The following is a 115,343-nucleotide window of genomic DNA, read 5'->3' as shown; positions in this document are numbered from 1 at the left end:
TGAGTCTTGTCACGATTCCATCCACTTTTGGGAGGAAGGTCTCTGTGAAAAAGGCGATCTTCACTGGTTCAGCGGGTGGTGTGGGCAGGCTGTTTAGGAGGGGTTCTTGATGGCCTCCGCCTGGGTCGAAGTCCAGGCCGATACACATGGGATACGACTGCGGTCGCAGCGGTCTGCCCAGCGTTTTGCCACATCGACTACTTCAGCAAGTAGGCCATCGTCGAGGGTGGTTGGTTTGAGTCCAAGTTCGATGAAGCAGCGGTTATCCACAATCAGATCATTTTCCACTGCTTCGTTGCGTGGGTTTGGAAGATGGTTTAGTTCGGCGCCGGTTAGGGCAGCTACCTTCTTGGCAAGTTCACCCACTTGGTGGCTCTCGGTCATTTGGTTGAAAATCTTGACTCGTTCGCCTTTAGCCGGTGGGTTTTCAAGAGCCAGTTGTACGCACTTCACAGAATCGCAGATGTGGATGAAGGCACGGGTTTGACCTCCTGTTCCATGGACAGTGAGCGGATAACCGATTGCTGCCTGCATCAGGAAGCGGTTGAGAACTGTGCCGTAGTCACCGTCGTAATCAAAGCGGTTGGTTAGTCGTGGATCCCTAGCGGTTGCTTCAGTGTTGGTACCCCAGACGATGCCTTGGTGAAGGTCGGTGATCCTGATTTGGTCATTCTTGTTGTAGTAGAGGAAAAGCAGTTGATCGAGCGTCTTGGTCATGTGATAGACGCTTCCAGGGCTGGCTGGGTGAAGAATTTCTTCCTCGAAACGGCTGCCATCAGGCTGGGGCACTTCCACTTTGAGGTATCCCTCAGGAATGGTGGCTCCGCGGTGCGAGCCGTAGCCGTAGACCCCCATCGTTCCCAGGTGCACGATGTGGATGTCTAGGCCGCTTTCAACGATGGCGGCGAGCAGATTGTGAGTGCCGTTGACGTTGTTATCGACGGTATAGCGCTTGGTGGAGCTGCTCTTCATCGAGTAGGGAGCTGCACGCTGCTCGGCAAAGTGAACCACCGCATCGGGTCGTTCAGTTTTGAGCATTGTCACCAATCGGTCGTACTGATGGGCGATGTCTAGGTGCTCAAAACGAATTGGCTTGCCTCCGATTTCTCGCCAGGCCCTAAGGCGGTCACCAATGCTGGTGATTGGTGTCAGTGACTCGACTTCAAGATCGATATCGATCTTGCGGCGGCTGAGATTGTCGACGATCAATACGTCGTGACCCCTATCAGCAAGGTTCACTGCACAAGGCCATCCGCAGAAGCCGTCGCCGCCGAGAACGAAAACTTTCAACTCAAACTCCTGCAGGAACGAGCAATTCGCTCAGTCAGGGCAAGCTACTACAAGGTTTTTCAGCTGATGACGATCCTGACGATGATTAGGGATGTCACAAGCAGGGCTCCACCGATGAGGAGCAGGCGAGTGTTGGCGTTGCTGCTGCCTTTTTCAGCTATCACTTCCATACGGGGTTCTCTTGCAAAGGCGTTGAGTCGACCACCCTCTTCCTCGGTGACTTGCATGTAACACTTACAACTCGGCGGACCCTATGGACAGGATTGCTTGCAGGAACTTTTCCGTTACGTTCCTTCATAATTGTTTGGTCTTGGCTTCCGTAATAATCCCTGTTGTCGGTGAGCTTGGCGAGGCTGCGGCGCGTTCGGGTAGGCGACCTGATCTGTAAGCCTGCCTACCGGCCTGAATTGCCCAGCGCATTGCTTCGGCCATGGTGATTGGATCTCCGGCTAAGGCAATTGCGCTGTTAACCAGCACTGCGTCGGCACCCATTTCCAAGGCCTGTGCAGCTTCACTGGGGACACCGATGCCAGCATCCACAACGACTGGCACTCGGGCGTTTTCAATGATTAGGGAGATGTTGGCGGCATTCCTCAGACCTTGACCTGATCCAATCGGTGAGCCCAGTGGCATGACCGTCGCACAGCCCACCTCTTCAAGGCGCTTAGCCAAGAGGGGATCGGCATTGATGTATGGCAAGACCTCGAAGCCTTCTTTTACCAATTGTTCAGCGGCCTCAAGGGTGCCGAAAGGGTCAGGTAGGAGGTGGCGGCTGTCGGGGATGACTTCGAGCTTGACGAACTTGTTGTCCTCCTGGCCTGCCAGTTTGGCGAGTTCGCGGCCGAGTCGGGCTATACGAATGGCTTCCTCTGCAGTTGCACAGCCAGCGGTGTTGGGCAGCATCCATATTTTTGACCAGTCGATGGCTTCTATCAGGCCGGAGTGGCCTGATGCCATTGTCTGTACACGGCGGACTGCAACCGTCACCATTTCGCATCCTGAAGAGCGCAGACTCTCTTGCATCACTTTTAGGTTTGGGTACTTCCCTGTGCCTGCAAAAAGTCGGCTGTGGAAGTTGCGTTTGCCGATTGTGAGTAGGTCAGGTGAGGAGTGCGTCAGAACCATTGGCGCTGTTGAGGTTGTTGGAACGTCATCGCGGAGTGTCCCGGTTGAGCTGATTGGCCTTAGCTTGTGCCCATCATCATGTTTTTCCATGCCCATCCTGCTCGCCATGGATCTCTCGATTGACAGTCAGGTTCCCTTCGAGCTCACTATGCCCTTGGATTCCTCTCAATTGGCTGTGCCGCTGGTTGTGGAGGGCTCTGTTCAGAGATTTGATCCGGTAGCGCGCGCCGTTGATCTTGCTGAGACAATGCCACGCCAGTGGTGTGGCACTTACAAGTCTTTTGGAGATGGCTCCAATGTTGATGTGAACTTGGATCTGTCCAAGCTCACACCGATTGGCCAGATCATTGATCTGCGTGGAGAGATGCGTCTTGGCAGCGTTACAACTCCTGTGCAGGGAAACTTGAATGCCAAGTCAGATCAGCTGGAATTGTTACCCCTTTCAGATCAGTTGATTCCTGGAGTGGAGCCAGGTGGTTTTTTTATCGGCCTTCAGGAGTTAACAATGGTGGGTTGGCAGGCACCTCGTCTTAGCAATACGGGCGGCATTCTCGACTTAAACAGCTCCTGTTCAGTACAGGCATCAGAAGCCTTATCAGAACCCTTGCCCATCCGCGGGCTCTGGTGAGTTTGTTGGTTGTGTTTTTGCCAATCGCTTGAGGTTTTTGCGCGCTGTCTTGTTCTTGGGATCCAGGCTGAGCACCTTTTGATACAGCTCGTAGGCCTCAGCATCTTGCTCAAGGCGCTCTTTAGCAAAGGCAAGGTTGTTGAGTGCTACGGGGTAGTCAGCCTTGGCTTTGAGGGCTGACTGGTAGTGACTAACTGCAGATGAATAGTCTGTTTGAGCCGCGAGTGCAAACCCAAGGGCATTTTCGATCAGAGCTTTGGCTTCATCTGGTTCACCAGTCAGTTGCTTCAAGGCCTTGCGAAGGGATGCTATGGCCTGGGGATAGAGCCTTTTACGCAGCTGTACAGATGCCAGTTCATAGAGTTTGGATGCCTCTTTGGAAGAGCCCGCTCCACTTTTTTCAAGTCGGATCAGTGCCCGTTCGTCGCGCTGAGTCTTGAAAACTTGACTGCCCACGATGACAGCCACGATTGCGAGCAAACCGATTAGGCCAATTAGGTAGGTTTGCGTTTCTGGCAGGAAGGCGCTCATGGTTTAGGGGCAGTTCTTAGTGATGAGTTGGCATTTGCAGTCAAATCGAGGAAGTAGTCGAATTGACTTTGAACTTTTAACATCTGCTTTTCTGGTTGAAAAACCATTTTCCCAATGGCTCAAAGAGTTTGCGCTGCAGGTTCATCGATATTGAGTTAGGCACTTGCGGGAAATTTGCGCTTCGTTAGAGATCAGCACTGAGGGGTTAGAGGCTTCCAACCATCTTTTCAAAGTAGCTCCCACCATTTGATGGTTTGATATCTTCTCAGACGAGAACGAGTCTTTGCTGGACTAGCAGATTAGGTATAGGACGTTCTGCGTGCATCAGCACGTCAGATTCATTGCTCTCGAGCATGAGAGAGACGTAGCGGAGGGTCTTAGTCCTGCTTGTGTGTTTTGGACCCATCGCTGCAAATCCCTTGGCTTCAGAACATCAGCCGACTTCTAGCTCCTATTGCAGTACCTTCTCTGATCGGCACATTCATGGTTGTTCTCTGCTTTTTTGAGATCAATTGCTGCTGAACGGGCTTGCTCAGTTCAGCAGCAATTGATCACAGTCTTAGTGGCTGCATGTTTGAAGTGTGGGTAGGCCATTGAGATTTTGCCTGAGCTTGTGGGTTGCAGGCCTCAGTTGTTGAAATCAGTCAATTTTTTGGTTCATTTGCTGCCAAGGCAAAGCCGGAGCAAGCCGATCAGCGAAGATCGCGCTCTCTTACATACAGGAGTATTGCCCACATTGGCTTGGAGCCGTCAGCGCAACGGCAAGCCTTGGAGTCAGGTTTAAGGCTTGCTCAGCGATCAAGCCAGAACTGATTTTGATGTCTTGATGATTTTTTAGCTTTGATGGATTGGATGATCCTCAAAAGCAATAGACAGTAGAGAAAAATAAGCCCTATCAAGAGTTCAAGATGCTCTGTTCATCGAACAGAGATCAAAGTTTTTTGTCTAGGTATCAAGAAAGATCTTCAAATTGGAGTTTCTGTTGACTATATGTATTGATAAGCCAAAAAGTGAATCAGCTCTTGGCGGAGGTAACCACGCTAGTGAAACTTTTTGGATCCATAACTGCCAGTTGGGCCAACATTTTCCGATTGATGCGTACGTCGGCTTTTTTTAGGCCACCAATCAGGCGGCTGTAGCTGACTCCATTGATCCGAGCGGCTGCATTAATGCGAGCAATCCAGAGACGACGAAAATCACGTTTGCGCCGCCGCCGATCGCGATAGGCATTGCAAAGAGCCTTCATGACCCGCTGATTGGCTGTGCGGAAGAGGCTTCCATTGCTGCCTTGAAAGCCGCGGGCTAGTCGAAGAATTTTGTTGCGGCGTTTGCGGGCAACGTTGCCTCTTTTGACGCGGGCCATGGTTTAAGAAATCAAGAAGGGAATGAAATCAGATCAGAGCTTGTATAAGACCTGTTAGTTGAGCTTGGTCTTTAGGCGTAAGGGAGCATCAGACGCACATTCTCCGCATCGCGTTCATCTACAACGGCTTTGGTGGCGAGATGGCGCTTTAATTTCGGGCTTTTGTGGTCCAGTAGGTGATTGCGAAATGCACGACGGCGCATGAATTTGCCAGTGACAGTTGCCTTGAACCGCTTGGCAGCAGCTTTGCGGGTCTTGAGCTTAGGCATCTCTGACGGTCTGCGCACAAACGACAACCATACGATCAAGACCTGCCAGAAGCCAAATTTCGCATGATGGGTGTTTGCCGAGGGGAAGCATTGGCCAAGACTTTTCATCGTTCGCTGATTCGCTCAAAGCAAGTCATGAGTGGCGCCCTGGTCTTGCTTGGTGTGTGCACGGTGGGCTGTGACGCCCAAGAGGTGATTCCACCAGTTGGTTCTGTTGGTATGCCTACTCATCAGGCGGTACAGGCTCCGCCGGTTCCTATGTCAGGTAGGTCTTTGTTGTGGGTGGCTTTGCAGCCTTATTTGGGACAGGGCACGACGTCGAGTCGCTCAGCTCCATCATTACGTTTGATCAGTGCTGGGCATCAGCCCTTATTGCTCAAAGATGCGCGCGGTGATGTGCAGCGGGTTCCAGTTATCACAATCACCTGGCGGTTGGTAGCTCTCGAGGAGCCCCTCCAGTTGTCACGTCAGGTGGCTGGTCCATTCGCCAGTTTCGAGTCGGCGGAGCAGGTTGCATCGCAGTGGCGAGAGCTGGGCGTTGCGGCAGTGGTGGCTCATCCAAGCGAATGGGAAGTGTGGGCGCCGCAAGGGGTACAACCTCTCCCAGGAGTGGACATTCGTCTTTGGCAGGGCATCGTCTCTACAGCTGTGCAGCCTGTGATTCAGGGGGACAGTGGTGATCGCAGCTTGGTGGGTCCGATTCAGATTGATGCTCCGGATGGCCTCAGTTGGAAGGGTGGGGTGTATTTGGGGCCGTTTCAACTGCAGGTTGATGCCTACGGAAGCTGGACTTTGGTGGAACATGTCCCCCTGGAGCGGTATCTGGAAGGAGTGGTGCCCCATGAGATTGGAGCGGGCGCTCCATCAGCAGCATTAGCTGCTCAGACGGTGTTGGCTAGGACCTGGGCGCTTGCCAATAGCCATCGGTTTGCCCTTGATGGATACCATCTGTGCAGTGACACTCAGTGCCAGGTTTACAGCGATCCAAGGCAGGCCAGTTTTGGAGTCCGCCAGGCGATTGTGAGCACTGCTGGCAAGGTGTTGAGCTGGAAGGAGCAACCGATCAATGCTGTGTATCACGCCAGCAATGGTGGTGTGATGGCCGCTGGTTCTGAAGCTTGGTCCATGGAGTCTGTTCCATACCTAAGGGCTCAGTTGGATGGATCCGTTGGATGGGTAGATCGATTCCTTTTGCCACTTACAGAACGAGTTGTCGTGAAGTCATTGCTGGATAATGCCGATGGTGCTTATGGCCAGGGTCATCCCCGTTTTCGTTGGACCCGTACTTTGACTGCTGAACAGTTGAAACAAGCTTTGCGTTTGGTGGCGCCTAGCTTGTCAATGCCCCAGCGATTGACTGTTCTTGAACGGGGTCCAAGTGGTCGGGTTTTGTCTTTGGAGATACGTGATGAAGGCCATCAGCCCCCTGTGGTGCTTCGATTAGACGATATTCGGCGTCATTTGCGTCAGTTGCCAAGCACTCTCTTCGTGGTTGAGGAAGTTGGTGTCGGAGTTTGGCAACTTTCTGGCGGTGGTTTTGGCCATGGGGCTGGGCTTTCACAAGCCGGAGCAGTTGATCTGGCCCGTCGGGGCTGGACAACTGAACAGATTCTTAGTCATTACTACCCAGGAACGACCTATGGACCTTTGCCTGAGATGAAGGATGCCCCTTAGAGTCACTGGACTTCGGGTCTATGCATGGCCGCCGCCGCTGTCATTGGGGATTATCGACGCGGTAAGACAGCCCTGTTTTTGATTGCTTGCGGTTGGGCTGGTGCCGCACCCCACCTTTGGTTGGAAGCAGGTAGAAGTCTTTTGCCTGCAATTACGCTGGCTTTTGTCTTGGGAGGGTATGGCCTGCGCACGGTTTTGCGCGATCGGCAGCACTCGTCTGCCAATGTCAATGAAATAGGGCTTGAGCCCTCTGCTGAGTATGTCTGGCCCAGCGTTGATGTTTTGGTCGCTGCCAGGGATGAGGAAGCTGTGGTTGATCGGTTGGTGGAACGTCTTGCCGGTCTGAACTATCCCAAGGGCAAGCTGTCTACTTGGATTATTGATGATGGTAGTCAGGACCGAACGCCAGCTCTACTGGATGAGTTGCAGCAGCAGTTTCCTTCTTTAAACGTGATTCATCGTCCTTCTGGAGCAGGCGGCGGAAAGTCTGGAGCTCTTAATGCAGCACTCCAGCAGCTTCAGGGGGAATGGCTTTTGATTCTTGATGCTGATGCCCAGTTGCAGGATGACCTGCTCCAGCGTCTGGTGTTATTTGCCCAACAGGGTGGGTGGTCTGCTGTGCAGTTGCGTAAGGCGGTGATCAACTCTCAGCACAATCTGCTCACCAGGGTTCAGGCGATGGAGATGGCTATGGATGCCTTGATTCAACAAGGACGCTTAGCTGGGGGAGGCGTGGTTGAGCTGCGTGGAAATGGCCAGTTGATTCAACGCTCCACGCTGGAGGCTTGTGGGGGATTCAATGAAAATACGGTCACAGATGATCTTGATCTGAGTTTCCGTTTGCTTACAGCTGGAGCTTTGGTCGGGATTGTCTGGAACCCTCCAGTGCAGGAGGAGGCAGTGGAGAGCTTGTTAGCTCTTTGGAGACAACGGCAACGTTGGGCCGAGGGTGGATTGCAGCGATTTTTTGACTACTGGCCAGTCTTGATGTCCAGCAAGTTAACTCTGGCTCAGCGTCGTGATTTGGCTTGTTTTTTCCTCCTTCAATACGCCCTCCCAGTGGTGTCTTTCGCTGATTTGTTCACCACATTGTTGACACGCACTATCCCAACCTATTGGCCCCTTTCGATCGTGGCCTTCAGCATTTCAGGGATGGCTTACTGGCGCGGTTGTAGGAGCATCAGTGATGGGCCTGCTTTGCCATCACCAACCCCGTGGAATCTTGTGGTGGCGATTACTTATTTGTCTCACTGGTTTGTGGTCATCCCTTGGGTCACAGTACGGATGGCACTGTTCCCGAAGAGTTTGGTGTGGGCCAAGACTAGTCATCATGGCCAACAGCCTGTTCAGGTTTGAATGTTTAAAGGTCCACGTCCAGCACTTTCCCGTTGAAGAAGTCAGCTAGGCGCTTTGCTTTGCTGTCGATGGGTTCTAAAGAGGAAGTGGGCTGAGTCGTAGGAGAATCCTCCTCTAGAGGCTTTTGCTGGTCTGGGATGGCGGCGCTTGTTGCAGGATCTGGGGAATAAGCGTCTGTAGATCTGGATTGAACTTGTGGTGGTGGTGATGGTTCAGCAGTGGAAGCGGATGTGTTTGTTGTTGTTGCCGCACCCGTTTTTTGTGGGATGGGAGTTTGTGTGGCACTTCCGCTTTGGCTTTCGAGAACAAGCTGTCTGGAATTTCCCAGGGCTTTTGCAATTGCTTGTTCCAGGAGGGTTGCACGGCTTTGCACCATTCCCATCCAGTTGCCGGCGACTTGAACCACGGCGCGATGGTCATCAAGGCGCACTAGCTGGGCTTGCTGAGAGAGCAACATGCGTGTGGAAGGTAACTCCAAACTGCCAAGTATTTGTTGCCATAACTCCTGCAGATTGCTGTTAGGGGTGCTCTGGGCTGGAGCTGGGGATGGATTGGGTTCTGCGTTTGGGGTGATTGCTGAGACTGGATCGTGGGTCGTTGTTGATCCAGAAGGGGGTTGTTGGATTTGTGTTGTCGGGGTCAATGCCTTGGCAGTGATCGCCTGCGTAGTTGGGGTTATTGGTTGAGCTGTCTTTGCTATTGGCACTGCGGTTACAGCTTCACTGGAAGGTGGATCGGCCAGTAGACCCAGCAGAAGCACTTCAAGCCAGAGACGGGGTTGAACGCTGTGCCGCAGCTGATTTTCGCTTCCTTTGAGTTGGACCTGCCATTGCAAAAGCTGATGACGACCTATTTGGCTGGCTAGGGGCGGCAATTGATTGCGGAATTGTGGAGAAACACTTGTGAGTTCAGGGCGATCGGGTGCGGCAGTCATGAGCACCAAATCTCGCAACACCGCTGCCAGCCCTTGCAGAAGTGCACCTGGATCACGGCCTCGATTCAGCAGGTTTCGGCAGGTTTCCAATAAGCTAAGTGGATCGGCTTGGGCCAAGGCTGCGGCTAGTTTCAGCAGCTCTTGCTCAGGCACGGCTCCCATCAACTCCCATACAGCTTCTGCTTTGATTGGCCCTGGAAGCAGGCTGAGCTGATCAAGCAGGCTTTCTGCATCTCGAAGTCCTCCCTGGGCTCGCTGGGCTACTACATGCAGGGCTTCGGGCTCAATCGGAATAGCTTCACGAGTGGCGATCATCTCTAGGTGTTTTTCAAGGGCTTCCAGTGGAATCCGCCTGAAATCAAAACGCTGACAACGGCTGAGGATGGTCGGCAGCACTCGCTGTGGATCGGTCGTTGCTAGTACGAACACCACCCGTGGTGGTGGTTCTTCAAGGGTCTTCAGTAGGGCATTGAAGGCGGCGGTTGAGAGCATGTGGCATTCGTCCACCACATACACCTTCCAGCGGGCTTGTACCGGGGCAAAGCGGGAGCGTTCGATCAGTTCGCGAATGTTGTCTACGCCGGTGTTGGAGGCGGCGTCGATTTCGATCACGTCTAGTGCTGTGCCAGCGGCAATGCTTTTGCAGAGCTCACAGTTTCCGCATGGCTCGGGTGTTGGCTGGTCGCAGTTCAAGCAGTTGAGTGATCGGGCCAGGATGCGAGCACTGGAGGTTTTACCAGTGCCTCGTGGACCGCTGAATAGATAGGCCGGTGCGATCCGGCTGCTGCGCAAGGCATGACTGAGGGTCGCGGCGATCGCGTCCTGTCCCACCAGGGCATCGAAGCGTTGTGGTCGATATTTGTGATGCAGCGGCTGGTAGGCCGGGCTCATGCGCTGCTGGCGGGATGTTGAGGTTACTCAGGCTTGGCTTTTGGCTCGTCGAGCAATGCAGTGATGCGGGCTTCTAGATCTTCTATTGTTGCTAGTTCATCGGCAAGGGTCTGACCTTTTATCAGCAAAGAACGGCTGCGGGAGTTGCGGTGATCGATCAAGTTGTTGTCTGGTTCACCATGAAGCCATCCCTCTGCTTGCTCAAGTGTTGCTTCAAGTTTGTTGAGTAAGTTCACGCGCAGACTTTTCAGTTGAGCTACTGCTTGCCTTGCACGTTCCCGCGAGGTTTCATCCACCAATCCTCGCCGAAGGAGTAGTGATAATCCTGTCAGTAGGGCAGCAGGGATGATTTGCCCCAGTGCCAGCGCTCCTAGGCTGCTGGTTTGCATCCAGTCCTCGACTTGGCTGCTGCGATGTCGCCCGGTTTTGCACCAGTTGGCAAAGTGCTCACAATTATTGAAAAGTAAGTTGTAGCGCTGCTCTCCAATGCGACTCATCGCTCGTCTCAGGGTCACTCCTGAGGGAGAGGCCTGGGTGTGATTTACCACGTTCACAGGTGCACCGCGCGAGAAGTCTTCAAGTGAGCTGCGCAGGATTGATCGACCTTCTAGATAGTGGGCCACGCTGCCATCTCCAAGATCAATTCCGTGATGCAAAAAAAGTCCGTGCTGGCGGGGCACCCTTAGGTGGTCAGCTGTCGCCACTGGATCAGGCTGATTCCTGATGCGATCGCTCGTCGTTGGCTGGTAGAGGCAGCACCTTGCCGCCGGTATGTTCATCAACCATCGTGCGGGTCACGGTGAATTTCTTTACGTTCTTCTTGGAGGGAAGGTCGTACATCAAATCAAGCATTAACTCTTCGATAATGCCTCGTAGTGCTCGGGCCCCGGTCTTGCGCCGATGTGCTTCCTGGGCGATAGCTTCTACGGCATCTGATTCAAACTCAAGCTGCACGTTGTCCATGCTCAGCAGGGTGCTGAATTGCTTGATCAGTGCATCACGAGGTTCCGTGAGTATCGATTCGAGTGCTTGTGAATCCAGTGGTTCAAGCACTGCACTCACGGGAATCCGGCCAATGAATTCAGGGATCAAGCCATAACGCACGAGGTCGTCGGCTTCAAGGTGGTGAAGCACCTGTGAGGCCTGTAGATCACGATTGGCCCGGCTGCGCCCTCGACCATCGCTGGGCATAAAGCCAATGGCATTACGGCCTAGTCGCCGTTGCACTACATCTTCGAGGCCAATGAAGGCACCACCGCAGATGAAGAGGATCTGGCTGGTGTCGATTTGGATGCAGTCTTGATAGGGGTGTTTACGCCCTCCTTGCGGTGGCACGTTGGCGACTGTGCCTTCGAGCATCTTTAGCAGGGCTTGCTGTACTCCTTCACCGGATACGTCGCGAGTAATGGAGGGGTTTTCACTTTTTCGGGCGATCTTATCGATCTCATCGACGTAAATGATGCCCCGCTGGGCATGCTCCACGTCCATGTCGGCCTTTTGCAATAGCCGCAGCAAAATGTTTTCGACATCCTCGCCCACGTAGCCGGCTTCGGTCAGTGTGGTTGCATCAGCAACGGCGAAGGGCACGTCCAGGAGTTCGGCCAGGGTCTGGGCTAATAGGGTTTTGCCACAGCCTGTTGGACCGATGAGCAGGATGTTTGACTTGTGGAGCCTGGTTGCAGAGAGATCGGTTTCGCCTTGGCCGTCACCTTGCCAAGCCAGGCGTTTGTAGTGGTTGTAGACGGCGACTGAAAGGACTTTTTTGGCAGCTTCTTGCCCCACCACTTGCTTATCTAGGAAGTTTTTGATCTGCTGAGGTTTGGGGATGGTGGCGAGTGTGGGTGCTGGCTTTCCACTTTTATGGGCAGCATTTGCAGACTTGCGGTTGGACTCGCTGCTATGACGTGGGTTGCCTTGGCTATCGACAAGTTCTTCATCCAGGATCTCGGTGCAGAGATCGATGCATTCGTCGCAGATGTAGACACCTGGCCCGGCAATCAATTTGCGTACTTGGTCCTGAGACTTGCCGCAGAAAGAGCACTTTAGATGGGCGTCGAATTTGGCCATCGGGCTGTGATCACTTCAAACGGGCAGACAGGATCTGACGAATGTTGGCCAGCCTGAACGCTCAGGATCGTGTCAGATCAGGGTTGCGTCACCCTTCCGTAACGATTCCACCGCCTGTGAGGCTATCCACAACCCGATCGATCAGTCCGTATTCAACCGCTTTTGCTGGAGAAAGGAAGTGGTCGCGGTCAGTGTCTTCAGCGATTTTGTTGAGGGGTTGGCCAGTGTGCTCGGCTAGAAGGCCGTTGAGGGTTTCTTTTAAGAAGAGGATCTCCTTGGCCTGGATTTCGATGTCTACTGCTTGGCCCTGGGCACCACCCAGGGGCTGATGAATCATGATCCGTGCATTGGGTAGTGCCAGTCGCTTGCCTTTGGTACCTCCGCAGAGAAGGAAAGCCCCCATGCTGGCAGCAAGGCCATAACAGATGGTCACGACGTCTGGAGCGACCTGCTGCATGGTGTCATAGATAGCCAAACCAGCGGTCACTGAACCACCTGGGGAGTTGATATAGATCTGGATGTCCTTTTCGGGATCTTCGGCTTCAAGGAAGAGCATCTGAGCGACGAGGGCATCTGCCACTTGATCGTCGACACCAGTGCCAAGAAAAATGATTCGCTCACGTAGTAAGCGCGAGTAAATGTCGAATGCCCGTTCTCCTCGGCCCGACTGTTCCACCACTGTGGGCAAGATCCCTGGTGATGAGACAGGACGAATGCCTTGCCAGCGATTGTGGATGGGGTGGTAGCAGCAGGAATCGATCACTCGCTTGGGCTTTAGGGGAGCACTTCTATCAATCTATTGGTGCCATTCAGGACTTGGTTTTGTCCGAGGCAGGTTTTTCAGTCTTGGCTTTGCTGGTCTTGGTTTTTGTGGATTTAGTTTTGCTGCCTTTGGATTTTGCAGCGGGCTTACTGGTTTTTGCCTCGCTTTCAAGCACCTTTTCGGTAATCGTGCTGTTGTCTTCGAGCCAGTCCAGCAATTTGTCTTTGAGTAAATCGTCGCTAACAGCTTGACGCAACCTTGTCGGGTCAATATCGCGTTCGCCAGAAAGCTCGCGGCTTACTTCCTTGACCTTGGCGCTGATTTCACTCTCTTCTATTTTGAGATCTTCGCTTTCAGCTAGTGCAGTTAGGGCAAGACTGCGCCGTAGGCGCTCTTCGGCTTCTGGGCGTGATGATTCCATCAAGGAACGCACAAGCTCTGGGGTGAACATGGATTTCACGTCCATTCCCTGTTGAGCGAATTGACTGGCAGTTTGTTCAACAAGGTTGCGAATCTCTTGCTGCACAAGGGTGTTTGGTAGATCTACTTCCAGCTGCTCAGTCAATGCTTCCAGCAGTGCGTCATGACGATTGCTGCGATCACGACGCTTTGCGTCTTCCTGAAGACGTTGTTCTAGATCGTTGCGAAGTTCCTCAAGAGTTGCTTTGTCACTGGACTGCTGGGCGAAGGCATCGTCAAGATCAGGTAACTCGCGGGTTTTGAGCTCTTTGAGGTTGATTACAAAGCTTGCTTTACGGCCGCGAGCATCTTCTTTCGAGTAATCGTCTGGGAAGTGGCAATCAACAGTTTTCTCATCGCCCAAGTTCATACCGATAATCCCTTCCACGAAGCCGGGGATCATTTGTCCATCTTCAAGATCGACATCCATGGAGTCACTACTTCCGCCTTCGATTGAGCTGCCGTCGTCGTCGTAGGTGCCGCTGAAACTAACCACAGCGATATCGCCGATTGCTGCTGGGCGACTTTCGACGGGTACAAGGGTGGCTAGTTGTTTGCGGGATTGTTCGATCAATTCATCGACCTTGCTGGGATCGAAAGTCACCACTTCTGCTTCGGCTTGTAGCCCTTTGGTGGCTTTAAGTTTTGGGGTTGGGGTGACGTCTGTCTCAAGGGTGAGGGTCAGTGCCTCGCTGGGCTGAAAGCTTTCAAGAAGAGCGTCAAAGCCGCCACTGAGTTCGGGTTCGCAAAGTGGCTCGATTGATTCTTGTTCGAGGACTTCACGCCAGACAGCATCAACGAGCGATTCTAAGGCTGTTGCACGGATTCTTACCAGGCCGATCTGTTGCAACAGAACGGCACGCGGAACCTTCCCCTTGCGGAAGCCTGGAAGATTGATGGTGCGGCTTAAGCGGGTGACAGCGGCCTCATAGTTGGCCTGGCAGCGCTCTGCTGGTACCGCTACTTCGACAGCAAGCCGACTATTGGGTTTCTGCGTGGTTTTGACCTCTAGTGCTGTGGCACTCATGGACGGATGACTGCGAGCAGAAGACCACCCTAAGAAAGCGCCAGTTCATCTCTCAACACGTATTGTGGTCTCAACGTCTTGCATGATTGAGGCTGTAGGGCTTTATCCCAGCTGGGTTCAATTTTTTATTGACATCGAACCCCTGAACTCAGTCAATACCCTGATCTCACCGCTTGCTTCCCATATCGTTTTTCCCCGATCGTCCCCTCACAGTTGCTGTGCTTGGTGCCAGTGGCGCAGTGGGTCAGGAGCTGCTGCAGCTGCTGCAGGAACGCTCGTTTCCCATTGGTGAGTTGCGCTTATTGGCATCTGCGCGTTCTGCGGGCCATGTTCAACCTTGGAATGGCTCCAGCCTCGTCGTTCAGGAGGTGAGCGAAGCTGCTTTTGAGGGGGTTGATTTGGTGCTCGCCTCAGCTGGTGGATCCGTATCGCGTCAGTGGCGGCAGGTGATCAACTCAGCCGGTGCGCTGATGATTGACAACTCCAGTGCCTTCAGGATGGATGCTGACGTGCCACTCGTGGTGCCAGAGGTCAATCCTGAGGCGGTTGCAGAGCATCAGGGGGTGATTGCAAATCCGAATTGCACCACGATTTTGTTAACTCTGGTGCTAGCACCTTTGGCTGCAAGACGTGCTTTGCGTCGCGTTGTTGTCAGCACCTATCAGTCGGCGAGTGGTGCAGGTGCACGCGCTATGGAGGAGCTCAAGCAGCTCACTCAGGTGGTTTTAGCGGGCGACACGCCTTGTAGTGAAGTGCTTCCTCATTCTCTTGCCTTCAACTTGTTCCTGCACAACTCTCCATTGATGGCCAATAGCTATTGCGAGGAGGAAATGAAGATGGTCAATGAAACGCGCAAAATTATGGGCCTTCCTGATTTGCGTTTTACCGCAACTTGTGTTCGGGTGCCTGTACTTAGAGCCCATTCGGAGGCTGTGAATATTGAGTTTGACGAGCCTTTTCCAGTGGAAGAAGCTCGTCAATTGCTGAAGGTGGCAGCGGGGATCGAGTTAATCGAAGATTTTGAGCAGAATCGCTTTCCAATGCCTACCGATGTCACTGATCGCGATCCGGTTGCGGTGGGTCGCATTCGGCAGGACATCAGTGATCCCAATGCTCTCGAGCTTTGGCTATGCGGGGATCAGATCCGTAAAGGTGCCGCTCTAAATGCGATCCAAATTGCAGAATTGTTGTTGTCGTCATCATGAGCTCTGCTGCTGAGTTGTCTCCAACTCCTTTTGGCCGTTTGCTGACGGCCATGGTCACACCTTTTGACGCTGATGGATGCGTTGATCTGGCTTTGGCTGGTCGTCTTGCTCGCTATCTCGTGGATGAGGGATCTGATGGGTTGGTTGTCTGCGGCACGACTGGGGAATCGCCCACTTTGAGCTGGCAGGAGCAGCATCAATTGCTTGGGGTGGTCCGTCAGGCAGTGGGGCCAGGCGTGAAGGTTCTTGCCGGTACTGGTAGCAATAGCACCGCTGAGGCGATAGAAGCCACCACTCAGGCAGCTGCGGTGGGTGCTGATGGGGCATTGGTGGTTGTTCCTTATTACAACAAGCCTCCGCAGGAAGGTCTTGAAGCCCATTTCAGGGCTATTGCCCAGGCTGCCCCTGAGTTGCCGCTGATGCTCTACAACATTCCTGGGCGGACTGGCTGTTCGCTTGCTCCAGCAACAGTTGCAAGGTTGATGGAATGTCCGAATGTGGTGAGTTTCAAAGCCGCCAGTGGCACCACGGATGAGGTGACGCAGTTGAGGTTGCAGTGTGGTTCAAAACTGGCTGTTTACAGCGGCGACGATGGCTTGCTTTTGCCCATGATGTCGGTCGGGGCTGTTGGGGTGGTGAGTGTCGCAAGTCACCTTGTAGGTCGTCGGCTTAAGGCGATGATTGAGGCCCATCTCAATGGTCAGGGTGCTCTTGCCCTCAGTTATCACGAGCAGTTGCAACCTTTGTTCAAGGCTCTATTTGTCACCACCAATCCGATTCCTGTTAAAGCAGCCCTCGAACTCAGCGGTTGGCCGGTCGGATCCCCCCGCCTCCCTTTGCTTCCCCTTGATCCCGTGATGCGAGATGCTCTTTCAAACACCTTGACTGCCTTGTGTCAGACCTGACGCCACGGCTGTTTCCCACATTGATTGCTTGACGCTTTAGCTTTTCGCCATGAGCGCTCGCTTCATTTCAGTCCCCAAATAGTTTTCGTACGCTTTTGTCATGACGTCTAGTTCCACCATTTCCAGATCCACCTCTTCTAGAGACGGTAAAGCCAAAGAGCCCTGCTTACGAGTGATTCCCCTTGGTGGGCTCCATGAGATTGGCAAGAACACCTGCGTGTTCGAGTACGGCGACGACATCATGATGGTGGATGCTGGCCTGGCATTTCCCAGTGATGGAATGCATGGCGTCAATGTGGTGATGCCAGATACCAGTTATCTACGCGAGAACCAAAAGCGCATCCGCGGCATGATCGTGACCCATGGTCATGAAGATCATATTGGTGGGATTCCTCATCACCTCAAGCACTTCAATATTCCAGTCATCTATGGCCCGCGTCTGGCCATGTCAATGCTCCAGGGCAAGATGGAAGAGGCTGGTGTTACAGATCGCACCACGATCCAGACCGTGAGTCCACGGGATGTTGTCAAGGTTGGACAACATTTTTCGGTGGAATTTATCCGCAATACCCACTCGATGGCAGATAGCTTTTCGCTTGCCATCACCACTCCTGTTGGCTCGGTGATCTTCACAGGAGACTTCAAGTTTGACCATACTCCTGTGGATGGTGAAAATTTTGATATGGCTCGCCTTGCACATCACGGCGAGCAAGGTGTTTTGTGTTTGTTCAGTGATTCAACCAATGCTGAGGTGCCTGGCTTCTGTCCACCTGAGCGATCGGTATTTCCTGCTTTAGATCGCCATATTTCTCAAGCTGATGGCCGAGTGATTATCACAACTTTTGCGAGCTCTATTCACCGCGTTTCTATGATTTTGGAGCTGGCTATAAAGAACGGACGCAAAGTTGGCTTGCTTGGGCGATCGATGCTCAATGTGATCGCTAAGGCGCGTGAACTTGGCTATATGCGTGCTCCTGATGATCTGTTCGTACCGATCAAACAGATTCGTGATATGCCTGATCGTGAGACTCTGTTGTTGATGACAGGGAGTCAGGGCGAGCCGTTGGCTGCTTTAAGTCGCATCTCACGCGGTGAGCATCAACATGTGCAGGTCAAGAACTCTGACACGATTATCTTTTCGGCGAGTCCGATTCCGGGTAATACGATCTCAGTTGTTAATACCATCGACCGCTTGATGATGCTTGGAGCCAAGGTGGTCTATGGCAAGGGAGAGGGTATCCATGTGTCTGGGCATGGCTTCCAGGAGGATCACAAGTTGATGCTGGCTTTAACAAAGCCAAAGTTTTTTGTGCCTGTACATGGTGAGCATCGCATGCTTATTTGCCACAGTAAGACTGCGCAGTCGATGGGTATAGCAAGCGAAAATATTTTGATTCTTGATAATGGTGATGTCGTTCAACTTTCAGCTGATTCGATTAGTAAAGGAGACTCAGTAAAAGCAGGAATTGAACTTCTTGATGCTTCTCGCAATGGCATTGTTGATGCTCGTGTTTTGAAAGAGCGCCAGCAACTTGCTGAAGATGGTGTTGTCACTGTGCTGGCTGCAATCAGTACCGATGGAGTGATGGTTGCACCGCCAAGAGTGAACTTGCGAGGTGTGGTGACCGCTGCTGACCCCCGCAAGATGTCGCTTTGGACTGAACGGGAAATAAGCTGGGTGCTGGAAAACCGCTGGAAGCAGTTTTCTCGTCAAACAGATGGCAAAACTCCTGAAGTCGATTGGATGGGTTTGCAGCGAGAAGTGGAAGTGGGCTTGGGTCGTCGAATGCGTCGTGAGTTGCAAGTTGAGCCCTTGCTTCTCTGCTTAGTTCAGCCTGCACCAGGCGGAACGCCAGCTTATAAGGGTATGGCTGATGCTGAACCTGAGGATCGATCGGTGACCCGCATTCGTGGTGATCGTGATCTGGCTAGTAACGGACGCCGAACTCCAGCTGCGGCTCCTGTCAAGGTTGCGGCAGCTGTGTCAGCAACTTCGACTACGAAGAAGGTTTCTGAACAAGCCAATGTCAAGACTCAATCTGAACCTGATTCAGCTGAGGTGCCTTCCGGTCGCACGCGCCGTCGCCGCTCAGCGGTGGCTTAAGACCATCCAGAAGTTTTTGAGGCGAACTGTCAGCGTTCTGATGTTCGCTTCTTTGACTGCAATTGACTTGTCTCCTGTTTGGAAAGGCCAGCGCAAGGGGGCATGGTCACGCGCAACAATGAATTATTGAGGAGGTCATTGGTTGATGCTTCTGAGATGGTCGTTGGGATCGCTCTTGCTTGCTTGAAAGTATCCTGTTTTACTTGTGTGATTGGGTTTGTTTCTGATTTCGCTGTTGGCCTTATTTCGGTTTCTGTATTGAGATCTGATTTTATTTCCATGGCTTTCGTTGTTGCTGATGGTTCTTGTTTAGCATGAACCTTTTGTTGAAGGTTAGTCTGTTGTGAGTAGTTTTTCTGCTTAGATATCTGTTCAGGCTTCATGCTTTCTGCAATGAGTGTTGATTCCATTTTGGCTGTAGATTTAGAATGATCTACTTCTGTCGCTGCAGTTTGGGCGGCTGGATATAGAAAGGGATCACGAATTAGATCAGGCAGAGACTCTGAAAGTTTATTGCTCAATTTCCTTATCTCTTGTTGATTGGCCTGCTGATCTGATTGAGGATGCTTAGCTTTGTTGGCCTCATTAATGTTTGGGGTCTTTGTAGATAGGAAGGGATCGTTAATCAGGCTCTGCCGTGGTTCTATGACTTCAGCTTTTAGAGCCATTGGCTTGCGTTTTGCGGATTGTTTAGGGTTAGGGCTTTGAGGATGTTCTTCTTTATCTGCAGGCTCCCGTTGCAATTCGCCTTGGCATCGTTCTAGGCCTTGTTCGGCGAGTTCTTTCAAAGTGTCTTGTGGTTGGCTATCTAGAACCAGGTTGTAGTGGTGTTGGGCTTGCTGGATATCGTTCATTCCGTAGAGCAGGATGTTGCCCATTAGTAGAGCCACAAACGCCCGCCAGGCCAGCATTGCTTCTTGCTCAGGTCCTTTCTGCTGCAGCTCTAGTTGGCCTAGCAGGCGTTCACAGATTGATTGCGCTGCTTCGTAATTTTCTGCCCCATAGGCCTTCTCGGCGGCCAGGTACTGCTGTTGGAAGTCACCGTCCACCGGAGTCATTCGTGATGTTCTAGTTGTACCGAGTTTCGCTGCCATTGGACTTTCCAGCCCTGCGCGAGGTTTAGAGATCCAGGTGGTTTTCCGGGGCCAATGCTTTGGCTGATCTGTTCAAGTTGGACTGCTGGCAGGCTTGGTGCTCCTGATCGCTTGAGCCAATAGGCCAAAAGAGTTGTTCTTGCTGTGATCGGTAGTTGGGCAAGGTCCTTACGACAGAGGCCGTTTTGCTTGCTGAGGTTGTTTAGAGCCAGCATGGCGATGGCTTGCTGGTCCGCATGGTGATGGTTGAGCCTTTCGGCGAGAGCGGCCATGCGCAAGCTGCAGCCAGGATGGAGAGATTCCAGTACTGGTAGAACTTCTTGGCGGACTCGGTTGCGGCTGAAGTCTGGATTGGAATTGGCAGGATCAAGCCAAATAGGTAAGCCCAGCTCGCTGCAAATCAAGGCGGTGTCCTCACGCGAGAACCCCAGCAAAGGGCGTATGAGCTGTACGTTTTTGTGAGGATGGTCTTTGCTGATGGGCCTGCATTGGCGCATGCTGCTCAGTCCCGCGAGGTCCGCACCACGGGCAAGGTTGAGTAGCAAGGTTTCAGCTCGATCAGAACTGGTGTGGCCTGTGAGCACATACCGGCATGGATGGTTTGGGTTGTTGGATGACAAACGTTCTGCGTGAAGTGTCAGTTGTTCATATCGCCAATGTCGCGCTGTGGCTTCGTTGTTGGTTTGTCCAGGTTTGGCTTGATCAGACCAGAAGCTCAAGTTGTGTGATTCACACCAATTCTTGAGTTCAGTTGCGATCGTTGCTGATTGTTTATGCCAGTTGTGGTCGCCATGCCATACCTCTAAAGACCATCCATGTTTGCGTTGCAGATCGATCAATAGACCAAGCAGGGCCATTGAATCTTGACCGCCGGACACGGCGATCAAGAGTGAGGCTTCTGCTGGCAGTAGATCTGGATTCGCTAGCAGTTTGTGATGGAGACGCGCGTGCCAGGCGCTCCAGGGCAGTTGCGCTGAGCTGGATGAGGCCATGGCGCAGTGGTCATTCAGCTGAGGCCAGTTTGCCGTGCAGGAGCCTGGCAAATGGGAGTATGGAGCTATAGATCGTTGATGAAATGACCCGTCTCGCTCAGTTGCCAACACACTTGCGTCAGCGTCTCGAGCAGCGCTCGGCCCTCAAGGTGATCGCTGGTTTGATGAATTTCGAGGCCCTCTCGGTGGCGCAGGTGGCGCGGGCTGCTGGCCACGGTGGCGCTGATCTGATTGATGTGGCTTGTGATCCAGAGCTGGTGCAACTGGCGATCCGGGAATCCGCTGGAGCTCCGGTTTGTGTGTCAGCGGTGGACCCTGAGCTGTTCCCTGCAGCTGTTGCAGCTGGTGCTGCCATGGTGGAAATTGGAAATTTCGATGCTTTTTATCCTCAGGGCCGGATCTTTGGTGCCGCCGAAGTCTTGGAGCTGACTCGTTTAACCAGGGTGTTGTTGCCTGAGGTGGTCTTGAGTGTGACCGTGCCCCATGTGTTGCCGATGGATCAGCAGGAGCAACTGGCAGTGGATCTGGTTGCTGCCGGTGCCGATCTGATTCAGACGGAGGGCGGCACGAGCGCTAAACCATTTAGCTCTGGAAGTCTCGGCTTGATTGAGAAAGCTGCTCCAACTTTGGCTGCTGCACACAGCATTTTTAGCGCACTCAAGGCTGCTGATCGGGCAGTTCCTGTGCTTTGTGCTTCTGGTTTATCGGCAGTGACGGTTCCCATGGCTATTGCTGCTGGTGCTGCTGGTGTCGGTGTTGGATCGGCGGTGAACCGTCTCAATGATGAGCTGGCAATGATTGCTGTTGTGCGGGGCTTGCGTGAAGCTCTCAGTACGCCCAAATCTTCAGTAATTCACTAGCGTTAATCACTGTCTAGTCAGCTGCTTTGCGTAGGTTGTTTTAAATGCTGGAATCGCTCGGCTGGTTGCTGCAATGGCCCATTCGGGCCCTCATTTTGTTGTTGGTTGCTGCGTTGCCCCTTGGCATTGAGATGGCCAATTTCAGCACAGCATTTTGGTCGGCGGTGATGATTGGCCTATTGGGTACGTTGTTGATTGTGCCTCTCAAGTTGCTGTTGGCTCCATTCTGGGCAATTACGTCCTTGGGGGGGCTGATCTGGCCAGTGTCGTTTTTGTTCAACTGGTTGATCACGGTCCTTTTATTTGCTCTGGCAGCCTGGCTGATTAATGGTTTTCGGCTCAAGAACGGTTTGCTTAGTGCCATCTGCGGCGCTGTCTTTTACAGCGTTGTGAGCACGATAGTGTTGCGATCTCTTGGCATCGCTGATGTTGAGTTCACGCGAGCTGCTTTGCTTTCAGCCTGAGAGTTCAAGGCATTGTTTAGCAGGCCATCAGCGTTGGAGAAAGTCTGGGATAGCCCGTTCATGGCATCTGCTCATAAGCTAAGCGGCTGCCCGTTACGGCCCTAATGCCGAAGTATCACCTCAAGGCGCCCTATAGCCCGAAGGGGGATCAGCCCACTGCGATTGCTCGGCTGGTGGAGGGGGTCAATCAGGGCCAGCGTTATCAGACGCTTTTAGGAGCGACCGGTACGGGTAAGACATTCACGATTGCCAATTTGATTGCTCAGACTGGCCGACCGGCTCTTGTCTTGGCTCATAACAAGACGCTTGCTGCCCAACTTTGCAATGAGTTTAGGGAGTTTTTCCCTGATAATTCTGTTGAATATTTTATTTCTTACTATGATTATTATCAACCCGAGGCTTACGTGCCTGTTAGTGATACGTATATAGCCAAGACATCTTCGATTAATGAAGAAATTGATATGCTGCGCCATTCAGCAACGCGCTCGTTATTTGAGCGAAATGATGTCATTGTAGTAGCTTCAATCAGCTGCATTTACGGCCTAGGAATTCCAAGTGAATATCTAAAAGCTGCTGTCAAGTTTAAAGTTGGTGAAACACTCAATATCCGCAGTGCATTACGAGAGTTGGTTGAGAACCAATATAGCCGTAATGATTTTGACATTACGCGGGGTCGCTTTCGCGTGAGAGGGGATGTTTTGGAGATTGGCCCTGCTTATGAAGATCGGCTAGTACGGATTGAGCTTTTTGGTGATGAGGTAGAGGCAATCCGTTATCTGGACCCAACAACAGGTGAGATTTTGCAAAGCTTGGAAGCCATTAATATTTATCCGGCCAAGCATTTTGTGACTCCTAAAGAGCGACTCAATGTTGCAGTTCAAGCGATTCGTGATGAGCTGCGTGGGCGTTTGCAGTTTCTCAATGAACAAGGCAAGCTTTTGGAAGCGCAGCGTTTGGAGCAACGCACTACCTACGACTTGGAGATGTTACGGGAGGTTGGTTATTGTAATGGTGTTGAAAATTATGCCCGTCATCTGGCTGGCCGTTCTGCGGGAACGCCTCCTGAATGTTTGATTGACTATTTCCCTGAGGATTGGTTACTGGTTGTGGATGAAAGTCATGTGACCTGTTCTCAGCTTAAGGCGATGTACAACGGCGATCAAGCTCGTAAGAAAGTATTGATTGAGCATGGTTTTCGATTGCCTAGTGCTGCTGACAATCGCCCTCTGAAGAGTGAGGAATTCTGGAGGAAGGCGAGGCAAACTGTATTTGTTAGTGCGACGCCGGGTGATTGGGAGCTGAAGCAGAGTGATGGTCATTTGGCTGAACAGGTGATTCGGCCCACAGGGGTTCTTGATCCCTTGGTGGAAGTGCGACCGACGCAAGGCCAGGTCGACGACTTGTTGGCAGAAATCCGTATCAGAGCAGAGAAGCAGGAGAGAGTGTTAATCACCACCCTGACCAAACGTATGGCGGAAGACCTTACAGATTATCTAGCGGAGAATGATGTGCGCGTTCGTTATTTACACTCGGAGATCCATTCAATCGAGCGGATTGAGATTATTCAGGATTTGAGATTAGGCGAATATGATGTTCTTGTTGGGGTCAATCTTCTCCGAGAAGGTTTGGATCTTCCGGAGGTGTCATTAGTGGTCATTCTTGATGCTGATAAGGAAGGTTTCTTGCGAGCGGAGCGGTCGTTGATTCAGACCATTGGTCGTGCGGCAAGGCATGTGGATGGGATGGCACTTCTTTATGCAGACAACTTGACAGATTCGATGGCAAGAGCGATTAGTGAAACTGAGCGAAGACGCGAGATTCAAAAGGCTTACAACGAACTGAATGGCATCGTGCCAAGGCCAGCGGGTAAGAGAGCGAGTAATTCGATCCTCTCGTTTCTCGAGTTATCAAGGCGCTTACAGACAGATGGTAAAGATGCTGACTTGGTTCAGATTACTGGGCGGGCTGTTGATGCGCTTGATTCAGATCAGGATGCTGGCTTAGCCCTTGATGCTTTACCTGAGTTGATTGATCAGCTCGAAACAAAGATGAAAGAAGCTGCCAAGAACCTTGATTTTGAGGAAGCAGCAAGCCTGCGCGATCGCATCAAGAAGTTCAGGCAGAAGCTGGTTGGTAAGGCTTAAGCGATTGTCATGGCTTTGTTGATCTCTTTGTGGGGGTAGAAATACCCATTATCTTGTCACAAGGGGGACCTTTTTGCTCTGCACTTCTTTTTTGTTATAAATTGCGCAGCATAAGGATATATTGTTGGCCTAAATTTTTTCTTTATTGGTAATCTCAAAAAGATTTTTTCGAATCCAAATTTAATTGTTATGGCAATTATCGATTTTAGTGCTGGTGGCCGCTCCTACAAATTTGTTACCGATAAGAAAATGCAATAGGAGCGGCATCGCACGCTAAAGAATTGGGTGGCTATATAGTAAATCTTGAAACAACGGCAGAATCTTCTGCCGTTTATGATGCGATTACAGGGCTTATTACTACAGGCCAGGTTAATCCATCAGACAGTACGGCTGCAGATGGAGGTGGTGGTTCATATGCATGGCTTGGTGGAACTGACAATGTTTGGTCTGGATGGCCTGGTGCTGCTGAGGGCTCTTGGCGTTGGAAATATTCAGGAACTGCTCTTTCCACTACCCGTATTGAGTGGGGGAGAGGGACGTTGGGGAGCGAGCCAGATAATAATGGAGATCAACATTATCTGGCATTGGGTTTGACAAACTGGCCAGCGGGAAGTTCTGCGGGCAATGGTTTTGGTGATGCAGGTCAATGGAACGATATAGGTCGGGACAATGTCTTGTTCTATGTAGTTGAAATGACCCCGCTTGCTTGATATCTATTTGAATAATTAATATTTTTCCATCCTCCGCTTTGGCGGGGGATGGAAGCTAATGTAAGTTGATAAATAATTCGATTTGATGGCGTTTTGATGAATAAATTGTGTCGCCAAACTTACGAGCTATTTTGCGATTGAAGGTTTGGTTTTTGGTTTTCCGCCAAGCCCAAAGCCTTGATGCACTGATTGCAGTGCCTTGACCCCATCGGGTTCAGCCACCACGCAACTTGTGCGGATTTCACTGGTGGCGATCATGGCGATATTGATCTTTGCATCTGCGAGAGCTCGGAACATCCGCCCTGCTGTACCTGCGGTGGCGGGCATGCCTGCACCCACTGCGCTCACCCGGGCGATTGCAGGACCGTCTTCCAGATTGGCTCCTGGCCATTGCGCAAGTAAGGGGGCAAGAGTCTTATTGGCTTGCTCTCGCTCATCGCGCTTGAGGGTGAAGCTGATATCCCGGCTTCCATCGTCATGTTGGCGCTCCGATTGCACGATCGCATCGAGGCTGATTCCTGCCTCTGCCATCGCTGAACAAAGAGCTGCTGCTGTCCCAGGCCGATTCGGCACCCCTCGCACACTCAGCTGGGCCTGACCTTGATCGAGTGCGACCCCTCGCACCTCTGGTTCACCTTTGCCGTTAACCAAAGGATTGATGCGTACTTGGCTGTCGCTCAGTTCAAAGGCTGTGCTGACTGCACGCAGGGCTTTGCTGCCTAGCGTTGCATCGATGACGCAGCTAACTTTCACCTCACTGGTGGCGATCAGCCGTAGGTTGATTCCTGCCCGTGAGATCGTGTCGAAAAGGCTTGCAGCGATACCGGGGCGTCCCATAATTCCTGCTCCGCTGATGCTTAGCTTGCTCATTCCGGCTTCAGCTGAGAGTTGACCACCGACGCTTTTAAGCAGCCCTTCGCAAAGTGAGTGGGCTTTAGCTAAGTCGGCTTCGGCCACTGTGAAGGCAATGTCATTGCTGTTGCCGGCATGGGTTGATTGGATGATTAGGTCCACATTCACGCCATCGCTAGAGAGGTTCTCAAAAAGTGTGGCTGCGACACCCGGTTGATCTGGCACGTGAGAGAGGGCGATCACCGCTTGACCTTCGGCAAGTTCAACGCCATCCACAGGCCGACCAAGCTCTAGACCTTCTCGACCGATGGGGCGCTTTGATTTGCTTGTGAGCTTGGTTCCGGCTTCGTTGCTCCAGCTAGAACGCACGACCAGGGCGACTCCAAAGTTGCGGGCGATCTCGACTGCACGGGGGTGCAACACGGAGGCGCCCAGACTGGCCAGCTCAAGCATCTCGTCGCAACTCACTTCTTGCATCAGTTGGGCATCGCTGACCTGACGTGGATCACTTGTGAGCACTCCTGGTACATCGGTGTAGATCTCGCAGGCATCTGCTCCTAGGGCGGCTGCTATGGCAACTGCAGATGTATCTGAACCACCGCGGCCGAGGGTGGTGATCTCTGCGGTGCCAACGCTGCTCAGGCTTGTGCCCTGGAAGCCTGCTACGACTACCACCTTGCCAGTGCTCAACAGGGATTGCAGGCGCTCAGTGCGGACGTCTAGGATTCGAGCGCGGCCATAGGCAGACTCTGTCACGATGCCCACTTGGGCTCCAGTCATCGAAATGGCTGGTATACCCAGTTCATGCAGTGCCATTGAAAGCAAGGAGATCGAAACCTGTTCTCCGGTGGCTAGCAGCATGTCCATTTCCCGTTGAGGGGGATTGCCGCTGATCACTTTCGCTAGGGCTGTGAGCTCATCAGTGGTTTGGCCCATAGCGGATACCACAATCACCAGGTCGTGGCCGAGATCTTTGCTGGTCGCAATCCGCTCAGCGACGGCTTGGATGCGCTCGACGTTGCCGACGGATGATCCGCCGAATTTTTGCACCAGCAACGCCATCCATGCCTTTGACACACGTTCTGATTATTTCAGCGTGTCGTCACTGGATTAGGGAGTGCTGAGTAACCCGTCGCGGAAGGCATCAGTAGGGATTGCACCTCGCTTGAGGGCGGCTTCTAATTCAAGCAAGCGACTGAGCAGGGTGAGGAATCGCTGCGGTGGCCGGCCCTGTAGCTGTTTGCGCATCACGTAGATCCGCTTGGGGTTGCCAATGCCTGCTGCTTTGGCAATCACGTTCACATCTCGTTCCCCTTGCTGCTCCAGCAAACTCACCCAAAGCCACCCTCTGATTTGGCCTGTCAAGGTGGCCACGATGCGAAGTGCTGGCTCACCGGCATCAAGGAGTGCATCAAGACGGGCGATCGCTTCTCCGGCATGGCCTGCCAAGAGTGATTCTCCAACCTGTAGTGCATTGGTGGCCATTCCTTCAATCAGCGCGGCTACGTTTTCGGCTTTAATCAAAGTTGGTGATTGATTAGCAGTTGCGCTTTCTTGGCGAATGTCGGCATGGAGAGCCAGTTTTTGCAGCTCTGCGGTGAGTCGCGTACTGTCATTGCCGATGGCTTCCACCAGCGCTGTAGTGGCTTCAGGCTCCAGCTGCAGACCTAAGTCGCGGGCGGTGCGTTCCACCAGCTCCTGCTGACCGGCACCATCCCAGATCGCCGGCAGCAGAAAGCTTTTTTCGCTGGCTTGCTTCAACTTCACAAGCTTTTGTAAGGCCTTCGTTGTTCGCAGTCGGCCGTCTGGTTTGTTGGCGTTGCATAGCACCAGGTGGCTGGTTTCTGGAATTAGATCCAGCACGTCTTCGAAACGATTGGCAAGTTCGCTAGGGCAAGCGTTGCAGAACGGACTGCGCTGTAACAGCACCAGTCGTCCGCCACTTCCGAAGGGTGGTGTGCGTGCTTCTGCCAAGGCTTGGCTGGCTTGCCCAGCATCAGCTCCATCGAGGCGGCTGAGGTTGATGCTGCTCCATGCTTGATCGACAACATCGCCGATCAGAGTCTCGATGGCGTGGTCTCGGGCGGCGGCATCATCGCCCCAGATGAGATGGATCGGCATTGCAGCGGCAGACCGAAGATCGTTAACTGATGATGCTTGATGTCTATCTGGCTTAAGGCAGAAACGTGAAGTCGCTTGATCATCCGATCTTCACGGAAAGCATTCGCCGCATTCGCGAGCAGTTGGGCGTAACGGGTTTGGATCCCTTGCAGCAGCAGGTGTTGGAGCGTTTGATCCATAGCAGTGGGGATTTTGGCCTAACTCCTTTGCTGCGCTTTACTCCAGAGGCTTGTGAGCTTGGGCTGGCTGCCTTGCAGGCCGGAGCGCCAATTCTCACCGATACGGCCATGGCAGCTGTAGCAGTGCAGCCGATGGCGCGACGCACACTCAAGACATCAGTTCGCTGCGTGCTGGAGTGGGCGCCGGATGAGGCACCAAACGGTTCCACGCGAACAGCCGAGGGCTTGCGATCTGCATGGCAAGAATTGGCGGCTAAAGATGCGGATCAACAAGCGCCGATTGTGCTGATTGGTAGTGCACCAACGGCTTTGGAAGCTTTGTTGGATCTGGTGTCTACAGGTGCACCCCCTCCTAGCCTGATTATCGGCATGCCTGTGGGTTTTGTAGGTGTATCTGACAGCAAGTGGCGGTTAGCTGTTAGCGGACTAGCTCATATTCGCTTAATGGGGAGTCGGGGTGGGGCTGGTCTGGTAGCAGCGACGGTCAATGCTCTTTTGCGTCGTGCTTGGTTGGATCAATGAGATTGAATTCCTAGCAAAAGCCCTGGACATATATGCCCAGGGCGATGAAAGTAGAAGAGATTAGAAAGCGTTTTGAATCAAGCTAGAAATTCCGTATTGCTATAGAGACTGGCTAACTCATTATCGACTGAAAGCGCGTGAGCACGACGGACAGCCGAGTCAATATTGACTGTGCCTGCACCGTAGGTGTCGTCACGCCCTGTAGCTCCTAAATCCATGGCACTTGTTGTTAGGATCTCTCTAATCTCTCCGCCAGTTAGAGATAAATTTTCACTCCAAACAATAGCTGCAGCTCCAGCAACATTGGGGTTTGCACACGAGGTTTTTGTGAAGGTGCTAAGGGTCCCATTGGCATCAATTGCTTTAGAAGCTTCTGGTGCTACTAATGTGAGATTCCAACCTGCATTGGAATCAGCATCAAGTTGAGTTCCTGTCACATTAGTAATTGAACCACCAGTAATCGCATCGATTTCTTCTGTGCCTGTGAATTCCAGAGCCCCGACACTGGCCACATTGGCGTGGGATGTTTGAAAAGGTGCCAAGCCACCTGCTCCAGCCACGGAGGTTTTGTCTCCATCATTACCTGCAGAAGCAGCAAAGAATGCATAACTTTCCGTTTCATCTAGGCTTGCTGTCATTTCGGCAGTGGTGAAGTCACTACCCCCGAAACCTGCGCCGTTTTGGAAGACTAAACGTTCGCCACAATCTCGCTTGTCTTTTGCATCTTCTATGGAATCTAGTACACCGTCAGCCCACACATTGTAGGCAACTAGCTGACTGCCTGGTGCAATACCCGCCAGATTTTCACTGTCATGCTTAGCTGCCATCACACTCATCGATCTATGACCATGAGAGTTACTTGACTTTGCACTTTCATTTTGCACATGATCAATTTCATTATGAACATCAGTTGGGTTATCAGCTTCATCTTTCAGTCCAGTATCAAGAGAAACAAGCTTGACCTTGTCAGAACCTTTGTTAAAACGCCATGCACTTGCAGCATCCATAGCATTTAGATTCCATTGTTCTTTTGTACTGTCGCTCATTCCTTCTCTAATGCGGTAGCTATTATCTTCAGTGGTAATCTTTTCAAAGCCTTGTAGATAAATCTCATCTCCATTTTTGAGGCTCAAGATATCGAAAGCTGTGCCTTGATAAATGGCCTGTTCGCCGATCGTTGTGTAATCAGTCAGACCGCTGAAGGATTCGCCATTGAAGCTCTTGATGTCTGCACTATCAAGACCATTAAGTATTAGTTCGTCGGTTCCACCACGAGCTTTGTAAATTCTGCCTGAATCATATTGTGAACCTACCCATGAATATGCATCCAGATCATTATAAGTAAAAGTGTTGGCTTCAATATCACCATCAAATGTACTCCAGTCAAGAGCATCAATCATCGTTAATCTTTCATCAAAGTCTTCTATATTTTCCCTTATACCTCCGAAGACAGCATCAATATCCACATCAAAGTCCCAGTTACTGCGTCTATCGAAGAAGCTTTCCGCAGCATCGATCTTGTCGTTAAGATCGACAAGGAATCGATCTTCTGAGAGATCTAGTGTGTATGTTCCAAGGTCAACACTTTCTCCTGTCGTGGTATGGGTTGCATTGACTTGAGCTTCAACATTACCAAGTTTTATTGTTGAGAATGGGCCCCAACTCCAGCCAAAAATATCTGAGAAATCCAACCTATTATCATTTAAGAAATCACCATCATAATTGATTCTGATAGCACCATCTTCAAAGACTTCTTTTTTCGTGCCGTCGTGTGATGCATCATAAATACGGGTATAACCATAATCAAATAGACTTTCTACACTAAAGTCCCATGGCTTGATGCTGATGCTTAGATCAACATCGCGCGCTAGTGGGAGTTGGTTGAAAGCTTGCCGGTGAAAGCCTTGGCTAAATGGGTTGTGTGAACCACCTTCCTCGCCAGCTTCATGTTCACCATTTGTACGATCTTCTGGGAGTTCTTGTTGGGATTTTCTTGCTATCCAGTTTAGCTTTCCGAATGAAAACCTATTTGATTTTCTTTCAAATTGGCCTTGATGGTTGAATTCATCAGGTGATTCATCGCGATCTTGCTGATTTGCCCTGGAAGAGAAACCTTGCTGATTGAATGAACGAAATGGCTGTTTTAGGCGTCTGCCAAATGTATTTGGCCCATGTTGATTGCCTGTAATCGTATCTTCCAGTCTTGTGGAATGATGAACATTGAATGTTTCTTGCCTCTCAAAAGATAGTCTGCTGTCGCGAGAATAATCTTTGGTTGTGTTGTTTGCATTTGAGGCGCCCTTAGCTTCGAGTTCAAAGGGCTGCTCTTGTTCAGTGATCTTGTCACTATTGTAGTAATAGTGGCTTGAATGCCCCGAGCCAAGATCAGTGTCCTGACTGTCTGTTGGCTTTGCTAAATTTAGTGACTCACTGATGAAGTCTCTGCGCTCTGATTGCTTGTCATTTGAGCTGATACTTCTGAAGAGCCGTTTCATGATTAGAGAAAAGGCAAAGCCTTTTGAATGACTCAATCAATTTCGCTCAATGTCATGACTTTAGATGTGATCCAGAACCTTTTGAGCCAAGAACTTGCTCATATTCAATTGTGACGTAGGTCACACCTTTATTTGTGCATATCGATTGATTAGAAGTGATTTGGATGATGAATCTGATTATTCTAGATCAGTCTTGTGACTAATCCTATCAATAGCCTTGCTTTTTAGCTCTCTATTTAGTTGCGGCTTGCTTATTCAGTTAATGATCAGCTTTGTGTAATCAGATCTTATTGTTGGCCTGCTGTTGTTGCAGTCAATATTGATAGTCTCTTACTTGGTTCACAATTGCCTGAGTGAATCTGCTTTGCTCTGGACCTGGCCCAGCAGTAGTTGTCAATAGTTCCCACTCTGCAGTTTGATAGTTGAAGTAAGTGAAACCCAACTTGCAAGGGAAGCGGGATCCCTGTCGTTGATGTGGTTGATCGGCTGGAAGATCGTCGGATTCAATCGATCTGCCTTTGCCTTCGCGTACCCCGAAATCTGTAGAGGTGAACGAATCAATCCTGATCTCAATGGGACTGCCTTTGCGAACGAAACCAATTTGCTTGCAGGGTATTGCCACATCGGCTACCAGGTTGTTGATAGGAACGATCTTGAGCAGAGGTTCACTTGAATGGGCGACAAATCCAGGCGTGGTTAGCTTGAGATCAAAAATCGCCCCATGCCTTGGAGAACGCAAAGACTGGTCTTTCAGCGTTACTTTTGCTTCGCTCCAGTGCACGAGTGATCTCAACAGGTTTTTTGCGCAGCAGACCCAAAACGTTTTACTGAGCTTGTTGAGGCTCTCCGGAAGGGTCTCTTGGAGTGTTCACGATGTTTTGGGTGCCAAATGAGGCAGTGGGTCGATGTCAGGCGACAGGAGGTTCTCAGCATTGTCTTTTGATCGTTTTCGCGCTTGGCCGGGCGTGTAGAGATGAGTGATCGTCTTGAAGCTGACCTAACACCTGCCTTGCTCGTTGCACCACGTCATCCGGCACACCAGCTAGACGGGCGGCTTCAATGCCGTAACTGCGATTTGCACCGCCTGCGGTCACTTGATGCAGGAACACCAGGTCGTCGCCTGTTTCCTCCACCAAAACTTGAGAATTGGCGACATTGGCCAGCTCCTGGCTCAGACCGTTGAGTTCGTGATAGTGGGTTGCGAACACAGTGCGGCTTCTAAGATCTGTTGCCAGGTGTTCGCTCACTGCCCAGGCAATGGAAAGACCATCGAAGGTTGCGGTGCCACGTCCAATCTCATCGAGAAGCACCAAGGAACGATCGCTGGCGTGATGGAGAATGTTGGCCGTTTCTGCCATTTCCACCATGAAGGTGGACTGTCCCGCCGCTAGGTCATCTACGGCGCCGACGCGGGTGAAGATGCGGTCTGCGATGCCAACAAAAGCCTGCTTTGCAGGTACCCAACTACCCACCTGGGCTAGCAACTGTATGAGGCCGATTTGACGCAGGTAGCAGCTTTTGCCACTGGCGTTTGGGCCGGTGAGTACGACGAGGTCGATGCCCTTGCCAAGTTCTACATCGTTAGGGATGAAGGATCTCTCTACCAGTAGTTGTTCCACCACTGGGTGTCTGCAGGTTTTGAGCTGCAGTTCTCTGCTGTTATCGATCTCTGGGCAGCAATAGTTTCCAGTCGCAGCTACTTCTGCTAGCCCGACTAGCGCATCGAGTCCTGCCACGGCCCGTGCTGCTTTACGGATTGCAGTTGCCTGTTTTCCCACTTGCTCGCGCAATTGGCAGAACAATTCGTATTCCCTTTGGCAGGCCCTTGCTCTGAGCTGAAAGATCTGCCCTTCCCGGGTTTTGAGATCTGGTGTGATGAAGCGTTCCTCGTTGGCCAGGGTCTGCCGGCGGATCCAGTGGTCCGGCACCCTGGAAGCCTTGGCTTTGCTTACGGCTAGGAAGTAGCCGAAGGTTCGGTGGTATTGCAGGCGCAGATTAGGGTTGCCACTGAGTTTGCGTTCTTGGATTTCCTGGCCTGCAAGCCAGTTGTCCTGGTCATCCAGTTGATTGCGCAGGCCATCCAGCAGCGGATCAACGTTGTCGTGCATGAGGCCTCCCTCGCTGAGGCTGAGCGGTGGGTTATTGATCAATTGCTCGCGGATACTTGCCGCCAGTTTTGGCAGGCTTTTATCCAGAGTCAGCAAGTTGTCGAGCCAGTGTGGGGCAGAGCTCAATGCATTGTGTAGTTGCTCTGCTAGCCGTGGTAATCGTTCAATGCCATCGGCGATAGCCACTAGCTCACGGGCGCCAGCATGACCGGCGCCGGCCCTGCCCGCCAGCCGTTCGAGATCTCCCATCGGTCGCAGCAAGCGTCGAAGTGAATGCCGCAGGGACCGTGTCTCCACGAGATGGTTCACTACTGCTTGACGGGCGCGGATGGCTTTGCTGTCTAGGAGGGGGGCCTCGATCCAGCGACGCAGGCAGCGGGCTCCCATTGCGGTGAGGGTTCGGTCTACGGCCCACAGCAGTGACCCTTGAAACTGGCCGTCCCGTTGAGTGCTTGTGAGTTCTAGGTTGCGTCGGGTTTGGGCGTCGAGAACTAAGGCATCGCCGGCGAACACTGTGAGCGGATGTTCCAGGGGCATCGGGGCGATGCCGTCATCGACGTTTTCAGCAAGGGGTTGGGTGTCCCTTAGATAAGTCAGCAGTCCACCGGCGGCCCTTAGTGCTAAAGGCACCTCTTGCAGCCCTAGACCGTCAAGGGTGCTGAGCCGGTAATGATTGAGCAGCGTTCGCTCGGCCTCTGGCTGACTGAAGGGGGTAGTGGCCATTGTTGTCAGGAAGAGCTGCTCCGGACACCAGGGAGGCCTGCTGCTTTCTCCGCTCTGTTGAGCCATGATCAGTTCCGAAGCCTCGAGCTGAGCAAGGTGTTGGTGCAGCTCAGCGCTCCCCTCCCGTTGCGTGACCAGGAATTCGCCTGTGCTGACATCGGCGTTGGCTAGACCCCAGCAAAACGGTTGGTTGCCTTGTGCTGGCTCAACCACAACTGCTGCTAGCCAATTGTTGCGGCGAGCTGTCAGCATGCCTTCGGCAAGCACCGTGCCTGGGGTGAGCACCCTGGTGATGTCACGTTTAAGCAGTGCGCCTTTGCTTGGAGTTGTTTCCAGTTGGTCACAAATGGCCACGCTTAGCCCATGGCGGATTAATTCGGCGCAATAGCGTTCTGCAGCGTGGTGGGGGACGCCTGCCATCGGCACACGGCCGATCCCTTTGCCTCCTTCCTTGCCCGTGAGAGTCAGCTCCAGCAGCCTTGAGAGCTGAATGGCATCTTCAAAAAAGCATTCAAAAAAATCTCCGAGTCTGTAGAGCAAGATCCTTTCGGGATGTTTGGCCTTGAGTTCCACGTAATGACGCAGCATTGGCGTGAGCTGCTCAGGGTCAACAAGGTTGTGGTGTGCCCAGGTGGGCAGGTCGTTGTCGTTATCGGCTGTTTCGAGTTGCTCTTGGCTTTCAGAATCAAGTGGGATGCTTGGAACGGATGTTGGCTTATGTCGATTGCGGGGCCTTTTTAGGGATTCGTCGACGAGTTCTTGATCAGAGAGATCGTTACGCAGAGCTCGTGTAATGGTTTCTGAGCAGCTTTCAGCGTTTGCCTGCGGTTCCAGATCACCAAACAGACTGCCTTGCAACAACTCAGCGTTGGCAGTCATTGGATAATCCTGCCAGCAAAGAGATGGCATCGTAAGTCTGGTTTGCTGGGCAGGATGTGAAGCCTCGCGACACCCATGGCGGCCTTTGCATGAGAAGCCTCGGCCTCGTGGGAGAATTTTCAAAGATCAGAGCATTGGCTCCGCCGCCTCAACTCCATGCAGATCATTTCCGACATCGCTGTGAACGCCCTGTTGTTCGCATCATTGCTTTTGGTTGTTGGGATTCCGGTGCTTTATGCAACCCAAAAAAATCCTGGCGATCGCCGCAACCCTGAAATCAAAAAGATCGAAATCATTGGCGGGGTTTGGTTCCATCTTGTTTTGCTCAACGGAGCAATCAGCTTTTTGGTGGTTTGAACCAATCACCCACTTGCTGTGATGAGAGCATGTGGGCAGTTTCTGCCACTGAATGATGGCCACATTTGAAGGGCGTTATACAGATGTACAAGCTCTGCGTATAGCTGTTGTAGTCGCCAGGTTTAACGACTTGGTGACAGGCAAGCTTTTGAGTGGCTGTCTTGATTGTTTGGCTCGCCATGGGGTTGATACCTCTGCAGGCAGTTCTCAACTTGATGTGGCCTGGGTTCCCGGTTCGTTTGAATTGCCTCTTGTGGCTCAGAATCTTGCGCGTAGTGGTCGCTATCAGGTGGTGATTACCCTTGGTGCTGTGATTCGAGGCGATACCCCCCATTTTGATGTGGTGGTTGCTGAGGCCAGTAAGGGCATTGCTTCAGTCTCAAGGGAGACAGGTGTGCCGGTGATTTTTGGTGTGCTCACCACAGACACCATGCAACAAGCTCTTGAGCGGGCTGGGATTAAGAGCAATTTGGGCTGGAGTTATGGGTTACAGGCTTTAGAAATGGGTTCGCTGATGGGAGTGCTCTGCTCAGCTACTTCTGCCAGCTGATTGATTGGAATTGACCAGTTCCCCTTTGGTGGTGCATGCTGTCTGTGTCCAAGGGGAGACATCCCCAAGGCACGTGTTGCGGATGTAGCTCAGTGGTAGAGCATCTCCTTGCCAAGGAGAGGGTCGAGAGTTCGAATCTCTTCATCCGCTTTTCAGTTTGAACAATTAGCTGTTTTTGAGATTCAACAACAACAGATGTTGATTGCTGTCCCTTTCGAAGCCCATTTGCTCGTAGAAGCCTCTGCTGTTTGTTGTCATCAAGTAGACACGCTCAACATTGCGGATGCCAGGAGCGACTAGCAGAGCTTCGATCACTTGTCTGCCTAAGCCATGACCTTGCAGATCGCCAGCTACGACAACGTCCCATAGGACGGCCCGGTAGATCCCGTCGCTGGTGGCACGTCCGAAGCCCACCAGGCGCTTGCCACGCCAAAGGCTAATGACCACGTTGCTGCCTGCCAGCATTTTTTTTAGTTCTGACGTGTCGCGTTGCTGGGCCCAGAAGGCGTGTTTGTGGAACAGACGGTGCAGCTTAAGAAGTCCGCGGCTTGGCTTGAGATCAGGTCCCATCCCGAACCAGCGCATGCCCGGAGCTCCGGCGGCGTGTTCAACAAGACGGATGCGGGTCATAACGGATCACTGACCTCTTTATCATCCGTCCCTGGCCAATGGAGATTGCTTTTAGCTAAGTGTGTGGCGCTTGGAACGTAGGCGCGTGAGAGATGTATCCACTTCTTTTTCAGAACGGTTTGCTTGCGATGTCTTCAATCTGTTTTCTCATAAGCAGTGGTTCATGTTGTGTTCTTTCGAGCCAGTACTTTTCTCCTTTCAGCATCCCTGCAAGGAGCACTCAGTAGGCTGCACGCAGAAATAACAGCTGTTTCATGCTCAAGCTCCTGCTGGGAGATCCCAATGCCCGCAAGCTGAAGCGCTACCAGCCGATCGTCACTGACATCAATATCCTCGAAGAGGACATTGCTCCGCTCGGCGACGAACAACTCCGCGCCAGAACGGCTGAGTTTCGTCAGCGGCTTGAGAATGCAGACAGCCTTGACAAGCAGTTACCTCTCTTGGATGAGCTGCTCCCCGAGGCTTTTGCCGTGGTGCGAGAGGCCAGTAAACGTGTTCTTGAGATGCGGCACTTCGATGTGCAGCTAATCGGCGGAATGGTGTTGCATGAGGGCCAGATTGGTGAGATGAAGACTGGCGAAGGTAAAACGCTTGTGGCGACTTTGCCTGCTTATCTCAATGCCTTAACAGGGCGAGGTGTACATGTCGTCACTGTGAATGACTATCTAGCAAGGCGAGATGCTGAATGGATGGGACAAGTTCATCGCTTTTTGGGGTTGTCGGTTGGTTTGATTCAGCAGGACATGAGTCCTGCTGAGCGCAGGAAAAACTATGCCTGCGATATCACCTATGCCACCAATTCAGAGTTGGGTTTTGACTACCTGCGCGACAACATGGCCACTGATCTGAGTGAGGTGGTTCAGCGGGAGTTTCAGTACTGCGTCATCGATGAGGTGGATTCGATTCTGATCGATGAGGCGCGTACTCCCTTGATCATTTCCGGACAGGTGGAGCGTCCCCAGGAGAAGTATCAGCAGGCTGCAGATGTGGCCGCTGCTCTTGAGCGGGCTGCCGAACAGGGTAAGGATGGCATTGACCCTGAGGGTGACTACGAGGTTGATGAGAAGCAACGCAGTTGCACACTCACGGATGAAGGCTTCGCCAAGGCTGAGCAGAACCTCAATGTGAGGGATCTGTTTGACCCCGCTGATCCCTGGGCCCATTACATCACCAATGCATTGAAGGCCAAGGAGTTGTTTGTCCGGGATGTGAATTACATCGTGCGCGATGGTGAAGCTGTGATTGTTGATGAGTTCACAGGCCGTGTGATGCCAGGCCGGCGCTGGAGCGACGGACAGCATCAGGCGATTGAGGCCAAGGAACAGCTAGCAATTCAGCCTGAAACTCAGACTCTGGCTTCGATTACTTATCAAAATTTCTTTCTGCTTTATCCCCGCTTGGCTGGCATGACCGGCACCGCTAAAACTGAAGAGGTGGAGTTTGAGAAGACCTACAAGCTTGAGACTTCAGTGATCCCTACTAACCAGCCTCGGGCTCGTGCGGATTGGGTGGATCAGGTTTATAAGACTGAATCAGCCAAGTGGCGCGCCGTGGCCAACGAGACGGCTGAAATTCATAAGCTGGGAAGGCCTGTTCTGGTTGGCACGACCAGTGTTGAGAAAAGCGAACTGTTGAGTTCCCTGCTCTCAGAACAAGAGATTCCCCACAATCTTTTGAATGCCAAGCCGGAGAATGTGGAACGTGAGGCGGAGATCGTGGCCCAGGCTGGCCGTGCAGGTGCTGTGACGATTGCCACAAACATGGCTGGCCGTGGGACAGACATCATCCTCGGCGGAAATAGCGATTACATGGCACGCCTCAAGTTGCGTGAGGTTTTGCTGCCAAGATTGGTGCGGCCTGAGGAGGGTCATCGTCCACCAGTGCCATTGCAGAGGGCTGCCGAGACAGGTGGTGGGTTCGCTGCCAAGGCCGCTGCTTCGAATGGATCTCACGGCCATGTCTTAAGCGAGGCCCGTGCAATCGGGAGTCTCTATCCTTGCTCGCTCACTGATGACACTGATCAGTTCCTTGCGGAGTTAGCTCGTGAGCTTGTGAAGGTTTGGGGAGATAGGGCACTGAGCGTGATCGAATTAGAGGATCGCATCTCCACTGCTGCTGAAAAAGCACCTACCGATGATGCGCAGATTGCTGCCTTAAGAGAGTCGATCGCAAGAGTAAAGACTGAATACGACGTGGTAGTGACCCAGGAGGAGGTTCGAGTGAGGGAAGCAGGTGGTCTTCATGTGATTGGTACAGAACGTCATGAATCTCGCAGGGTTGACAATCAACTTCGTGGTCGTGCCGGCCGCCAGGGGGATTTAGGTAGTACCCGTTTTTTCCTTTCTTTGGAAGACAACCTATTGCGCATCTTCGGAGGAGAACGGGTGGCTTCGTTGATGAATGCTTTCCGCGTGGAGGAGGACATGCCCATTGAGTCGGGCATGCTGACCCGTTCTTTAGAGGGGGCTCAGAAAAAGGTAGAAACCTATTACTACGACATTCGTAAGCAGGTTTTTGAGTACGACGAGGTAATGAACAATCAACGTCGTGCTGTTTATGCCGAACGTCGCCGTGTGCTTGAGGGTCGAGGGCTCAAGAAGCAGGTGATTGGTTATGGAGAGCGAACCATGGACGACATTGTTGAGGCTTATGTGAACCCTGACTTGCCCCCTGAAGAATGGGATTTAGGCCAACTGGTTAGCAAGGTTCAGCAATTTGTCTACCTGCTTGAGGATCTAAAGCCTGAGCAGTTGCAGGGGTTAAGTATGGAGGAGCTTAAGTCTTTTCTTCAGGAGCAACTGCGCAATGCTTATGACATTAAGGAAGGTCAGATTGAGCAGCAGCGACCAGGGTTGATGCGGGAGGCAGAACGTTTCTTTATCCTTCAGCAGATCGATACACTTTGGCGGGAACATCTGCAGGCGATGGATGCTCTGCGTGAATCTGTAGGTTTGCGAGGGTATGGGCAAAAAGATCCACTGATTGAATACAAGAATGAGGGCTACGATATGTTCCTCGAGATGATGGCAAATATGCGTCGTAATGTGATTTATTCGATGTTTATGTTCCAGCCGGCCGCATCAGGGCAACAGGATGCATGATGATTACTGCGATTTACTCAACCAGCGCAGGGGGCGCATAAGTTTCCAACTCATTTAACGTTTGATTGTATGCAGCTCAGCAGAGAGCTCTTGCAGTTGCCCATCGGCTTGTTGAAGTTGCTCGTTGGAGCCTTTTATTAATGCTTTGAGTTGCTGATCGCAATTGATCAGGTTTGTTTCTGCACATTCCTTGCGCTCCATCTCTTGAAGAAGCTTGACTGCCAAGGCTGCTAATCCATCCTGCAGGACTTGAGGTTGTGGCTCCCAAACACTGATATTGCGCTCCAGATCGCCGTGGTTTGCAGGCTTATCTTTGTGGATCAGTTTCCAGGTGTGTCCGGCTTGTTCAAAGCTGTGAGATACGAGCCGCTCCAAAGCATGCAAATTGCTGCCGTCAATCGCCAGGGGCTCTGGTGGTATTTCGGGAATGTTTGCCATTGCATTGGCAAGAGGCATCAATGTTGAGGGTTTGGTCCAAAACATCATCCCTGCAGGGAAGCTCAATAGGACATCGCGTCGCAAGGGGCGATGCGGCGCGAACAATTGACTGAATTAACTCGCTAATTCAAAGTTTGCCCCACAGTTCAAGTAGGGCCGAATCAGATCGGCAGGTGCAGGTATTACCAGTCACAATCTGGGATGGTTGCTTAATGTTTGACGTAAATGCAGCACGCTGCAGAGATCTTGCAGCAATGTGCTGAGAAGTTCTTCTAGCCTGGGTTGGCCAAGATCGCTCTCTAAAGAACGTTTCCCGTGGAGATATAGAAGTAAGTCGTAGGTCTGCAGGTCTGACTACAGATCAATTAATAATGGTGCCAAGTTGTGGTCTCGATTGCCGCAGATTCGGATATTGAGATGCTTGAGCGTTGCCTGATTCAGGCTTGAATGAATCCGCTTTTTGATCACTTCAGCCTTGGCGGTGCTGATCCATAGATCAAAGCGTCCTAAGCCGTCTGAATCCTTCTTGAAAGCCGCAAGCAGGCAGTCGATGGTTTCCGTGTAGTGAACTATGAATATGAACGATCAGCCTCATTGGAGGGTCTTTGCTGTTTTCTGATTGCCACTCCGGTAAGCGGCTACGTCGTCCAATTAATCTTCCATGCTTTTCAAGATCTGCTCAATGGTTTTTTGCATTTCACATCAGCCATGGGTGTGCATGCCAACATCAATTGAGAGTTGACGCAGCGATTGGCTCAGGCACGCAAGGGGATCATCCTCGCCGGAGGAAGTGGCACAAGGCTGCATCCAATTACGCAGGCGGTAAGCAAGCAGTTGCTGCCGGTTTATGACAAGCCGATGGTCTATTACCCGTTGAGCACATTGATGCTTGCAGGTATTCGTGAGGTATTGATCATCACTACACCGCAGGATCAAGGGTGTTTTCAATCCCTACTTGGTGATGGTCAGGCCTGGGGCATAGAGATTCGCTATGCCGTTCAGCCAAGCCCGGATGGACTGGCTCAGGCTTTTTTGATTGGTGCGGATTTTCTTGCTGGTAGTTCTGCGGCTCTGGTGCTTGGTGACAACCTTTTTCACGGTCAGAATTTGGTTCTTGAGAACTTCCCTAAAATTGGGGCCACGGTTTTTGCCTATCCGGTGCGCGATCCAGAGCGATACGGGGTTGTTGACTTTTCTCCTGATGGACGGGTGCTCAGCATTGAAGAGAAGCCCGATCAACCGAAATCCAGATATGCCGTTACGGGATTGTATTTTTATGATGAAACTGTGGTTGACCGTGCTCGTAAGGTTGTTCCTTCTGCACGTGGGGAGCTGGAGATTACTGATCTCAATCTTCAGTATCTCCAGGAAGGCCACCTGCATGTGCAGTTGATGGGGCGCGGTATGGCCTGGCTTGATACGGGTACCTGTGACTCTCTGCATGAGGCCTCGAGCTACATCCGCACGCTTGAGCATCGTCAAACTCTCAAGGTCGGCTGCCCTGAGGAAGTTGCTTGGCGGATGGGTTGGATCACGGATGACCAGCTTTCGACTTTGGCGGCTCCGTTGCGTAAGAGTGGTTATGGCATTTACCTGATGCAGCTTCTTGAGGATGCAGGCTGAATCACTCCAGAGTCACGCTGGACATGTGTTGTCCGGCCCTTTGTTGATCCAACCACGGGTGTTCTGTGATGAGAGGGGTTTTTTTTTCGAAAGTTGGAATCAGCTTGCTTTTCAGGAAGTTCTTGAGAACTCAGGTCAACCCACGCCATTGTTCGTACAGGACAATCATTCGCATTCCTCAATAGGTGTTCTGCGGGGATTGCACTATCAGTTGGCGCCTCATCCTCAGGGCAAGCTTGTGCGTTGTGTGGTGGGTGAGATTTTTGATGTGGCTGTCGATATTCAACGCGATTCGCCCACTTTTGGGCAGTGGGTCTCGGCCAGGTTGAGTGCAGAGAATCATTGCCAGCTTTGGGTTCCGCCAGGGTTCGCTCATGGATTTCTCACACTTAGCGACCGTGCCGACGTTCTCTACAAAACCACCGATTTCTGGAGCCGTGAGTGTGAGCAGTCCATTCGCTGGGACGATCCTGACCTTGCGATTGCTTGGCCGGTGACGACGCCTGAGGGGACACAGTTATCACCTCTGTTGTCCGATAAGGATGCCAAGGCACCATTGCTTGATGATCAATCATGCGTGTTTTGATCACGGGTGGTTCTGGTCAGTTGGGCCAGGCTTTACAAAAGCTGTCTCCTCCTTCGGTGGAATTGATCACGCTGGATCGGTATGCGCTTGATCTTTCGGATCCGAGGGCTTGTGAGGTGGCTGTAGATGAACTGACGCCAGCCTGGGTGATTAATGCTGGTGCTTATACGGCTGTCGATCGCGCCGAAGTCGAATCGGAGCTGGTTTATATAGTCAATGCAAAAGCTCCAGAAGCATTAGCAAGGGCGCTACAGCGCACGGGTGGGAGTTTGTTGCAGCTCAGCACTGATTTTGTTTTTGACGGGGCGCAGGGATCTCCTTATCAGCCTCATCAACCTCTCATGCCTCTGGGGGTCTATGGAGCCTCTAAAGCCGCTGGTGAAGTGCAGGCGGCTTCAGCTTTGGATCCAGACAGGCTATGCATTCTTCGCACTAGCTGGCTTTATGGACCCGTTGGGCGCAACTTCCTGCTCACGATGCTTCGCCTTCATCAAGAGCGTGAAACTTTGGCAGTTGTGGCGGATCAGGTGGGCTGCCCGACATCGACCCATGGTCTGGCTCAGGCCTGCTGGTCTGTTCTTGAGCAATCACTAGTGGGTCGCCATCACTGGAGTGATGCTGGGGTGGCCAGTTGGTACGACTTCGCAGTGGCTATAGGCGAATTGGCGATGCACTGTGAGTTGTTGCAAACCCCAGCGCTCGTGAGGCCTTTGACCACCGCTGAGTATCCAACTCCTGCTAGGAGACCAAGTTATTCCTTGCTGGATTGCACTGCCACTCGTTCAGCCCTTGGTTTGTCTGGGGTCCATTGGCGGCAGGCTTTATATGGGGTTTTGGAGCAATTGCGGCAGATTTAAGGTCTGCTCCTTTTGATTTGACTTTGTGTCTCGGCGCGACTCCCAATGTGCTCACTGTTCACCTCTGCGCTCTTCATGCCAGCAGCATTTAGGAGTCCGGTCTGAAGAAATTTTCTTTTGGCCACTCCTAACTGAAGCATTTCAAGAACTGGATTGACCTGATCATCCTTTTGAGCACCATCAAGACTGTGCTCAAGCCTGGAGGATCTTATGATTTCGCCTACTAGATGTGTTGGAGTTTTTGGAGTTTAAGGTCTTCCCAGGCAAGGACATGTGATGACCTCTTGGGTGGCTGCCGATGCGCGGGTTCTTGTTACCGGCGGCGCTGGTTTTATTGGCGGGTGTGTGGTTCGCAGGCTCCTGAGTGAGTTTGGTGCTCGAGTGTTCAATCTTGACAAACTCAACTATGCCAGCGATCTCAGCAGCATCGGTGAGCATGCCAATCACCATGTTCTAAGGGTCGATCTCGCTGATGCCGAGGCAACCCATGCTGCTGTCAAGCAGGCTGACCCTGATCTGGTGATGCACTTGGCTGCAGAAAGCCATGTTGATCGCTCGATAGATGGCCCTGAGGTTTTTTTGGCAAGCAACGTTTGTGGCACCTTTCATCTGCTGCAGGCGGTACGTGCTCATTGGCAGGAATTGCCAGAAGCGCGCAGGGATCGTTTTCGCTTTCACCACATCAGCACCGATGAGGTTTTCGGCTCACTTGGGTCTGAAGGATATTTTTCGGAAACCACTCCCTATGACCCACGAAGTCCCTATTCCGCCAGCAAGGCGGCTAGTGATCATTTGGTGAGCGCCTGGCATCACACCTATGGACTGCCGGTAATAATGACAAACTGCAGCAATAATTATGGTCCGTGGCAATATCCTGAAAAACTCATCCCGGTTGTTATTCTTAAGGCATTATCAGGTGAGCAGATTCCTTTATACGGAGATGGACAAAATGTTAGGGATTGGCTTTACGTTGAAGACCATGTAGATGCATTGATATTGGCTGCTCTGCACGCTGAGCCAGGATCAAATTATTGCATTGGTGGCAACAATGAGTTGACCAATAAGCAGGTTGTAGAGGCTATCTGTAACTTGCTTGATCAACGGCTACCTCAACATACTTCACACGCATGCATGATTACTAAAGTTGAAGATCGTATGGGACATGACCGGAGATATGCGATTGATGCCACATTAATTCGCAATGAATTGGGTTGGGCTCCTCGTCATACTTTTGAGCATGGGCTGGCCAAAACGGTTGATTGGTATATCAACAACTTGGATTGGTGTAAAAGGGTAGCGGCATTAAGTGGGTTTCAGGGACAACGTTTGGGCTTGGGACCAGACAAACGATGAAAGCATTGGTTTTTGGATGTACTGGGCAGGACGGTTCCTTGTTGTCCTCTTCACTATTGGCACAGGGCTATGAGGTTTTGGGAGTATCACGCTCGAGCAATCCCAACCTTGAGGTTCATCGCAGGATTTCGATTTTGGGAAAAATGGAGATCAGAACTGCTGATCTATGCGACTTTCGTGAAATACTTGAACTAATCACGGGGTTTGAACCGGATGAAATTTATAATTTGGCGGCTCAGTCTTCTGTAGGGCTTTCCTTTGTTCAACCATTAGATACATTTAATAGCATCATTAATGGAACAATTAATTTATTGGAGGTAGCACGCTTTGCTTCATATTCTGGGAGCATTTATTTTGCTGGTAGTAGTGAGATTTTTGGCAATACAAATGCTCCAGCTGAGGCAACATCACCTCGTAATCCACGCAGTCCTTATGCCATTGCCAAGGATGCAAGCTACAATGCTGTACAACTTTATCGCCAGGCCTATGGCTTGCGCTGTGTAACGGGGATTCTCTTTAACCACGAGTCTCCTTACCGCTCACCCAACTTTGTAACGCGCAAGATTATTGATGGAGCTGTACGTTGTAGCCGGGAAAAAGATTATAGATTACAGCTTGGTAATTTGACAGTGGCTCGCGATTGGGGATGGGCCGAAGAATATATTGAAGCAATGCAGTTAATTGTCAGAGCTCCAAATTTGGTTGACCAAGTAATTTGTACAGGCAGGATGGAAACCCTTGAATATTTTGTATTTCGCGTGTTTCAACAGCTAGATCTTAATTGGCATGAACATGTTCAGCTGAGTGATGATTTGCATCGACCATCAGATATTCAAAAGAGCGTGGGTAATCCTAAGCCAATGCAACAGGCTCATGGTTGGCAAGCCAAGCATGATGTGGATGGCGTGATCGATCGTCTTATTGAGGCGACAAAATCAGGCAACAATTAGGAAGCCAAGCAGTTGAGATAGGCATGTTCATGATCCTTGATAAAGCGCTCACTTCCGTAAAATTTGCATAGATTCTCATATTGTGCTTGGCCTAGTCTTTGGCTGGGCTGCTTTGCTTTCTTGTTCCAAGCAGCTGTTAAAAATTCCGCCCAGACATTTGCATTAAGCGGCGATAAAAGTTCCACATAGCCCGCGCCTACTTCTCTATGTATTTCCAAATCAGAAACGCCTAGAGGTGCGTTGCAACTCAGCGCTTCGATTAATGGCAATGAAAAACCTTCTGCTAGTGAAGGTACAAGTACAGCACTACAATGTCTATAAAGCCATGCTAGTTGTGCATCATTTGGATAGATCTTGAGCACATGTTGTTCCAAATCATTTTGATAGATTAGGGTTTTTTCATCACGAGACCATGCTTTTCCACCAACAAAAATCATCAGCATTTCGTCGATAACGTTTGATTTTTTCAGAGTAGATAGGGCTTTAAGTAAGATCTTGCCATTTTTATAATCATGGCTTTTGCCCACAAAAATCCAGAAGCTTGTATTTTCCAGATTGGCTATTGGTTGGGTGACTTGTGAGCCGATTCTTGTGGCTAAAGGAATTACCTTTAAAGTTGTTTTGATATTCGGCCAGAAAAAGGAGAGATCATCTGCACTGGATTCACTGTTGCTAATGATCAGATCAGATGCATCTAGCCAGCCTTTCTTGTTGGCATGGGCAGATCGCCATTTACCGAGGATGAATTGCTCTGGATATCTTTCTGGAGTCATATCGTGCAAGGTGCTAACAAGCCGTTGATCTGATCTCAGCCGATAAGGCTTTTTGTTGTAAAAGGTGGCATGAATGATGTCGGCTTCTGAACGGCATCGCAATCGGCTACTTGCCAGTGATTGCTTTGCTATGACTGGCAAGATTTTGCTTGTTGAGCTGGCGGAAAAGCCTATGGATAACTCATTAAAATATCTACAGATGCCTCCCTGTGCTCTAAGTCGATAGATTTGATCATCAAAACCAATTTTCAACATCATGAACAATCATGATTGCTTATGCTCAGGGGCATCATTCGCACAATGTAATCTGAGTATTCGCTTTGATGTTGGTTGTCATCTGTGATGCTACTTCAATTTGACTAGATTCTGGCATGTTTTCTCCTTCGTCTCCAGCTCTCAAGGGGCAGCCACCCTGCTTGCTCAGTGTAATAACCCCATGCTTGAACGCAGATAAAACAATTAGTCATACACTCGATAGCGTACAAAGTGTAGCTCTAGAGCTTTCCCGCAATGGTTGGCAATTACAGCATCTTCTAGTTGATGGTGGCTCTTCCGACAATAGTCTTGAGAAATGGCATGAGTATGAGAAAAAGCAAGTTAATTGCAAGCTGCTAATAGATGTTGATGGTGGGCCTTATCAAGCTATGCAGGCTGGATTAGTACAAGCTCATGGAATCTACACTCATATTCTCAACGCCGATGATTACATCGTAAAGCCTCGCCTTTATGTTGAAAGCTTGCTTAAGGCCACCTCGTTATCAAGCGCGGTCATTATGAGTTCGATTTCTTATTTCAAGCAGTTTTCAGGTCAAACAACTCGTCTTTGGACTGTACCGGAACTCCCTACTAGCTTTTCGGATTGGCAAATACAACTTACCCATGGCTTGCACTATCCACATCCAGGATTTATTGCTTGCACTAAAACATATCGCGCCATAGGATTTGACACAGCTTATCGATTATCTTCTGACTACAAAACGATGCATTTGATATTAAAAGGCTTGGATAATCTTGATCAAGTTTTAGTCGTCCGAGAACCTTTGGTCGCTATGGCTGAAGGGGGCTTAACAGCTGGCTTGAGATCAATTCTTCTTGGCCGTGACGAAATACGACGTATTAATAGAGAATTAGGAATCAAGCATTCTTCTTACAGGCGTTATTTACCAAAGCTTTTTCAAATCTTTTTTAAGCAGCTCAACAGATTTTGATCAGCTTTAGGAAAAGCTATGTGATTATGCTATTAGTCCATCGAGTGATAGGCATGGCGAGAGATAGCTATCGCTAGGGACAGAGACTTGTTGAGATAATTGCGCTATCATTGTTAACAGCTTAGAGCCTGCAGAAGTGCAGAAAGCCTGCTTGAGTGATTGAACAGTTTTTAGAGATACTTTTGGCCTTGCATGCATCATTTTAACAATAGCATTAAGCGCCTCTGCGGGATTGTATCCACTAATTATCTTAAACTCGCCTGGACTGGCATGTTTAGTTATTTCAGGAATCGATGTAGAGCCTGTTGTAATTACTGGGCACTGGGCTGCTAGTGCTTCTACAATTGGGTAGCCAAAGCCCTCAAGAGTAGATGGATAGAATAATAGCTCTGCTCCGCTAAGGAGAGGCCTCATATCTTCATGATCTAGATGGAATCGCCTAATGCCAAATGTAAAATGTGTGTCGTAAAGTTGGCAATCATAATCGCTGAGCTCTTCTCCTGAGGTTACAATTACACCAAGGCAGAGTTTGGCTGTTTCTGGACCTTTCTCAATGAGAGCATGATTTAACAGCTGTACATTTTTGTACCCACCACGGTGCCCAGGTATGACAAGATAAGGATACTTTAAATTAAGTTTTTTGCGTAGAATTCTTTGATCTTGCTGTGTTGCTGCTCCAAATTCTTCTTTTACCATTGGTGGGTAAATGATTGTTTCTGAACGCTTACAAATATTTGGATAGAAAATACTTGCATCTCGACTTGTAGATTCTGAAATGGTGAAGCATTCATTGATTGATGACATATATAGCTCTTTTAATTTCCATCCAATACTATTCATTGCCCCCAGGTGTTCTGGGATGAAATCGTACGCAAAGCCAATATTTTTTACGCCATAGGCTAGAGTATAGTAGCTACTTATAAAGCAAGTTGCATCTAGTTTCTTGCAAAGTTCTCCAGTCTCAGCATAATCTGAGAGGGCAGCTATTGGCTCAAAAAATTGATAGGGTATGATTTTTATATTTTTAAAGTCTTGATTGCGGAGCCAGTCAGAATCACCTCTTGCTAGAACATAAATAATTGGTTTCTGAGTATCTAATAAAGTAGTTAAATGTTCATCTAATTGCTGAAGAAGTATTTTCCAGTATTTAGCAATGCCAGACCATTGATTGATCTGGAAAAACACACCATCTATCACAATGGTCTGGCTCATGAGTTCATGGCCGCCGCTGCTGCATAGATTTGCAGGTGCTCTGGATCTATTCTGTGAAAAAACTTTTCTGCAAACTCAGGACTAACCTCTTTGATCATTTGTTCACAAAGAAGCTCATAGTGATTGATTGTACTTCGTTGATGCTCCTGCAATCCGATCGTCTGAGGCCGAGTGGATAAACCATTGGGGTTGTTGTAGTAAAAGCTCAATGGAATAGATATCACGCCAAAGGCATTCTTATTCTCTCGACTGACGCGGTACCAAAAATCTGCATCACCAGCTGAGGTGTAGCTGGAATCAAACATTTGACATGATGCTTCTCCATGTAGCGAATAACGCCACATAGGGCTGCTATGCGGGAAGTTTCTATCCACGAGTGTTCTCTTGTTGACTACAGGAATGTTGGTGCGGTATTGATGACTATGGCTCACTATTTTCTCTAATGATTGGTTTGGATTTGAGAAATAGAGGTAATCAGTGATTGCAACCTGCTTGTCGCTAAATGTTTCTAAATAGCTGGATTGGACCTCTATGCATAGTGGATGACGACGATCATCAACATTGAAATTTGTGAGGAAATCAACCCTATTTGATAGGGCTTCAATGCCTAGATTCCAGGCCTCGTAAATTTTGCAGCCAGGCTTATCGATAAATATTGAATCAGCAAATCCTGCATTTTTAGTTTCAGCGGTGATCAAGTTGCGACATTCGCGACTCATGCCTGCATTAATGAAGACTGGTATAACACGCTCACGGATAGAAATTTGCTGTATGTTTTCTAGGAAACCTTGAATATAGGGCTCTGGGTTGAAGCAAGAGATTAGGATCCCTATCTTTCTATTTGAGCTTTGCTTTGGCTGCCAATCTCTTGCTGCCGACTGCATGTCTATATCTTTAAGTAACTTGAGATATCGTGAGGCCTGTCTTGATAAGTCGGAATAATAATTGCTGTCTACCTTCTCTGATTTCGACAAGACATTTAAATACCTATAACTTAGCCCGTGGAAAAGGCCTGCATCTGAAAGGATGTTAGCTTGTGTAGCTTTATTCTCTTTTGTTGGGTTTAAATAGAGATGGCTAACCTTTTTTTTAGTTTTTTCAATCAATAGAAGGGCCGGTTCAATGGTCTTTTTAATTTTGAACCATTTTTGATAGGCCAACAAACGAGCGATCGGCATCGTGATTCCTCCCCACGCTTGGCTAGGTCTTCCTTGTTCGCTTAATCCACGCATGCACTGCCCTTCGTTGATCATGCAAATCTTGAAGGCTTGTGCTCGGTAGCCTTGGCTGGTAAGCACGTCTTGGCATACATTTGCTATGCGCTGATCTTTCTGTTCGGCCTTTGAAATGAGTTGCTTAGCAAGCCAAATATTCGCTTTTTGCCCAATTTTTAGCTTTGCTATTTTTAGTAGTCTTTTGATCCATCCCTTTGTCATTGCAACTCTCCCATGCGAACTTTCTTATTGCTCAAATTACTCTGAAAGTCTTCAACCGTTGCATTGATACCATCGCCAAGCTTGATGCCAGGCTTCCACCCCAGCGCTTGTATTCGGCTTACATCTAGTAGTTTTCTTGGGGTACCATCAGGCTTGCTTGTGTCCCATTCGATAGTTCCTTTAAAGCCCACCGATGATGAGATAAGTCTCGCCAACTCTTTAATTTCAATATCTATGCCAGTCCCTACATTCAAGTGGTTTGGTGTTTCATTCGTTGGCTTCCATTCTTCTAATGCCATGACACATGCTTTTGCCAGGTCGTTGACGTGAAGGAACTCGCGACGTGGTCTTCCAGACCCCCAGCATGTAACTAGCTGCTCATTTTGTTGCTTGGCATCTGAAAACCGCTTGATCATTGCGGGTAAGACATGGCTGTTTTGAGGGTGATAATTATCACCTGGCCCATAAAGATTAGTTGGCATAAGTGAAAGTGCATCAAAGTCATGCTGAGTCTTAAGTGCTCTACATAATTGGATGCCAGCAATCTTGGCAATCGCATACCATTCATTCGTCGGCTCAAGGCTGCCCGTCAGTAGTGCTTCTTCTTGAATGGGTTGTTCAGCAAACTTTGGATAGATGCAGCTACTTCCTAAAAAAAGCAAGCGCTTACAGCCTTTTTGGAAGGCTTGCTCAATCACATTATTCTGAATTTTAATGTTGTCTAGAAGAAAATCAGCTGGATAATTCTTGTTCGCGAAAATTCCGCCAACTTTGGCCGCTGCAAGAACCACAACATCAGGGCAATGCTGTTCGAACCAATATGACACTGCCTGTGCATCTCTAAGGTCTAGATCTTTTCTGCTGACTGTAATAAGATTTTGATAACCACTTTTAATCAGCGCTCTGCATATAGCACTACCGGCCATGCCACGATGACCTGCGACAAAAATTTTGTCTTCGCTTGCGATTAGCTTGTTGCTTGCTTGATTGTCTGGATTAGTGATCATTGATCTTTTGGCTTAAGTGTCTTAATTGCTTCGGGATTGGTAGGTGGATTCTCCATTGAACCAACAACATTAAATCCCTCTCTGCGTAAGGTTGCTTCTTTTGCTGCCTCTTGTTTGTCTGCTGTAACCATTTCTGCAACTAGTTGTTCAAGAGTTGTTGTTGGAACCCAGCCAAGTCTGTTTTTCGCATTGCTTGGATCTCCGAGCAGTGTTTCTACTTCAGTCGGCCTGAAATAACGAGGATCAATTTGAACAACTACAGCCCCTGTATCGGATCTGCGGCCGATCTCATTCACGCCTTTACCTTCCCAGGTCAATCCTTCCCAGCCAAGCTCTGATGCAGTGAGTTCTAGAAATCGTCGAACACTTTCTTGTCGACCTGTTGCAATGACAAAGTCTTCTGGAGCTTGTTGTTGAAGCATCAGCCATTGCATTTCAACGTAATCACGAGCGTGGCCCCAATCACGTAGCGAGTCAAGATTACCCATAAACAAGCATTCATCGAGGCCGGCGTTGATGCGTGCTAAGCCTCGAGTGATCTTGCGGGTTACGAATGTCTCACCACGACGTGGACTTTCATGGTTGAAAAGAATGCCATTACAGGCATACATTCCATAAGCTTCCCGATAGTTGACTGTAATCCAGTAGGCATAGAGCTTGGCAACTCCATAGGGGGAGCGAGGGTAAAAAGGTGTCGTTTCTTTTTGGGGTGTTTCTTGTACAAGTCCATATAACTCGCTGGTGCTGGCTTGATAGATGCGAGTAGAGTTGGTTAGCCCCAAAATCCTTACTGCTTCGAGTATTCTCAGGGTTCCAAGAGCATCGCTATTGGCTGTATACTCAGGAGCTTCAAAGCTCACGGCTACATGGCTTTGTGCGCCTAAATTATAGATCTCATCGGGCTTGACTTGTTGAATAATCCTGATGATATTGGTGCTATCAGTGAGATCTCCATAATGTAAAATAAGCCTTGGATCTATTTCGTGAGGGTCCTGGTAAAGATGATCAATTCTGTCGGTATTGAAACTGCTTGAGCGCCTTTTGATGCCGTGAACGCAATATCCTTTATCGAGCAAAAGCTCCGCTAGGTATGACCCGTCTTGGCCAGTGATTCCTGTGATCAAAGCTTGCTTCAACTTTCTCTCTATCCGATTTGCAGACTTTACCGTCCCATCAGCCAAGCTCCACAATGCTTTCAGGCAAGGATTTGAGGGCTAAAGGCTGATGAAAGTTGGGTTTGATGTCAGCCAGCTAGGTCCCCGTAAAGCAGGTTGCGGCTTCTATGCCCAGGCCTTGATTGAGCAGTTACTGCAAAGGGATTCAAGCCACAGCTACCGGCTGCTGACGAGTTTTGGTGATTTCTACCATAATCCTCTGATGTCATTGGCTAGGCCCCAGTGGTGGCATTGGCCAGACTATGGCCCACGCTTTTTGCGTTTGCGCTCTGCATCTCAGTTCTGGAATGCCAAGCAACTAGTTTCGGCGGCACTGGCCGATTGTGATCTTATTCATGCCAATAACTTCTGGTGCCCTCCTTGGTCTTTGCAGCAACCTCTGATTTATACCTTGTATGACCTCAGCTTCGCTGAGCATCCGGAGTGGCATCATGAGCGCAATCGAGTTGGCTGTTTTACAGGTGTTTTACGAGCAAGTCTCTACGCCACTAAAATTGCGGCGATTTCCCGTTCTTCTCGCCTCGCGTTCCTCAGGCATTTCCCCCATGTAGAGCCAGATCGCATCAGAGTTATTCACCCTGCCTCGCGCTTCAGTGCTAGCAGTCGTGCTTGTTCAAAACGTCGACCTCGTCACCCTTTCTTTCTTACAGGCCGACCTTTCTTGCTCTGTACAGGCACGATTGAACCCCGAAAAAATCAGTTATTCTTGTTGAGGATTTATTCGCTGCTGCGCGCTCGTGGGCAGGTGCAGTTGCCTTTGGTGTTTGCGGGAGGAAAGGGTTGGCTGATGGCAGATTTTGAACAGTCGATTCGTGAATCAAATTGGGCAGATGATGTTATCAACCTGGGCTATGTGCATGATTCTGAGTTGGCTTGGTTGTATAGCCATTGCAGCATCAATCTTTACCCGAGCCTTTACGAGGGCTTTGGTTTGCCTGTATTGGAGGGCATGGGATTTGGAGCACCCGTCGTTTGCTCGAACACCACGTCTATGCCCGAAATTGTTGCTGATGCAGGCGTGGTCCTGAATCCAACTGATCAGAAGGCATGGGTTGATACTCTTGAGGGATTGTTGGGTCAACCAAATCAGCTTCAAACTTTGCATCGTCGAGGATTAGAACGGGCTCATGAATTCAGTTGGCAGAGAAGTACAGATCAGCTCCTTGATCTTTATCTTGAGGCTTGTGAAGCCAAAAGTCGCTTCATTCGGAAGTAATCAATCACCCCCGGCCTATGATTCCAGGTCAACTGTTGCCTTAAAGCCTTGAGAAGACGATGTAGTGCAAAATGGCCAGGACTGAGCTCACGATTGTGATTCTGTTCGACATAGTGTGTCGCATAAGCCATTACCCAGCGAATGGGGACATTGCCATCTAATTGAATAAACATTTCCGCAATTTCTTTATGTACAGCAACGCGATTGCCAAGTGTTTTATTCTCTGGATATAGTCTAGATCCAGCCAATTTTTCCTTGATGTGGTGGAAATGGTATCCAGCATCACTCAGCCTCAGCCAGTAGTTGTAATCCATGCAATAACGAAGGCTCGGATCTAGTAGCCCGATTTGATCGACGACACGCTTCCTGAAGAACACTGCAGGCTGACAAAGAAAACAGATTTGTCTCAGGCATTCTGGATTCCAATCCTGTGTTGGATAGGCCTCAAAAGCTTGGTCGTTGATGTTGATGTGATCGGCTTGGCCATAAATCACATCAACATGAGGATGAGATTGGAAGAACCTAGAGACTATTTCGAGAGTTGTTGGATAGTAGAGGTCGTCGGAATTCAGCCAACCGATGATTTCTCCTCGTGCCTTGTGTAGGCCTTTGTTCACCGCATCGCCTTGGCCGTCATCCGATTGCGATACCCACTGGACAGTTTCTCCGCATGACTGAAGGATGCTCACACTGTCGTCTTGACTGCCTCCGTCAAACACGATGTGCTCGAGTGCCGCTACGGATTGAGTGCGAACACTTGCCAGGGTGCGACCAAGGAATTGCCCTTGATTGAATGATGGTGTGATCACTGAAATCGTCGGCAATTCGTTCATCGAAGTGCCTCTTGAAATAGTTTCCAGTAGTCGTTGACCATGATGTCTAGGTCTTGGTAGCGCTCACTCCTTTTCAGGCCGAGTTGCCGTTGATTCTCGCGCAGTTGTTTGTTGCTACTTAGTTTGATCAGTGCTTCTGCCAGTTGCTGTGGGCAGCGAGGGTCGAAGAGGAATGAGGCGCCTCCACTAATTTCTTGGCAAGCTGTGTTGTTAGAGCAAGCAAGGGGTATGCCCCGTTGCATGGCTTCAACGATTGGCATGCCAAATCCTTCATATAAAGAAGGAAAGATCACTCCTATGGTTTGCATGTAAAATTCATTTATTTCTTGTTCGCTAACGAAGCCTGTGAAGCTTACGCAGTCTTCAAGTTGGAGCTCTCTGGTTAGTTCCTCTAGCCATTTACGACGTCCTCCTCCTTCTCCAGTGCAGATCAGATTTAGTCTTTTAGACAGGCCTTGTTGGCGAGCCATTGCCCATGCAGTTAGCAGTAGTTCGTGGTTCTTATGTGGCCAAAGATTAGCGGGATAAAGTAAAAAAGGATTGCGACCTTCTTGCTCTATTGTTTTCTCAAGCTGAAATTGCTTGATTTTAGCTAGACGAATAGGAATGGCTATTATTTGCTCTGGTTTCATGCCATTTTTAATGGCTTCCTGCTTGGCATATTCTGAGATAGCAGCGACATGGTTGTTTTCAAGACGCTGTTGATGGAAATTATGAAGCCGTTGCTTACGATCTATTGGCTGGAAGAACATCGGGTATTTTAGACATTGCAGGTCATAGAATATTGAGACGATTGGAAGGCTCCCTTGCTTGAAAGTAGTAGCCCCAAAAGGGCAGAAGAGAAGTTGAGCATGACGGGGCCGGTTGGTGGACCATCGCTTCCTGGTAATGACCCGTAGGTTATTTGATATTAAAGGCTGCAATTCTGTCAGGCTATTTGGGCTGCAGGTCGCGATGAATTCAGTATGCGGTTGTTGATTTGCTAAGCCCTTTAGTAGTTTCAATACAAACGGCTTCGCCCCACCGTTACTCCCTCCTGGTCGTAACGGCAGTAGGTCGACCCACACTGTATGTAGGTGACTCATGAGCTTAGTGCTCACCTCTAAGAAGACGAATTAGTCTACGTAGAGGTCTTGTTAGCCGCCATGAATTGCTGCTGCAAATCATTTTTAGCTGAAGTTCCAGATTCTGATTAATGGCTATCAGTTCATCGCATTTTTCTTTATGCATTGACTTGAGTTGCTTTATGTCGATGTGCAGTTGGTTGAGCTCATTTAGCTGTTGCATGGCGATTCTTGAGAGGGCAGCTGATTCGCGATTGCACCATTGCCCTAGTTCAATTTGTAGTATTGAATCAGCTTTGATTTTGCTGGCGGCTAATTTAGTCACAGCTTCTAAGTCTGGACTATCGAAGGTCTCCCCACGGGTTGATTTTTCGTCGTGAATGCCGGTGACATCGCTAGCTAAGTAGACTGCTTTACCTAGCCGTTCTCGTATGTCTAGGCAAAGTGCAACGTCTTCTCCGCATGCACGGAAGGATTCGCGCATGCCAACGGCTAGGAAGTCGGCCTTGCGCATCAGCATCAAGGCTCCCGTTACAGCAGGGATACGTCCTGATGCTTGCAGCTCTGGTTCCTGGAGGTTTATCTGCTTGCCGAGCTCGGGATGGAGACGGTTGTAGGGATAGCCGCGGTGATCGAAGAGGATCCCGGCATGGCAGAGTTGGTTGGCAGAAGTGCGTAGCACTCCTCCAACCAGGCCGACGTCTTGATTGTGTTCCAGGCACTGTTGGGCTCTATCAAGAGATCCTGGGTCGAGGATTAAATCGTCATTGATGAGAAGTAGAAGTTCCCCTGTAGCTTTTTGGGCTAGTTGATTGATGTTGCTGGCAAAATGATAGGCGCAACGTTGTGATATTTGGAAGTTAATTCCCTTTGGAATTTCAATACTTTTCTCCGCCTCGCTGCTTCCATTCCACGAGCAGAGAATTTCGTCACCAGCTTCCCAGAATTGCCTTGCAGCTTGAAGATTGAGCAACATCTTGCTCATAAAACTGGGGGTTTTGGAGATTACTAAGCAGGAGATGTTCATGGCCTATGATCCGTTGCTTCATTCAATCCACGCGCCAGGGCTAATTGAAGCCATGGGTGACGTTCTTGTAGTTGTCGGCTGATAGCTCTTAGCTGCTGATGGGTGTGTTTCGACAGCATTGAATTGGAATGGCTGTAGTAGACCGCTAATTGTTGGGGGCAGATCACACCTCCATAGCCTGCTTCGATCAGCTTGCACCAGAAGTCGTAATCCTCCCATCCTCCTGGGATGTGGGTGTAGCCGCCGACCTTGTTCCAGGCGACTCTTCGCACCAGCGCCATGGCATCCACGATGTTGCGCTCAAGGAACATTGACTTTTGCCAGCTGAGACCTCCAGCTAATAATTCTGTGTGTGTTGTCCCATCATCATTGTTTTCGCGCCGCATCACAAGCGGATGAACGACGGCAATCTCAGCGCTAGCGGCTGTTGCCACATTGAGGCAGGCTTCCACGGCACTGGCTTGTAGTGAATTATCTGCATCAAGGACAAAGCACCAATTTGCTCGAGCCAGATTAAAAGCGGTGTTGCGTGCGGCGGCGAGGCCAGCATTTTGATGGTGACGAACAAGTTGCGTTCGTACGAATCGATTAGCGTGCTGTTCTAGCCATTGTTTAACTTTGTTTGGACCTTGGTCAGATGAGTGGTCGTCTACGACAATTAGCTCAATCTCCTTGAGGCTTTGTTGAAGCACACTTTCGAGCGCTCGGATAATAGTTTTTTCATAGTTGTAAAGACTCACGCATACGGCTGCTTTTGCTTCGCAAGTGCTTTCTTGACCATATAGAGAGCTAAAAGATGGTGCGTAGGTTGTCAGTTGGCAGGGCTTTGGTGCACCTTGTTTACGCCATGTAAGTTCCTCTAAGAGTTCGCCAGGAGAGAGAGGCGATTGGAAGAGTTGTGTGTTGCCGATTGCTCGCCAACCTTCGACAACACGTTCCTTAGGGCTGGGATCAATCCTTACAAGTTGCAGGCCTTGTTGTTGGCAATCGTTGAGCCAGGCCGCGAGTATGCGTGCCTGTTCTTCACTTTCTATCGTTAACTGATCAAAGCCTGGTAGCCACCAGATCAATGGATTTGGCGCTTGCTGCCAAGCAGCACCGCCGTTACCTAGGCAGAGAATAGCTCCAGGTTTAGCTAGGCTTTTTGGTGACGGTAGACCAAGTTGCAGGTTGACTTGGCGAGCATCATCGTCTTGTTGCAGCCAATGTTGACCTGATTTTTCTGTGTTGATCAGTTTGCTGTTGACGCCGAGGCGCCAGAGCAGATCTTCGTTCGTCGGCAGATTGTTCCAAACGCAGCTCAGCTGAGCCAATGCTTGCAGATTGATGCTCATGCTGCCGGTTGGCATGGACCCGAGGACCAGGCCAAGCGGTGGTGCGGCCAGATGGTTATGCAGATTATTGGCGAGCTTGAAGGGGGTTGGGAGAGGCAAATGTGCCAGCCAAGCATGGGTTTGCCAACTGTTGGGATTGCAACCAATCACATGCAATTCAGCAAGGCTTTGTATTGCTGTTGTTGGTGTGAGCAGGGCTTTTGCTGTACTAAGCAGGCTTGCTGGCATGGTCCAGATCCGCGTGAGTTCGCCACTGGTTAAGCCATGCTTTTGCCAGTGCCGCAGTTGAGGCATGGCACCAGAGAGCTTGTATTCGTGCAATGCCAGGGCAGCGCAACCCCATGGGTGTAAGCCTTCGAGTCGTGCTGCTTGTAAAAGTTGGCGGCGATGTGGATGGCTCAGATTCCATTTGCTATCAGCCAAAGATGAGGGCGGGAGCCCTTGTTCAAGACCCACTTTTAAGAAGTGGATAAGCGGTGCTCCTTTGACTGCAATGCCTTGCTGATGGCAGGTATGCCGGTAATGGTTGGCTTCAAACAGAGGGTGTGGTGAGCGCTGACGTCGCCAGCCGATCAGGCAATAGTGATGAAAGGGGTTGATCCATTGCGGCAGCCCTGGCACTTGTTTGCGGTAGTGGTCAACATCGAACCAGGCACCTGGTTGTTGTTGCTGAGGCAGGCTCTTCCCAGGCTTCGTTAGCCAGCTCAGGAGTTTTTGATGTTTTGAGGGTTGTTTTGGGCTTAGCCGGGTGAGACGCCGATAAAAGCTGGCCACGTCAGGGTGGATGGCCATGGGTAGATGTCGTCGATGGCGGCGGCTGCGGCGGTGCTCAGTCTTGATGCAAGCTGCGGCCAAGCTGACAGCTTGGGCTGAGGGATGTTCCTCTGCACAGAATCTAGTTAAGGTCTCTAGTTGACGATGTGCCTTGTGGGCTACAAACCAATCGCTGTAATTGATCGTTAGTACTGGTAGGTCTGCTTTAGCAGCGTCAATAAGAAGCTGACGGTTGTGATGCCACCAAAGTTGCTGCGATCGCCAGGCTGTCATTCCTGCAGTGGTGCTGTCCCGTTGCAGAAGAGACACCATCACCTCCGCGGGGTCGCGCACACTCAGTACGATCCTGAGGGGAATATTTAAGTCTGCGGCGACCTGTTGCCATAGGGGTAAAAGCAGAGATGTTCGTGGGTCTTTGATTGCCCAGGCATGATTTTGGTGATTGAGATCCTTCTTCAACCATTGGTGCAATTGCCGACTTGCTTTTTGGCTGACGGGAAGATCAAGCCAATCGCTAGGTAGTGCAAAGACTCCTGATGCTGATGGCCACCAATGGCCTAAGGCGATCAGCAGTTCTTCTTGGAGTGCGGTGATATCTGAACGCTCGTAATAACCCGTGGGATTGTGCTGATCGCCGCTGATCAGTTCACCAGGCATCGCAATCCCTAATCTTTGCAGGATGGAACCGAGCAACGATGTGCCGCTACGGTGCATGCCCACCACAAGGATTAGCGGGGTGGTTTGATGGCTATTGGCACTCATTGACTGATGCTCTGATAGATATTTCGCTCGTAGGAGCTCCAGCGAGGGCTAACTGCATGAAGCTGTATGAGATCGGAATATTCAAATAGGTGTATCTTTTCGGGGGCACTCCCATTATCAACATATTACCTGCTTGCAAGGAATCCAAACGAATCATGCTTGATGCTCCCATTATCAGAATTGGTGAAAACTTTAGTTAGTGCATGTTTTTGAATGTTTGCTTTAATAGATGTACCGTTATTGTTGTGCAGTTGCAATCAGACTAAGCCATCAGCGATCATCAGGACGTCATGTAACTAGGACCTGCTCCCTAAGGAATTATATTTGCTGATATGTGTTTATCAATATCTTTGGCGCTCAGTTGTTAACGCGCAGATTGTCACTCTGCTTAGAGTTGAAATTTCTCGTAGCCTTTTCTTGAGTAAGAGGCAAAAATACTGTTCATGCTGATAGCGGGAGCTATGAGCCAGTCTGCGACTTCGAATTTCTGTCCATCTGTTTAGTATGGATTCCTCGCCTAATTGCATTAGTGGGAGTTCTTCTGTTTCTGTGTCAGAAGGCTTACATCGTTTTCATAAGAGCTTTAGCGAATAATTGCAAAAGTACCGAGCTAATCCAAGGGAAGGATTTGATTCGAGTTGTTCTTTATGCAAATGAGATTATTTTACAGATCTTTTGAGGATTTTAAGGAGTGCATTCAATCTTTCATACGTAGTTTGCTTGTATATTTTAGGCCTTGTGTGGCTTGGCTGCTTCTTGGATCTTTTTTGAATTATAATTGACGAAGTGAATCAACTTTGTTTTGGAATGATCCAAGTAACAATTTTAGATAGCTTACTTTGCGTAACTTGATGTTGGATGTCAGACTCATTCCAACTTGAAGAGGTAGTTGGTTCCCGTTTTTAAGTTTGAGTTTCTGATTTTCTAATTTAATCATTGCAGGATAGCGATACTCTTGTCTGTTCTCTTGTTGATTAGGGGCTAGGGCATCAGATCCGATGCTTTTAACTTGTCCTTCAAGTACTCCAAAGTCGGTTGCAGGGAAAGAGTCGATGCTTATTTCTGCGGGCATTCCGACCTTCACAAAACCAATTTGGTTGCTGGGGATTTCGACTCGTGCTTCTAATGTTTCATAGGGAACGATTTTCATTAATGTTTCAGTTCCCTTGGCTACATAACCCTTGCCACTCGGTTTCAGGTCAAAAACGATGCCGGCGATAGGTGAGCGGATAGCTTGGTAGCGAAGATTTACTGAGGCTTCGGTGATTTTGGCCTGTAGTTGTTCTGATTCTGCTTTCAATTGTTGGATATTTTGAGCTTGCACCGCTTTCTCGCGTTTTCTATCTACTAGCGATTGATTTAGCTTGCCGTTAACTTCGGCAACTCTGCTTAATTGTTGCAAGTATTGAAGCTCTGCAGTAGCCCCTTGCTCGCTAAGTTTTTTGTAACTTGAAAGAATTTGTTTTTGAAGCGCTAGATTCTGTTTGAGCATTTTAACCTCCTCATCATTTAGAAGTAAATACTGTTCCAGTTCTGTTTTTTTAAATTCGAGCTGATTGTTTTTCAACTTGAAGCTTTCTTTAAATGAATCATGCTGTTGTTGGATTGTTTCTTTGTCAAGGCGCATAACCACTTGACCCGCTTCTACTTCTTCGCCATCTTTGACAAGTATTTCAGAAGCAATGCCACCTAAAGGCATCTGAATCTCTTGAACTGATCCTAACGGCTCTAGTTTTCCAGAAACTGTCACAACTTCATCAGTTTCTGCAAATGTGAGCCAACCTATTGCAAATACGGCTGTACTCATTAAGCCCCAAGTGGTGGCTCTCATCCAGATCGGTGATTGTCGAATAACCTCCCCTTCTTCATCTCGCTCGTTGAAGAAACTCTCTAATGAATTTTGTGCATTTTTCAAAAGGTCTGATGGTTTTTTCATGATCCTATCTATATTTTTCATTATCCAGCCTCCTGTTGGCGATAGAGAGCGTAGTAACGGCCTTTTAGTGCAATCAGCTCATCGTGAGTGCCTTTTTCGACAATTGCACCAAGGTGAAGCATGACTATCAGATCTGCATTGCGGATTGTTGATAGACGATGGGTCACGAAGAATACGGTGCAGCCTTTTAGGGATTCACGCAAGTTTTGGCAAACCCTGCGCTCGGTGTCGTAGTCAAGAGCACTTGTTGCTTCATCCATTACTAGTAGCTTGGGATTGGAAAGTAGCGTTCTGGCGATTGCCAAGCGTTGACGTTGACCTCCAGAGAGGTTTGCACCTCGCTCTCCCAATTGTGTGCTGTAACCAGAATCCAATCCCATAATAAATTCATGGGCGCAGGCTAGATTAGTCGCTTTTGCAATCTCTTCGGCGCTTGCATTTGGGTCGGTTAAAGCAATGTTTTCACTTACGCTTCCTGTGAAAAGCAATGGTTCCTGCGGGACGATGCCTATCTGACGTCGAAGGGAATAAAGCTCAACCTTGTCAATGTCATAGTCATCAATACTAACGCGGCCTTGATTTGGTAAATAAAGGCGAGGCAGGAGTTTCATCAAGGTGCTTTTGCCACTGCCACTTTGTCCAACCACTCCAACAAATGTGCCAGGATCGATAGAAAGATTGATTTTCTTCAGCACTAGTGGACTGCCTTCCTTGAATTGGAAACTCACATCTTCGAAATCTACTTGTCCTCTGATTGGAGGTAGCGGAATCTTTCCTTTATCTGCCTCATTCGATTCTTCTGGTGTGTCGACGATGTCTGCTAATCGTTCAAAGCTCACACGCAATTCTTGAATACGCTGCCAGATTGTTGACAGGCGTAGCAAGGGCTGAGTTACGTAGCCACTGATAATCCTGAAAGCAATAAGTTGACCGAGTGTCAGGTCACCTTTAAGAACCATGCTCGCACCCACCCATAGCACCATTAACTGGGATAGTTTCTGGAGGACTTGTCCTGTTTGAGTAAGTGCGGTTGCGGTAATAGTTTTTTCAAATGTACGAGCGATATAACGGCCATATCTCTCTTGCCATTTCCAACGACTTACAATTTCCACATTCTGAGCTTTAACCGTCTGGATGCCTGTAAGGACTTCTACTAGGTGAGACTGTGTACGAGCATTCTCCTCTGCTGATTGTCTGAACTGTCTGCGGAAAAGAGGAGCCCCAGTAAGAGTAATTGCTATCTGAATTGGCACTACGATGAGTGCAATAATGGTTAAAATCCAACTGTATAAAGCCATTACAAGGATATAGATAACCGAGAAGGCTGCATCGATGATTGTCGTCAGTGCTTCACCAGTGAGGAAAGAGCGAATCTTCTCAAGCTCGGCGACACGTGTACCAAGTTCTCCCACAGGACGACGATCGAAATAACCGATAGGTAATCGCAAAAGATGATCAATCACTTCAGCTCCTAAGCGCATGTCGATTCGGTTTGTAGTATCTGTGAATAGAAAAGTTCGTAGACTTCCAAGAATTCCTTCGAAAATTGTTACTGCGACCAGTGCAATACCTAGTACCTGAAGTGTGTCAAGGCTTCGCTGAGAAATCACCTTGTCGATTATTACTTGTATTAAAAGTGGGTTTGCAAGTGTGAATAGCTGCACGACAAAGGAAGCCAATAGCACCTGCATCAATGTTGTTCGGAACCTCTTAATCGCAGGAAGGAACCAGCTGAAGTTGAATTTCACATCAGGTGTTGATGTACTGCGATCAAGCAGGATTACGTCAAGGCCTTCTGGGGCAGCCTGTTGGATGGAGGCAGGGTTCAGCTCAAGCCAACCAAGGCGAGGATGAGCGACTAGCAGGCCCTCTGCGTTGCTGCGAACAACAAGTCCAAAACCACCTTCCCAGTTGATAAGGCAAGGAATATTTATACGTGTGCAATGAGCAGGTAGAACACGTCCTCCAGATGCATGCATGCCCATGCTGGCAGCTAGTTGTCCAAGCATTGGCAAGTTGGGCTGCTTGCCGCGACGAAGCGTACTCCGGATGCTTTTTTCTATGGAATCCCTTCGGTATGGCAACCGCATGTACTGTGCCAGCATCCTGAAGCAAGCCAAGCTTTCTTCTAATGGGCCTTGCCCTGAAACGAGGGTCACTGAGTCATACGGATCATCAGGGGTTAATGGAAGGCTGGAGCGCTGGAGGTCTTCATCGGAGTTTTGATTTGGTTCTTGCTGAGCATTGTCTGGCTCAGGTTGTTCTTGCTTAGGAGCCTTTCCAGCCTTGAGCTGCTTAACCACCACGTTGGGAAGAGTTAACAGTCTCAATGCGAATGAACCTTGACTGACCTCTAGCTCGGAAGCTGTATCAATAGGAGAGTTGAGTGCAAGTTTTGTATTGCGACTTCCTATAAATGCCAACTTCTCATCTGGTAGGAGACTTAGTGCATCTTTGGTTCCGCTGATGACGCCAGCCATTGGAATCACCTTGGCAAGCACATCCAATATTCCATATGGAGTTCGTTGGCTTTGGTTAACCAAATCGATCACTAAGTTGATAGCTTCAGCTGGGAAAACATTGTTGTTGCACCAATCTCGAAAGTTCGACTCTTCTTTGTAAAGCTCAGCAATTAATTTGTCAGGGATGGCGAAGGCCTTGATCGGAGAGGAAGCACTCACCTCTTCACAACCATCAGCTCTCAACAAAGATGCTAGGCCTACAAAGCTACCTGGTCCTTGTAAGGCCGCAGTGGTCAATGTTCCATTGTGACGAAAAAGCAAACGAGCTTTCCCTTCACCGATGACAAGTACTCGGCTGGGGATCAGATCTGCAACGCACAGGGCTTGACCAATCCCGAAACTGATGGGAACAGTCAGTTCTGAAAGCCTTTTATGGGTTTTGGCCGAACATTTACGGAAAGCAGGAAGCTCTCCCAGGAAGCTGATTTCTGAGGAAACGGTCATGAGGGCCTTTTCCCACTCCTGATCTCAAAGCTCGGCAAGCTTACAGACGACTTTCTCCTGTATTGATTCTTGGAACAACTCCATAGCCATCGACTGGGCGGTTTTGGCATCAAACTGAGCTGGCTCATAGCGTTCTAGACGAGCTACCACCCACCACCCTTCTATCTGGAAGGGCTCCAGCGCTTCTCCTGGTAATGAGGTGCGCAGCCTTTCAGAGAGGGCTGGATGGGCTTGTCTTAGAGGAACTGGCCCAACAATTCCTTTTGTTTTTGCTTCAAGGCCTTGGCTATGCGCTGCCGCCAGATCTCCAAAATTTTCTTCTCCGCCGGCAATACGGAGATAGATTTCTCTGGCGAGAGAGAAATCTTTCAAACGTATTAAACTATAAACAACGGTGTCAAGTTGTTCTTTGCGAGCCAGAAATCTGGCTTCTGCTTTGTGTTGAAAATGTTCATTGCTGTGTTTTTGGATGCGCAGTGAAAGTTCAAGATGCCAGTGGAGATCTTCTTCAAGGAGTGATAATTGCTTCAGATGCTTGCGTAGTTGTTCGGGGTGATCAAGTTTGTTTTGCTGGAGATAGTTCTGCCAAAGATGTTCAGTTTGCTCTTTTGAGAGTGCAATATACTGAACAGTCTCGGCGATAATTTCGGCAGTTACTGCCTGCCTCAACAGGTTGTGTCGACGTAGTAATGCGAGAGCCTCAGAGCTGAGGGCTTGGAGAGAGGGAATCGACATCTTTCTTGAGATTAGTTGTCAAATGAATGGCTCCTGGTGGCAAAGGAGGAGCTGGAAGCGAATTGCAGGGCGGGCCTTGCAAGGACCAATCAGAAAATAATCGTTATGTAGCCAGTTAGCTTTAAAACCATGCCTTTTTGCCTGTGTTGATTTGCTGTTATTGAAAGATTGAGCCTAGCCTCTGTTAAAAATTTGAAGATTCACGCTGATTTGACAAAAGTTATTGTATCTATTATTTGCTTTCGCAGGAAGACGCGTCATCTAATGGTTCGTAATATTCCTGTCGAGGCTTTGGTCGATCAATTAAATCAAGAGTTTGATCGAAGCATCGTTGCAGATGGCTTGTTAGATATATATCCAACGTGATGCTGGTGCTGTCTCACTTGGTGGTGGTGATTTGGGTGCGCAGGTTATCCAAGCTTTGGCTATGTAAGAGTCATTTGTGGATTACTTATTTCAATCAGTCGAGGCTCTTGATCAACAGATTGCACTTGATTTCCGCTTTGTGGAGAAGCCATAAGCGCTGATCTTCGAGTTTATTTCGATACGTCTATTGAGCTTCCAGGTTCTTCTGTTGAAACTCTGGGGATTGCTTTACCAAATCAACTCCAAGGCCAGAATTCTTTTTGGGAAATTATACTCAACAGGCCTGTATTTAGAAGTGATGAGAAGTACCTTAGATATGCGGCATTGCATGATTTTGCTCGTACCTTGGCTCTTGACCATCCTTTTGATACATCTGATGGAGATGTTCTAGGGAGCTCGTCACCCTGGGATGGAAATAGTGCATTTCCGAGTAAAATAGTGATGGCTTACCGTAGTCCAAAGTTTGAATTATGGGCGAAAACTTTTACTGATAATGACCTTAGAGCGCTTGACGTGATTTGGGGAGGTGAAGAAAATTTTGACCTTTTAATTGATGGAGGCCTGCTTGCTCATGATCATCATCATGGGAGGTCTGTTCAGATGTTATGTGATGACCATGTGCATATATGTGTTATGTTTTTAGTCAATTATCTTGAGATGATTTTCCCATATCATCCGGATTTTGATTGGATGTTCGGATCGTTCCAAGCTGGTTGCAGCGAAAAGTTTCATGATCAGATATTTGAGCATCTTTCTTGACTTTTTACGGCTAAAGCCTGGCATGTGTGTGGGTCATTGCGCATCTAAAATCTTGTTTTTTTCAGATTTGTGGCAGTAGGCGTTCAATTGCATGAAGCATTGTGCCGTCGAAGCCTGACGGTTCATCTGGATATTCGTTCTAACTCAGCCCAAGTTCATAGAGCGGTGTCAGAGCACCTTGGCGGGCCCTGAACATTGTCCCAACAGGAAAATTGATTTCCTCTGGCAGCTTTGTGATATCAAGTTTTAAGGCCAGTCTTTCGGCTTCTGTCCGATTATCTGTCGAGCCCAGGCAACCAGTATCTTCGGGAAAAACCATGCCTACATCGCTATTGCGTAGCAGGAATGAGGCGATCCTATCGAGCATGGCGTTACCGGTGTCTCCTAAAAGATTGATGAGTAGGAATTCACGCCAGCGCGCGGCCATTCCCCCATCAATCAACTAGCTTTTTTGTATGGAGATGTCCATGGATGAGGCGGTCACGATTGAGTTGCTGCCCGAGTTCAGTTACTAAAGGTCCGATGTCACGACCTCGATTGGGCACGATCTGAAGCTTGGCTGCCCAACCCAGTTAATCTAGGACCGATTCAAGCAATGGTTTTTGCTTGGGATTGGAGTACGTGAGGAATTGATCAGGACGGAGCTTGTTGTTTTCAAGTCGCTTAAGGATCGGCGTTAGCAGCTCCGGGTAGAAAACATGTATGTGCAGTGCCACCTGCGAATCAAGTAGCAAGGTCTTGATCGTGTTGGTGGGTTGGATGATTGGCACCTACAAGGGGCTTTTTGGTTGCCCGTGTTGATGCCAGTGGGTCGCGTTTGCTGATTGAGGGCCTTTGCTGTTCCCGGTATATGCCGGGATGGAATCCGGGAACGGGTTTACGGGTGCGGATGTTGCTTCGCCAGGCCAACACATAGCGCTGGGTTCTTTCCAGGTCGCTGAGATTGGTTCCAGGGCTTTGAAAGTTGCGATCAAAAAGTTTGGGGTTGAGCAAACGTTGTATATCTTTATTTTCCTGCTTGACCTCTTGATTGGCCACATCGCCAACGCTCACGAGTGAATGCACATACGAGGGGAAATGAAACCACTGCTTTGCCTGCTGCTGACTGAGTTTGCTGATGTGTTCAAGTGATTTTGGTGATTGCAGCACTGCAAGTGCTTTTTGAGCAAGATCCTTGATATCGAAATAGGTAGATACACAGGCCTGATGTAGAGTAAGTTCTTGCTCTAGAAGGCTGGCAAGCCCGCAAGCTTCGGCAAAGCAGAGAACGGGTGTTGCCTGAAGCATGGAGTCAATAGCCCCATTGGGCAGGGGTTGCAAGCCGGCTGTGCTCGGCCACCAGCGTCCTAAATCGATTAGTAGTTCTTCGGTTGGGCAGTGATATCAATGCGTTCGAAATATCCTTCAGGGTTGTGGATGTCGCCGGTTATGAGTTGGCCAGGTATGGCAACTCCTAGCTCTTTGAGAATTGATCCAATCAGGGACTTCCCGATGCGATGAATTGTGCACCATCAGCATCAAGGTGGGTGTATCTCTGCTCATGTCTAAGGTTACTGCTTGTAAACGAATGCTTCCCATTCACTCCAGCGTGGGTTTACTGCTCGGATACGTTGGCGGTCTTCATCTGTGAATTTCGCTTCTACCAAATGCTGAGCGGGCTTGGCGTTCTCGCGAGGCAAGTTGGAGAAAAGCGCGCTGCCTGACGGAAGCAGCGGGAGAAGATGGCGATTGAGGTCTTCAGGGAGATGCTCAAGGCGTAGGGCCGTGCAGGTTTCATCCACGCTGAAGTAATGCAGCCACCAGTCAGCTGCCACCCAAGTGCCACCAAGACGAAGGGAAAAAAACAGCCCACTGCGTACCGGATCAAAGGCAAGATTAGAAAGGTTCATGTGCCGCTGTTTGTGCTGCCAGTCACTAATTAGCCAGGCTTCTAGGCGCCTTGCGGTAATGAATCGTTGGCGAATACCCGCTCGCCATGATCCGCGGCTTTCGCGCAGGGCAACCGAATCATGCTTCTCAGCTGTGTGATCTGGATCGATACTTATACCAGCTAGCGATTGCTCTCGGAATAGACGGTTCATCGAAGTACCGCCGGTTTTGGGCATATGTAGCCAAAGGAAGTTGTCAGCGATGATCATGGCTGGATCGCCTAACTCCACAGGTGCAGTGTATGAGCAAACGCTTGCCTGAATTCATTGGTCTTGGTGTGCAGAAGGGTGGTACCACCACGCTGCAGAGGCTCCTGGAACAGCATCCAGGAGTGTTCTTGCCTCCATCTAAGGAACTGCACTACTTCACCCTCAATTATCTCCAAGGAGAGGATTGGTATCGTTATCAGTTTTCTAAGGCTCAGAGTGGCCAACTCTGCGGCGAGGTCACTCCGTATTACTTCTTCCATCCTCAGGTCCCACAGCGCATTGAGACGTTGCTGCCAAATGCTCGATTGATTTTGCTGTTACGCGATCCGGTTGATCGATGTGTTTCTCAGTACTTTCATTCTCGTCGGCTTGGTCTGGAACCATTGGGTTTGGAGGAAGCACTGGCAGCCGAGGATGAACGGTTGGAAGGATCAATATCAGCACTTGAAGCGATCGATGGTCGCCACCGCAGTCATCAGGAACATAGTTATCTCAGCCGCAGCCGCTATGAGCAGCAGTTGCCCCATTGGCAGCAACGCTTTTCTGCCGACCAGCTTTTAATTTTGCGCAGCGAGGATTTGTTTTTATCACCGCAAAAGGTTTGGGAGCAGGTGCTCATTTTTCTTGGCTTGCAGTATGTGCCTTTGCCCGCTTTGTCTCAACCAGCGAATGCTGGCAGTGGAGAAGCAAAACAATTGCCGGAACCCCTATGGGAGTTCTTGCGTCAACAGCTCAACCCCACCTATGCGTGGGTAGCGGAGCATACTGGAATACGTTGGAGTAAATGATGATTTCTTCTGAATTAAGCGAGAACTTTCCCTCGATCTTTCAGATTTTTATCTCTGACGAGAATTCAGAACCTCCAGAGCTTCTTCAGCCTGCAATTGCTTCAGTAAAGCAGTGTTTTGGTGCCTATCGCTACATCCGTCATGACGGGGAAAGTCTGCGTGCTTTTCTCCAGCAATCGTTTGAGCCAGCAGTGGTGGCCGCTTACGACAAGCTCCGACCGTATGCCTACAAAGCTGATCTTGGTCGTTATTGCTTGCTCTATCAATTCGGCGGATGGTATGCCGACATCAGTATTCAGATGCGTCAACCTGTTGGCCCGGTGGGCAAAGAAGTCGAGCTTGTTTATTTTTTTGATTTGGGAGATGGCGTGGTGCCTGGTAGGAGTTTGTTTGATGTCTCAAATTCACTGATCTACTCCACGCCGCAGCATCCTGTGATGGAACGCGCGATCCAAACAGTTATTAGGCATTGCCAAGATGAGTACTACGGCAATACGATTTATTCTCCCACCGGTCCATCGGTGCTGGGTGCTGCAATTGCTTCTGAAACAGCTTCTCAAAAACATGTAAGCGGTCATTTGATGGCTCTAACGCCCAGTCATCCACGCCGTAATCTCTCGTTTGTTTTGCCCGACGGTCAGATTTTGGCCCTGTTCAAAAAGGGCTGGATGGCTCCTGGGGATGTGTTGTTTGGACCACGTGAAGGCACTAACAATTATGCTGATCTATGGGTACAGCGAAAGGTTTATTGCTAATTAAGTCGAGGTCGCAGATTACGCAAAGCTTTAATCACACGGAGGGGGTGGTTCTGGGTGCTGTGGCGTTGAGAGCGCCAGCACAGTGCTTCAGCGGATGCATCATTTTGTCAAAGAGCAGAGTGGCAAAGTTCGATTGGGAGGATCTTGTTTTAGTGAGCAAAACTTGTAAAGCTACCCATAGCGTTGTTTGATTGCATTATTAATATTTAATATGCATTCTCTTGGCTTCATGCAGAAGAGGCTCTACGCAAATTTCAGGAAGTGATGTTAATTAAATTGGCAGACTCCCATTTGCTATTTGCTGAATCAGCTTGAGTTGTTCTTGCACACACATTTCAAGTTTAAAGCGTTGAAGAATGGTTTTTCTCGCTGCTTCGCCAAGCCTTAGGGCTTTATTTCGGTCTCGTAATAGTTCTGCGATTGCTGTAGCGAGATCTTTTGGCTTGAAGAAATCCACCAACAATCCATTGCGCTCGTTGTCGATTACTTCCTCCACTGGTGCAGTAGCCGAGCCGACGATGGCGCAGCCGCTGCTCATCGCTTCTAGTAAGCTCCAACTGAGTACAAATGGGTAAGTTAAATAGACATGTACTTGGGAAAGCTGAAGGATGGTTAAAAACTGGTCGTAAGGGACCTTGCCAGCAAAGATTACTTTGTTGGATTCGTATTGCCCTCCGATCTCCTTGAGGAATACGTCTTTCCATTCCCCCTCTGGGCAAACGGCGCCATAGCTTACGCCTTTGGTCTCACCAACGATCAACAAACGTGCGTCTGGCTCAAGACGTTGCAACTCTGGGATAGCGCGAATCATTGAATGACAACCTCTGTAGGGCTCCAAAGTGCGATTCACGAAGGTGACCAGCTTTTCGCCAGGGCTGAGCACCGTACCGTCGGCAAGTGTGACCGGTTTTGGAGAAGGATTGGGTGCAGCTTTTCTGGTGTCGATGCCGTCGTGAATCACGCTGATTTGATTGCGCCAGCTGGATGGATAGCTGGTGCGCTGAAATTCCGTCGGCGCCACGCACCAGGTGCTGTTTTCAAGATTCAGTAGTTGATTGGCCGTTTTCATCCGTATATGAGCACAGTTTTCCCAGGGTGGTTTGCCTTGAAGCTCGGGATCAAAGTCGTAATCAAATCCGCGTGGGTTATAGAAAAATTCCTGATATGTGAGGATCGGTATTTGCGGCCAGATGTCTCCAAGGAAGAGCATTTCACCCCAGCCTGGATGTCCGCAAATCAGGTCAGGAGTGAATCCTTTTCTCTTCAGTTCTTGGGCGGCGCGTGCACAAGGCTCGGCCCGCAGCACTTTTGTTTCCAGGTCCGTTACCCAAGGATGAAGTCCTGGTTGATTGCCTTGGTTTAATCCATAACGGAAGTACTGAACGCTGGCAGGGAGTTCATCGGTAGCTTCCTCGATTCCCAGCCCGATCAACTGATGACCGCCTTCTGCATCCAGAGCTCTGAGAATATGGATGTATTGCCCCGGGAAGCCCTGGTGCACAAACAGTAGTTTCAAGTAATTTAAGGACTCGAAGGGTAATTATGGTGCCAAAACTTATTTGAACGATGTCGTCCCCTTTTCGCTTGCGTGTGGTGATCCCTCATTTTTTCCGAGATGGAGCTAGCGACAGTAGCGGTGGCTATGGTTCTGGGCGACATGGCAACCGTCTCCCACGAAGCTTGGCCTTAGCTAGATGCTTGGGCAATGTTTTGTCTCTGAATCGTGCACCACAAGATTGGATCTTAAATATTGCTGAACGCAAGATGGAAATGACTCCAGTGTCAAATCTGCGGGGTTTGCCTGGTGTCGTTATTGATCTTCATCTTTTTGTATGTGGCGATGATTGGCTACAGGATGTTGTGGAGTTGTTTGCACCACGGCTGCAACTGCATCGTATGGAGTTGAGCGATCCTCGTCAGCTGCCACTTGAGGCAGTACGTCAACTGCTGGATATGTCAGATCCTGGATATTTATCATTGTATCTAGAAGATGATCTGGTCATTCAGGATCAGAATTATGTTGACAAACTGGAATGGTTCTATCAACGCACCGAGAACCGTTTTGTATTGATGCCACATCGCAGAGAACCAACTGTGGCTAATGCACCGCAGCAGCTGTATGTCGATGGACCCATCAAGGATGAAAGCCAGATTGAGCCGTTGTGGGCAAGCGATGAAGCAGTCGTTGGGAGTGGTCACTTTTGGGACGGACAAGAAGTTGAATTTGTGAAACCATTCAATCCTCATTCGGGTAGTTTTTGTATTAGTGCTGATCAGGCTTCAATATTGCGATCTGCACCTTGGCCACCGCCAACTTTTGTTGGACCGTTGGAAACAGCAGCAACTGGAACAGTTTTGATGAAATTTCCAGTACTCAAGCCGGCTTGGAGACATCGAAATTTCTTAACTCTTGAGCACGGTAATCCTTCGTTTTTGTCTTGTTTTAACCAGTTTCCTAGAAGGGATTGTTTATAATCTTAGAAATGATTTTCAGTCTTTGTCTCATTTTGGTATTCATAGCTTTCAGTGAGTAGATAAGTATAAGCCGCTAATCTTTGCTCAAGCTAAATGAGCCTGCAAGCACTTTGAGGTATTTAGAGGTAAGATTTGGATTCTGAAAGTAGGTGAATTTTTTGATTTATGTAATCAAAAAATTAATAAAAGCCCTTGACAAGCATATCGCCCTAATGTATAATATTTTATTAATACTAACCCTGTGACAGGATTTGGGGCTGATAAAGGGTCAAGTAGGGAAAAATCTACTAGTGATCGAGATAAGCTGTTTGGAAAGGCAGTACAGTTACATCTTTCTGGTAATTTACAGGCAGCAGAATTATCGTATAAACGAGTCTTAGAAGAATTTCCAAATGATTCAGGAGCCTTGACTAACCTAGGGACAATTTATAAGCAAAGTGGACAGTATGAAATTGCTATAAACGCATATAAACAGGCTATAGAATCATTACCAGGTATGCCTGACCCATATATTAATTTATCTAATTTATATCAATTGCTTGGGCGACTACATGAAGCGCTTGAATTTATCCAAGTAGCGGTAAGCCTGGATAACAATAATGCAGCTGCAGAACTCAATTATGGAATAATTTTAAAAGATTTGTGCAACCTTGATGCTGCTGAGACACATTTCAAAAAGGCACTTGCACTGGAACCTGATTTCAAAGAAGCGAATTGCCATTTTGGATTGCTTCTGACTCAACAAAATAGATTACAAGAGGCACGACTAAGTCTGGAAAAAGCATTAACGATTGATAGTTCTTATCATCTGGCAAAGTCTGGCTTGGGAAAAGTATTGCTCGCTCTTGGCTATCATTCTAGAGCAATGCAACTGATCAGGGAATCTGACGGTGCGTTGCGATTTATAATTGGCAAAGGTATTGAATTTTATCCGAAGCAATGAAGAGAATTGCCTTAGAGCATGCTAAGCAGAATCCATCTTTCATGGGAGCATGGATGTTGCCAGATCCTTCTATATGTGAAGAACTAGTGTCTTACTTTGAGCAGCGTCCAGGTCAGCAGAGACCTGGTACCTCAGGTTTGGGTAAAAACAACACCGAAGTGAAAGATAGTATGGATATGTCAATCTCACCAGCCGTGATTGCTGAATCAGGAAATGAGGTTCTCCAAAAATACTTTCAACAATTATTTCATTGTTATAATGATTACTCTGATCAATGGCCATTTTTAAAGGAAGCATTTCCAAGTGTAGAAATAGGCTCATTTAATCTTCAAAAATACAAGCCTGGTCAACACTTTAAAAATCTTCATACGGAAAGGACTAGCATCCACACATTGCATAGATTGTTTGCATTTATGACTTATTTAAACACAATAGACGATGGCGGAAGTACGCATTTTCATTATTATGATTTAGATATTCAGCCCAAAAAAGGTTTGACGCTTATTTGGCCTGCAGAATGGACGCATCTTCACAGAGGAAATCCAGTAATAAATGGTATAAAATACATCATCACTGGTTGGATGAATATTCATTAGTATTAAAAAATTCTCACAGAAAAAAATTTAAGCTTATGTATATCAATCACAAAATACTTTCTATGGATGTAGCAAAATCAGCAACAAATTTTTCTGAATTGCACAAGTCAGAAATCTTTAGTTGATCTCTAAGAGTATGGCGAACCCTTGCCCTTTTTTCTTGATCTGAGGATAAGTGTAATGCAATATTGGCAAATTGTTGGTTGTTTTGTGCGACCCATTCGGGAAAGCCGACATGTTTTAAAATGCTACTACAAACGCGTTGATGTATTGCGGGCCCTTCAAGTGTAATGACTGGTACTCCCATCCATAATGAGTCAATTGTTGTCGTGCCACCAGTGACAGGATAGGTATCTAGACAGATATCTATTTCATTGTAGCAATCAAGATAATGTCGCTTAGCCAGTCTATTATTATAGAAATAAATTCTTGAAGCATCTATATCATGCTTTGCGAATTCATTGATTATGTTTTGACGGAGAATATAGCTTTGAAATTCTACACGAATAAATAAAAATTTAGATCCTTCTACTTGTTTCATCACTGTTGCCCATCTTTTGATTGTGGCCTGAGTGTATTTGTATGTATTATTTAATGAACCGAAAGTAATGTATCCTCTTTTGGTCTCAGGCAATTCTGATGTTATTGGTATATCATCAAGCTCTGTAAAGCATATGGAGCTGCCTTCCGTAATTAATGGCTTTTCAATGATTAGTTCTGGGCGAGTTGGTTGTAAGTATTTGTCTAAAAACAAATAATCCATTTGCTCGAGACCACATGTGCCTGGAAATCCAAGCCAACTGACTTGAATTGGTGCGGCTTTCCAGGCAAATGTAGATGTCCGGGATCCATTAGTGAATCCTGTTAAATCAAATAGCACATTGATCTTATCGTCGCGAATGACTTGTGATAGCTGTTGAGGAGAGAGATTTTCAACATCTCTAATGGTTGATGCAGAATCTTCAAATCTTTGACGCCATACATCCATACGCTTATAGGTACTATATCCATAAAGTTCAAATCTGGTTTTGTCTATCTTTTTGAAAAGTGGCCATATAAACCTTGCAACCGAATGATCCCGGAAATCTGCACTTATAAAGCCAATTCTTATCCTGTCTTTAAATGATATCGGAGCAGAGCTCATATCATTTAAATTGTATAAACAAACTTTTTTTGATTGTGAATCACCCCATCTTTTTATTGTATCTCTCAATTGGAGGCACTCTTCTATTGACTCGCAATAAACTAATAAGTTAAGAAAAGATGTATAGCCCCATTCTGGAGGTAAAGCATTTATGAGAGATATTGGATCTATTTTGCATAGATTGGTAAAATCACACACCCTTCTCATGTGAGTAATGTGATCAAGCCACAGTGTAAGAATAGATTCATTATTAATGGCACGGCTTGAATGTGCGAAAGCAAGATCTATTTGCGCCCGAAGATGATACTCGTTGGCTATATTACTATTGGCAAGAGGATTATTTGGATCTGATTTTAGCACTTCTTTGAATGTTGATATCGCTTCGCCATTTTTACCGAGATCGCTTAAAATTGTTCCATAAGTATTCTTGCCTGAAATACAATCTGGTTCAATTTCTTGATAGCGCTTAATGAAGTATTCTGCTGCATTGAAATTTTGCATACGTCTCATTAGAACAGCAAAGTTTCTCATGCCCTGGGAATGATCAGGAGCTATCCCAAGAAGCCTACAGTGCAGTTCGAGAGCCAAGTTATTGTTATTGACTTTACCTGCCTCTGCCCCTTTATTGAATAAATCATAAATTCTCGAATTAGTCGGTTTTCTCTCTTTCCTTTCGATCATTCCATAAGTAGAAATTGCATCCGACCACTCCTCGCGTTTGACATGATTTTGTGCTTTAATCTTTAATGCTTTCAGTGAAAGGCTTTGATCGCTGGATTGCTTTTTTTTCATTTGCGTTTGCCAATTTTGCGATGAAAATAGCAATAAATAAGCAAAGGGTGGGAATTGTTTATTATTTGATTTTTATTAATCATAGCCTGATTAAGACCAATAAGCTAAGTATATATTGATTGATAAAAACCCCTCCTCGAAGAGAAGGGGTTTGATGGTAATGAGAAGAGGTAATTAAACCACGTCGCCTGCAACCATAGCAGCTCCGGCACCGATTAAAATTATGCTAGATGTACCGGTATTTGCAACGTTTCTCATGTCGGTAGCAGTGCTAACCATGAAGAGCATATCGGCACCACCACCATTAACAGTAAAGTTAGTGCGACCAGCGTTCGCAATGCCTCTAATTAAATAGTTGCCAGCACCTGCTGTTGCGATGTTTCCACCACCCGCTAACACAGTGGCTCCACCGGCATCAGCATCAAGGTCATCAGCCGTACCTGCGAAGTCATTGATGACATCAACACCGTTGCCGAAAGTGATGAGGGAGTTAGCATTTGTAAGAGCAGCACCAGTTAAGTTGTTAAAGGTAACAGTAGCGATTGTGGAATCACCATTGTTTTGTGTGATTATGTCGTTTCCTGCACCAACTGTAAGAGTATCGTTTCCTAGACCACCATCTAGGCTATCTGTTCCAGCACCACCACCACCTGTGATGCCGTCAACGCCGGCACCTCCTGCCAAGCTGTATCCATTAGCTCCTGTTTCTGCTGCAACGGTAATGATATTAGTCTGGCCAGCAGTTGTATCAGCAGAAAGATCTACTGTGTTCACTCCTGCTTCGAAAGCATTGTTGTTCAGTGAGATACTGATGATTTGATTGGTTGCTTCTCCTGCGTTAATCTGTTCTATATTTGTAAATCGTGTCGCGAATGAATCAGCAGCAGCGATAGTAAAAGTAGCAAGTCCGTTGTTTTTAATCTCAATCGAATCTGTTGTGCCTGCCCCGCCATCGAGATTATCTTCCACCGCGTTGGCAACAAATAGATCGGCAGTTGCTTCGTAAGTGAATTCATCAATCCCTGCACCAGAGCTAATTGAATCAATGCCACTCCCTCCTTGAAGGGAATCAACTCCAGCCGATCCTAAAATCGTGTAGTTATTCGCTGCACCAGTTTCTGCGGAAGCATCAACCAGATTGCTTGCTGTATTATCTGTATCTGCCGAAAAATCTACAAAGCGCAGTCCAGCTTCGTAAGCATTGTTGTTGAGTGTGACACTCATTCGTGTGTCAGTTGCAGTATAAGCGCTGATTCTTTCAATGCCTGTATTCCTTGTCGCCCAGCTATCTGCAGCTGCAATGGTGAATACTGCAGCACCGTTGTTGTTGATCGCAACCGAGTCTGTACCAGTAGCACCATCCAGGACGTCAACTAAGGCATTTCCGTTAAACAGATCGGCTGTAGCAACATAAGCGAAACTATCATCTCCGACTCCACCATTTAGCTGGTCAGGCCCAGCGTTGCCTTGGATGGAATCATTGCCAGTTCCGCCATTGATTGTGTCTGAATTGGTACTGCCAGAGACTGTATCTGCATCATCACCACCTGCAAGCAAAAGGCTCGCTGTTGAATTGGCAGCAGTAATGGTGTCAGTGCCTGCGCCGCCATTGGTCGTTGAATTGGTGTAGGCCCGATCTGCGCTTGCATTGATTGCAATTGTTATCGCATCATTTCCTAGATCTCCATGAACTAAGGAATTGGTTACTGATGCGTTCCCAATTGAGATGGTGTCATTATCAGCACCACCTCGGAGCTCAGAGCCAGAAAGAGAAGTGGCGAGAGTGATTGTATCGGCTTGTTTGTTGCCATTAATGATTGAATCAGTAGCTGAACCAATGAAGATCGAGTCAGTTCCTTGACCGCCTTGCAGGGTAGTCGTATTGAGAGTGCCTAGATCAGCAGCAGAGCCAAATGTATCTGTATCCTTGTTGCCGTTGAGAAAACTTGTAGTTAAGGTTCCGCCGCCAAAACTAACGACGTCATTGCCTTGCCCACCTTTAATGGTGTGAGTTGTACGTTCTACAGCTCCCTGCAGAGTAATGGTGTCATTAGCTTGTTGAGAGCCAACAAAAACATTGGAGGCTGCACCTGCAGAAAGAGTTAGTGCATCAATTCCACTGGTGCCAACGTAAGAAGTCGTGTCGGCAGAAGAAGTGCCTGGAATTGTCGAGAATGCCATTTTGCTGGACTGAAGAATTTTATTCTATATTAGCCTAATTCGTTTTTACAAGCTTCTGTCAAGGTCTCTTCTGTCATTGTCACTAGCGCCTTCATGTTTTCGTACCTAATGTTATTTGGTGACATGAGCGAGCGAAATTTTAAGAATAGACTCATTATTAATGGCACGGCTTGAATGTCTGAAATCAAGATCTTTTTGCGCCTGAAGATGCCACTCGTTGGCTATAATACTATTGGCAAGAGGATTATTTGGATCTGATTTTAGCACCTCTTTGAATGTTTATATCGCTTGGCCATTTTTACCGAGATCGCTTAAAATTGTTCCATAAGTATTCTTACCTGAAATACAATCTGGTTCAATTTCTTGATAGCGCTTAATGAAGTATTCTGCTGCATTGAAATTTTGCATACGTCTCATTAGAGCAGCAAAGTTATTGTTATTGACTTTACCTGTCTCTTCCCTTTCGATCATTCCATAAGTAGAAATTCCATCCAAAACTCCTCGCGTTTGACATGATTTTGTGCATTAATCTTTAATGCTTTCAGTGAAAGGCTTTGATCGCTGGATTGTTTTTTCATTTGCGTTTGCGAATTTTGCGATGAAATAGCAATAAATAAGCAAAGGGTGGGAATTGTTTATTATTTGATTTTTATTAATCATAGCCTGATTAAGACCAATAAGCTAAGTATATATTGATTGATAAAAACCCCTCCTCGAAGAGAAGGGGTTTGATGGTAATGAGAAGAGGTAATTAAACGATGTCGCCTACAACCATAGCAGCTCCGGCACCGACTAAAATTATGCTAGATGTACCTGTATTTGCAACGTTTGACATGTCGGTAGCAGTGCTAGACACGAAGAGCATATCGGCTCCACCACCATTAACAGTAAAGTTAGTGCGACCACCGTTCGCAATGCCTCTAATTAAATAGTTGCCTGCAACAGCTGTTGCAACGTTTCCACCACCCGCTAACACAGTGCCTCCAGCGGTATCAAAATCAAGGTCGTCAGCCGTACCTGCGAAGTCATTGATGACATCAACACCGTTGGCGAAAGTGATGACGGAGTTAGCATTTGTAAGAGTAGCTCCACCACCTAAGTTGGTAAAGGTAGCAGTAGCAATTGTGGAATCACCAGCCTCTTGTGTGATTATGTCGTTTCCTGCACCAACTGTAAGAGTATCGTTTCCTAGACCACCATCTAGGCTATCTGTTCCAGCAGCACCACCACCTGTGATGCCGTCAACGCCGGCACCTCCTGCCAAGCTGTATCCATTAGCTCCTGTTTCTGCTGCAACGGTAATGATATTATTCCCTGCCACAGTTGTATCAGCAGAAAGATCTACTGTTCTCAGTCCTGCTTCGAAAGCATTGTTGTTGAGTGTGACACTGATTATTTGATTGCTTGCAGTATAAGCGTTGATTCTTTCAATGCCTGTATTCCTTGTCGCCCAGCTATCTGCAGCTGCAATGGTGAATGTTGCAGCACCGTTGTTGTTGATCGCAATCGAGTCTGTACCAGTAGCACCATCCAGGACGTCAACTAAGGCATTTCCGTTAAACAGATCGGCTGTAGCAACATAAGCGAAACTATCATCTCCGACTCCACCACTTAGCTGGTCAGGCCCAGCGTTGCCTTGGATGGAATCATTGCCAGTTCCGCCATTGATTGTGTCTGAATTGGTACTGCCAGAGACTGTATCTGCATCATCACCACCTGCAAGCAAAAGGCTCGCTGTTGAATTGGCAGCAGTAATGGTGTCAGTGCCTGCGCCGCCATTGGTCGTTGAATTGGTGTAGACCCGATCTGCGCTTGCATTGATTGCAATTGTTATCGCATCATTTCCTAGATCTCCATGAACTAAGGAATTGGTTACTGATGCGTTCCCAATTGAGATGGTGTCATTATCAGCACCACCTCGGAGCTCAGAGCCAGAAAGAGAAGTGGCGAGAGTGATTGTATCGGCTTGTTTGTTGCCATTAATGATTGAATCAGTAGCTGAACCAATGAAGATCGAGTCAGTTCCTTGACCGCCTTGCAGGGTAGTCGTACTGAGAGTGCCTAGATCAGCAGCAGAGCCAAATGCATCTGTATCCTTGTTGCCGTTGAGAAAACTTGTAGTTAAGGTTCCGCCGCCAAAACTAACGACGTCATTGCCTTGCCCACCTTTAATGGTATGAGTTGTACGTTCTACAGCTCCCTGCAGAGTAATGGTGTCATTAGCTTGTTGAGAGCCAACAAAAACATTGGAGGCTGCACCTGCAGAAAGAGTTAGTGAATCAATTCCACTGGTGCCTACGTAAGAAGTTGCGTCGCTAGCAGAAGCACCTGGAACAGTAGTAAATGCCATGATTTGAGTGAAGGAATGGAGGCAGTTTTTAAACTAGAAAAAAAGCGCCTCCATTCAAAGAAGACGCTTATGGTATTGCTAAGAGTAGCTAAACATCAAACAATGAATGTTGTGATGTTACCACCAGCAGTCCCATCCCAACCATCGAAAACTATCGCAGTAGTTCCATTGTTGGCAAGAACATTTAGGCTGCCTCCAGCAATTTGGAGGAACAGGGTGTCAAGACCGGTGGTGTCAACGTTAAAGGTGTTTGTGAGGGTTGCCCAGTCACCTTGGATGACGTAGTTACCAGCTGCCAGGTTGGTGATGTTGGTAGCACCAGCATTGATCTCTGTTGCCCCATTAATACCGGTGGCAATACGTGTTCCGTTAGCAAAGGTACCAATTGCACCTGAGATCACATCAACACCATTACCGAAGACGATGACGGAGTTGTCATCAGTCAAGGTACCACCACCAGAGTTGGTCCAACCAACGGTTGCAGCAGTTGAGTCGCCAGCGGCCTGGACGTATCTCTCTCCAACCACACCACTGGTCATCAGGTCATTACCAGTACCACCAGTAATGGTGTCAGTACCGCCAGCGTTAGTGGTGCTGTCGTTGCCTGCATCGCCTGTAACGGTATCAGCAGCAGTGCCGCTTGCGATGGTATCGCCGTCAGCACCACCAACGAGAGTCGCGGCCTGAGTGAAGGCGGTGAAGTTGATGTTGTCAACACCTGCTCCACCATCTGCACGAGTGCCAGTTGCGGCAGTCATTGCTGCGTTGCCGTTCAGGATATCGTTGCCGGCACCACCATTCATGGTTAGCCGGGTCAGGGTAGAGGCAGCTGTGAGCTGAACGGTGTCATTGCCGTCACCACCATCAAACAAAACGTCTGTGTGAGTACCAGCTGCAACTGTGACGATGTCGTTGTCTAAATCACCAAATACAGAGCCTGAATTGGAAGCGTTAACGGTAATTAGATCGGCACCTTGGCCACCGCGAACGGTTCCGGCGTTCGTAATGTTTCCTGCAGTGATTGTGTCAACGTTTTTGTTGCCGTTGACCAAGCTTGCACTTACTTGAGCCGTCACAACGTTGTCGTTGCCCTGACCGCCCTGAATTGTTGCGGTGAAAAGGTTTGCGGCAGCACCTGCAACACCAATAGTGTCGTTGTTGCTGTTGCCGTTTAAGTGAGAGTCGGTTAGAGAAGATCCAGCACCGAAAGAGATGGTGTCTGTACCCTGGCCACCCCTCACGCTGCCGGAGTTGTAAGCAGTGTTGATGCCAATGGTATCAGCAGCTTGCTGGCCGCCGGTGAACTTGCCCGTGACGGATGTAGCGGTTACAGGAGAATCGATACTGATGACGTCGATTCCAGAGGTGCCCACATAGGACGACCCTTCGGTAGTGAATGCCAAGGTCTTGGTTGAGTGAAGATAGTTTCCGTAGGAGGTTACTGCGCCAAGTAGGTGCATGGCAACCACATGTTCATTATATGACTTGCAAATCGTTGGTAGAACTGGTCTCGGACGATTTGATTACTGTCTCCCGGCGAAATCTCCTGCCCCGCAGTCGGCCTGAGGTGCTGTCGTCAGCGTTTTTTGGCAAAATTCTTTGCCCGAATTAGCTCGAGGATTGCTCAAGGGTGAGCATTTGGGTTAGGGAATGCTGATCCCGTTCAAATTATCCAGGCCCATAAATTGCATGTCATCAATAAGAACATGGGTTTTTTGCGTGGTTTCGCTTTGCTCCTTTAGCCTTTGACGCCTAGGGCTGTGCGGCTTTGACTGCGGAAAAATGGATTTACTTAATCTTTGATCTTGATTTGTGGGCTGTCGTTATGCCTTCGTTCTGATATTTGATGGGAAAGTGAATACTGTTTTCAGGATGTTGCAGTGATCTTGAGTCTTTGCATGTTTTCTTCTCGGCCGCCCAAGCATTGGCTAGTATAATTATATCTATTATTGGATTACAGCTTGCTTTGGTAAATTTGCAAAATTTTAAGACTGATCCAGTCCATGCTTAAATTATCTATGCCGTAGGGAATTGGCTTATGCACATGACATTGCCTTTGAAGAAATCTATTGCTTTATTTCACCCTCAGGGTAACTTCTCCAGGCCTAATAATTTTTTTGGAAAGGATGTTGCGAATTTGGGTTTGTTTAAGGCTTTGATCCGTTACGGTGATTTTAAGGAAGTGTCTTTGTTGAACCAAATTGGTTTGTCTAGAGAGAATGCTGATGCTGAATTATTGGAATTGACTAGTCGAATTGAATTGAATTGTGTACCCACTTTTGACACTTTGGCTCCTTCTCGTTGTGGCACATTGTTGAGAGGGCAGCCCTATCTTTCGGAGTTGGCATGGATGCGATGCAATGCACATCTCGACAATGCTTACAGCTTGGTTGGATTGATTCACACAATTGCACCGCCTTTTATTCGTGAGCTGATAGGCGCAGCAGCTGTCGCGCCAACTTACCAATGGGACGCATTGATATGTACTTCTCCAGCTGTTAAGCATTCCATGGAAATAATGTTTGATAGCTTTGCAGCTCACATGGCGAATCGTTTTGGTGCGGTGCGTAATCCTCGGCCGCAATTGCCACTTATTCCCTTGGCTGTTGACACTGAGGCCATGGGGCATAAGCGAACTGATCTTGAGTCAAGGGCTGAATTCCGAAAACGTTTTAGCATCGATAGTGATGATATTGTTGTTCTTTGGGTGGGTCGACTCTCGTATTTTGAGAAGGCATTTCCCCAAAGCATGATCGAGGCTGTTCAGCTTGCCTCTAAGAATTGCAAATCCCGCCTTCATTTTTTGATGGCTGGTTGGTTCCCAGGTGGAGATGATGACCTTCGCTTGTATAAGCAAGCCGCAGACCTTTTGGCACCTGAACTTAATTTAATTGCCTTGAATGGTAATGATTCAAGCCTTGTTGATAAGTGTTGGGCAGCAGCAGATATTTTTATATCTCTTGTCGATAATATCCAGGAGACTTTTGGCATTACACCTGTTGAAGCGATGGCGGCAGGTTTGCCAGTTGTCGTTAGTGATTGGGATGGTTACAGATATACTGTGCGTGATCAAGTTGATGGAATCTTGATTCCGACTCTTGCTAGTGCTGGGGGAGATCTCGGATATCTTTTGTCTATGCTTCATAGTCTCGAGGTTGAGACCTATCAGACTTACGTTGGCGCTGTCGCTCAACATACTGCAGTGCATGTTCAGAAGGCTGCTGCTGCTATTGCACAGCTTGCTAGTAATTCGCAGCAGCGAATTACTATGGGAGAAGCTGGTCGTAGGCGAGCGCTTGATATGTTCTCTTGGCCAGTAGTGGTCGATCTCTATAAGCAATTATTTGATGAGCTTGCGCAGCGTCGTTTGACTGTTGAACCAAGCTTTGCCTCGAATGCCCCTCGTCTAAACCCTTTGCGAGGAGAGCCCTTTCGTGATTTTACGCACTTTGCTACTCATGTTATTGAGCCAAGTTTGAGGCTTCGCCTTTCCCAGGGGTCCAAAGCTTCCAACCTAGAGGCCTGTCTCTTAGTGCAATTGAATACTTTTTATCCAGGTCTTCGTGGCTCGCCGGAAGATGCGATGAAACTCCTTTTTGCTTTGGAAGAATCAGGACCACAGGGATTGCTCGTTGATGAGCTTCTTGAAAATATCTCTTCGCAAAGGAAGCCTTATCTTGAAAATACTTTGGTATGGATGGCGAAGCTTGGTCTCATTGATTGGCTACCGTCCTAGATTTGACCCCTTTTTTTAAGGCGTTTCGGCTTCAATTAAATTAATTATTTTTGGATTCCCTTTTGCGAGAGCACAATTGCCAATCCTATGCATTGGCTCGCCTTCGAGTATCCTTAGTGCTCTGAAGTCTATTGCCCTATGTATGAATTCACGTTCTCCGCTTCGGTAACTCAATAGGCCCCCACTGATGAAATAGAGGCCGGGCCATAGGCCCCCGTTAAAGTGGAACTGTGTAATCCACCTACTACCTGCTTGAAATGTTGTAACTGCTTCACTGCGATTGGTTAGTCCGGCTTGCTTGGGATGGCATTGCCCGCTTAGGCGTTGTCCATTGACGCTTGCAATGTTGCATGCCATTGCTACATTCTCTAGGTCTATTTCTGCTAAATATTCAAAGTTGATCTTGAAGCTCTTGCCAAATGCTATGTTATTAACTTGACTTGTTTTGTTAGTTAGTGCTTCTTCTAGGGTTATCCATGCATCTACAATTGATCCACCTTTAGGTGTATAGGTTTCAGGCGACTTAGGTTTGAGCATGTGATCCATCCATGCCTTTTGGGGTTTTGCTCCCTGGTCTGAGCTGCATTCAGGGATATGTTGATTATTTAAATCTTTGGTTGAATTGATGTCGGAGAAGTATCGATCCCAGGCTTTGTCACTCTCATTCATTAGCCGTTGGTAAGTCGTTGTGACCTTGGCCGGGCTCTCGATCATGCGCAGACGTCCACTATGCAGCAGTAATGCCTGGTCGCAGTGCTGAATAATTTGTGGGCAGCTATGCGTTACAAGAAGAACAGCAGTACCTTTTTCTTTGAGTCGTTCCAGGTGGGAATAGCATTTTTTTTGAAATAGCTCATCGCCCACTGCTAAGGCCTCATCAACCACAAGTACATCTGGATTGATGTGGGCTTGCACCGCAAATGCCAGTCGAAGAGCCATACCGCTTGAGTATGTCTTGACTGGTTGGTGAATAAATTCACCGATATCAGCAAAGCTCAGAATTGCATCGAGTTGCTTCTCAACTTCTGCGTGACTTAAGCCCAGTAAAGCGGCATTTAGGTATACATTATCTAAGCCGCTAAATTCAGGATTGAAGCCACTTCCTAGTTCAAGAAGTGCTCCTATCCTTCCACTTGCGTTTACACTGCCTTTGGTGGGCCGCAGGGTGCCGCAAAGTAGTTGTAGAAGTGTACTTTTGCCTGAGCCGTTGCGTCCCACTACTCCGAGTGTTTGGCCCCTGGCCAGCTCAAAACTCACATTATTTAGAGCCCAGAACTCCCTATAACGTAATTTTGATCTTCCGAATCGATCACGACCCCAGATTGCTTGGATTAGGCGATCCCGTGGATGGTCATAGATGTGATAGCACTTACTCAGACCGTCAGCTCTAATAGCGATTCTGTCGTTCATCGGTGGATATGAGTCGATGGAGTTTGATTCAGAGCACATCTGCAAATCCTCGACGTGCTTTTTGGAAGCCGCGATAGGCAATTTCACAAGTGATTATGCTCAGCAGACTGGCTGCCAAGACATAGGAGAAGGAGGGTTGTAGGCCATTGACGGCAACACGTCTTGTCTGCTCAATAATAATAACTAGTGGATTTAGGCGAAGTAGTGGTTGCCATCGTTCCGGCAATGCACTCAGAGGATAAAATACGGCACTGAGAAACATCAGAAGATTGGTTATTACCCCTACTACCTGTGTAAGGTCTCGCAGGTATATACCCAGCGCCGACAAAGTCCAGCCCAGTGTTAAGCATCCACCCGCTAACGGTATCCAGATCACTGGTATCCAGGCAATTGTAAGGGGAATTTGCCCTTGGCTGATTAGTTCAAATACAATCAATACCATCAAGCTTGTCAGGCCGTGAAATAGTGCTGCGATAAGCGTTACGGCCGGAAGTATTTCCAATGGAAAGATTACTTTTGTCACCAGATTGGATTTGCTAAGAATCAGTGCAGGGGACGCATTCGTGGTTTCTGAAAATACATTGAATACAATTAATCCAGCGAATAGATTTATGGCGAACAACCATGGTCCACTTGATTCCAGGTCCCCCCAGCGGGCTTTGAACACTTGTGAGAATACAAATGTGTATACACCTAGCATTAATAACGGTGTTATTAAGGACCATCCCCAGCCCAGCACTGATCCTCTATAGCGACCCTCCACCTCTCGCCGACTAAGTTTCCACAACAGTTCACGCTGTTCCCATAGTGCACTAGGCCATCGCAGGAGTCGTGAAACGCTGATGCTCATTTGCGTTCAGGATTAGGTTCCATACTTTCTCCGAGAAATTCCAGGATTTCTCGATCTTTCAGGCTCTGAGCTTTTCCTTCATCAGCCATTGTCACGTTCTGGTCCTCCGACAACGTTGTTATCAGAGTCTGCATAGAGCTCAACTTGGTTTCCAACGCATCAATTCGTTCCATCAGATTGCGAATTACCTTGGCTTCTGCATCGGGTAAGGCGGAATGGGCCAAAGGGTTTATTCGTGCACCGCTCTGATGAATTACTCGCCCTGGGATGCCAACAACCGTGCAATCAGCGGCTACGTTGTGTACTACTACTGAACCTGCACCAATCCTAGTATTCGCGCCTACCTGAATCGCTCCAAGGACTTTGGCGCCGGCGCCCACAACAACATTATGAGCAAGAGTTGGGTGACGCTTGCCACTTTCCTTGCCTGTTCCTCCTAGCGTTACTCCCTGATACAGCAGGCATTGATTACCGATCTCGGCTGTTTCGCCGATGACCACGCCCATGCCGTGGTCAATGAATACTCCATGACCGATACGTGCTCCTGGATGAATTTCGATGCCAGTGAGGCTGCGGGTGAACTGGCTTAGCAGTCGAGGGAGCAGTGGCAAGCCTGAGCGCCAGAGCTTGTGGCTGATTCGATGAAGCATGAGGGCCTGAAAGCCCGGATAACACAGCAATATTTCCAGCAATCCGCGAGCAGCGGGATCGCGTTCCTTGACGATTGCCAGGTCTGCCCGAATGGTTGTCAGCATTGACACAGACTAGAAATGTTCAGGTTGCCAACAGGCCAATTTCCTTGCGCAATTGACCAATCGTGTCGGTGCTGAGATAGCTTTCGGCGCAGTGTATCTGTGGCATTCGAATTAGTTGCGAACGGTTCTGGCGAAGACTTTGCTCGACAAGGGGCAGGCTGGGGCTGTCGCAGAGCACGTGGCTGGCTGCTCGTAGTAGGGCTAGTAGGCGGCTGCCTACATCCGGTGTCGCTGTCATGAGCAGGAGTTCATTGCCGCGCATGCTGTGCAGTATCACTTCGGCAGCTCGTAGGATCCCTGGGCTGATGCTTACCAGCCCCACGCAGCTGCCGGGTCGCAACTCCTTAAGCATGGCGAGCTCTTGGCGGAAGTCATTGAGGTCTACTGCGACGGCCCGAACTCCGTGGCGTTTAGCTAGCTCTTCCAGCGGTTGCAGGAAATAGCGACTGGTTACCACAGTGCCGTTGCTTGAGCTTTCAAGAATGCTTTCCAGCTCCTCCATTGGTACCACTTCAACTGGAACATCAAGGTGGGGCTCCAGCTCTTCTGCAATCAGCATGGAGGCGCCAATATCCTCTCTCGGAGTGCTTACCAACACTCTCGCCCCGCAGCGAAGGCGCCAGTCAATTTCGCGGGTTAAGAGTTCTCGAGTCTGCTGGAGAGTACAACCAGAATTGAGCAGACCATCAACGCACTTGCGCACTTCCTGGTCAAGGTCAGGGGTGCCTCGATTGCGAATATGGGGAGGGGTTTTGATTTCGCGCGGCTTTTGCTGGTCGCGCACGTAGATACCTGAACCAGCCATGGCTTCGACGACCCCATCTGTTTCCAGCTGTCGATAAACCTTGCTGATCGTGTTGCGATGAAGGCCCGTTTGCATGGCTAACTGGCGAGTGCTGGGCAGTCTGTGGCCAGGTGGGTAATGACGTGCGGCGATTGCGAAACAAATTTGGTTGTAAAGCTGGGCCGAAGCAGGAATGTCGCTTTCCTGTTGAATATGGAATCGCACGCCGGTAGGCCAGGTTGCAATGCGGCCACCTTAAAGAGCAGGAGGCCTTCATGACAATCGCGCGCGTGTCCTGTGATGCTGTGACAGTTCACTGTGGCCTTGGCATGGCTCTGCTTGACCTTGGTTTGTTGTTGAGCTCATTTAAAGAATTCGCATATAGGCCCGCCTTGCTGCTGCTCTCAGGTCGAATGTTTTGCCTGGCTGCAGACTGAGTGTAAATATCCAATATCTCTTTCGTCCGGACGACTCTTTGCCTGGCGAGGTGTGTAGGCGGGCTATCCAGGTTTCTGCTGGAAAGAGCAGGTTTTTGAAAAGTGATTGTGCTATTGGGAATTCAGATGGGTAGACCCATCTGAATTGATGCATCCAAATACACTTAGTTACTCAGGCTGCTGCTCTTAAGGGCTAGTAGGTGGTTGAGTCCTCTGAAGTTAGGGATTTATTGATCCTTGTTGAGCTTTGTTTTGGCAGCAGCAGTAGATCGAGGTGGGGCTGTGATGGTGCGAACCGCACGCGAAGGAATTTGATTTTCCTTATCTATTTTGATCAGCGGTGTTTTGCGCGGTGTAAGGAACATGATCATGTTCCGACCTTCACGCTTAGGAGCTTGCTGAATTTCGGCCTGTTCTTCCAGGTCTTTTGCCATGCGTCGTAGCAGCGTCTCAGCAAGGGCTGTGTGCTGAATTTCACGACCCCGGAAGATAACGGTGCACTTGACTTTGTCACCAGCTTTGAGGAATCGCAAGGCTTGGCCGATGCGCACGTTGTAGTCGTGCTGATCGATTTTGTAGCGCATTTTGACTTCTTTGACTTCGGTCTGATGCGATTTCTTTTTAGCTTCCTTGGCTTTTTTCTCTTGCTCAAACTTGAATTTGCCGTAATCCATGATTCGGCAAACTGGTGGATCAGCTTTCTCGCTGACAAGGACCAGATCGAGTTCTCGATCTTTTGCTACATCAAGGGCTTCTTCCCTGTTGATCACCCCGAGCTGAGTTCCGTCTGCGTCAACGACCCGCAACTTGGGATAATTGATGCGGTCATTAATGTTGGGGAGCTCCCTGACGGGGGCACGACGATCAAAACGAGGACGTGGTGGCATTCAGTGAGATAAGGGAATAGAGCAGACGAAACAAGGAGTTCAAAGCAATTGTCTGCTCTCTCACTCTAGACCTGCTTGGATCAGAGAGAGCGCTTCGCTCAGTGGTTCCTCACCGTTTAGCCAATGGGGGGCATGTTGACGACGAAACCAGGTGCGCTGACGTTTGGCGAATTGCCTTGTGCGAAGCGTCGTCAGCGCGATGGCCTGCTTTAGGTTGAGCTGCCCTTGCAGCATGTGTAGAGCTTCTCTATAGCCAATGGTTTGCAGTAGAGGTAGATCGGCGCTGTAGTAAGAACAAAGCCTTTCAGTTTCTTCAATCAGGCCATTGGCATAAAGCTGGGCGGTACGGAGCTCGATGCGTTCGTTTAGGTCAGCAGGATCGAGACCTAGTTCCAGTACACGCCAATTTGGAGGGATAGATTCTTGTTGAGCACTAATTGGTCGGCCAGTGGCGTAGAGCACTTCGAGAGCCCGCTGCGTGCGCATGGAATCGGCCGGTGCAATCCGTTTTGCAGCTGTTGGGTCTGCTTGGCGTAGCAGCGGGTGACAGATGGCCTGGCCGAGATGTTGGAGTTGTTGGCGTAATCCTGGTTGAGGTGCAACACCGGGTGGCCTTAGGCCTTTTATGAGCGATTTCAAATAGAGGCCGCTCCCTCCTACGAGCAAAGCCATCCTCGACTGGGCGATCGATTGAGTCACGGCCGCCATCGCAATGCTCTGGAATTCCTTTAAAGTGATCGGTTGATCTGGAGCACGCAGGTCTAGCAGCTGATGCGCTACCTGCCTTTGTTGATCTGGTGTGGGCTTAGCAGTGCCCACACTCATATCGCGATATAGCTGGCGCGAGTCAACATTAAGGACATCAAGCTTCAGATGCCTGGCCAGGGAGATGCCTAGGGCCGTTTTGCCACTGGCAGTAGGGCCGAGCACGACGACTACAAGAGGTAGGTCAGCAGGTCTCTCCAATTGGTTAGATTCGCTTTCGTCGGCCATGGGTATAGATGGGTGCTCTCGTGAGGGATGTCGTAGTCGTATTAGAGGTTTTTTCAAGTGGCTCTGATGCACGAGCGTTCTATTTAGATTTAATTAGGTCATAACTTAAGTATTGATTGATCTTTTGGGGGATGCTCGCTGCGAGTTAAACGCTCGATGTTGTGCATTGATAGGAGCCAAGAAGAATCGTTTCTACCAGCTCAGGCCTATTAAATATTTTTTTATCAAAAACTCTTGTCTAGTTGGTGGCTCAACGACTTTGAGGTTCATTCCTTTTGGTATTGGAATTAGTGAAGGCTTGCATGCTGAATAGGTCTGCCACCAGTGGTCATCAAAGATGATCCATTCTTCAGGGCTTAGCTTTGGTAGAGTTTTTGTGATGCAGCTTCTTCTGGGTCCAGACGTCACGCATCAATGTATGCAATCTCATCGTTTTTGGGAAGTCGTTTTGGGAAGCCATAGAGGTATGTGATGATGATTGCAAAGAATTGGCCTGCAAATCGCTTGGCTACAGTCTAATACCTTTTTGGTTTTTTATGGCCCTTGGTGTGACTATACTTGTCGCCTTTTCTTGTCAAAAGAGATCATAAAGCTAATGCTTCTTCCCTATTTTTTTGAAGACAATTTTTTCAGTTGCTTGTTTTACTGATCTGCCTTTTTGGTAGCCGACCTCTATGTGCTCGCCTGCAGTATTTTGATAGTTTTCTGCAAAGTAAAGCAGGACGCAAGTATTTCATCGGCAGCTGTTTGGATGTTGATGGATTCTTTGCCGTTAAGCATCTGAAGGGAGGACTCTTTACTCAATAAAGAAACATTCATGCAACATCTTGTTGGATTGTCTGCATCAAACATTGGCATTGCGTTCGTACTTTCTTGTAGAGACTTAAAAGCCTTGCGAAATTTTTGGACATCTTGAAAATTGAAATGCAGCCCAGAAAAACTTTTCGATCGTCAATATGATTGCGTTGCTTGTTGCTCGTTTACCTTTATTGACCGTTTGCACGTATGTCTGCGGGGATGTTGTCTGGGAAGGGCGCTGGCTCCTCGTCGGGTTTGTCAACGGGGGTGGTGGGAATTTGATCGGACGCAGAGCCAAAGATGCCAACTGCGTCAGCAGGCTGGGAGGAGATTGGAGGTGGAAGCAGCGGCTTGAGTTGGCTTATTAGTTGTTGTTGTGCGGCTTGAAACAGCGCTTTTTGATTCTCAATACGACCTAGCTCATTTTGGGATTCTTTTAGCAGCAGCATGATTTTCTGCCCTTCAGTGGAGAGCTTGTTGCTGTCGTAGTTCGCTCCATTTAAATTGAAGACTTGGCTTGGTTCCGTAACCATCCTGAAGACCTTGGAAGCACTTCACCATATTCTGCGTCGATGACTGTCTCTTGTCGGCACTGCGGCTCGTCGCTTAAGCGCCATGTGATCGATCTGGGTCATCAGCCTCCGAGTAATGCCTATCTCACGGTTGATCAGCTTGAGAAGCCCGAGCTCACATACCCCCTGAAGGTCTTCGTGTGTGAGAACTGCTGGTTGGTGCAATTGCCAGCCCACGCTGCGGCCGATGAGCTCTTCAAGGCTAATTACGCCTATTTTTCCAGTACATCGACAAGTTGGTGCGACCACGCGGAGCGTTTTGTGCGGTCAGCGGTGAAGCGCTTGGGGTTGGATCAGAACAGCCATGTGGTTGAGCTGGCTTCCAATGATGGCTATCTGCTCCAGTACGTCAAAAAATGGGGGATTTCATGTTTAGGGATTGAGCCAACCAAGGCGACGGCCGAGGCGGCTCGTCTGAAGGGGATCCCCACACTGGAGCGTTTTTTTGGGCTTGATCTGGCCCATGAGCTCCAACCGGCTGATCTCGTTGTGGCGAACAATGTTTTGGCTCATGTGCCCGATATCAATGATTTCCTCGCTGGCATTGCCTGCCTGTTAAAAACTGATGGCCAGGCTTCGATCGAGTGTCCACACCTTTTGCGCTTGCTGAAAGGCAATCAGTTCGACACCATCTATCACGAGCACTACAGCTACTTGAGTCTGCAGGTGGTGGATCGGATGGCGGCCAAGGTTGGTCTCAAGGTTGTTGATGTGGAGGAGCTGCCGACTCACGGGGGCAGTTTGCGGATTTGGTTGGTGCCTGAGGCGAACAATGCAATGGCTAGTGGAGCGGTTGAGTCCGTATTGGCTGCCGAGCAAGCCGCTGGTTTAGAAACCTTGGCGGCCTGGAGCAATTTTCAGCACCGTGCCGCAATGGCGAAAAACCAGTTGCTGAGATTTCTTATTGATCAGCAGGAATCTCAAACAGTTGTTTTTGGCTATGGAGCGGCTGCAAAGGGCAACACTTTGCTCAATTACGCCGGCGTTGGTTCTGATCTTTTGCCAGCTGTTGCCGATCGAGCCACGAGCAAGCAGGGAAAGTTTTTACCTGGAAGTCACATTCCCGTGATCAGTCCGGAGGAGTTGGCTGCGTGTATTCCTAAGTCGCTGTTGGTATTGCCCTGGAATCTCATTCATGAGGTTTCGGCACAATGGAAAGGCTGTCAGCTCGTTACAGCGATTCCGCAGTTGACCCTTTTCGGCTGAAATCGCTTTCCTATCTTGATGTCGTCTTCTCAAGCAAGAATCGCTATCCACCCGTCAGCCTTGGTGTCCGATCTCGCGGATTTGGAAGTTTCGCAACGAGGCTCATGCTTGGTGGTTGGGGCTGATTCACGGATCGACAGTTTCGTGAAAATCAAACCAGCTGGAGGCTTTGGCGATGTCGTAATCGGCAACCGCTGCTATCTGAATTCCGGTTGTGTTTTGTATTCAGGCAACGGCATCACCATTGGCAATGATGTGCTGATTGCTGCCAATTGCACGTTGGCTCCAGTGAACCATGCCTTTCGTGATCGCAGCCGCTTGATTCTTGATCAGGGCTTTGAGCCCTCGCGTGGAGGGATTGTTATTGAAGATGATGTTTGGATTGGCGCCAATTGTGTTCTCCTTGATGGTGCTGTTTTACGCAAAGGCTGCGTGGTTGCTGCAGGCTCTTTAGTACGCGGTGAATTGCCCCCTTACAGCATCTCTCGCGGCACGCCAGCTACCCCCATGGACTCACGCCGATGAGTGAGCCTCAGCCGATCACAGTCTTGGGTGCTGAGGGCTGGATTGGATCAGCTTTGGTTGCTGATTTGAAAAGGTGCAACCGCTCTGTGGTCGCCATCGGTCGCTCGCAGTTACAGGATTGGTTGGACGACAAGCAGCCTCAGGGGCCTGTGATCTATGCCATTGGGTTGACTGCTGATTTCCGTCAACGCCCCCATGACACCGTTCAAGCGCATGTTTCGTTGCTTTCAAAGGCACTTCAGCGCAAGGGCATCAAGCAGTTGTTGTATCTCTCTTCGACCAGGGTCTATGCACGTAGCGCTTCCACTCAAGAAGACGCACCTTTGGTCTGTCTTAGCTCAGATTCATCGGATCTTTATAACCTTTCAAAATTGCTGGGCGAGGCATTGGTTTTGCAAGATCAACGCATTGGCTGTCGCGTTGTTCGTTTGAGCAATGTTGTTGGGCCTGGGCAGCCTTCCAGCACCTTTATCGGATCTTTATTGCGAGATGCACGCTTAGGTGCATTGGTCACGATTCAGCAATCATCAGACTCAGTAAAGGACTACGTCGCTCTGACTGATGTCTTACGGCTGTTGCCTTTGATTGCTGAGAAAGGACGGCAGCGCCTTTATAACCTTGGTGGTGGTTGTGATGTCTCTCATGAGCAAGTTGCTGCTTGGTTGCGGAAGCAGGGTGCTGAGGTGACATTCGCTCGTCAGCCTCATGAGGAGTTCGCCTTCCCAACTCTGGAAATTGATCGCCTATCCAGTGAATTTGGCTTAAATAGCAAGCCTTTCCGGCAAAATCTGTTAATTGATCACTAGCTTCTTCGATGACCGCGCGATTTGAGTACGACGAGGCGGCAGCTGTCGTTCGCTGTAATGGGCGTGAGATCAATCTCGGCGAGCCTGAAGCCTTTGAGTTAATCAGCCGTGCCTGGCTGCGTAGTGGCTGGGATACCAAATATGTTTATGGCTTCTCCTGGCAGGGCCGTCCAATTATTCAGTTGCCGGAGGATCTGATCCGCATCCAGGAGTTGATCTATGACCTTCAACCTGATGTGATTGTTGAAACCGGCGTTGCCCATGGTGGCTCTTTGATTTTTTATGCCGGTTTATGTGCGGCGATGGGAAAAGGTCGCGTGGTAGGTATTGACATTGAAATTCGCTCACATAATCGCAAAGCGATCGAGTCGCATCGACTCAGCCCGATGATTACTTTGGTGGAAGGAAGCTCGACGGATCCTGACGTTGTTCAGGAAGTGCAGGGTCGTATCGGATCTTCAGAGTCGGTTTTGGTGTTGCTGGATAGCAATCACAGCCAGGCCCATGTTGCTGCCGAGCTTGAGGCCTATGCCCCGCTGGTGAGTAAGGGAAGTTACATCGTTGCTTGTGATGGGATCATGCAGCAGGTTGCAGGTGCGCCTCGCACCGCATCTGACTGGGAGACGAACAATCCAATTAGCGCTGTCAATCAGTTCTTATCTGAGCATCAGGAGTTCGACGCACATGAGCCCAATTGGCCCTTCAACGAGGGCGTAGTGCGTCAGCGGGTGACCTATTGGCCTCAGGCTTACTTGCGCCGCAAAGCTTGAGTCACGATCAATCTTGAACGAGGGCCGTGAGAGCGTCTTCAGGCTGCGTTTGCATTGATTTCATCTTGATCATGGCGGTTGTAATTGGCGTGAGGCTGACGCATAGGTGCCACTGATTTTGTGCTGTGCCCGAAAGAAAATCAATGTTGACGGGCGCCTTTAGCTTCACTAGCCCTAGCGATAAGCGCTTGAAACAGGTTCTAGGTTGTTCCCTTACTGGTAGTGACTTTGAAATGTGCTCAGTTTTCAGGTACGGGTTGGTTTCGTATTGATGGCCTATTGCTACTTATTGAGCATTACTTGGGACGGTCTGGCTTTCTCACAGGCATTTGGTGCTGAGATCACACCTCCCAAACCTGATTTGGCCATATTCGCCTCAGACAAGCGAATGAAAGTGATTTCAGACGAATGACCGACTTGTGTAAAACTCTTTTTGCTGATGCTGTTGTGTGTGCTTCTTGGCTTGAATCCCGTCAGGGCAAGTTGAGCCGGAGATGTCAAATAAAAATGAAGTTAGCTCTGAAGCAACACACGATCTGACGAACTTTTTACCATGAACGTTGTCAAGCATTTAGATGAAAACTGAGGTCCGCTCAACTCCTATAAGTGGTTTGGTTGAACTGCTGGGTCATCCTTTCTCTGACCATCGAGGAGCATTCTTAAATTGTTTTCGACGTCAAGAGATTGGCTTTGCTTCGGCATGGGGTGATCGCTCAATCTCACAGGTCAACGTCAGTCGTACCGATAGCGTCGGGACCGTAAGAGGTCTGCATCTGCAGGCAGCGCCACACAGCGAGGCTAAAATCGTTCGTTGCCTAAGAGGCCGCGTCTGGGATGTGGCAGTAGATCTGCGCTCAGGATCGCCTACATATGGCCTTTCTTATGCAGTTGAACTGTCCCCTGTTGCTGCGAATGCTCTGTTGATTCCCGAGGGCTGTGCTCATGGATTCCAGACCTTGGATTCAGGAAGTGAGTTGCTTTATTTGCATTCAGGCGCTTGGGTTGCACATGCAGAAACGGGGATTCGTTTTGATGACCCTAAGCTGGCCATAAGTTGGCCACTTCCACCACTAAATCTCAGCGAATCTGATTTGAAGCTCCCCTTGCTTGGTGGCTAATTGTGAAGGATCTTGTTGAGATATCGTTTGAGTCCCTTCTCTGTTGCAATCGCTCAAGATAAGAAGCCAATCGCAAACATGTGGTATCGACCACGTTGAAGTTTCAGGAAAATGTTGCTAATGTTCCCATACTTTAGATTAAATGTCTTTAATTATAGCGGATGTCTAGGGCTAGATTGTAAGTGGTTTTTGGCCTGTTCTTTGAAAGTTTTGCATCTTAATTTGTTTTTAGAGTTGGTTGCTTGGTTCATGTTGCCCCCTGACATCTGGTTTGTTCGAGGTTATTGCTTGATGCGTGGCCTTTCTGGATGGATGAGATGCAATCCATAGTTATTGCTGGTTGTTAATTGCTGTAGCAATTAGTCAGGAGTTGATTGTGATGTGTAATCTTTAATGTCTTCGAGGCAGCATTCATATGGGTCATGACCATTATTTGTTTTTTTATACCAATTAACCGTTTTCTCCACTGTTGTTATGAATGACCATTTGGGTTGCCAGTTGAGTCTGTGATATGCTTTATCGATTTGCAGGTGTAGACGATGGGATTCATGTGGCTCATTTACTGATGGAAGATCAATGTAGTTCCCCGGCCAATGTTTTAATATTTGCTCGATAAGTCTTGAAACTGATAAATTTGACTCTATCTTTGGACCAAAATTAAAGGCTTCGCATAGAGACTGATGGCTAATATCTTTTTTGCTTTCATTCAGTAGTGCTTCCGCTAGTCGCATGTACCCACTGAGTGGTTCCAGTACATGCTGCCAAGGCCGAGTGGCCTGTGGGTTTCTGATGGAAATGGGTTGACCCGCTGTTAGGGCTCTAATTGCGTCAGGAATGATTCGATCTTCTGACCAGTCACCTCCTCCTATTACATTTCCTGCTCTGGCTGTGGCTATTTCAAGATGTTCTGTCTGGTGGCTTCCCTTGCCACAAAAACTCGCGCGCCAACTGCTGATAGCTAATTCAGCCGCCGCTTTGCTCGCGCTGTATGGATCAACTCCACCAAGCCTGTCACATTCACGGTAGCCGAAGTCCCAGTTATTATTTTCATAGACTTTATCTGTAGTTATCATCACAACCGCACATTTTTTGTCTGATTTTTTCAATGCTTCCAATAAGTTTAGACAGCCCTGAACATTGGTTTCCCATGTGCTTAAGGGTTGCTCATAACTGCGACGCACCAGTGGCTGAGCAGCTAGATGAAATACGACATCTGGCCTACAAGCTTTTACTATTTCAGTCACTTTTGCGCCATTGCGGATGTCGGCAATGTGGTGATTCTCAATTCGCTTGATCAAATTTAATTGAGTATATAAGTTGGGATTGGTATTTGGCTCAATGCTAATTCCTGTCACTCTTGCGCTCAGCCTGCTGAGCCAAAGTGATAGCCAGCTACCTTTGAAACCGGTATGGCCTGTCACTAATACCTGCTTTTTAGCCCAGAAATTGTCGTTAAGTAAAGAAGTATTCATTGAGCCCATACCTTCCAGGGGGCTTCTCCTGACTGCCATAGCTCTTCAAGTTTATTGCGTTCACGAAGTGTATCCATGGGCTGCCAAAAACCATGATGAAAATAAGCATTGAGTTGACTCATGTCTGCCAATGTTGCGAGTGGCTTTTCTTCCCAGCTGCAATTGTCACCATCAATCAAATCGATAACTGAGGTTTCTAGGACGAAGTAGCCGCCGTTGACCCAACCGCCGTCTCCGTCGGGTTTCTCTTGAAAGCTTTTGATTTCATTGCCAACCAGCTCTAATGACCCGTACCTGCCTGGAGGTTGAACAGCAGTTAAAGTTGCTTTTTGATTATTTCTTTTATGAAATTGTACTAAAGCTGTGATGTCGATATCGCCCAGACCATCACCGTAGGTAAAGCAGAAGCTGCCATCTAGGTGTTCAGCGACTCTTGCAAGGCGACCTCCTGTAAGGGTGTTATCACCTGTATCAACCAGTGTGATTTTCCATGGCTCTGCATTTTGTTTATGGATCTCCATATGGTTGCTATCCATATGAAAGGTCACATCGCTATTGTGTAAAAAATAGTTGGCGAAATATTCTTTAATTATATATCCCTTGTATCCGCAGCAGATCACGAATTCATTGATGCCATGATGGCTGTAAGTCTTGAGGATATGCCAGAGAATTGGTTTGCCCCCGATCTCTACCATTGGTTTGGGTTTTAGGTGGGTTTCCTCGGATAGGCGGGTTCCGAGTCCTCCGGCGAGGATGACAGCTTTCACAGGAGAAGAAGAATTTAATTGATTATTGGTTATAGCTCTCTACTCATAGGAGCCACTCTTGGTGAATGAGGCTTGGTTAAAGATGTAGCCCTGTCAAGTTTTTCAGTTGACAGCTCTTTGCCAGCTCCCTGGCCGTAGTGCTCGATGAGCACGTCTCCAGCTTTGAAGCAGCGAAGAGCTTGAGGGGGACCTCCTTTTGGAATCTTGATGGTCAATTTTGTAGCGCGTCTAGGCTTCTTTGGCTTTCTCTGACTGTTCGAATTTGAATTTGCCGTCATCTATGAATCTGTAAACGGGTGCAATCGGCCTTTCGCTCACTAGAAAAAGTATTGAGTTCACGATCTTTTGCCGCTTGCGGTGGGCCCAGCTAGCACGATTACCAAGGGTTTGGCTGGGGCCTTGGTTTGGGCCTTAGAAGTCCTGAGGAGTGGCATGCCAGCGATAGGAGGGGTCTCTCCGTTTGATGGGAATGGTTTCTCAGAAGGCCCCTGCAAGCCTCTTGCGCCAGTGGTAAAATTATCTTGCCAGGACGAGGTTTCTCGCCGATGAGGCCTCTTAGAACAACCCTTCCTGGCTGCGGATTTATTGAATGAGCGAAGACTCCAAGGTCCAGGCTGCCTATGGCGCCGAACAAATTCAGGTGCTGGAAGGGCTGGAGCCGGTTAGGAAGCGTCCAGGGATGTACATCGGCTCCACTGGGCCAAGGGGATTGCATCACCTTGTCTTTGAGGTTGTCGACAACTCTGTTGATGAGGCATTGGCCGGGCACTGTGATGAGATTCTCGTGGTGCTTGGACCAGATGGTTCCGCATCAATATCTGACAACGGCCGTGGCATTCCTACCGACGTTCACCCCCGGACAGGCAAGAGTGCCTTGGAAACGGTGCTCACAGTGCTTCATGCTGGCGGTAAGTTCGGCAGTGGCGGTTACAAAGTCTCTGGCGGCTTGCACGGAGTTGGTGTATCTGTCGTCAATGCCCTGAGTGAATGGGTGGAAGTGACGGTGCGGCGTCAAGCACAGGTGCATCGTCAGCGCTTTGAACGTGGGACTGCGATAGGTAGTCTTCGTTCCGAAGCCCAGCCTGCTTCAGAGAAAGGGCGCACTGGCACGAGCGTTTGTTTTAAGCCGGACGAAGAGATATTTACTGTTGGCATTGTTTTCGATTACGCCACCCTGTCTGCTCGTTTGCGTGAACTGGCTTATCTCAATGGTGGGGTGCGGATTGTTTTCCGCGATGAGCGTCAGGCTGTTTTAGATGCGGAAGGGGCTCCTCATGAGGAGGTCTATTTTTATGAGGGCGGTATCAAAGAATATGTCACCTATATGAACGAGGAAAAGGACGCTCTTCATCCCGAAATTATTTATGTGAATTCCGAAAAGGATAATGTGCAGGTTGAAGCAGCACTGCAATGGTGTGTTGATGCTTATTCAGACAGCATTCTCGGATTTGCTAATAATATTCGCACTGTAGATGGGGGTACTCATATTGAGGGGCTGAAGACAGTCCTTACCCGTACTCTCAATACGTTTGCCCGTAAGCGGGGCAAACGCAAGGAAGCCGATTCTAATCTGGCTGGAGAGAATATTCGTGAAGGACTGACGGCTGTTCTTTCTGTAAAGGTGCCCGATCCAGAATTCGAAGGGCAGACAAAAACCAAGTTGGGCAATACCGAAGTCCGCGGCATTGTCGACAGCTTGGTGGGTGAAGCATTGAGTCAGTACTTGGAATTTAATCCTGCGGTGATTGATCTTATTCTTGAGAAGGCCATTCAGGCATTCAATGCAGCTGAAGCTGCACGTCGTGCTCGAGAGTTAGTGCGCCGCAAAAGCGTACTTGAGAGTTCTACGTTGCCAGGAAAACTGGCTGATTGCAGTTCTAGGGACCCCTCGGAATCAGAGATTTACATCGTGGAGGGCGACTCTGCTGGTGGTTCTGCAAAGCAGGGCCGAGATCGTCGCTTTCAAGCAATTCTTCCCTTGCGCGGCAAGATCCTAAATATTGAGAAAACAGATGATGCTAAAATATATAAAAATACGGAGATCCAGGCGCTGATTACTGCGCTTGGATTAGGTATCAAAGGAGAAGAATTTGATTCAAAAAATCTTAGATATCACCGTGTGGTGATCATGACTGATGCTGATGTTGATGGTGCTCATATTCGTACGCTGATACTTACATTTTTCTACCGCTACCAGAAAGAATTAGTTGAAGGTGGTTATATCTATATTGCGTGCCCTCCTCTTTATAAGGTTGAGCGAGGTAAGAACCATACCTATTGCTACAACGAGGCTGATTTACAGACGACACTTTCAGGCTTCCCTGAGAAGGCCAACTACACCATTCAGCGCTTTAAGGGTCTCGGCGAAATGATGCCAAAGCAGTTGTGGGAGACCACCATGGACCCTTCTGCCCGGATGATGAAGCGGGTGGAGGTTCAAGATGCATTAGAGGCTGATCGTATTTTCACAATTTTGATGGGCGACAAGGTTGCTCCCCGCCGGGAGTTCATTGAAACCCACAGCGCTGAGCTCGATATGGCAGCTTTAGATATCTGATGGGTGTTGTGCTCCGTTGGGGGTGGGTCTTAGGGGTGGCCTTGCTAGCTCCTGCAGCCTTGCCTGCTGGTGGGGGTGAGCGTCGCCAGCCAGAAATTCGTCGTTCTGATAGCTCAGAACCTTTGTTTGCTGGGACAAGCTGTGAATTGCGAGTTAGCCCTCTGGCTGTGGCTCCCAGCTTGCGAAGACTGGCCGTTGGCACCCCCTTGAATGTGCTCCGTCGCTGGCATGGCGACGATGGTAAGGACTGGCTGCAAGTACAGATCGCCTCGGGTAGCGGGGAGTGCTTGGCCGGGGTTGTTAGGCGTGGCTGGCTTAATGTCTGATCTGGTGTTGCCCGGATGGCAGGCTTCACTGGTAGCCATAGGCGCTGTGCCAGGAGCTTGGTTGCGCCTCAGATTGGTGAACCACCTTGCTCCGATGGTGCCGAGGAAGCACTGGGGCACTTTTACGGTGAACATGGTTGCTGCTTTCGCTCTTGGCTTGGTCTTGGCCTTGCAGGCCAAATATTCACCAGCAAGTGGAGCATCGCCTTTGATCTTGTTGCTTGGTGTGGGCTTCTTCGGATCTCTCAGCACCTTTTCGACTTTTACGGTAGAGGTGCTTAATACCTTGCGAGAGCATCGCTGGAGTGAGGCCCTAGTGCTTGCTGTGGGCTCGATCTTGGGAGGTCTCTTGGCTGTAGCTGCAGGGGTTGGGCTGGCTAATGGCTAATACGACGCAACCCTTGCCCAATCAATGGAATGAGATGTGGCTGGTGGCTTTTGGGGCTGTGCCTGGGGCCTTGGTTCGCTGGCAGGTTCAGAACGACTTGCTGGTGAATGTGATTGGAGCTGCCATTTTGGGGTTTGTGGTTGGTTTGCCGTTCCGTCCAAGCCGTCAGTTGTTGCTGGGGGTGGGTTTCTGTGGTTCTCTCACCACTTTCAGCAGCTGGATGGTGGAATGCAGCACCCTGATCTCTCAGGGTGCTTGGTTGTCAGCGCTGGGATTGATTGGTCTAACCATGGGCTTAGGTCTTGGTGTTGCAGCCCTTGGTTTTTTGATTGGTCGGCAGTTCAGGCCATCAGGGCTTGGTCGATAGCTGTTTTGAGCTCAGTGCTCTCAGGTTCCACGCCGCTCTTGAAACGTTTGAGCACGGTGCCGTCCTTACCCACAAGAAACTTTTCGAAGTTCCAGGCCACATCTCCTGCTGGTTCAGTTTGATTGAGGGTGGTGTAGGGCTCGGTGGTTTTGCCCATGGCGTGCACCTTGTCAAACAATTCGAAGCTGGCGCCGTAGGTGGTGGAACAGAAGCTCTTGATCTCCTCGAGGGTGCCGGGCTCCTGGGCGCCAAAGTCGTTGCAAGGAAAGCCCAGCACCTTTAGTCCCTGAGGGCCGTATGTGTCTTGCAGCGCCTGCAGGCCTTTGTATTGCTTGGTAAATCCACATCGGCTGGCCACATTCACGATTAACAGCACCGTGCCGCTGTATTCGCTGAGGGACTTCTCAGCACCCTCTGGAGTGCGAACCACAATCTGGCTGATGTTGATGGCCATGGACATTTGGTTTTGTCTTCAAGACCTTAGCGAGGACCATTCGCCATACAGTGTGGTCGCCTTGACGGTTGGCCGATGAACGAGGCAACGGGGGCAACCAGTCCGGAGGCGGCCGTCGTCAGCGGCTCTGACCTGGTCGACTTGGTGGCCCAGCAGCTGCAAGCGCTGTTGTCAGCAGGCAATTATGACGCCGTGAAGATGCTGCTTCATCCGGTGCAACCGGTTGACATCGCTGAAGCCATTGGCATTTTGCCTCGTACCCTTCAGGCTCTGGCCTTCCGCTTGCTCAGCAAGGACGAGGCCATTGAGGTTTACGAATACCTAGAGCCTGCTGTTCAGCAGAGTCTGCTGGAACGCCTTCGCTCTGGTGAGGTGCTCGAGTTGGTGGAGGAGATGTCCCCCGATGACCGGGTGCAATTGTTTGATGAGCTGCCTGCCAAGGTGGTGCGACGATTGCTGGCAGAACTGAGCCCAGCAGAGCGACGGGTCACTGCTCAGTTGCTTGGTTACGAGCCTGAAACTGCTGGTCGCTTGATGACGACCGAGTTTATTGACCTCAAGGAATTTCACAGTGCAGCTCAGGCTCTCACGATCGTGAGGCGTCGAGCTCCTGACACGGAGACGATTTATAGCCTCTATGTGACTGATGGTGAGCGCCACCTGACCGGGATCCTTTCATTGCGAGATCTCGTGACTGCTGAGCCGGAGGCACGCATCGGGGATGTGATGACCCGCGATGTGGTGAATGTGCGCACCGACACAGATCAAGAGGAGGTGGCCCGAGCGATTCAGAGATACGATTTTTTGGCTGTCCCAGTTGTGGATCGAGAACAGCGATTGGTAGGGATCGTCACCGTCGATGACGTGATTGACGTGATTGAACAGGAGGCCACACGCGATCTTTATGCCGCTGGAGCTGTGCAGGCGGGGGATGAAGACGACTATTTCCAGAGCAATTTGTTGGTTGTTGCGCGCCGTCGAGTGGTGTGGCTGGCTGTATTGGTGGTAGCGAATGGCTTTACTAGTCAAGTGATTGCCATGAACGACGATGTGCTGAAGCATGTTGTGCTGTTGGCGGCGTTCATCCCGTTGTTGATCGGTACGGGCGGCAACGTTGGCGCTCAGAGTTCCACTGTGGTGATTCGAGGTCTTAGTACTCAGCGCATCCAGGCTCTTGGTCGCATGAAGGCGGTGGTGCGTGAGGCCATGGCAGGCGGGATTTTGGGTTTGTTGATGTTGCTTGTGGTTGTTCCCTTTGCTTGGTGGCGGGGCGAAAGTCTTCTTGTGGGTGCAGCAGTAGGGATCAGTCTGATGGCGATCACTACTCTGGCTGCTACGGCTGGGGCTGCTTTGCCTTTGTTGTTCGATCGAATGGGTCTGGATCCCGCCCTGATGTCGGCTCCCTTTATTACGACAGCAACTGATGTGGCTGGGGTCTTTATTTATTTACGGACAGCGGCTTGGCTGCTTCAGCAAACAAATGGCATAGCGTTCTAGGTATTTCTACCTATGCATTCTGGTGAGGTGGGTTTCCCGTAGGGTCTTTTGGGCTACTTAGAGGGTAAGCTTTACAAAACGCAATAGAGTTGTCGTGGTCGACTCCGCAGCCTCCAAATCCCTTGTTAAATCAGCGGTTGTGCCTGCTCGTCAGTTGCCCGCAGATGTCGACCTGGTGCGTTCATACCTGCGCGATATCGGTCGAGTGCCGCTGCTGAGCCATGAGCAGGAGATCACGCTGGGTCGTCAGGTGCAGGAGTTGATGTCTTTAGAGCAGCTTGAGTCTGAACTGGAAGCTAAAAAAGGTGAGCCAGCGAGTCGTCAAGAGCTAGCGAAGGCAGCTGGATTGAGTGCGTTGCAGCTCAAGAAGAAGTTGCAGAGCGGACGACGTGCGAAGGAGCGGATGGTGTCTGCGAACCTGCGCTTAGTGGTGAGTGTTGCCAAGAAGTACACCAAACGGAATATGGAGCTGCTTGATTTGATCCAAGAGGGAACGATCGGCTTGGTGAGGGGAGTAGAGAAGTTCGACCCAACCCGTGGCTACAAGTTTTCGACCTATGCGTATTGGTGGATTCGTCAGGGGATCACGCGTGCGATTGCGGAGAAGAGCCGGACGATCCGTCTGCCGATCCACATCACGGAGATGCTGAACAAGCTCAAGAAAGGCCAGCGAGAATTAAGTCAGGAGATGGGGCGCACGCCAACAGTGAGCGAACTTGCAGAGTTTGTGGAGTTGCCCGAGGAGGAGGTGAAGGATCTGATGTGCCGTGCCCGTCAGCCGATGAGTTTGGAGATGAAGGTGGGAGATGGGGATGAAACGGAGTTGCTTGAGTTGCTTGCGGGGGAAGAGGAGTTACCGAGTGAGAAGGTGGAAGTGGATTGCATGAAAGGCGATTTACGTACCTTGCTAGAAAAGTTGCCCGAGCTGCAGGGTCGTGTGCTGCGGATGCGTTATGGAATCGACGGAGGCGAGCCGATGAACCTCACCGGGATTGGCCGCATCCTCGACATCAGTCGTGATCGTGTTCGCAATCTGGAGCGCCATGGACTCAATGGTCTGCGCCAGTTGAGTGAATCGGTTGAGGCCTATGCGGCTTGCTGAATGATTCGGAGAAGCAGTGGATTGACCTCTTCAGGAGCTTCGTCGTGGGGGCAATGCCCTGCACCATCGACCACTGCTAGGGAGCGGATACAAGGCAGCAACGCAGCCCAGCGACGGGCTTCCTGCAACGGTTCCCATGGATCGGCTGCCCCCCAGATCAGATCCACTGGCATGTTGAGATCAGCCATCAGTTCTGGCGCCAGGTAGTCGTCGAAGATGTTGATGAAACCGTGGAAGGCTTCTGCAGCACCTGGCCTATCGGCTGGTTTTTGCAGCATGCTCACCAAGGATCGATCGAGATTGTTGCCGCTGGGGTAGGCCTGCTTCAGCACTCGCTTGATCACCATTGGGTTTGCTGCGTTTCGGAAGAGACTGTTGCTTAGCCAGCGTTGCTGAACCAGGTTTTTCAGCCAGGGACGAGTCCAGCGCATCAGGCTGGGCTGTTCGTCTAATCGCTTGTCATCCAAGGTGCGCTGAGCGCAGTTGATCAGAACGACACCTTCGCAAGCCTCTTCGAGGAGCTGGGCGGCACGTAACGCAATCACGCCGCCGATTGAATTGCCCACAATGCGCACAGGGATCTGCACCACTTCACGGCAGAAGGCGGCGACCTGGGCTCCCCAGCCATCAAAGTCGTAGCAGAAATCGCCTTGATGGGGGGCTTCACCCCGCAGTCGTGCCTTTGGTTGGCTGCTGCCACCAAAGCCGAGGAGATCGATGGCGTAGCAGGGGCTTATTTGGGCCAACACCGATTGGTTATGGCGCCAATGCTCCTTGCAGGCTCCAAAGCCGTGGATGAGCAGCGTTGCTGAATTGGCATGATCTGCAGTGCCTGATCTGCTCCAAGCCACCTGCCAATCCTGCCAAGTCCAAATGTGATTTTCGGCGTTTGTCAAATCTGTGGTTCGCTGCTGAACCAGCGCTCCTCTAGATGCTTCACCACAACATAAAAGGGCGGTACCACTCCTAGAGACAGCACTGTGGCAACTACTAGGCCTCCAAAAATCACAGTGCCCAGTGATTGTTGGCTATGGGCACCAGCTCCATTGGCCACCACTAGAGGGAGGAAGCCGGCTAAGGCTGCAATAGCAGTCATCAGGATTGGCCGTAAGCGGGATTCGGCCGAGGCAATCACAGCATCACTCGGGGTCATGCCGCTGTTCAGATTTTGTTCGGCGACTTCCACAATCAGGATGCCGTTTTTAGCCGCCAGGCCGATGAGGGTCACCAGACCAACCTGGGCATAGATGTTGAGGTCGATCGAGCGGATCGCTAGAAACGCCAACGCTCCAAGCATCGCTAATGGCACAGTCATCAGAATGATGACGGGTGTTACATAGCTCTCGTATTGGGCAGATAGCACCAGATAGACGATGAGCAGTCCGAGTCCGAAGACCATGATGCTTGCGCTGCCTGCAGATAACTGCAGTGCAGCCAATCCGGTGAAGGCGTAGCCGATGTTGGAGAAGTCTTGTTTTTGGAAGAGGTTTTGAATGGCCTGTAAGGCTTGGCCTGAACTTTTGCCGACGGCCTCCGCACCCTGAATGAGCACTGTGCGGTAGAGGTTGTAATGGCTGATGACTGGGGGCGCACTGCTCAGGTCTGCGGAGGCGAACTGTGAGACTTGTACAAGCTCGCCATCGCGACTGCGCACGTAATAACTCAGGATGTCGTTAATGTTGTTACGTTGTTCGGCTGATGATTGCACATAGATGTTGCGGACTTGACCGTTTTCGTATGTGAGGCCTGAATAGTTGCTGCCAGCCAGGGTGGCGATGGTGTTCATTGCCTCCTGATAGTCAACGTTTAAGGCTCCCATCACAGCTCGGTCGATTTGTAGTCCGAAGGCCGGAGCGCTGGGAATGAACTGGGTGTAAAGGCTGGAGAATTCGCTGCTCGCTTTACCGGCTTTGATGAGATCATTGGCAAGCCCATCCAGTTGGTTGAAGCTGTAGGACCCGTTGCTGAGATCATTGAACTGGAAGTAAAAACCTCCCTGGGATGAGAAGCCCGGGACAGCAGGAGGTTGGGCAGAAACCGCCATGGCACTACTGAGCTTCTCTAACTTGGCGTTAAGCCGATCGACGATGGCTGCTGCACTGTTGCTGTTGCCTTTGCGTTCATTGAGAGGCTTAAGGCCAAAAAAGAATGCACCCTGATCGGGGCTGGAGCCATTGAAACCGAAGCCACTCACAATTGCCGCTGCATCGATGTTCTTTTCGGTTTTGAGCAGCTCGGCAATTTGCTGTCCTGTTTGTTGGGTTTGGCTGAGTGAGGCGCCATTTTGAAGCTGGTAAAAACCCAATCCATACCCTTGGTCTTCTTCCGGGATGAAGGCAGACGGAATGGCAGTGAAGGCGAAGGCAGTCAGCAGGATGCCACCAGCGAGACTGGCCAGGATTAAGCGGCGTTTGCTGATTAACGATTTGATCAGTTGCGCATAACGCTTTTGTAAATCATCGAAAAAACTGTTGAAACGACTAAAAATGAAAGGGAGGTTGCTGCTAGCTATGCCACCCAACACCACACCAAGTACGTAGGTCCAGCTGCCGAAAGCAGTTGCTGTGAAGCGACCAAAGGCCAATCCCACTAACACTCCTGCGAGGATCCAGCCCCAACCTTTGGGCTCTCGAGGCTTATCGCTACGTAGAATCAATCCTGACAACATTGGGGAGAAAGTTAGGGCGTTAAAGGCTGAGATCGCAATTGAGAAGGCAATGGTTAGGGCGAATTGCTTGTAGATGATGCCAATGCCACCTGGGTAGAAGGCCACTGGTACGAAGACGGCCATTAGGGCCAAAGCCGTGGCCACTAAGGCGCCAAATAGTTCTCCCATGCAGGCCAGTGCTGCCTGGCGAGGACGCATCCCCGATTCGATGTTTTTTGATACAGCTTCGATCACCACAATTGCATCATCGACCACCAATCCGGTAGCGAGGACTAGGCCAAGCAGGGTGAGTTGATTAATGGAGAAATCGAAGATTTTAAGGAAGGCAAAGGTGCCAATGAGAGAGATTGGGATAGCCAAGCTCGGAATGATTGTTGCTCGCCAGTTCTGCAGGAAAAGAAAGAGAATGAGCAGCACAAGGACAATTGCAAGTCCAAGGGCATCAACGACTCCTTCAACAGAGGATTCAATAAATTGGCCAATGTTGTAGATCTGCGACACGTTTACCCCTGGTGGAGCTGCGCTAGCAAACTGATCGATTACTTTCACGACGTCATTGGAAACGTCTAATGCGTTGCTATCAGGTGTCTGGTAGACAGCCAGTGTCATGGCTGGGTGCCCATTCACGTCGATTGCATCGGTTGTAAAAGTATTGGAGCCATAAATCACTTCGCCAATATCTTTTAGCAGCAAAAGATTGCCACTTGTAGTGCGACTAATGATGAGGTTGTTGAAGTCTTCAATGGAGACAAGATTGCCATTATTTTCAACCAGGATTGGGTATGTATAGGCTTGGTCTCCTGTTGCAGGAGGGCCACCTACAAGGCCTCCAATCGCTACGCTGTTCTGGCTTTGTATAGCATTGATGATGTCTTTGGCAGTTAGTTTGTTGGCTGCCAGCTTGTCGGGATTGATAAATAGCCAATAGGCTGGATTGGCTCCACCAAGCACGGCAACGTTGGCAACCCCTGGGACTCTGCCAAGGGGGTAATAGAGCTGCTCATAAATAAGGCCATTGAGGTAATTAGCGTCAAATTGACCTTGCGTTGAACCAACTTGGTAGGCCAACAGTATGGATGGATTGCTTTGTTCAACGGAAACACCCGTTGCCTGAACCTGCTCCGGTAGCTGGGGCATGGCCAGGGAAACGCGGTTTTGCACATTGACTTGGTCGATATTGATATCAGTTGACTCATCGAAGTAGACATTGATTGTGCTTTGCCCCTCCATGTCACTGGTGGACGAGATGTAGTTAACGTCAGGAACACCGTTGATCTGTTGCTCTAACGGATTGGTGACAGCTTGTTCGGTGACTAGCGAATTTCCGCCGCCATAGTTTGCTGTGACTTGGATCAGTGGACTGGCTATATTTGGCAAGTTTGCGATTGGTAAGGAAGGGATTGCGATAATGCCTACCAGCACGATGAGGATGCTGCAGACTGTCGTCAGAACTGGCCTTTTGATGAAATTGTCGGAGAACGCCATGCTTTATTCAGTTGCTTCCTTTCTTGGTGGCTTGTGCTGGCGCAATCTTCACGGCCATGCCGTTACGCAGTAGTGCTGTATTGCTTGAAACAACTTGCTCGCCTTTTTGCAGGCCTGATTTCAATGGGTAGAGGTTGTTTTGCAGTTGGCCCAGGGTGACAGCTCGTTGCAACACAATCGGGGTGTTAGTAGGTAATGATTCGAGCTTCTTTTTGGTTGCTTCGGGTAATGAGCTTGATGCTTTGATTTTTGGGAGTGCTTTGCTTAGTGGTACAACAACGTAGACAAATGGTTGTTGGGCCTCCATAAATACCGCTTGAACAGGAACAGCAAGGCTTGTAAATTGGCCCGTTATTATCTGACTTTTGACAAATTGTCCAGTTTTTAACTTACCCGTGAGGTTGGGAAAGGCTGCTTTCACCATGAGTGTGTTTGGAGACTTATTTGTTCCATTCAGCTCGTAATAGGGCGAGATAAAGACAACGGAGCCCTGCCCTGTTAAAGGTGGTGTGGTTTGGGATGCAACCATCACCGTTTGCCCCAGTCGCACCTGGTTGGCTTGCGTTGCTGGGATCTGCATCATTGTCCATAGCATCGAATCGTCAACGATGCCTGTAATGGTTTGTCCTTTCTGCACGTAGTCGCCAAGTTTCACCTTGTCCAGATTGCCGATTAGGCCATTGATTGGTGCGCGTACGAATTTGTAGCCGAGGCTGGCTGCATTGGCTTTTGCCTGATCTCGCGACTGGATTGCCTGCACTGCATATTTGTCGCGAGTCTTGGCTGATGTTGCACCCTGCTGGTAGAGGAACTCATAACGCTCAGCATTGAGCTGGTCTTTCTTTGCTTCGGATTGGGCGGAGTCCAGGGCAGCACTTTGTTGCTCGTTGTCGAGCACCAGGATGGTTTGACCAGCTTTAACGCGTTGCCCATCCTTGGCGAGGATTTTGATCACTGTGCCGTCGGTCTGTGGTTTTAAGGCCACGTTTTTGGTCGACTCCAGCATGCTGACGGCACTGACCATTGGCGCAAAATTGGTTGAGGTGATTCGGGTTGCCACAACCGTTATGAATTTTTGAGTAGCCTTATGGCTGCAGCTCGTCACCATCAAGACGGCCCCTAGCAGGGCAAAGGTGGTGGAGCTAGATGCCATCAGAACTTGCTTTTTCGCGGACGATAACCTTCCTTGCATCTGCTTGCTCTGGCGAAGGTTCACCCGTGATTAACGATAGGTAGGTACTCCTATTCTCTGACCCATGAGTTTGTTTAGGGTTATTTGACATTTGTGCTCCGCATTTATGGGGGCGGATTTGCTTAGGGTCTGGAGTGCTGCTACAGGGTTGCTGTTGGTGCTTTTCCTGATGCTCCATTTGGGTGGAGTTGTGATGGCGCCTTTTGCACCTGCGAGCTTTGAGATTTATGCAGCGGCCTTGCATCAGTCTGCTTGGTTGCCGTTTGCAGAATTTGCCTTTTTAGCTGCAGCTTTCATTCACTTGGCCCTGAGCTTGGCGAAGCTGATTGTTAATCGACGAACTGGTAATCGTGCTGCTCTTGTTAGCCGCCGAGGTGATCTCCTTGCTGTTTTAGCAGCACGTAGCCAGGCGATTGGTGGTTTGATCCTGCTTGGCTTTCTGGTGGTGCATCTCTTGCAGCTGCGCTGGCCAAGGCCACCTGCTGGCGAGGAGCTGATAGTGCTGCGGGATTTGTTGTCTCAGCCTGCAAACGTGGCTCTCTATCTATTGGCCGCTCTGGCCATCAGTTTGCATGTGTTCCACGGTGGTGAGGCCGCTCATCGCAGTTTGGGATTACTTGCTCCAGCTAATGGTTTTCGCATTCGGCACGTCTTCCGCGTTCTGGCGTTGCTTGTGGGCGGCGGCTTCAGCGTGGTGGCGTTGTTGGTCTCTGCCTCAGCGTTGCAGATGGGTTAGTGATGAATGGTTTGCCTGATCCTCGTCTCCCATTAGGCACGATCGCCGATGCATGGAACCGCACGCAAGGATCGCTGCCATTAATCAGCCCATCGCGCAAACGGGAACTTCAGTTGTTGGTGGTCGGTACGGGGTTGGCTGGGGCTTCGGCGGCGGCAACCTTGGCCGAGCAGGGTTATTCAGTGCGTGTGATCAGCTTTCACGACAGTCCCCGACGGGCACACTCAGTGGCCGCCCAGGGAGGGATCAATGCCGCTCGCCCTCTTCTTGTGGATGGTGACAGCGTCAGCCGCCTCTTTGCCGATACCCTTCGTGGCGGTGACTTCCGTGCGCGTGAGGCAGGTTGCCAGCGTTTGGCTGAGATCAGTAGCGCGATCATCGACCAGTGCGTTGCTCAGGGGGTTCCCTTTGCGCGTGAGTACGACGGAACACTTTCGACCAGAAGGATGGGAGGGGCTTCGGTCAGTCGCACCTTTTATGCTCGCGGTCAGACTGGTCAGCAATTGCTCTGCGGCGCTTATCAGGCGTTGATGCGTCAGGTGGCTCTTGGTCAGGTGGAGTTGTTTTGTCGTCGCGATGTTTTGGAGCTCATCAAGGTGGATGGTGTGGCCCGAGGGGTGGTTTGCCGTGACCTGTTCAGTGGTGAATTGGAGGTGCATACCGCTCAGGCTGTGTTGCTAGCGAGTGGTGGATATAGCAACGTCTACTTTCTTTCGACAAATGCACTTAAATCGAATGCAAGCGCCGTTTGGCGGGCGCATCGTCAGGGAGCTTTATTCGCGAACCCTTGCTTCACCCAGATCCACCCAACCTGCATTCCAAGTGTTGATCTTTATCAGAGCAAGCGAACCTTGATGAGTGAGAGCTTGCGCAATGATGGCCGTGTTTGGCTGCCATTACAGTCTGGAGATCAGCGTTCAGCTGTTGAGATTCCTGAGACCCAGCGGGATTACTTCCTTGAGCGTCAGTATCCGGCCTACGGCAACATGGTGCCCAGAGATGTAGCTTCACGCCGTGCCAGGGAGCTCTGTAAGGCGGGGCATGGTGTGGGCCCTGGTGGCCAAGCCTTTTATCTCGACCTGAGCGATGCGATCTCGAGTCAGGGGCGAGAGGTGATTGTGGAGCGATACGGCAACCTTTTAGAGATGTATGAGCGAATTACAGGTGAGGATCCGTTGCTGACACCAATGCGCATCTCTCCCGCCCCTCATTACACGATGGGTGGTCTTTGGGTTGATTACCACCTGATGAGTTCGATCCCGGGATTGTTTGTGCTTGGTGAGGCCAACTTCTCTGAGCATGGTGCTAATCGTCTCGGTGCTAGTGCTTTGATGCAAGCTTTGGCTGATGGCTACTTCATTGCGCCGGCGACCGTCACTGCTTGGTTAGCAGGCAATACCACCACGCATGTTGCTGCTGATCATTTGGCTTGCCGCGAAGCTTTGGCGCGGGCCAGTGGGCGGATTGAGCTTTTGCTCAAGGGGGCGGGTCAACGGTCGGTTGATTCTTTTCATCGTGAGCTTGGAGCTGTGATGATTGATCGCTGCGGTATCAGCCGTGATGCAGAAGGGCTGCGTGCTGGGTTGGCAGATGTGGCATTGCTGGAGCAGCGTTTTTATGCTGAGGTAAGCATCCCTGGAGAAGTTCAGGGACCTAACCCTGAACTCGAGAAGGGGTTGAGGGTTGCTGATTTCTTTGGCATGGCCAAGTTGATGTTGCGCGATGCCTTGGCGAGAGAGGAGTCTTGTGGAGCCCACTTCCGTGAAGAGCATCAGACAGAACAAGGTGAAGCTCGACGTGATGATGAGAATTTTGCCCACATTGCTGCTTGGGAAGATCGTGGGCGGGCCGAGCCGATTCGCCATGCTGAGCCGCTCAACTTCACGAGCTTGAAGCCCAGTGAACGTCGTTATCGATGAGTCGTAAACTTTCGCTCACGCTGCGTATTTGGCGTCAGGCGTCAAGCAACAGTTCCGGTGCTTTCCATGTCTACCGGCTTGAGCAGATTTCTGTCGATATGTCGCTATTGGAGGCTCTTGATCGTCTCAATGAACAGCTGATTGCTCAAGCCAAGCGCCCGGTGTTTTTCGATCACGACTGTCGCGAGGGTATTTGTGGTAGCTGTGGCTTTCTTGTGAATGGTCAGGCCCATGGGCCTCAGACCGGCACCACTGTTTGTCAGCTCTATCTGCGCCAGTTCGCTGATGGCGACACATTGACGCTGGAGCCATGGCGGGCACGAGCTTTTCCTCTTATTCAAGATCTAGTGGTGGATCGTGGGGCTTTTGATCGGTTGATTGCAGCTGGTGGCTATTGCTCGGTGAATACGGGCCAGGCTCCGGATGGCAATGACATGTTGATAGGGAAGGATCAAGCTTCCTCTGCCTTTGAGACGGCTACTTGCATCGGTTGTGGTGCATGTGTGGCTAGTTGTCGTAATGCCTCAGCAAGTTTGTTTGTGGCGGCCAAACTGGCCCATTTAGGTCAGTTGCCTCAGGGGCAACCTGAGAGCAAGCGCCGGGCGAAGACGCTGCAAGAGCGCATGCTCGAGGAGGGTTTTGGTAGCTGTAGCAGCAATTTGGAGTGTGAGGCGGTGTGCCCGAAGCAAATTTCAGCTGATTGGATCAGCTGGATGCATCGCGAGGCACGTTGATACCTGGTGCTCATCTACTGATTGGAGCCATTAATCCATCAATTTGATTTGGTAAAGCACTTCTTCTAGGGCATCGGCAGCCATCACGCCGGCAAAACGTTGTGGATGACTTGCATTGACGCAGCTGCTGAGCGGTGTGAGCAGGGTGGATGGTTTGGGGTGACAGAACTGCACAACGCTTAGGCGCTCACGATCCCATTCGCTCGGCGCTAAGACGCGGTGCCAGCCGGTTGGGATAAGGCCATTGCTGATCCGTTCCAGCATCAAGCCACTGTTGACGATCACTTGGCCTTCAGGGGCAATGGCATTAACCCAAGAGCCATCGATGTAGACCTGCAGACCTGGGGCTGTGGCTCGCGGTAAGGCTGTAATCAGGTTGATGTCGCCATGGGCGGCGGCCCACATGTGCCCTGCAGCAGGGGCTTCGCTCATGGGTGGGTAGCGGATCGCTCTGGTGAGCGTTGGTGCGTCTTGTACCAGATCAGTGAAAAAATCATGATGGCAACCAAGGCCAGTAGCGATGATTCGCAGCACGCGACACTGCAACTCGGCGATGGTTTGGTGGAAGGTTTGCAACACTGCAGTGATTCCTGGTACGGCGACTTCTGGTAGGAGTTGTTCTGGATAGAGCGTGGGGAAACGGCGGCGTAAGGGGTGGTTGTCTGGGAGTGGTAATGCCCAGTTGAGCATTTCTTTCCAGTCGGGAAGTTTTTCGCTTGCCGCTGTTTCTACAAGTGTTTCTGTATAGCCAGTCTGGCCAAAAGCTTCGGGCACGTTGAATTGTCGTTTTGTTGTCGCTTCTAGAGCAAAGAAACGGTTCAGCATCCCGTAGGCCTCATCGAGAAGTGCCGCAGGCAGATCACTGGTGGTCACCACAAACCCTGTGCCGAGGCTGCGCATTAGCCCGTCAACGACAGCTGCTTGTTGACGTTTTGTGCCCTGTTCAAAAGCCAGCAGGTCAACATCGAGAATCGTTTGCTTCAAGCAATGGCCTGGTTGAACGAACGCTGAAATGGTGCCTTAAAAACTCGTTCCAGCCCAGTTCATCAACCTCGGCAAATCCTTGGCTTCTTCTGGCTTGATGAGCAAGTGAAGGTGGTTAGCCATTAGGCATAGCCCATAATCCTTCACGGCAAATTTCTGCTTGGCCTTTTTCAGTACCGCCTGTAAGACACCCCGCCTAAGGGCTTTAGCAATCAAGACCTGCCTGCTATTGCAGCGCAGCGTGATGTGAAAACTGCACCCAGACGGCATTATGCGTTTTGCTCGAGCCATGGGCTGACGGCATCAGAGCTCGATCATCAACAAGCGAATAACGGATAGCTGCTCAGCAGAACTCAACCCCCTAACTATTCCCTCATCCCTAACCCAAATAACTTGTCGAGTTGAGCGACAGCGACAACAACAGCACCGAGATTTTTTGCTTTAAAGCAAGCCTTCCTGATATCCAAGCGACTGTCTCACGCTCTGCTTTAAGGCCTTGGTGGCCGAAGGCTTAAAGAGTCAGGTTCGCTGGCTTGCTTATTCCCGAGTCAGTACAGATCGCCAGGAGCACTCCGGCCAGGGCCTTGAAGCTCAATGGGCGCTTGTAGCAGCCATGGCAGCGGAGTGTGGGGCATTGATCGTTGCAGAGTTTGTTGAGGTGGAGAGAGGGCGGAGAAACGATCGCCCTCAGTTAGCCGCGGCTCAGGCTCGTGCTGAGAATGCTGTGATTGTGGTGGCCAAGATTGATTGGTTTGCTCGGGATACAGGCTTCGTCTTGAAGCTTGCCAACGAGGTAGAGAAGAACGGCATGGGTGGCTTTGTGTTCTGCGATCTCCCGGAGATCGACGCCACCACTAGTGCTGGGCGGATGGTGCTCACGATGATGACCAGCGTCGCTGAGTTCGAGGCGCGCCGGATCAGTGAGCGGACCAAAGAAGCGTTGGCCGCGGCTAAGGCAAGGGGGGTGTCTTGGGGGATACCGGTCAGGTGCAGCCAAGCAGTCTTGTGTGCGCAAGCAGAAGGGTGTTGCGGAGGTCGAGGATCTGCGTGGAGTTCTCGAGCCAATGGTTAGTGCAGGTTTGAGCTACATGGCGATGGCTGCTGCTTTGGTAGGAGTCGAA

Annotated in this window: 103 protein-coding genes, 1 tRNA gene and 1 pseudogene (2 of these 105 cut by a window edge); 46 read left to right on the top strand and 59 right to left on the bottom strand. The window is 49.5% G+C overall.

What is annotated here, in order from left to right:
- The 4 genes from SIB80_RS00795 to SIB80_RS00780 all read right to left on the bottom strand — a co-directional run.
- A protein-coding gene (locus tag SIB80_RS00795) for a glycosyltransferase family 4 protein (protein ID WP_041384827.1) crosses the window boundary here: on the bottom strand, nucleotides 1-64 show its 5' end (the start). 1,082 nt of this gene lie to the left of the window's left edge; the window shows 64 of its 1,146 coding nt (coding positions 1-64); it begins with the start codon at nucleotides 62-64; the stop codon falls past the left edge of the window.
- Nucleotides 65-93: 29 nt separating this feature from the next.
- The gene (locus tag SIB80_RS00790) at nucleotides 94-1,290 is read right to left on the bottom strand and encodes an NAD-dependent epimerase/dehydratase family protein (RefSeq protein ID WP_063404297.1); all 1,197 of its coding nucleotides are present in this window, start codon (nucleotides 1,288-1,290) and stop codon (nucleotides 94-96) included.
- A 59-nt stretch (nucleotides 1,291-1,349) separates the two neighbouring features.
- Nucleotides 1,350-1,517 (bottom strand): photosystem II assembly protein Psb34, encoded by a 168-nt coding sequence (gene psb34, locus SIB80_RS00785; RefSeq protein ID WP_063396515.1) that lies wholly within the window; start codon nucleotides 1,515-1,517, stop codon nucleotides 1,350-1,352.
- Nucleotides 1,518-1,584: 67 nt separating this feature from the next.
- Nucleotides 1,585-2,415 (bottom strand): thiazole synthase, encoded by an 831-nt coding sequence (locus tag SIB80_RS00780; protein WP_063420885.1) that lies wholly within the window; start codon nucleotides 2,413-2,415, stop codon nucleotides 1,585-1,587.
- Between the two features lie 88 nt (nucleotides 2,416-2,503).
- Between SIB80_RS00780 and SIB80_RS00775 the strand changes: the two genes are divergently transcribed.
- Complete coding sequence (locus tag SIB80_RS00775; protein ID WP_063420803.1) at nucleotides 2,504-3,043, top strand: hypothetical protein; 540 nt, start codon at nucleotides 2,504-2,506, stop codon at nucleotides 3,041-3,043.
- Here SIB80_RS00775 and SIB80_RS00770 read toward each other — a convergent pair.
- From SIB80_RS00770 to rpmI, 3 genes are all read right to left on the bottom strand, one after another.
- Nucleotides 3,011-3,574 (bottom strand): tetratricopeptide repeat protein, encoded by a 564-nt coding sequence (locus tag SIB80_RS00770; RefSeq protein WP_063404293.1) that lies wholly within the window; start codon nucleotides 3,572-3,574, stop codon nucleotides 3,011-3,013. The two genes, SIB80_RS00775 and SIB80_RS00770, sit on opposite strands and share 33 nt — an antisense overlap.
- Before the next feature lie 1,015 nt (nucleotides 3,575-4,589).
- Nucleotides 4,590-4,937, bottom strand: coding sequence for a 50S ribosomal protein L20 (rplT, locus tag SIB80_RS00765; RefSeq protein ID WP_011129434.1), 348 nt, complete (start codon nucleotides 4,935-4,937; stop codon nucleotides 4,590-4,592).
- Between the two features lie 71 nt (nucleotides 4,938-5,008).
- Nucleotides 5,009-5,206 carry a 50S ribosomal protein L35 gene (rpmI, locus tag SIB80_RS00760; RefSeq protein WP_011129435.1) on the bottom strand — a complete coding sequence of 66 codons (198 nt, stop codon included), beginning with the start codon at nucleotides 5,204-5,206 and terminating at the stop codon, nucleotides 5,009-5,011.
- Between the two features lie 63 nt (nucleotides 5,207-5,269).
- Between rpmI and SIB80_RS00755 the strand changes: the two genes are divergently transcribed.
- A complete protein-coding gene (locus SIB80_RS00755) occupies nucleotides 5,270-6,880 on the top strand; it encodes a SpoIID/LytB domain-containing protein (RefSeq protein WP_205909751.1) in 1,611 nt (536 codons plus the stop codon).
- A gap of 24 nt (nucleotides 6,881-6,904) precedes the next feature.
- Nucleotides 6,905-8,236, top strand: a complete 1,332-nt coding sequence (locus SIB80_RS00750) for a glycosyltransferase (RefSeq protein WP_063420806.1) — start codon at nucleotides 6,905-6,907, stop codon at nucleotides 8,234-8,236.
- 4 nt (nucleotides 8,237-8,240) lie between these two features.
- On the opposite strand, the gene SIB80_RS00745 is transcribed toward SIB80_RS00750, so the two are convergent.
- The 5 genes from SIB80_RS00745 to tig form a co-directional block, all read right to left on the bottom strand.
- On the bottom strand, nucleotides 8,241-10,061 hold the full coding sequence (locus SIB80_RS00745) for a DNA polymerase III subunit gamma/tau (RefSeq protein ID WP_063420807.1): 1,821 nt from the start codon (nucleotides 10,059-10,061) through the stop codon (nucleotides 8,241-8,243).
- Nucleotides 10,062-10,084: 23 nt separating this feature from the next.
- Nucleotides 10,085-10,765 carry a lecithin retinol acyltransferase family protein gene (locus SIB80_RS00740; RefSeq protein WP_063420808.1) on the bottom strand — a complete coding sequence of 227 codons (681 nt, stop codon included), beginning with the start codon at nucleotides 10,763-10,765 and terminating at the stop codon, nucleotides 10,085-10,087.
- 4 nt (nucleotides 10,766-10,769) lie between these two features.
- A complete protein-coding gene (gene clpX, locus SIB80_RS00735; RefSeq protein WP_063420809.1) occupies nucleotides 10,770-12,128 on the bottom strand; it encodes an ATP-dependent protease ATP-binding subunit ClpX in 1,359 nt (452 codons plus the stop codon).
- Between the two features lie 88 nt (nucleotides 12,129-12,216).
- Complete coding sequence (clpP, locus tag SIB80_RS00730; RefSeq protein ID WP_063396507.1) at nucleotides 12,217-12,891, bottom strand: ATP-dependent Clp endopeptidase proteolytic subunit ClpP; 675 nt, start codon at nucleotides 12,889-12,891, stop codon at nucleotides 12,217-12,219.
- A gap of 46 nt (nucleotides 12,892-12,937) precedes the next feature.
- Nucleotides 12,938-14,377: a trigger factor gene (gene tig, locus SIB80_RS00725; protein WP_063420810.1), complete on the bottom strand. Its 1,440-nt coding sequence runs from the start codon at nucleotides 14,375-14,377 to the stop codon at nucleotides 12,938-12,940.
- 173 nt (nucleotides 14,378-14,550) lie between these two features.
- Between tig and SIB80_RS00720 the strand changes: the two genes are divergently transcribed.
- From SIB80_RS00720 to SIB80_RS00710, 3 genes are all read left to right on the top strand, one after another.
- Entirely contained in the window at nucleotides 14,551-15,582 is a 1,032-nt protein-coding gene (locus tag SIB80_RS00720; RefSeq protein ID WP_063420811.1) for an aspartate-semialdehyde dehydrogenase, read from the top strand.
- Entirely contained in the window at nucleotides 15,579-16,487 is a 909-nt protein-coding gene (gene dapA / locus SIB80_RS00715; protein ID WP_063420812.1) for a 4-hydroxy-tetrahydrodipicolinate synthase, read from the top strand. The genes SIB80_RS00720 and dapA overlap by 4 nt, the downstream gene beginning before the upstream one ends.
- 100 nt (nucleotides 16,488-16,587) lie before the next feature.
- Nucleotides 16,588-18,591: a ribonuclease J gene (locus SIB80_RS00710; RefSeq protein ID WP_063420813.1), complete on the top strand. Its 2,004-nt coding sequence runs from the start codon at nucleotides 16,588-16,590 to the stop codon at nucleotides 18,589-18,591.
- A gap of 29 nt (nucleotides 18,592-18,620) precedes the next feature.
- On the opposite strand, the gene SIB80_RS00705 is transcribed toward SIB80_RS00710, so the two are convergent.
- A complete protein-coding gene (locus SIB80_RS00705) occupies nucleotides 18,621-19,649 on the bottom strand; it encodes a hypothetical protein (RefSeq protein ID WP_413352132.1) in 1,029 nt (342 codons plus the stop codon).
- Nucleotides 19,646-20,677: a tRNA lysidine(34) synthetase TilS gene (gene tilS, locus SIB80_RS00700; protein ID WP_063420814.1), complete on the bottom strand. Its 1,032-nt coding sequence runs from the start codon at nucleotides 20,675-20,677 to the stop codon at nucleotides 19,646-19,648. The genes SIB80_RS00705 and tilS overlap by 4 nt, the downstream gene beginning before the upstream one ends.
- Before the next feature lie 83 nt (nucleotides 20,678-20,760).
- Here tilS and SIB80_RS00695 point away from each other — a divergent pair, with 83 nt between their 5' ends.
- From SIB80_RS00695 to SIB80_RS00680, 4 genes are all read left to right on the top strand, one after another.
- A complete protein-coding gene (locus SIB80_RS00695) occupies nucleotides 20,761-21,537 on the top strand; it encodes a DUF561 domain-containing protein (protein WP_063420815.1) in 777 nt (258 codons plus the stop codon).
- Nucleotides 21,538-21,581: 44 nt separating this feature from the next.
- Nucleotides 21,582-22,001: a phage holin family protein gene (locus SIB80_RS00690; RefSeq protein WP_063420816.1), complete on the top strand. Its 420-nt coding sequence runs from the start codon at nucleotides 21,582-21,584 to the stop codon at nucleotides 21,999-22,001.
- A gap of 104 nt (nucleotides 22,002-22,105) precedes the next feature.
- Nucleotides 22,106-24,145 carry an excinuclease ABC subunit UvrB gene (uvrB, locus tag SIB80_RS00685; RefSeq protein WP_063420817.1) on the top strand — a complete coding sequence of 680 codons (2,040 nt, stop codon included), beginning with the start codon at nucleotides 22,106-22,108 and terminating at the stop codon, nucleotides 24,143-24,145.
- 281 nt (nucleotides 24,146-24,426) lie between these two features.
- The gene (locus tag SIB80_RS00680; RefSeq protein WP_063420818.1) at nucleotides 24,427-24,855 is read left to right on the top strand and encodes a hypothetical protein; all 429 of its coding nucleotides are present in this window, start codon (nucleotides 24,427-24,429) and stop codon (nucleotides 24,853-24,855) included.
- Nucleotides 24,856-24,981: 126 nt separating this feature from the next.
- On the opposite strand, the gene SIB80_RS00675 is transcribed toward SIB80_RS00680, so the two are convergent.
- Nucleotides 24,982-26,769 carry an aspartate kinase gene (locus tag SIB80_RS00675; protein WP_063420819.1) on the bottom strand — a complete coding sequence of 596 codons (1,788 nt, stop codon included), beginning with the start codon at nucleotides 26,767-26,769 and terminating at the stop codon, nucleotides 24,982-24,984.
- Nucleotides 26,770-26,817: 48 nt separating this feature from the next.
- Nucleotides 26,818-27,828: a DNA polymerase III subunit delta gene (gene holA, locus SIB80_RS00670; RefSeq protein ID WP_063420820.1), complete on the bottom strand. Its 1,011-nt coding sequence runs from the start codon at nucleotides 27,826-27,828 to the stop codon at nucleotides 26,818-26,820.
- Between the two features lie 65 nt (nucleotides 27,829-27,893).
- Between holA and SIB80_RS00665 the strand changes: the two genes are divergently transcribed.
- Entirely contained in the window at nucleotides 27,894-28,529 is a 636-nt protein-coding gene (locus SIB80_RS00665; protein ID WP_063420821.1) for a precorrin-8X methylmutase, read from the top strand.
- A 77-nt stretch (nucleotides 28,530-28,606) separates the two neighbouring features.
- Here the strand turns inward: SIB80_RS00665 and SIB80_RS00660 are convergent, their stop codons facing one another.
- The 3 genes from SIB80_RS00660 to mutS form a co-directional block, all read right to left on the bottom strand.
- Complete coding sequence (locus SIB80_RS00660) at nucleotides 28,607-31,024, bottom strand: S8 family serine peptidase (protein ID WP_413352136.1); 2,418 nt, start codon at nucleotides 31,022-31,024, stop codon at nucleotides 28,607-28,609.
- Nucleotides 31,025-31,337: 313 nt separating this feature from the next.
- A complete protein-coding gene (locus tag SIB80_RS00655; protein ID WP_236065980.1) occupies nucleotides 31,338-31,817 on the bottom strand; it encodes an HlyD family efflux transporter periplasmic adaptor subunit in 480 nt (159 codons plus the stop codon).
- Nucleotides 31,818-31,950: 133 nt separating this feature from the next.
- Nucleotides 31,951-34,734, bottom strand: coding sequence for a DNA mismatch repair protein MutS (gene mutS / locus SIB80_RS00650; RefSeq protein ID WP_063419390.1), 2,784 nt, complete (start codon nucleotides 34,732-34,734; stop codon nucleotides 31,951-31,953).
- A gap of 156 nt (nucleotides 34,735-34,890) precedes the next feature.
- Here mutS and psbZ point away from each other — a divergent pair, with 156 nt between their 5' ends.
- The 3 genes from psbZ to SIB80_RS00635 all read left to right on the top strand — a co-directional run bounded on the left by psbZ (nucleotide 34,891) and on the right by SIB80_RS00635 (nucleotide 35,791).
- Entirely contained in the window at nucleotides 34,891-35,091 is a 201-nt protein-coding gene (psbZ, locus tag SIB80_RS00645) for a photosystem II reaction center protein PsbZ (protein WP_011129459.1), read from the top strand.
- Nucleotides 35,092-35,146: 55 nt separating this feature from the next.
- Entirely contained in the window at nucleotides 35,147-35,641 is a 495-nt protein-coding gene (gene ribH / locus SIB80_RS00640; protein ID WP_063419391.1) for a 6,7-dimethyl-8-ribityllumazine synthase, read from the top strand.
- Nucleotides 35,642-35,719: 78 nt separating this feature from the next.
- Nucleotides 35,720-35,791: transfer RNA gene (locus SIB80_RS00635), tRNA-Gly, on the top strand.
- Between the two features lie 15 nt (nucleotides 35,792-35,806).
- Here the strand turns inward: SIB80_RS00635 and SIB80_RS00630 are convergent.
- The gene (locus SIB80_RS00630) at nucleotides 35,807-36,271 is read right to left on the bottom strand and encodes a GNAT family N-acetyltransferase (protein WP_063419335.1); all 465 of its coding nucleotides are present in this window, start codon (nucleotides 36,269-36,271) and stop codon (nucleotides 35,807-35,809) included.
- A gap of 254 nt (nucleotides 36,272-36,525) precedes the next feature.
- Here SIB80_RS00630 and secA point away from each other — a divergent pair, with 254 nt between their 5' ends.
- Nucleotides 36,526-39,372, top strand: a complete 2,847-nt coding sequence (secA, locus tag SIB80_RS00625; protein WP_063419336.1) for a preprotein translocase subunit SecA — start codon at nucleotides 36,526-36,528, stop codon at nucleotides 39,370-39,372.
- Nucleotides 39,373-39,426: 54 nt separating this feature from the next.
- Here the strand turns inward: secA and SIB80_RS00620 are convergent, their stop codons facing one another.
- Nucleotides 39,427-39,894: a rhamnan synthesis F family protein gene (locus SIB80_RS00620; protein ID WP_169189879.1), complete on the bottom strand. Its 468-nt coding sequence runs from the start codon at nucleotides 39,892-39,894 to the stop codon at nucleotides 39,427-39,429.
- A gap of 666 nt (nucleotides 39,895-40,560) precedes the next feature.
- Between SIB80_RS00620 and rfbA the strand changes: the two genes are divergently transcribed.
- The 5 genes from rfbA (at nucleotide 40,561) to SIB80_RS00595 (ending at nucleotide 45,179) form a co-directional block, all read left to right on the top strand.
- A complete protein-coding gene (rfbA, locus tag SIB80_RS00615; protein ID WP_063419392.1) occupies nucleotides 40,561-41,433 on the top strand; it encodes a glucose-1-phosphate thymidylyltransferase RfbA in 873 nt (290 codons plus the stop codon).
- Nucleotides 41,423-42,019 (top strand): dTDP-4-dehydrorhamnose 3,5-epimerase, encoded by a 597-nt coding sequence (rfbC, locus tag SIB80_RS00610; protein ID WP_063419338.1) that lies wholly within the window; start codon nucleotides 41,423-41,425, stop codon nucleotides 42,017-42,019. The genes rfbA and rfbC overlap by 11 nt, the downstream gene beginning before the upstream one ends.
- Entirely contained in the window at nucleotides 42,007-42,876 is an 870-nt protein-coding gene (rfbD, locus tag SIB80_RS00605) for a dTDP-4-dehydrorhamnose reductase (RefSeq protein ID WP_063419339.1), read from the top strand. Before rfbC ends, rfbD begins: the two co-directional genes overlap by 13 nt.
- A 276-nt stretch (nucleotides 42,877-43,152) precedes the next feature.
- The gene (rfbB, locus tag SIB80_RS00600; protein WP_063419340.1) at nucleotides 43,153-44,229 is read left to right on the top strand and encodes a dTDP-glucose 4,6-dehydratase; all 1,077 of its coding nucleotides are present in this window, start codon (nucleotides 43,153-43,155) and stop codon (nucleotides 44,227-44,229) included.
- Nucleotides 44,226-45,179, top strand: a complete 954-nt coding sequence (locus SIB80_RS00595) for a GDP-mannose 4,6-dehydratase (protein WP_063419341.1) — start codon at nucleotides 44,226-44,228, stop codon at nucleotides 45,177-45,179. Before rfbB ends, SIB80_RS00595 begins: the two co-directional genes overlap by 4 nt.
- On the opposite strand, the gene SIB80_RS00590 is transcribed toward SIB80_RS00595, so the two are convergent.
- Nucleotides 45,176-46,210 carry a glycosyltransferase gene (locus SIB80_RS00590; protein ID WP_063419342.1) on the bottom strand — a complete coding sequence of 345 codons (1,035 nt, stop codon included), beginning with the start codon at nucleotides 46,208-46,210 and terminating at the stop codon, nucleotides 45,176-45,178. The genes SIB80_RS00595 and SIB80_RS00590 overlap by 4 nt on opposite strands.
- A gap of 113 nt (nucleotides 46,211-46,323) precedes the next feature.
- Here SIB80_RS00590 and SIB80_RS00585 point away from each other — a divergent pair, with 113 nt between their 5' ends.
- Entirely contained in the window at nucleotides 46,324-47,160 is an 837-nt protein-coding gene (locus SIB80_RS00585) for a glycosyltransferase (protein WP_063419343.1), read from the top strand.
- A gap of 24 nt (nucleotides 47,161-47,184) precedes the next feature.
- Here SIB80_RS00585 and SIB80_RS00580 read toward each other — a convergent pair whose 3' ends face one another.
- From SIB80_RS00580 to gmd, 4 genes are read right to left on the bottom strand one after another with little or no spacing between them, the layout of a single operon-like run.
- Nucleotides 47,185-48,372 (bottom strand): glycosyltransferase, encoded by a 1,188-nt coding sequence (locus SIB80_RS00580; RefSeq protein WP_063419344.1) that lies wholly within the window; start codon nucleotides 48,370-48,372, stop codon nucleotides 47,185-47,187.
- A complete protein-coding gene (locus SIB80_RS00575) occupies nucleotides 48,369-49,808 on the bottom strand; it encodes a hypothetical protein (RefSeq protein ID WP_063419345.1) in 1,440 nt (479 codons plus the stop codon). Before SIB80_RS00575 ends, SIB80_RS00580 begins: the two co-directional genes overlap by 4 nt.
- Nucleotides 49,805-50,815 carry a GDP-L-fucose synthase family protein gene (locus tag SIB80_RS00570; protein WP_063419346.1) on the bottom strand — a complete coding sequence of 337 codons (1,011 nt, stop codon included), beginning with the start codon at nucleotides 50,813-50,815 and terminating at the stop codon, nucleotides 49,805-49,807. Before SIB80_RS00570 ends, SIB80_RS00575 begins: the two co-directional genes overlap by 4 nt.
- Complete coding sequence (gene gmd / locus SIB80_RS00565) at nucleotides 50,812-51,951, bottom strand: GDP-mannose 4,6-dehydratase (RefSeq protein ID WP_205909585.1); 1,140 nt, start codon at nucleotides 51,949-51,951, stop codon at nucleotides 50,812-50,814. Before gmd ends, SIB80_RS00570 begins: the two co-directional genes overlap by 4 nt.
- A gap of 88 nt (nucleotides 51,952-52,039) precedes the next feature.
- On the opposite strand from gmd, the gene SIB80_RS00560 reads away from it, so the two are divergent.
- Nucleotides 52,040-53,206 (top strand): glycosyltransferase family 4 protein, encoded by a 1,167-nt coding sequence (locus tag SIB80_RS00560; protein ID WP_063419347.1) that lies wholly within the window; start codon nucleotides 52,040-52,042, stop codon nucleotides 53,204-53,206.
- Here SIB80_RS00560 and SIB80_RS00555 read toward each other — a convergent pair.
- The 7 genes from SIB80_RS00555 to SIB80_RS00525 form a co-directional block, all read right to left on the bottom strand.
- Entirely contained in the window at nucleotides 53,161-54,039 is an 879-nt protein-coding gene (locus SIB80_RS00555; protein ID WP_063419348.1) for a glycosyltransferase family 2 protein, read from the bottom strand. The genes SIB80_RS00560 and SIB80_RS00555 overlap by 46 nt on opposite strands.
- A complete protein-coding gene (locus SIB80_RS00550; protein ID WP_063419349.1) occupies nucleotides 54,036-54,791 on the bottom strand; it encodes a glycosyltransferase family 4 protein in 756 nt (251 codons plus the stop codon). The genes SIB80_RS00555 and SIB80_RS00550 overlap by 4 nt, the downstream gene beginning before the upstream one ends.
- A gap of 337 nt (nucleotides 54,792-55,128) precedes the next feature.
- Nucleotides 55,129-56,130 carry a glycosyltransferase gene (locus SIB80_RS00545; protein WP_063419350.1) on the bottom strand — a complete coding sequence of 334 codons (1,002 nt, stop codon included), beginning with the start codon at nucleotides 56,128-56,130 and terminating at the stop codon, nucleotides 55,129-55,131.
- Nucleotides 56,127-59,000 (bottom strand): glycosyltransferase, encoded by a 2,874-nt coding sequence (locus SIB80_RS00540; RefSeq protein WP_063419351.1) that lies wholly within the window; start codon nucleotides 58,998-59,000, stop codon nucleotides 56,127-56,129. Before SIB80_RS00540 ends, SIB80_RS00545 begins: the two co-directional genes overlap by 4 nt.
- A 772-nt stretch (nucleotides 59,001-59,772) precedes the next feature.
- Nucleotides 59,773-60,936, bottom strand: coding sequence for an HlyD family secretion protein (locus SIB80_RS00535; RefSeq protein WP_063419352.1), 1,164 nt, complete (start codon nucleotides 60,934-60,936; stop codon nucleotides 59,773-59,775).
- Nucleotides 60,937-60,956: 20 nt separating this feature from the next.
- Nucleotides 60,957-63,902 (bottom strand): peptidase domain-containing ABC transporter, encoded by a 2,946-nt coding sequence (locus SIB80_RS00530; RefSeq protein WP_063419353.1) that lies wholly within the window; start codon nucleotides 63,900-63,902, stop codon nucleotides 60,957-60,959.
- A 24-nt stretch (nucleotides 63,903-63,926) separates the two neighbouring features.
- Nucleotides 63,927-64,637: a peptidylprolyl isomerase gene (locus SIB80_RS00525; protein ID WP_063419354.1), complete on the bottom strand. Its 711-nt coding sequence runs from the start codon at nucleotides 64,635-64,637 to the stop codon at nucleotides 63,927-63,929.
- A gap of 690 nt (nucleotides 64,638-65,327) precedes the next feature.
- On the opposite strand from SIB80_RS00525, the gene SIB80_RS00520 reads away from it, so the two are divergent.
- Nucleotides 65,328-65,762, top strand: coding sequence for a hypothetical protein (locus tag SIB80_RS00520; RefSeq protein ID WP_063419355.1), 435 nt, complete (start codon nucleotides 65,328-65,330; stop codon nucleotides 65,760-65,762).
- A 139-nt stretch (nucleotides 65,763-65,901) separates the two neighbouring features.
- On the opposite strand, the gene SIB80_RS00515 is transcribed toward SIB80_RS00520, so the two are convergent.
- The 4 genes from SIB80_RS00515 to SIB80_RS00500 all read right to left on the bottom strand — a co-directional run bounded on the left by SIB80_RS00515 (nucleotide 65,902) and on the right by SIB80_RS00500 (nucleotide 67,900).
- Complete coding sequence (locus tag SIB80_RS00515; protein ID WP_063419356.1) at nucleotides 65,902-66,189, bottom strand: hypothetical protein; 288 nt, start codon at nucleotides 66,187-66,189, stop codon at nucleotides 65,902-65,904.
- Nucleotides 66,190-66,334: 145 nt separating this feature from the next.
- Nucleotides 66,335-66,478: a hypothetical protein gene (locus SIB80_RS00510; RefSeq protein WP_413681492.1), complete on the bottom strand. Its 144-nt coding sequence runs from the start codon at nucleotides 66,476-66,478 to the stop codon at nucleotides 66,335-66,337.
- 7 nt (nucleotides 66,479-66,485) lie between these two features.
- On the bottom strand, nucleotides 66,486-67,082 hold the full coding sequence (locus SIB80_RS00505) for a hypothetical protein (protein WP_236065982.1): 597 nt from the start codon (nucleotides 67,080-67,082) through the stop codon (nucleotides 66,486-66,488).
- A 230-nt stretch (nucleotides 67,083-67,312) separates the two neighbouring features.
- Complete coding sequence (locus SIB80_RS00500; RefSeq protein WP_236065983.1) at nucleotides 67,313-67,900, bottom strand: hypothetical protein; 588 nt, start codon at nucleotides 67,898-67,900, stop codon at nucleotides 67,313-67,315.
- Nucleotides 67,901-67,932: 32 nt separating this feature from the next.
- On the opposite strand from SIB80_RS00500, the gene SIB80_RS00495 reads away from it, so the two are divergent.
- Together SIB80_RS00495 and SIB80_RS00490 are read left to right on the top strand one after the other, a co-directional pair.
- On the top strand, nucleotides 67,933-68,688 hold the full coding sequence (locus tag SIB80_RS00495; RefSeq protein WP_063419359.1) for a sulfotransferase family protein: 756 nt from the start codon (nucleotides 67,933-67,935) through the stop codon (nucleotides 68,686-68,688).
- Nucleotides 68,685-69,443, top strand: coding sequence for a glycosyltransferase family 32 protein (locus tag SIB80_RS00490; protein WP_063419360.1), 759 nt, complete (start codon nucleotides 68,685-68,687; stop codon nucleotides 69,441-69,443). The genes SIB80_RS00495 and SIB80_RS00490 overlap by 4 nt, the downstream gene beginning before the upstream one ends.
- Before the next feature lie 274 nt (nucleotides 69,444-69,717).
- Here the strand turns inward: SIB80_RS00490 and SIB80_RS00485 are convergent, their stop codons facing one another.
- Entirely contained in the window at nucleotides 69,718-70,962 is a 1,245-nt protein-coding gene (locus tag SIB80_RS00485) for a glycosyltransferase family 4 protein (protein ID WP_063419361.1), read from the bottom strand.
- A 50-nt stretch (nucleotides 70,963-71,012) separates the two neighbouring features.
- Between SIB80_RS00485 and SIB80_RS00480 the strand changes: the two genes are divergently transcribed.
- The 3 genes from SIB80_RS00480 (at nucleotide 71,013) to SIB80_RS00470 (ending at nucleotide 73,460) form a co-directional block, all read left to right on the top strand.
- Nucleotides 71,013-71,921: a hypothetical protein gene (locus tag SIB80_RS00480; RefSeq protein ID WP_063419362.1), complete on the top strand. Its 909-nt coding sequence runs from the start codon at nucleotides 71,013-71,015 to the stop codon at nucleotides 71,919-71,921.
- Between the two features lie 241 nt (nucleotides 71,922-72,162).
- The gene (locus SIB80_RS00475) at nucleotides 72,163-72,864 is read left to right on the top strand and encodes a tetratricopeptide repeat protein (RefSeq protein WP_063434979.1); all 702 of its coding nucleotides are present in this window, start codon (nucleotides 72,163-72,165) and stop codon (nucleotides 72,862-72,864) included.
- Nucleotides 72,861-73,460, top strand: coding sequence for a 2OG-Fe(II) oxygenase (locus SIB80_RS00470; RefSeq protein ID WP_063419364.1), 600 nt, complete (start codon nucleotides 72,861-72,863; stop codon nucleotides 73,458-73,460). Before SIB80_RS00475 ends, SIB80_RS00470 begins: the two co-directional genes overlap by 4 nt.
- A gap of 46 nt (nucleotides 73,461-73,506) precedes the next feature.
- On the opposite strand, the gene SIB80_RS00465 is transcribed toward SIB80_RS00470, so the two are convergent.
- The 5 genes from SIB80_RS00465 to SIB80_RS00445 form a co-directional block, all read right to left on the bottom strand.
- A complete protein-coding gene (locus SIB80_RS00465; RefSeq protein WP_063419365.1) occupies nucleotides 73,507-75,396 on the bottom strand; it encodes a hypothetical protein in 1,890 nt (629 codons plus the stop codon).
- Nucleotides 75,397-75,570: 174 nt separating this feature from the next.
- The gene (locus SIB80_RS00460) at nucleotides 75,571-77,577 is read right to left on the bottom strand and encodes a beta strand repeat-containing protein (RefSeq protein WP_063419366.1); all 2,007 of its coding nucleotides are present in this window, start codon (nucleotides 77,575-77,577) and stop codon (nucleotides 75,571-75,573) included.
- 279 nt (nucleotides 77,578-77,856) lie between these two features.
- Nucleotides 77,857-78,072: a hypothetical protein gene (locus tag SIB80_RS00455; RefSeq protein WP_236065984.1), complete on the bottom strand. Its 216-nt coding sequence runs from the start codon at nucleotides 78,070-78,072 to the stop codon at nucleotides 77,857-77,859.
- A 256-nt stretch (nucleotides 78,073-78,328) separates the two neighbouring features.
- Entirely contained in the window at nucleotides 78,329-79,927 is a 1,599-nt protein-coding gene (locus tag SIB80_RS00450; RefSeq protein ID WP_063419368.1) for a beta strand repeat-containing protein, read from the bottom strand.
- 95 nt (nucleotides 79,928-80,022) lie between these two features.
- Entirely contained in the window at nucleotides 80,023-81,330 is a 1,308-nt protein-coding gene (locus SIB80_RS00445; protein WP_236065985.1) for a beta strand repeat-containing protein, read from the bottom strand.
- 641 nt (nucleotides 81,331-81,971) lie between these two features.
- On the opposite strand from SIB80_RS00445, the gene SIB80_RS00440 reads away from it, so the two are divergent.
- Nucleotides 81,972-83,663 (top strand): glycosyltransferase family 4 protein, encoded by a 1,692-nt coding sequence (locus SIB80_RS00440; RefSeq protein ID WP_169189885.1) that lies wholly within the window; start codon nucleotides 81,972-81,974, stop codon nucleotides 83,661-83,663.
- A 15-nt stretch (nucleotides 83,664-83,678) separates the two neighbouring features.
- On the opposite strand, the gene SIB80_RS00435 is transcribed toward SIB80_RS00440, so the two are convergent.
- Genes SIB80_RS00435 through SIB80_RS00420 form a run of 4 tightly spaced genes read right to left on the bottom strand, consistent with a single transcriptional unit; the run spans nucleotide 83,679 to nucleotide 87,687 of the window.
- The gene (locus SIB80_RS00435) at nucleotides 83,679-85,073 is read right to left on the bottom strand and encodes an ABC transporter ATP-binding protein (RefSeq protein WP_063419370.1); all 1,395 of its coding nucleotides are present in this window, start codon (nucleotides 85,071-85,073) and stop codon (nucleotides 83,679-83,681) included.
- Nucleotides 85,074-85,101: 28 nt separating this feature from the next.
- Entirely contained in the window at nucleotides 85,102-85,923 is an 822-nt protein-coding gene (locus SIB80_RS00430) for an ABC transporter permease (protein ID WP_063419371.1), read from the bottom strand.
- On the bottom strand, nucleotides 85,920-86,678 hold the full coding sequence (gene cysE, locus SIB80_RS00425; RefSeq protein WP_063419372.1) for a serine O-acetyltransferase: 759 nt from the start codon (nucleotides 86,676-86,678) through the stop codon (nucleotides 85,920-85,922). Before cysE ends, SIB80_RS00430 begins: the two co-directional genes overlap by 4 nt.
- Before the next feature lie 19 nt (nucleotides 86,679-86,697).
- The gene (locus tag SIB80_RS00420) at nucleotides 86,698-87,687 is read right to left on the bottom strand and encodes a GntR family transcriptional regulator (protein WP_063419373.1); all 990 of its coding nucleotides are present in this window, start codon (nucleotides 87,685-87,687) and stop codon (nucleotides 86,698-86,700) included.
- 50 nt (nucleotides 87,688-87,737) lie between these two features.
- On the opposite strand from SIB80_RS00420, the gene SIB80_RS00415 reads away from it, so the two are divergent.
- On the top strand, nucleotides 87,738-87,899 hold the full coding sequence (locus SIB80_RS00415; RefSeq protein ID WP_169189883.1) for a hypothetical protein: 162 nt from the start codon (nucleotides 87,738-87,740) through the stop codon (nucleotides 87,897-87,899).
- Between the two features lie 227 nt (nucleotides 87,900-88,126).
- Here SIB80_RS00415 and infC read toward each other — a convergent pair whose 3' ends face one another.
- From infC to SIB80_RS00400, 3 genes are all read right to left on the bottom strand, one after another.
- Entirely contained in the window at nucleotides 88,127-88,786 is a 660-nt protein-coding gene (gene infC, locus SIB80_RS00410; protein ID WP_063419375.1) for a translation initiation factor IF-3, read from the bottom strand.
- 60 nt (nucleotides 88,787-88,846) lie between these two features.
- The gene (miaA, locus tag SIB80_RS00405) at nucleotides 88,847-89,779 is read right to left on the bottom strand and encodes a tRNA (adenosine(37)-N6)-dimethylallyltransferase MiaA (protein ID WP_063419376.1); all 933 of its coding nucleotides are present in this window, start codon (nucleotides 89,777-89,779) and stop codon (nucleotides 88,847-88,849) included.
- 986 nt (nucleotides 89,780-90,765) lie between these two features.
- Nucleotides 90,766-91,110 (bottom strand): hypothetical protein, encoded by a 345-nt coding sequence (locus tag SIB80_RS00400; protein WP_063419377.1) that lies wholly within the window; start codon nucleotides 91,108-91,110, stop codon nucleotides 90,766-90,768.
- A 39-nt stretch (nucleotides 91,111-91,149) separates the two neighbouring features.
- Between SIB80_RS00400 and SIB80_RS00395 the strand changes: the two genes are divergently transcribed.
- From SIB80_RS00395 to SIB80_RS00375, 5 genes are all read left to right on the top strand, one after another.
- Entirely contained in the window at nucleotides 91,150-92,355 is a 1,206-nt protein-coding gene (locus SIB80_RS00395; RefSeq protein ID WP_063419378.1) for a class I SAM-dependent methyltransferase, read from the top strand.
- An 18-nt stretch (nucleotides 92,356-92,373) separates the two neighbouring features.
- A complete protein-coding gene (locus SIB80_RS00390; protein WP_063419379.1) occupies nucleotides 92,374-92,880 on the top strand; it encodes an acyltransferase in 507 nt (168 codons plus the stop codon).
- Complete coding sequence (locus SIB80_RS00385) at nucleotides 92,877-93,686, top strand: NAD-dependent epimerase/dehydratase family protein (protein WP_063419380.1); 810 nt, start codon at nucleotides 92,877-92,879, stop codon at nucleotides 93,684-93,686. Before SIB80_RS00390 ends, SIB80_RS00385 begins: the two co-directional genes overlap by 4 nt.
- Nucleotides 93,687-93,694: 8 nt before the next feature.
- A complete protein-coding gene (locus SIB80_RS00380) occupies nucleotides 93,695-94,456 on the top strand; it encodes a cephalosporin hydroxylase family protein (RefSeq protein ID WP_063419381.1) in 762 nt (253 codons plus the stop codon).
- Between the two features lie 575 nt (nucleotides 94,457-95,031).
- A complete protein-coding gene (locus SIB80_RS00375) occupies nucleotides 95,032-95,574 on the top strand; it encodes a dTDP-4-dehydrorhamnose 3,5-epimerase family protein (protein WP_063419382.1) in 543 nt (180 codons plus the stop codon).
- Between the two features lie 359 nt (nucleotides 95,575-95,933).
- Here SIB80_RS00375 and rfbG read toward each other — a convergent pair whose 3' ends face one another.
- The 3 genes and pseudogenes from rfbG to SIB80_RS00360 form a co-directional block, all read right to left on the bottom strand.
- Nucleotides 95,934-97,046, bottom strand: a complete 1,113-nt coding sequence (gene rfbG / locus SIB80_RS00370; protein ID WP_063419395.1) for a CDP-glucose 4,6-dehydratase — start codon at nucleotides 97,044-97,046, stop codon at nucleotides 95,934-95,936.
- Nucleotides 97,043-97,813 carry a glucose-1-phosphate cytidylyltransferase gene (rfbF, locus tag SIB80_RS00365; protein WP_063419383.1) on the bottom strand — a complete coding sequence of 257 codons (771 nt, stop codon included), beginning with the start codon at nucleotides 97,811-97,813 and terminating at the stop codon, nucleotides 97,043-97,045. Before rfbF ends, rfbG begins: the two co-directional genes overlap by 4 nt.
- 231 nt (nucleotides 97,814-98,044) lie before the next feature.
- A pseudogene (locus tag SIB80_RS00360) lies at nucleotides 98,045-98,162 on the bottom strand (translation initiation factor IF-3); the annotation flags it as partial.
- 240 nt (nucleotides 98,163-98,402) lie between these two features.
- Between SIB80_RS00360 and gyrB the strand changes: the two are divergent.
- Genes gyrB through SIB80_RS00340 form a run of 4 tightly spaced genes read left to right on the top strand, consistent with a single transcriptional unit; the run spans nucleotide 98,403 to nucleotide 101,451 of the window.
- Nucleotides 98,403-100,370 carry a DNA topoisomerase (ATP-hydrolyzing) subunit B gene (gene gyrB, locus SIB80_RS00355; protein WP_063419385.1) on the top strand — a complete coding sequence of 656 codons (1,968 nt, stop codon included), beginning with the start codon at nucleotides 98,403-98,405 and terminating at the stop codon, nucleotides 100,368-100,370.
- On the top strand, nucleotides 100,370-100,696 hold the full coding sequence (locus SIB80_RS00350; protein ID WP_063419386.1) for a hypothetical protein: 327 nt from the start codon (nucleotides 100,370-100,372) through the stop codon (nucleotides 100,694-100,696). The genes gyrB and SIB80_RS00350 overlap by 1 nt, the downstream gene beginning before the upstream one ends.
- On the top strand, nucleotides 100,689-101,084 hold the full coding sequence (locus tag SIB80_RS00345) for a fluoride efflux transporter FluC (protein ID WP_063419387.1): 396 nt from the start codon (nucleotides 100,689-100,691) through the stop codon (nucleotides 101,082-101,084). Before SIB80_RS00350 ends, SIB80_RS00345 begins: the two co-directional genes overlap by 8 nt.
- Nucleotides 101,077-101,451, top strand: coding sequence for a fluoride efflux transporter FluC (locus SIB80_RS00340; RefSeq protein ID WP_063419388.1), 375 nt, complete (start codon nucleotides 101,077-101,079; stop codon nucleotides 101,449-101,451). Before SIB80_RS00345 ends, SIB80_RS00340 begins: the two co-directional genes overlap by 8 nt.
- On the opposite strand, the gene SIB80_RS00335 is transcribed toward SIB80_RS00340, so the two are convergent.
- Nucleotides 101,426-101,905, bottom strand: a complete 480-nt coding sequence (locus tag SIB80_RS00335; RefSeq protein ID WP_063416093.1) for a glutathione peroxidase — start codon at nucleotides 101,903-101,905, stop codon at nucleotides 101,426-101,428. The two genes, SIB80_RS00340 and SIB80_RS00335, sit on opposite strands and share 26 nt — an antisense overlap.
- 75 nt (nucleotides 101,906-101,980) lie before the next feature.
- On the opposite strand from SIB80_RS00335, the gene mgtE reads away from it, so the two are divergent.
- Complete coding sequence (gene mgtE, locus SIB80_RS00330) at nucleotides 101,981-103,402, top strand: magnesium transporter (RefSeq protein ID WP_063419389.1); 1,422 nt, start codon at nucleotides 101,981-101,983, stop codon at nucleotides 103,400-103,402.
- A gap of 94 nt (nucleotides 103,403-103,496) precedes the next feature.
- Complete coding sequence (locus tag SIB80_RS00325; protein WP_413352164.1) at nucleotides 103,497-104,504, top strand: RpoD/SigA family RNA polymerase sigma factor; 1,008 nt, start codon at nucleotides 103,497-103,499, stop codon at nucleotides 104,502-104,504.
- On the opposite strand, the gene SIB80_RS00320 is transcribed toward SIB80_RS00325, so the two are convergent.
- The 3 genes from SIB80_RS00320 to SIB80_RS00310 are packed head-to-tail and all read right to left on the bottom strand — an operon-like array spanning nucleotide 104,489 to nucleotide 109,810.
- Nucleotides 104,489-105,400, bottom strand: coding sequence for an alpha/beta fold hydrolase (locus SIB80_RS00320; protein WP_063418992.1), 912 nt, complete (start codon nucleotides 105,398-105,400; stop codon nucleotides 104,489-104,491). The genes SIB80_RS00325 and SIB80_RS00320 overlap by 16 nt on opposite strands.
- A complete protein-coding gene (locus tag SIB80_RS00315) occupies nucleotides 105,397-108,657 on the bottom strand; it encodes an efflux RND transporter permease subunit (RefSeq protein ID WP_063418993.1) in 3,261 nt (1,086 codons plus the stop codon). Before SIB80_RS00315 ends, SIB80_RS00320 begins: the two co-directional genes overlap by 4 nt.
- Nucleotides 108,658-108,664: 7 nt before the next feature.
- Nucleotides 108,665-109,810: an efflux RND transporter periplasmic adaptor subunit gene (locus SIB80_RS00310; protein WP_236065934.1), complete on the bottom strand. Its 1,146-nt coding sequence runs from the start codon at nucleotides 109,808-109,810 to the stop codon at nucleotides 108,665-108,667.
- A 145-nt stretch (nucleotides 109,811-109,955) separates the two neighbouring features.
- On the opposite strand from SIB80_RS00310, the gene SIB80_RS00305 reads away from it, so the two are divergent.
- From SIB80_RS00305 to SIB80_RS00295, 3 genes are read left to right on the top strand one after another with little or no spacing between them, the layout of a single operon-like run.
- A complete protein-coding gene (locus SIB80_RS00305; RefSeq protein WP_063418997.1) occupies nucleotides 109,956-110,585 on the top strand; it encodes a hypothetical protein in 630 nt (209 codons plus the stop codon).
- A gap of 2 nt (nucleotides 110,586-110,587) precedes the next feature.
- Nucleotides 110,588-112,504: a fumarate reductase/succinate dehydrogenase flavoprotein subunit gene (locus SIB80_RS00300; protein ID WP_063418999.1), complete on the top strand. Its 1,917-nt coding sequence runs from the start codon at nucleotides 110,588-110,590 to the stop codon at nucleotides 112,502-112,504.
- Nucleotides 112,501-113,238 (top strand): succinate dehydrogenase/fumarate reductase iron-sulfur subunit, encoded by a 738-nt coding sequence (locus SIB80_RS00295; RefSeq protein WP_063419000.1) that lies wholly within the window; start codon nucleotides 112,501-112,503, stop codon nucleotides 113,236-113,238. Before SIB80_RS00300 ends, SIB80_RS00295 begins: the two co-directional genes overlap by 4 nt.
- Nucleotides 113,239-113,268: 30 nt before the next feature.
- On the opposite strand, the gene SIB80_RS00290 is transcribed toward SIB80_RS00295, so the two are convergent.
- Nucleotides 113,269-114,222, bottom strand: coding sequence for an isopenicillin N synthase family dioxygenase (locus tag SIB80_RS00290; RefSeq protein ID WP_063419001.1), 954 nt, complete (start codon nucleotides 114,220-114,222; stop codon nucleotides 113,269-113,271).
- 36 nt (nucleotides 114,223-114,258) lie between these two features.
- Nucleotides 114,259-114,492 carry a transposase gene (locus tag SIB80_RS00285; protein ID WP_328585569.1) on the bottom strand — a complete coding sequence of 78 codons (234 nt, stop codon included), beginning with the start codon at nucleotides 114,490-114,492 and terminating at the stop codon, nucleotides 114,259-114,261.
- 229 nt (nucleotides 114,493-114,721) lie between these two features.
- On the opposite strand from SIB80_RS00285, the gene SIB80_RS00280 reads away from it, so the two are divergent.
- Nucleotides 114,722-115,294 (top strand): recombinase family protein, encoded by a 573-nt coding sequence (locus SIB80_RS00280; RefSeq protein ID WP_236065935.1) that lies wholly within the window; start codon nucleotides 114,722-114,724, stop codon nucleotides 115,292-115,294.
- Nucleotides 115,287-115,343: the 5' end (the start) of a hypothetical protein gene (locus SIB80_RS00275; RefSeq protein WP_236065936.1), read on the top strand. 114 nt of this gene lie beyond the right edge of the window; only the first 57 of its 171 coding nucleotides appear in the window; its start codon is at nucleotides 115,287-115,289; the stop codon falls past the right edge of the window. Before SIB80_RS00280 ends, SIB80_RS00275 begins: the two co-directional genes overlap by 8 nt.

It is taken from the genome of Prochlorococcus sp. MIT 1327 (genome assembly GCF_047304785.1).
Taxonomy (GTDB): domain Bacteria; phylum Cyanobacteriota; class Cyanobacteriia; order PCC-6307; family Cyanobiaceae; genus Prochlorococcus; species Prochlorococcus marinus_D.
The sequence above is the reverse complement of the archived record's forward strand: the minus strand, read 5'-3'. Positions and strand labels throughout refer to the sequence as shown.

Bases quoted from the DNA above. Each gene is read 5' to 3' on its own strand.
- psb34 (WP_063396515.1), bottom strand. From the start codon at position 1,517: ATGCAAGTCACCGAGGAAGAGGGTGGTCGACTCAACGCCTTTGCAAGA.
- SIB80_RS00780 (WP_063420885.1), bottom strand. From the start codon at position 2,415: ATGGTTCTGACGCACTCCTCACCTGACCTACTCACAATCGGCAAACGC.
- SIB80_RS00775 (WP_063420803.1), top strand. From the start codon at position 2,504: ATGCCCATCCTGCTCGCCATGGATCTCTCGATTGACAGTCAGGTTCCC.
- SIB80_RS00770 (WP_063404293.1), bottom strand. From the start codon at position 3,574: ATGAGCGCCTTCCTGCCAGAAACGCAAACCTACCTAATTGGCCTAATC.
- rplT (WP_011129434.1), bottom strand. From the start codon at position 4,937: ATGGCCCGCGTCAAAAGAGGCAACGTTGCCCGCAAACGCCGCAACAAA.
- rpmI (WP_011129435.1), bottom strand. From the start codon at position 5,206: ATGCCTAAGCTCAAGACCCGCAAAGCTGCTGCCAAGCGGTTCAAGGCA.
- SIB80_RS00755 (WP_205909751.1), top strand. From the start codon at position 5,270: ATGATGGGTGTTTGCCGAGGGGAAGCATTGGCCAAGACTTTTCATCGT.
- SIB80_RS00750 (WP_063420806.1), top strand. From the start codon at position 6,905: ATGGCCGCCGCCGCTGTCATTGGGGATTATCGACGCGGTAAGACAGCC.
- SIB80_RS00745 (WP_063420807.1), bottom strand. From the start codon at position 10,061: ATGAGCCCGGCCTACCAGCCGCTGCATCACAAATATCGACCACAACGC.
- clpX (WP_063420809.1), bottom strand. From the start codon at position 12,128: ATGGCCAAATTCGACGCCCATCTAAAGTGCTCTTTCTGCGGCAAGTCT.
- tig (WP_063420810.1), bottom strand. From the start codon at position 14,377: ATGAGTGCCACAGCACTAGAGGTCAAAACCACGCAGAAACCCAATAGT.
- dapA (WP_063420812.1), top strand. From the start codon at position 15,579: ATGAGCTCTGCTGCTGAGTTGTCTCCAACTCCTTTTGGCCGTTTGCTG.
- SIB80_RS00710 (WP_063420813.1), top strand. From the start codon at position 16,588: ATGACGTCTAGTTCCACCATTTCCAGATCCACCTCTTCTAGAGACGGT.
- SIB80_RS00705 (WP_413352132.1), bottom strand. From the start codon at position 19,649: ATGACTCCGGTGGACGGTGACTTCCAACAGCAGTACCTGGCCGCCGAG.
- tilS (WP_063420814.1), bottom strand. From the start codon at position 20,677: ATGGCCTCATCCAGCTCAGCGCAACTGCCCTGGAGCGCCTGGCACGCG.
- SIB80_RS00695 (WP_063420815.1), top strand. From the start codon at position 20,761: ATGACCCGTCTCGCTCAGTTGCCAACACACTTGCGTCAGCGTCTCGAG.
- SIB80_RS00690 (WP_063420816.1), top strand. From the start codon at position 21,582: ATGCTGGAATCGCTCGGCTGGTTGCTGCAATGGCCCATTCGGGCCCTC.
- uvrB (WP_063420817.1), top strand. From the start codon at position 22,106: ATGCCGAAGTATCACCTCAAGGCGCCCTATAGCCCGAAGGGGGATCAG.
- SIB80_RS00675 (WP_063420819.1), bottom strand. From the start codon at position 26,769: ATGGCGTTGCTGGTGCAAAAATTCGGCGGATCATCCGTCGGCAACGTC.
- holA (WP_063420820.1), bottom strand. From the start codon at position 27,828: ATGCCGATCCATCTCATCTGGGGCGATGATGCCGCCGCCCGAGACCAC.
- SIB80_RS00660 (WP_413352136.1), bottom strand. From the start codon at position 31,024: ATGAAACGGCTCTTCAGAAGTATCAGCTCAAATGACAAGCAATCAGAG.
- mutS (WP_063419390.1), bottom strand. From the start codon at position 34,734: ATGACTGCCAACGCTGAGTTGTTGCAAGGCAGTCTGTTTGGTGATCTG.
- psbZ (WP_011129459.1), top strand. From the start codon at position 34,891: ATGCAGATCATTTCCGACATCGCTGTGAACGCCCTGTTGTTCGCATCA.
- ribH (WP_063419391.1), top strand. From the start codon at position 35,147: ATGGCCACATTTGAAGGGCGTTATACAGATGTACAAGCTCTGCGTATA.
- SIB80_RS00630 (WP_063419335.1), bottom strand. From the start codon at position 36,271: ATGACCCGCATCCGTCTTGTTGAACACGCCGCCGGAGCTCCGGGCATG.
- secA (WP_063419336.1), top strand. From the start codon at position 36,526: ATGCTCAAGCTCCTGCTGGGAGATCCCAATGCCCGCAAGCTGAAGCGC.
- rfbC (WP_063419338.1), top strand. From the start codon at position 41,423: ATGCAGGCTGAATCACTCCAGAGTCACGCTGGACATGTGTTGTCCGGC.
- rfbD (WP_063419339.1), top strand. From the start codon at position 42,007: ATGCGTGTTTTGATCACGGGTGGTTCTGGTCAGTTGGGCCAGGCTTTA.
- rfbB (WP_063419340.1), top strand. From the start codon at position 43,153: ATGACCTCTTGGGTGGCTGCCGATGCGCGGGTTCTTGTTACCGGCGGC.
- SIB80_RS00595 (WP_063419341.1), top strand. From the start codon at position 44,226: ATGAAAGCATTGGTTTTTGGATGTACTGGGCAGGACGGTTCCTTGTTG.
- SIB80_RS00590 (WP_063419342.1), bottom strand. From the start codon at position 46,210: ATGATGTTGAAAATTGGTTTTGATGATCAAATCTATCGACTTAGAGCA.
- SIB80_RS00585 (WP_063419343.1), top strand. From the start codon at position 46,324: ATGTTTTCTCCTTCGTCTCCAGCTCTCAAGGGGCAGCCACCCTGCTTG.
- SIB80_RS00580 (WP_063419344.1), bottom strand. From the start codon at position 48,372: ATGAGCCAGACCATTGTGATAGATGGTGTGTTTTTCCAGATCAATCAA.
- SIB80_RS00575 (WP_063419345.1), bottom strand. From the start codon at position 49,808: ATGACAAAGGGATGGATCAAAAGACTACTAAAAATAGCAAAGCTAAAA.
- SIB80_RS00570 (WP_063419346.1), bottom strand. From the start codon at position 50,815: ATGATCACTAATCCAGACAATCAAGCAAGCAACAAGCTAATCGCAAGC.
- SIB80_RS00560 (WP_063419347.1), top strand. From the start codon at position 52,040: ATGAAAGTTGGGTTTGATGTCAGCCAGCTAGGTCCCCGTAAAGCAGGT.
- SIB80_RS00555 (WP_063419348.1), bottom strand. From the start codon at position 54,039: ATGAACGAATTGCCGACGATTTCAGTGATCACACCATCATTCAATCAA.
- SIB80_RS00550 (WP_063419349.1), bottom strand. From the start codon at position 54,791: ATGTTCTTCCAGCCAATAGATCGTAAGCAACGGCTTCATAATTTCCAT.
- SIB80_RS00545 (WP_063419350.1), bottom strand. From the start codon at position 56,130: ATGAACATCTCCTGCTTAGTAATCTCCAAAACCCCCAGTTTTATGAGC.
- SIB80_RS00540 (WP_063419351.1), bottom strand. From the start codon at position 59,000: ATGAGTGCCAATAGCCATCAAACCACCCCGCTAATCCTTGTGGTGGGC.
- SIB80_RS00535 (WP_063419352.1), bottom strand. From the start codon at position 60,936: ATGAAAAAACCATCAGACCTTTTGAAAAATGCACAAAATTCATTAGAG.
- SIB80_RS00530 (WP_063419353.1), bottom strand. From the start codon at position 63,902: ATGACCGTTTCCTCAGAAATCAGCTTCCTGGGAGAGCTTCCTGCTTTC.
- SIB80_RS00525 (WP_063419354.1), bottom strand. From the start codon at position 64,637: ATGTCGATTCCCTCTCTCCAAGCCCTCAGCTCTGAGGCTCTCGCATTA.
- SIB80_RS00515 (WP_063419356.1), bottom strand. From the start codon at position 66,189: ATGGCCGCGCGCTGGCGTGAATTCCTACTCATCAATCTTTTAGGAGAC.
- SIB80_RS00500 (WP_236065983.1), bottom strand. From the start codon at position 67,900: ATGATCATCGCTGACAACTTCCTTTGGCTACATATGCCCAAAACCGGC.
- SIB80_RS00495 (WP_063419359.1), top strand. From the start codon at position 67,933: ATGAGCAAACGCTTGCCTGAATTCATTGGTCTTGGTGTGCAGAAGGGT.
- SIB80_RS00490 (WP_063419360.1), top strand. From the start codon at position 68,685: ATGATGATTTCTTCTGAATTAAGCGAGAACTTTCCCTCGATCTTTCAG.
- SIB80_RS00480 (WP_063419362.1), top strand. From the start codon at position 71,013: ATGTCGTCCCCTTTTCGCTTGCGTGTGGTGATCCCTCATTTTTTCCGA.
- SIB80_RS00470 (WP_063419364.1), top strand. From the start codon at position 72,861: ATGAAGAGAATTGCCTTAGAGCATGCTAAGCAGAATCCATCTTTCATG.
- SIB80_RS00465 (WP_063419365.1), bottom strand. From the start codon at position 75,396: ATGAAAAAAAAGCAATCCAGCGATCAAAGCCTTTCACTGAAAGCATTA.
- SIB80_RS00460 (WP_063419366.1), bottom strand. From the start codon at position 77,577: ATGGCATTCTCGACAATTCCAGGCACTTCTTCTGCCGACACGACTTCT.
- SIB80_RS00450 (WP_063419368.1), bottom strand. From the start codon at position 79,927: ATGGCATTTACTACTGTTCCAGGTGCTTCTGCTAGCGACGCAACTTCT.
- SIB80_RS00440 (WP_169189885.1), top strand. From the start codon at position 81,972: ATGACATTGCCTTTGAAGAAATCTATTGCTTTATTTCACCCTCAGGGT.
- SIB80_RS00435 (WP_063419370.1), bottom strand. From the start codon at position 85,073: ATGAACGACAGAATCGCTATTAGAGCTGACGGTCTGAGTAAGTGCTAT.
- SIB80_RS00430 (WP_063419371.1), bottom strand. From the start codon at position 85,923: ATGAGCATCAGCGTTTCACGACTCCTGCGATGGCCTAGTGCACTATGG.
- cysE (WP_063419372.1), bottom strand. From the start codon at position 86,678: ATGCTGACAACCATTCGGGCAGACCTGGCAATCGTCAAGGAACGCGAT.
- SIB80_RS00415 (WP_169189883.1), top strand. From the start codon at position 87,738: ATGACAATCGCGCGCGTGTCCTGTGATGCTGTGACAGTTCACTGTGGC.
- infC (WP_063419375.1), bottom strand. From the start codon at position 88,786: ATGCCACCACGTCCTCGTTTTGATCGTCGTGCCCCCGTCAGGGAGCTC.
- miaA (WP_063419376.1), bottom strand. From the start codon at position 89,779: ATGGCCGACGAAAGCGAATCTAACCAATTGGAGAGACCTGCTGACCTA.
- SIB80_RS00400 (WP_063419377.1), bottom strand. From the start codon at position 91,110: ATGGTTACGGAACCAAGCCAAGTCTTCAATTTAAATGGAGCGAACTAC.
- SIB80_RS00395 (WP_063419378.1), top strand. From the start codon at position 91,150: ATGACTGTCTCTTGTCGGCACTGCGGCTCGTCGCTTAAGCGCCATGTG.
- SIB80_RS00390 (WP_063419379.1), top strand. From the start codon at position 92,374: ATGTCGTCTTCTCAAGCAAGAATCGCTATCCACCCGTCAGCCTTGGTG.
- SIB80_RS00385 (WP_063419380.1), top strand. From the start codon at position 92,877: ATGAGTGAGCCTCAGCCGATCACAGTCTTGGGTGCTGAGGGCTGGATT.
- SIB80_RS00380 (WP_063419381.1), top strand. From the start codon at position 93,695: ATGACCGCGCGATTTGAGTACGACGAGGCGGCAGCTGTCGTTCGCTGT.
- SIB80_RS00375 (WP_063419382.1), top strand. From the start codon at position 95,032: ATGAAAACTGAGGTCCGCTCAACTCCTATAAGTGGTTTGGTTGAACTG.
- rfbG (WP_063419395.1), bottom strand. From the start codon at position 97,046: ATGAATACTTCTTTACTTAACGACAATTTCTGGGCTAAAAAGCAGGTA.
- gyrB (WP_063419385.1), top strand. From the start codon at position 98,403: ATGAGCGAAGACTCCAAGGTCCAGGCTGCCTATGGCGCCGAACAAATT.
- SIB80_RS00350 (WP_063419386.1), top strand. From the start codon at position 100,370: ATGGGTGTTGTGCTCCGTTGGGGGTGGGTCTTAGGGGTGGCCTTGCTA.
- SIB80_RS00345 (WP_063419387.1), top strand. From the start codon at position 100,689: ATGTCTGATCTGGTGTTGCCCGGATGGCAGGCTTCACTGGTAGCCATA.
- SIB80_RS00340 (WP_063419388.1), top strand. From the start codon at position 101,077: ATGGCTAATACGACGCAACCCTTGCCCAATCAATGGAATGAGATGTGG.
- SIB80_RS00335 (WP_063416093.1), bottom strand. From the start codon at position 101,905: ATGGCCATCAACATCAGCCAGATTGTGGTTCGCACTCCAGAGGGTGCT.
- mgtE (WP_063419389.1), top strand. From the start codon at position 101,981: ATGAACGAGGCAACGGGGGCAACCAGTCCGGAGGCGGCCGTCGTCAGC.
- SIB80_RS00315 (WP_063418993.1), bottom strand. From the start codon at position 108,657: ATGGCGTTCTCCGACAATTTCATCAAAAGGCCAGTTCTGACGACAGTC.
- SIB80_RS00310 (WP_236065934.1), bottom strand. From the start codon at position 109,810: ATGGCATCTAGCTCCACCACCTTTGCCCTGCTAGGGGCCGTCTTGATG.
- SIB80_RS00305 (WP_063418997.1), top strand. From the start codon at position 109,956: ATGGGGGCGGATTTGCTTAGGGTCTGGAGTGCTGCTACAGGGTTGCTG.
- SIB80_RS00300 (WP_063418999.1), top strand. From the start codon at position 110,588: ATGAATGGTTTGCCTGATCCTCGTCTCCCATTAGGCACGATCGCCGAT.
- SIB80_RS00295 (WP_063419000.1), top strand. From the start codon at position 112,501: ATGAGTCGTAAACTTTCGCTCACGCTGCGTATTTGGCGTCAGGCGTCA.
- SIB80_RS00285 (WP_328585569.1), bottom strand. From the start codon at position 114,492: ATGCCGTCTGGGTGCAGTTTTCACATCACGCTGCGCTGCAATAGCAGG.